The following is a 115343-nucleotide window of genomic DNA, read 5'->3' as shown; positions in this document are numbered from 1 at the left end:
AGCAGTGCGCGCCGCCTTTTCGGAAGTTCCGGTGGAGGAGAGCGGCGCGATATTGGTGACCATGACTTGTGATGATGAAGGGGTAGTATGAGGCGCCCGAATGTCCGGCTGCGCTCCAGCTCCAAAAGGAGCCAGCTTGCACAGAGTTCCCCCGGAGACGTGCGCCCGTAACCTAGCTTCCGGCGTGCCAGTTAAGCCGGTGGTCCGGCCTAACTAAGATTTTATCGACTAGCCTTTGCTACTACGTGCTTTCTCGCAGAAGGCCGCGAGGCGTGTATGCAAGACGAGTAGGCATCGGCAGTGCATTGCCGTGCATGGAAGTGCAGCTTGCAAAGGCATCGCACGAAAATCTCAGTCTTGGCTGAGCACCACGAGGGCGTAAGGCGGCAGCTTGAGGCCGCCGATGACGGCGGGGTGCCCCACCTCATCCTCGCGGCCCTCGACACAGATCAGATCCGTATCGCCGAAGTCGGAGCTGTAGCCGGTCCAATCCGCATTGAAACGCACGACCCACTCGCCCGCCGCCGGCAGGGTGAGTTCGTAAAACTCATGCTCGCGATGGCTGAGATTCAGAATGACCACGGTGCTATCGCGCGGACCACCCTCGTGCCAGCGATGCCAAGCGACGACCTTGTTCTCCGCATCGCGGTGGAAGACATCAACATGCTGGCCGGTGAGTCCCCGGGTAATGCCACCCAAATTCCGCCGCATGCGGATAAGATCACGGAAGGCCAAGCGAATGCCACGGAAGCGGCGGGCCTTCTCCCAGTCCAAGGCCTCGCGGTCGTCGAACCAGCCATCTTCAAGGAATTCCTGACCTTGGAAAAGCATCGGCACACCGGGAGAGGTGAGTACCAGACCGGCCGCTTGAAGAGTCCGGCGGCGGGCCCACACGCTGGCGGGATTACCGGGATCGATCTCAGAAACCAAACGCTGGTGACCGTTCGCCACCTCGTCATGAGACTCGGAGTAAATTACGCGGCGGAACGAGTCCCCTTCGCATGAAGGTATGATGGCGGAGACCAAGGCCCCGATGTCGCGATCATCATCCTCCGGTGCTTCAAGCACCGCCCTGACGGGGTGAACGAAAGAAGAGTCCCACTGCGTGTCGAAACCGGCACCTCCCTCCTCTACCCATGCGGTGAGCGCGGTATTATTACCGAGGTCTTCGGCCACTGAAATGATCCGGGGAGAGTGTTGCTTCAGGTCCTTGTTGATCCACTGCAAGACCTGCCAGCCCTCGGGAAGATCGACGGACTCGTGATGTTCGTTGCCCCTCGTACGGCGGATGTAGCTCACGGCATCAAGGCGAAGGCCATCGGCACGGAACTCCTCGATCCACATCAGAGCGTTGTCGCGGAGGTACTGCCGCACCTCATGTCGGCCATAGTCGGGCCGGGTATGGCCCCAAGGAGTTTCCGCCTTCCAGTCGTTGTAGAAGAAGATGCCGCCCATCCCGTTCTCGGACCAGCCATCGAACTGCCAAAGGTCCAGATCGCCGGGGCCGAAGTGGTTGTAGACCACATCGAGGAAGACGGCGATGCCCTGACGATGAGCCTCGCGGATGAGGGTTTTGAGACCGTCCGGACCGCCATATCCTGATTCCACGGCGAAGGGATGGCTGGGGTTGTAGCCCCATGAGGTCGAACCGGGAAACTCGGTCGGAGGCATGAGCTCGATCACATTCACGCCGAGATCCTTGAGATAGGGCAAGCGCCGTATCACCTCACCAAAAGTGCCGGGCCCGCCCTTTTTACCGCAGCCGAAGGTGCCGACATGGAGTTCGTAGACGACCATCTCGTTCAGCGGCGGAGTCTCCCACTCGACGCCCTCCCAATCGAAGGTATCGCGATAGATCACCCCATTGTGGCTATCCGGGTCGATGACGCGGGCCCGGGGATCGATCTTCACCAAGACTTGGTCACCATGAGTGATGCGGAACTTGTATTCCTCGCCTTCTTCCACGCCAAGGGCGCTGGCGCTCCAGATCCCCTCCCCCTCCGCAGCGAGGGGCAGTCCCGGATCGGCCCAATCATTGAAGCTGCCGGTCACATGAACCGCAGCGGCATTTGGTGCCCAGACGCGGAAGTCGGTGCCGCGATCATGGGGAATGGCGCCCATGCCGGGAAGTTTCGAAGGCTGAGGTTTGGAGGAGTTGCGGGGGGCCTTGGGCGTGGAGATCTTCATCGAAGTCTCCCAAGAGCAAGCGACGTGCCCCCTCACGAATGCAGCCAGATCAAGAGATTCGGAGACCGAATCCATGCAATACGCACGGAATGAAAAATGGAAGCGGCTGCGTTCTGCATGAGCGCCGATGCGGAGTCATTCAGTTTGCGCGAGGCAGCGCATGGAACGAGGCTTGCTGTTGTAACCGAACATGAAGGACAAAATTTTTCCAGCCCCCGAGACGCTTGCCGCGCACGAGCAAGCTGCCGCGGAGATCACCGAACTAAGACGAAGAGGCATTCATTGCCACATCGAGGATCATGCCTCAACCGGAGGCACCTGTGATGTGGTGCTGGATCCGGAAGGCCCGGTGGAGCCGGAAGACCCGATGCGACCCAAGCTCCGGCTCATTGGGAGAAACTCCTGATCCAAACCGAACCGAGTCTCCCCCTGCATGGATCTCACATCGGAGCATCCCTACTGGCGCGTAAAAAGCGGGATCATCGCCAACTACCCACCGCTTGATTCCGACCGGAGATGCGATGTCGCCATCCTGGGTGCGGGCATTACCGGCGCTTTGATCGGCGAGACGCTCTGCTCTGCCGGGCATGAGGTCATCGTGCTGGACGAACGCGATGTCGCGACCGGAAGCACGAGCGCTAGCACCGCGCTGCTGCAATACGAGATCGATACCCACCTGATCGATCTAATCGGCCAGCATGGCGAGGAGCATGCGCGGCTGGCCTACCGGGCGTGCTACGATAGCATCGACCTGCTGGAAGAACGCATTGCGCGGCTTGGCTTAGAAGACAGCGCCTTCATGCGGAAGGACAGCGTGTACCTCGCATCGCGGGAGCGGGATGTTCCCGCGCTGAAGGCCGAAGCGGCAGCGCGTCGCCAAGCGGGTATCGAGGTGAACGAGTGGATGCCCGCGGACGTGCACGAGCATTTCGGATTCGTGAAGCCCTATGCCTTGCATTCGCCCCAAGCGGCCGAGGTGGATGCCTACCGGCTCGCCCACGGAATGCTGGCGGAGATCCGCAGGCACGGATGCGGGGTCTACGATCGCACGAAGGTGGAGGCGGTGGACTTCGACCAAGCCGGAGTGGTGCTGAAGACAGCGCGCGGCTGGACCGTCCGCGCGAAGCGGGTGGTAGTGGCGACGGGGTATGAGACACAGTCCCTCTTCGACACAGCGCGTTTCGTGGATCTAAGGAGCTCCTTCGCGATCGCCTCCGAGCCGATGGATGAGGCGCCGGACTGGTGGCGACGCTGCCTGCTGTGGGAGACGGCGCGCCCCTACTTCTACCTGCGAGGCGACAACGACGGGCGCGCGATCATCGGAGGTGAAGACATTCCCTTCCGCAGTCCCGCGGCGAGGGACCGGCTGGTGCCGCGGAAATGCCGGCTGCTGGAGAAGCGGTTCAAAGAGATGTTCCCGGCGACGAAGATGGAGCCTGCCTATGCATGGGCCGGGACCTTCGGCGAGACGAAGGACGGTCTTGCTTACATCGGCACCTACCGGCCGCATCCGCTGTGCTACTTCGCGCTCGGCTTCGGCGGCAACGGGATCACCTACAGCGTGATCGCCGCGGAGATCATCCGGGCGGAGTTGGAGGGCAGGACGCACCCGTATGCGGCGGCGTTCCGCTTCGACCGGTAATTCTCAGGGTTCCCGGTAGCCCCGGATCGATACCTTGGCGGCGGCTGGATCGATGGTCTGCGGGAAGCTCACGCGGCCGGAGCGCACGGTGCCGCGGGGAACGAAATCGAGGGTGAAGTCCGCGGATTCATCGCCCGCCTGCACCTCGATCTCCACATCCGCGGCCAGGCCTTCGCCATCGTTTCGCACTTCGACCACGATCCAGCGGGCACCATCCTGGAGAGCGGTGCCGCCGATCTGCGCGGTCAAGCGAGCCGGTGAGTCCTGCCAGCGGAGAACCTCCTCCGCGAGGATGCCCACCACGCCGAGGACCAGCAGAAAGCTGAGAGCGAAAACCGCCCATTCGAGTGGATTCTTGCCAGCGGGAGGACGGTTGATCGATTTCGCGGTCATGTTCGAGTCAATGTCCCGGGGGACGGATCTGGAGGAGGAGACGCCCGGCGGAAGCACCGAGCACGGCAGGGACAGCGGCGACCACGCAGTAGGCGAATGCGAGCTGCCAAGGGAGGCCATCCAAGCGGCCGAAGAAGTACAAGCAAGCGCCGGCCGCGACCAAGGCGACCGCATAGGTGGTGACGATACCACGGAGGGAAAGCAGCCAAGTATCCCGCGCGACATGCCGATCCGCGCCATGGACCCCGGCGAAGTGGAGCACGAGGGCGCCAAGCAGGATCGATAGTGCCGCCAAGAGCAGAAGCATGCGCGGAGAGCTCTCCATGGCGATCACACCAATCTCCTCCGTGGGGGCGACATTCGCCACGAACAACACGGCACCGCAGAGACCGATGGCGGCCTGGGGCAAATAGCCGCCGGACCAGCGCTCATCGCCCGCCACGCCTTCGTCCTCGGTCCCCTCTCCGCCGAGCTGCGCGGTGCCGACGGAGATGCCGATGGCTACGGTCATGCCTTCCATGACAATCTTCCCGGCGAGCTCGGCCAAGGACATGTCATGGTCGATGCGCCCGGTGAGCCAGAGCACGAGGGAGGCAAGCACGAGACCGAGACCCATTTCCTCGACGGAGTCGATCGCCACCTCGCGCAATGCGGCATCCCGGCGCAGGCCGGCGAAGCGATTGTAGAGCATGAGCACGACGAAGGTGCAGGCGAGATAGAGGAGGATGCGGCCGGGATGAAGGGTGAAGCCGGCCCACCAAACCTCCATGGTGTAGAGGAGCGGCAGCGAGAACATGAGGCCGCCGGCGATGCCGCGGCCATACTCCTGCAGGGACTGCGGGATGCTGCGCTGGTGGCTGAAGTTCAAGCGATGAGAGTCACCCGGAAGATGCAGTAGAAGCCGAACCCGGCAAATGCGGATCCGGCTTCTACAGGAGGAAGGAGGATGGGTCAGTGAGCGGCTTCTTCGTTCACACCATCGCGGAAGAGACCTCCGGAGGCGATCTTGGTGAGGGTTTGGTCGGCGGCGCCCTCTTCCTCGATGGATTTGGTGAGCAGCTTCACGTCCTCATCGTAGCCGAGGCACTCGGCGAAGGCGCGGGCGAGCCCGTACGCGGCGATCTCGTAGTGCTCGACGCGGTTACCCGAGGCGATCAGGACGGCATCGCGAACGCTGCCCTTTTGGGTGTTGGCGATGTGCTTGGTGGCTTCCTTGATGAGACCGCGCATGGCATCGCAGTCCTCGCCTTCCGGAGCGATCCCGTGGAATCCGAAGATCTCCTGTAGGCGGGCCCGCTGGGTGCGGGTTTCATCGAGATGATGGTTGAAAGCATCCCGCAGGGCTTCGTCGGTGGCGTTCGCGGCCATGTCAGGGATGGCGGCGACGAGTTGGGTTTCCGCGCTAAATAGGTCGCGGAGTTGATCGATATACAGTTGTTCCAGGTTGTTGATCATGGCGAGCCACTCTCTCGCAGATGATGTGCCGCCGCGCTAAGACGCGGGAGCTGAGGCACCACAGGATCAAGGCGATCTCCCGGGCGATGCAGGATGCACAAGCCGCCACGGCAGGCTGCAATCTTCCCCTGAGCCCCTAAAATGGAAGACCCCCGGGGTTTAACCCCGAGGGCCCACACCAGCCGGTGTGTTATTCCGGATAGCAGGCGACCAACTCCCCCCAGACTCAGTCGCCACTTTTCCTGAACTGAAAATCATCCCTTTTTCAAATTCCGCAACTGATAATATGAAAAACAAGATCCGCGTATTTACGCATGTTTATAGCATGGCCGCAACCAGACTTGGATCTTTTAACACAACATCCTTGCACGATGGCCACGTATCCACTGCCCGCTTGAGTACCAGTTGTGCCTCATCCCTGAGTCCTTGTAGCAATAGATCGCGACCGTGGGCGGCGTGAAAACCAGCGACCATCATGCGATCCAGCGCTCCCAACTGTCCGAGGCTATGCGCGGCTGATTGGCCGCGATGCCAAGAGCGGGTGGCAACGCAGGCCCTCAATTCCAAGCGCAGAACGGCGGGGGAGATGTGAAAAGCCCGGGGAAGATCCGCGAGCTCCTCCAAGACTTCCTGCCACAATTCCAAGGTAGCGTATCCTTCCGCCGCGCGAAATCCCATGGCGGACCGTAGAGCCAAGCCTCAGGCGGTCAAGGGTTCCCGAACTAACAGTTCCGGAGGATCCCTCCGCAAGATGGATTCAAAAGATCGACCGGCTTTGATGCATCTTCAAGGGGGACCTCGCAAAACTCGGTAAGCGGCACCGATCCGCACGGGGACTGCTGGGAGAAGGAGTGGAAGCAATTGCTTCCATGACCGTCAACACAAGGAGATCATATGAAAACAACATCCATTCTCGCGCTCGCCGCGATCCTTGCCGGCGGAGCCATTCTTGCTCCGAGCACCGGCGGTGCCCCGGAACTCACTCGCCAGCAACAAGCCAAGGGAGTCATGGCGACTTTGGAGGGCGAGCCCGAGCTGACAACATTCACGCGCCTCATCCATCTGTCCGGGATGGCCGAGACCCTGCGAACAGGCGGACCGTATACGATTATTGCACCCAATGACGCGGCATTCCGCACCATGCCGGGGGCAGACATGGATCTGCTGCTCGAACCGGAGAATCGCGATTTGCTGGCCCAGAGGCTGAGCTATCACATCATTCCCGGCACGATCGATCTGAAGAACGTTTCGACCGAAGACCGCACTACCCTCCAAGGCAGCCGGGTGGTGCTGCACCGGGAGGGAAAGACGGTGTGGGTGGGGCGGGGGGAGATTGTGAAGCAGGGTGCGGAGCTAGGCGATGGAGGCAGCATCCACGCGATCAACATGGTGCTGGAGCCCGATCAGGAGTAAATGGTGACCGTGCATTTTTCACAGCGGGATGTCGCGAGAGTGACATCCCGCAATGCTGTACGGACGGCGGGCTTTTTTGCTTCGGAGCCCAAGTTATTGGTTCTTAGTGAAGACAGACTTCTTCACAGGGGGCGGCCCATAAACTGATGTTTAGAATCCATGACCGCCACCTTCGACCAATGCATCGACATTTCGAATAGCCTCCTGAGGGGGGAGCTTTCAGCCGTGGAGACCTACACCCAAGCATTGGGAAAATTTCACCGCGAGCCGGAGCGGTCGATTCTCGAGTCCATCCGCCAGGATCACATGGATAGCGTCGGTCGCTTGAGGGCGCACATCGATGACATGGGCGTGCAGCCGGACGAGAACTCCGGGGTGTGGGGACAGTTCGCGAAGGCGGTGGAGGGATTCGCCAAGGTTTTCGGAGAAACCACCGCGTTGATGGCGCTGGAGGCGGGAGAGCTGTCGGGAATCGACGACTATCTCGTGTCGTTGGACGACCCGGAGGTGATGGATGAGATCAAGGATGAGATCCGCGAGGTGCTGATGCCGCGGCTGGAGGCTCACCTGAGTTCCCTGCGCAAATTGCGGGCGCGCTGAGGGCTCAGCCTTGGAGGAGGGATTGAGCGCCCTCGATGAAGATCTCCGTGCCGGTGATGTGGGAGGCAGCATCGGAGGAGAGGAACCATACGAGGCAGGCGACTTGTTCGGCGGTGCCGGGTTCGCCGTCGGTGAGAGGGATTTCTCCTTCGGGAAATTCGACCGGGAGGCGGACGTCTTCCAAGCCGCGTTTCTCGGTGGAATCGTCGATCTTGGTATCGATGGCGCCGGGGCAGATCACATTCACGCGGACGCGGTCTTTGGCGAGTTCGAGCGCGATCATTTTAGCGAAGGCGACTTGAGCGGCCTTGGTGCAGGCGTAGGCGGTGGCGCCGGTATTGCTGAACATGCGGGTGCCATTGACGGAGGAAACGATGGTGACGGCGGCACCCCGGGCTTTCAGGAGTGGGAGCGCATTGCGGGTGGTGAGGTAGGTGCCACGGAGATTCACGCGGATGGTTTCGTCCCACTCGGCGACTTCCATGCGGTCGAGGGGAGCCCAGACGCCGTTGATGCCGGCGTTTACCAGGAGGATGTCGAGGTGGTTCCACTGCGAGGAGACAGTCTTGAAAGCTTCAGCCATCTCTTGTTCGTCGCCGACATCGGCTTTCACGATGAAGTGGCCAGCTTGCTTGCCGCCGATCTCCGCGAGGGCGTCCGAGAGTTCATCCGCGGTCCGGCCGAGCAAGGCGACACGGGCTCCGGCTTGAGCCAGGAGTTTCGCGGAAGCGAGGCCGATTCCTGAACCCGCACCCGTTACCAGTGCGGTCTTTCCTGCCAGAGTGTCTTCGCCGATTTTCATGGGACCGCCCTGTTTGCAAAGGGCATGCCATGTCTCAGGGGCGGGGATGCAGGCGCTCCATGAGGGCGCGGAGGTCGGCGGGGCTCACGGGCTTGATGAGATGATCGTCGAAGCCTGCTCCGTGGGAACGCAGCTTGTCCTTCTCCTGGCCCCAGCCGCTGAGCGCGATCATGGTCACGCGGTCTCCGCCAGGGAGGAGACGGATGCGGCGGGCCGCCTCGAAGCCATCCATGCGCGGCATGCCCAGATCCATGAGGATGAGTTCCGGCATGCGGGCGGTGGCGGCTTCAAGCGCTTCCACGCCATCGTAGGCGACGGTGACTTCACGGCCTTCCAGTTCGAAGAACATCGCGAGGATATCCGCGGTGCTCTTGCCGTCGTCCACCACGAGAACGTGCTTCAGGCCGGTGGTCTCCTGAGGGGCCGGGGGCAGGAGCGCATCCGGAGGCGGGGCTTCAAGCGAAATTACCGGGAGCCGAACGGTGAAGCGGCTGCCCTTCCCCACCCCGTCGCTTTCCACCTCGATGGTCCCGCCGTGAAGGTCCACGAGCGATTGAACCAAGGTGAGACCGATGCCGAGCCCGTCTTGGCGGGCGGAGTCTTCCTGCTCGAAGAGTTTGAAAATCACTTCGCGGCGGGAAGGGTCGATGCCCTTGCCATTGTCGCTCACCGTGACATAGGGACGCGAGGCAGCATCAAGGCCGTAGGCCAGCTCGATGCGGCCACGTGGCGGAGTGTATTTGGCGGCGTTCGAGAGAAGATTGGATACGACTTGAGACAGGCGATGGGGATCCACGTCAACCGCGATCCGGGCTCCATCCTCCCGCACCACGAACTCGTGATTGTATTGTTGGATGACCGGTTGCGAAGCCTCGACCGCGCTGCGGATCACCTGTCCGAGTTCGACGCTCTCCCTCTTGAGCACGATCTTCCCGGTATTGATGCGGGACATGTCGAGGAGGTCATCGATGAGGTGGACCATTTGCCCGGCCTGGCGCTCCATCATCGCGGCCACTTGGGCGATCGTGGAGGCATCCGAAGACGAGGAGCGGATAACCTCGAGCCCGGTGAGGATGGGCGCGATGGGATTCCGCAGTTCATGCGCGAGGGTGGCGAGGAACTGATCCTTCCGGCGCTGGGCATCGCGCTCCTCGGTAATATCGGTGTGGGTGCCGAACCAAAGGCGGAGCTGCCCTTCATCATCCCGGATCGGGAGCACCTGACAAAGGTGCCAGAGATACTCGCCATCCGCACGACGGAGCGTGAAAGCATCCTGAAAAGAGGAACCGGAAGCGATGGCGCGGTCGAATGCTTCCATCGGAGCGGCACCATCCGATTCACCATGAAAGCCGCGCCAATTCTCCGCATCCGCGCTACCGCGCTCGCTGCCGGTGTAATCGTACCAGCGCTGGTTGAACCAGAAGATACGGCCGTCCGGATGAGCCATCCATGCAAGCTGCGGAATCGAATTCGCAAGGGTGCGGAACAGCTCCTCGCTCTGGCGGACCGCACTCTCCGCCGTTTTGCCATCCGTGATGTCGGTCATCGAGCCGATATAGCCGGCGAACTTCCCGTTACTCCCATGACGAAGGACCGCAGCATCCAGCAGCCAACGGTATTCCCCGTCGTGCCGACGGGCGCGATATTCGACCGGTGCACCGGAGCGGCGCCGATGGGCTTGCAGCAAGCGAGCCTCCACTTCGGGCAAATCATCGGGATGCACGGCGGTGGCCCAATCGGCGATCTTGTCGCGGGTGGGTTCCAAGCCGGTAAATTCGTACCACGAGCGGCTCAAATAGCTGCAAAGGCCATCCTCACCGGCAATCCAGATCATGACCGGGGCATGATCTGCCATGTTGCGGAAGCGTTCCTCGCTCTCGCGCAGGCGCGCCTCGATCTGGCGGCGCTCGGTGACATCCCGGGAAATGGATAACATGCGGGCTGGATCTCCCGGTGATTCGGGAAGCGATACCAAGGCCACATTCCACCACCTACGATGGCCTTTCAGAGTGGGACAGCACTCCTCGAAACCGACGGATTCCCCGCGCAGGGCACCGTCGAATGCAGCGCGGGCCAAGTCCCGTCCATGACCGTCGGGCCATAGATCAATCCAAGAGCGGCCTTCGATTTCAGCCAAGCTGCCGATCTCCATCAAAGCCAGACCCTTGGGGCTCATCCAGATGATGCGGCCTTCGCAATCCAGAATCTTGATGCAGTCCGGACTATGTTCGGCAATCGCCGTGAAGAATCTTTCCGCCTTCCGCAGTGCAAGGTCGGTCTCACGTTGTTCGGTGATGTCCTCAAAGAAAAGGATCAGGCCGCCATCCATCGCCGGCATCGCGTGAGAACGGAACCATACGTGCCAAGGAGGGTGGAAGAACTCAAAGCGCCGGACAACGCGATGAGCCATCGCCGTTCGCAAGTGACCTTCTGCATCGGTTCCGGCGACTCCGGGGTATACGTCCCAGAAGGGTTGCCCCGCCAGTTCCCCACGGCTGCGGCCGCCGATCTCTTCGGCCCGCGGATTGATGTAGGCGATGCGGAACTCCGGATCGACGGTCAGAAATCCTTGTCCTATATTGCCCAGGATCTGAAGCGCCTCCTCTCCCAAGTCGCGTGCCGGAGGACCCGTTGAGGGGTTCGCCGGAAGATCCTGTTTTTCGTCTTCCAAGGGCAAAGCCATCGGCGTGAAAGTTAGAGGTCCGACCGCGCTACGACAAGCTTGGCAGCAAATGCAAGATGCAATTAATCATTATCCCGCAGGCCTCGGCTGTTAGGACAATGATGGATGAATGCCGGGCTGGTTCAGGTGCAACCGCGCAGGAGAAAGAGAATCAGCAGAACCGGAATCGGCACGCCCAGAAGCCAGAGCAAGATCCAGCCGATCTTACCGCTCTCGCCCCGAGCCTGCTTGAGTTTGTTCGGTTTTTTCATGGTAGCTCCCATCTCGCAACGGTCGTGCCATCACGGAGCGGGGAGAAACCGGACGCGTGCAATCCTTGTGCCGAAAGGAAGCGGAGCCGACTGGCGCTCTTTCAAGTGCTTGCGAGACATCCAGCTCGATCCTTGCGTTTGGCACGACACGGGTGCATTCTGTTAGCTAGATCCCCGAACCCCTGACTCAAGTCCCATATGAAAACGTTCCTGATCCTCACCGCGGCCACCTTGGCCACGATCTCCTATGTCCAGCTCGGTGCCCAAAATGCCAAGCCGCCCGCAACCGGAACCACCCTCGCGTATCCTTACAACGCGGAATGTATCATCACCTTGGACCCGCGGGCGGAGCGGCCGGATCTCTCCGCCACCCAAGCCGCTCCTGCAGGTTTCCAACCGGATGGCACCTTGCGCGGGCAACTGATCTACATGTCCGATGAATGGTGCGTGCTGAAGGACGGCTCCTTCGAGAACTGGGTGCCGCGGGACAAGGTTCTGACGATGCGCGCTTCGAAATAAGCCCGCCTATTCCAAGATGGGGTTGAAGGCTCCGACCGGAACCGGTCGGAGCTTGATGCATCCGTGCGGCTTGCACCCGCTTCGCAGAGGGCGATGCACAATGCGAGACGAAGAACAGCCCTCAAGGCCTCCGGGCTCCTCGTATCAAGCTGATTTCAAGCACTCCCTGAATCCCTCAGGCACTTGGTGTCCGCAGTGCTGGAAGGAAGGGATGAGCAACTTCGCGAACGCCGTCTTCACCGTCGAATCTTGGGACGAGAAACCCATCCACGAGAAGACGGGACAGCCCAAGATGACACGTGTGAGCGCGCGTGTGAGCTACCGCGGCGATATCGAGGGAGAGGGAGTGGTCGAGTATCTGATGAGCTACCGCGAGAATGGCTCGGCGGTTTTTCTCGGTATGGAACGCGTGCAAGGAGGCTTGGCCGGTTACACCGGCAGCTTCATACTGCAACACGCCGGTAGCTTCGAAGGCGGAACCGCGAAGTCCACCTTCAGTGTGATTCCAAGCTCCGGTACGGGCAAGCTGGCGAGCCTGCGGGGGCACGGGGAGTATGCTTCCACCGGTTGCGACACCCCGCTCACGTTGCAGTATGACATCGAGGGTGTGGAGGAAGATCGCGAGACGGTGCTGGCAGCACCTTCCCCCTTGAACGCCGGGGCCTGAGCCGGTCCTTGCCAGAATCATCAGCACCCTTCAGAAGCGGGATGAGCATGAACGAGATCGCCCCAGGGCTCTGGACGCTGCGCTATCCGCTTTCGGTGCTGGGCACCGGCCATGGTCGAACCGTGACCGTGATCCGTTTGAACTCAGGAAAACTGATCGTGCACTCGATGGCGCCCTTCACTTCAGCCGACATCGCCGCGATCAGGAGTGCAGGGGAGCCGGCATGGTTGCTCGAATCGATGCTGCTTCACGACACCTATGCCGCGGAGGGGAGAGAGGCATTTCCCGGGATACCTTTCTTGGGCCCGCCGGGCTTTGGAAAAGTGGTGGAGTTCCCGGTGAAGGACTTGATCCCGGCACCGCAGGAATGGAACGAGGAGATCCGGGTGATCCGGCTGGCAGGCGCGCCGAAGCTGGAGGAGCATTTGATCCTTCACCGGCCCTCCCGAACGCTGATCTTGGCCGATCTGATTTTCAATTTCCCGGCTAGCGAAGGCGGCTGGGATCGCTTTTTCCATCGTCACATCGCGGGCTTCCACCGCTACCCGGGGATGAGCCGGATCTTCAAATGGTGCATCAGCGACCGTGAGGCGTTCCGGAAGTCCTTGGAAGAGGTGTTTGCCTCCGACTTCGACCGGATCATCCCGGGCCACGGGGAACTGATCGAGCGAAACGGGAAAGTGCTGCTAGAGCGGGCGATGCAAGATGCAGGGCTCTGGTAAAGTGGTTGCACTATGCAATCCATAGGCGATTGGCGCTATGCAGATTGCAAATTGCGCGGTAGCGGATCCACGTTAGATGGGCCTTGGAAGCGCGGCACCGGTTCTGCGAAGCCCTTTCCAAATGCCCTCCACCTCCCGCCACCCTTCCCTGCCCCCCTCCACTCATCGGCGCTCGGCAGCGGAGGCCCTCATCGGGATCCGGGCCATCGCTCTGAGCTCGGCGCTCATCGCGGGCCTCTACTTCGGCAAGGATTTCCTGATCCCCCTTTGTCTGGCGGCCCTGATCACTTTCCTGCTCTCCCCCTTCGTCACGAAGTTGGAGAAATGGATCGGAAAGGTGGCGGCGGTGATCTTCACCATGGTTATGATCGTGGGCGGCACCATCGGGATGGGATGGATTCTCGCTGCCCAAACGGTGGACCTGGCTAACCAGCTTCCGGGCTATAAGGAGAATATCCGGGCCAAACTACAAGCGGTGCAGCTCCCGAAAGGAGGAACCTTCGACAAGGTTTCGGAAACCATGGAAGATCTGAAGAAAGATCTTCCCGGTGCCATCGCCGAAGCGGACCAGAAAACCCAGGAGGCCAAGGGTGACCCCATGCCGGTGGAGGTGGTGGCGACGCCGGATTCTTCCGTGCTCGGCGAGATTGGCGGGATTTTGACTCCGGTCTTGGGACCCTTGGGAACCGCGGCCTTGGTCCTATTGCTCGCCACCTTCATGCTGCTGAAGCGGGACGACCTGCAGGCGCGCTTAATCCGGCTGGTGGGGCAAGGTCGCATCAGCTCGACAACGCGAGCGATGGATGATGCCGCCGTGCGGGTGCGGAAGTATCTATTCATGCAGTTGGTGGTGAATGTCACCTACGGCATTCCGCTTTCCCTGGGGCTCTACTTCATCGGCGTGCCAAATGCCATCCTCTGGGGCGCCCTGGCGGCGGTGCTACGGTTCATCCCGTACATCGGGCCTTGGATCGCCGCGGCCTTCCCCATCATTCTCTCGCTCGCGGTTTCTCCCACCTGGCTGCCCCCCTTGCTGACGATCGGGCTTTTCGTGGTGATCGAGCTTCTCAGCAACAATGTGATGGAACCTTGGCTGTATGGTTCCAGCACCGGCGTTTCTTCCATCGCGCTGATTGTGGCGGCCGTGTTCTGGACCTGGATGTGGGGCACGCCGGGCCTAGTGCTGGCTACACCGATTACCGTATGCCTGGTGGTCATGGGCCGCCATATCCCGCAGCTTTCCTTTCTGAGCGTGGTGCTCGGAGAAGAGCAGGCGCTTACACCGGCGGAGGATTGTTACCACCGCATGCTCCGCGCCGGGGAACACGACGAGAGCGAACTGGCAGACGGCTTCCTGAAGTCCAAGTCTCTGGGAGAACTCTACGATGAAATGCTGGTGCCGGTGGTCATGGCGGCGGAAGAGGACCACCGCCAAGGACTGATCGATACCGAGCAACGGGATCGCATCGCCACGGCCGTGCGGGATATGGTGGAAGATCTGGGAGAGCGTTTCGCTCCGGAAGCTCCCTCCGAGGATGGGGTCCTGCTCCCTGCCCTGCGGATCCAGTGTCTCCCGGCCCGGGCCGAGAGGGACGAACTGGCGGGGACCATGCTGGCGCACTTGCTACGCCAGCACGGATTCGAGGCAGGTCATTCCCCCGACCGCCGCATCACCAGCGAGTTGGTGTCCGAACTGGGGAGGAAGATGGCCGATCTGGCCTGCATCACGGTGGTGGCGCCATCCAAGCCGATCCACGCCCGCAATCTGTGCCGGAAGATCCGAGAGAGCCTGCCGGAACAGCGGCTGATCGTCTGCCTCTGGAGCCAGGACGGGGAGAGTGCGGAGCATGTGAAGATGCTGAGGGAGGCCGGGGCGGAGGAAGTTTTCCACACGCTCGAGGCGGCGGCCGACTGGTGCGACCGGCTCGCCTTTCGCCTGACCGAGCAAAAGGAGCCGCCCCCCGTGCCGGAGGATGAGGAGGCACGGCAGCTCACCTTGGACGAGTTGGGCTTGGTCAATCCGGAGCGCGAACCGGCGCTCGACCATGTCACGGCAAAGATGTCCCGCGTCTTCGAGGTTCCGGTGGCGGCCATCACCTTGGTCGACCGGGACCGCCAATACTACAAGGCTCACACCGGTCTGCCGGAAGAGCTGGCCGAGGAACGGGAAATCCCGAGGGACCTCTCCGTCTGCGCCCACGTGGTGGCCGCGAACGAGGTGGTGGTGGTCGAGGATCTGAAGCGAGACCGGCGCTTCACCGGAAACCCGATGCTCGTGAAGCACGAGCTGCGATTCTACGCCGGTGCACCTATCCGGGCTGCAAACGGGATGCCGATCGGGGCGCTATGTGTGATGGACACATCCCCGCGGCGCTTCACCCGGCGGGAAAGACGACTGCTCGAAGAAAATGCCGCGGAGGTGGCAAGCGAGTTGGAACGATTGGCAGGCACCGGAGTCTGAATTGCCGTTTGCATCGGTTAGGGCGCAAAAATGCTCTGTTTTGCAATGCGAAAGCCTCTTATCTAACAACTCAATTATTCGATATTCGACTCATCTCCAACATGATCCGAACAAAAGCAAAACCTGAGCACCCCTTCTGCTATATCTTACCGTGTCGCAACCGGGCATCAATGCAGGCTGGGTGTGCCGCCCGCAAGCGACCCACATCAACCAGACCCCGGCGACGCGGACTTCCGAATTTTAGGGCAGCTCGGAATTCTGCAGTCGCCGGGGCGCCTTCTTTCAAGGCATCAAGGTTGATCCGATTTTTCTCCCTGACTCCGGTCGCCCAAGCATGATCACGGAACACCTCCCTGCCACCGTGGAAAGCGATGTACCTACCGCCCCGGCCGCCGCGCCGCCTCCTCTGAAAGTATTGGTCGTGGATGATGGCCGGAATGCGGCCGACATCCTCGCCATGTTCTTTGAAATGGAAGGACATCAGGTGCGGGTAGCCTACGACGGCTTGGCGGCGATCGAGCAGGCCGCGAGCTTCGCCCCGCAACTGATCCTGATGGACATTGGGATGCCGGAGCTGGACGGTCTGGAGGCCGCACGGCGCATCCGGAGCGAGGAGGCCGGGCAGCAGATCGTGATGGTCGCGCTCAGCGGCTACGACCAGAACAGCCACCGGCTGGAGTCCGCCCGGGCCGGCTTCGACGATCATCTGGCCAAGCCGGTGGAGCCGAACGTGCTCCGGGCTTTGGTCGAGCGGTATCGCCATCGTTTCGAGACCGCGCCCGCCTAGACAGTTGCAAGGCCCTAGGCAGTGGGCTCCGACTCGAGGAGGCTGCGGATAGAGGATGGATGGGCGGGCTTCACCAAGTGGTGATCGAAGCCGGCTTCCCGGGTTTTGCGACGATCATCGGCCTGCCCCCAACCGGTGAGCGCGACGAGCAGCACAGCCTGTCCCCATTTCTCCTGGCGGAGAAGGCGGGCGGCTTCCCAGCCATCCATGACCGGCATGCCGAGATCCATGAACACGATGTCCGGGAGATAGCTCTCCGCCAGATCCAAGCCAGCCCGGCCATTCGCCGCGACCCGCACCTCATGCCCCATCTGCTCGATGGCCATGGCAAGGGTTACAGCCGCGGCTTCGTTGTCATCCACGACCAGAACGCGACGACGCGATCGCGGGGCAGCCGCCTGTATCCCGCCATTACCAAGATCCGGGATGGCGGCGACCTCGTCAGGCAGAGGCAAACGGAAGCTGAAAGTGCTGCCGAACCCCGCCCCGGCGCTTTCCGCGCGCACGCTACCGCCGTGCATTTCCACCAAGGACTTGACCAAGGTGAGACCGATCCCGAGGCCGCCATAGTCCCCGCCTTCCACAGGTGCGACTTGGGCGAACATCTCGAAGATCCGCTCCAGCATGGCAGGAGGAATGCCGATCCCGTTATCCTGCACCTTCACGCAGACCTCGGAGCCGCCGTGGCTGACCTCCAGTGCGATCTTGCCGCCGCGGCCGGAGTACTTCGCAGCGTTGTTGAGCAAGTTCGAGATCACCTGGGCCAGACGGTGAGGGTCCGCCTGAAGGTATACCGGTTGGTCCGGGAGCGTGACCTCGAGCTGGTGGCCGGCTTCATCGATGAGCGGGCTGGAAGCCTCCACCGCGCTCCGGACAATCGCACCTAGTTCCGCGGGAGCGACGCGGAGTTGGAGCTTACCGCGGGTAATCCGGGAAACATCGAGCAGGTCATTCACGAGCATGACCAACTGCTCCACCTGACGCTCCATGGTGGAGCGGAGACGCTCCATCGTTTCCGGACGGTCTCCCGCCATCTTCATCACCTCCAGTCCGGTGCGGATGGGGGCCAAGGGATTCCGCAGCTCATGCGCGAGGGTGGCGAGGAACTCATCCTTGCGGCGGTCCGCGGTGCGCAGGTTATCCACCAAGCGGAGCCGGGCGTAGGCTCCGGTAACGTAGTGGGCGATGGTCTCCATGAACTCCAGCTCATCCGGATCGAAGGCATCCCGCGTGGTGCTGGCGAAGGACAGGGTCCCTAACAGTTCGTCCCCGGCGATCAGTGGATTGCAAGCGTAGGCGCGGATGCCCATGCCTTTGACGAGTTGGACCATCGGTTTGTCGGAATACTGGATGCGGCTTTCAACGATGGCATGGCGGCATAGCGCGACGGTGCCGCAGACCGCCTGCCCGAACTCCAGGCGATGCAGGCCATCGCGGAGATCGGGATTGATGCCGCGGCAGGACTGAAGTTGAAGAGCCTCTCCCGCTTCATTCACCATGAAGTTGAAGAAGACATCCACCTCCAGCATAGGGCTGATCTTCGAGAAGACCCGCTGGAGCATGGCATCCGGATCCTCCGAGGTGAGGATGATACCGGCCGCCTCCCACAGCAGGCGCAGGCGCCGGGCCTGGCGTTCCAGCAGCATCTCGGTGCGCTTGCGATCGGTGATATCGAGCGCCATGACGTAGAAGCCGCGGACTCCGCCGGTGATGCGGAAATCCGGGACATAGGAGATCTCCAAATCCCGCATGCCCAGCTCGCGATGGCGGGTGGGGCCTTCAAACTTGACCGTCTGCCCTTGCAAGACCCGGGCGATATAAGGCGCACGCTGACGGTAGGTTTCCTCATCGAGGAGTTCCTTGAGCGGCTTGCCCTTCATCGCTCCCGGCTTCACGCCGAACCATTCCTGATAGCGGCCGTTGGCGAAGCGGAACACTTCATCCCGATCAAGATAGCTGATCAGCGCCGGCACGTGGTCCGAAACGAGGCGCAACTGGCGGCGGCTCTCCCGCAATGCGGACTCCGAGCGGGCGCGCTGAACCATCGGCCAGACGCGGGCAACGACATGCTCGATCAGGCTGAGTTCTTCCGGCGCCCATGGTCTGGGGCGATCGTCCGTGACGGCCAGGACAACGGTCGCATTGCCCTCGCCCTTGAATGGCTGCACGGCGTATGAGAGCACACCCAAGTGGCGATAGGCTTCGCCGCGATCACGGGTGAGAGGATCGCTGAAGACATCGGCCACGGCGAAGTTGCCCGACGAATAGCTCCGCCACCATTCGTCCCCGCCGAAATCGCTCAGCGGATAAGAGCCGCCGATATCGGGAGCATCGTCGCGGACCCAGTTCTCCCGGACGTCGATCCGATCCTGTCCCGGGTCACATTCGACAAAATAACAGCGATGGGAGCCCAATCGCTCGCCCACGCAGCGGACCGTGGCGGCGATGATCTCCTTCTCCGAACTGAGCGAAGCAAGGGTCCCGCTGAGTTCGCTGAGGAACTGGGCGCGATCCTCCACGATCTTGCGCTCGGTGACATCGCGGGTGATGCCGGCAATCGCTTCCACCTCGCCATCCGCACCGATCACCGGGCTGAAAATGTAGTCGTAGATGCGGCGGCCCGCCGTGCCATGGAAGGGTACCTCCCCGCGGATGGGGAGCTTGGTGGCGATCACCTCCTCGATCTCGCGGGAGTGCATCTCCGCGTGCCATGGCTCGTAGCCGAGTTCCAGGCAGGTCTTGCCGATGGATTCCTCCGCAGTCTTGCCCCACATCTTGAGCAGGGCCTCATTCGCATAGGTGAAGCGGTGCTGGCGGTCGAAGACGTAGGCGAGGTCTGGAGTGGTGGAGAGCAGTCCCTCGTAGAGGCGGCGCTTCCGCATCGCCTCCGCGGTGATCATCTCGAGTTCCTCGGCCGAGCGGCGGCGCTCGGTGATATCGACGCAGGAGCCGATGTAGCCGGTATGGCAACCATTGGCATCGACGAGCCGGAGCGCATCTCCCTGCACCCAACAGATGGAGCCGTCCGGCCGGAGAAAGCGGAACTCGCTAGCGGACGAAGCGTGATCGCGCACGGCATCATCCCATCCTCCGAGCACTCGCTCGCGATCTTCCGGATGGAGCGCCGTGGTCCAGCCGCTGCCGAGCGCCGCGGCCGCGCTCATGCCGGCCATCTCGCACCAATTCCGGTTCACGAAGAGTGCCTTCCCGTCGGGCGCTGAAAGAAAGATGCCGACCGGGGCATGGTTGGCCAGGGTGCGGAAGCGCTCCTCGCTCTCGCGCAGGAGGGCCTCGACCCGGGAACGTTCGGTGATATCGATGGCCACGCCGCAGACACCCGCCGGGCTGCCATTTTCTCCGAGCAGAGGAAACTTGGAGGCCAAGAAGCGGCGGCCGTGGACGGACTCTTCCCAATCGACCGCCACCCCGCCCTCCATGACCTGTAGATCGTGGGTCCGGATGATGTCCGCGAGCTCCCGGGAGAGCATGTCGTGATCCGTTTTGCCCTCCACGCCCTCGGGATGACCGAGCGCCTCGCAGGCGATGCGGTTGGCAAGGGTGTATTCCCCGGCGACATCCTTGGTAAAGATGGCGACGGGCGAGTTCATGGCCAGGGTGCGGAAGCGCTGCTCCGTCACGCGCAGGGCCGCCTCGGTGCGTTTGAGGCCGGAAATGTCGCTGAAGTAGAGATCGACGTAACCTGCGTCCGCGAAGGGTACGATCGCGACTTGGTAGAAGGCCTCCGCCACACGCAGTTCGACGCTGCTTTTCACATCGGAGCGAAGGGAGCCGCCCACAAATTCCGCCCATGAGGACGGTACCAATTCGCCACGACTGCAACCCAGAGAACTCAGGAGGGCATCTGCCGCGGGGTTGGTGAAGGTAACCATGCCCGCGGCATCCACCCGGAGGACCGGCGAGGGATTCTCCATGGGCAACCGGCTTATGGATTCCCCATCAATGAGTTCTTGGACCGTGGCGAGCGCTCCGGCGACGACTCCATCGGGATGATGAAGCAATCGCGGGGTGAGTAGGATGCGACGCCGGATTCCATCGGGCCGCTCGATGAAAAGCTCCGAGGACGCTTCGGAAAGGCCGCCATTCAAGAGCAGAGCGAGGGGGGAACTCTCCCGTGGAAGCTCGCGCCCATCCGGCCGCAGGAGACGGGCGGAGCCACACCAGCGATCATGACCGATTTCGGGTTGTCGCCCCCAGAGTTCCGTGGCCGCCGGATTGAAGGACCGGAGGTAGCCCTGAGCATCACACGTAAATACAGCAACGGGGAGGAGCAGGAGGAGGTCCGCCGTCGGCACGGGCGTTTCAAAGGCTCGGGTGTCACCAGAGGTCCGGGGCATCGCTAGCCAAGTTCCTAGCTCAAGAGAGATGCTCTTCCAACCCGATCTTTAAGGAGGGTAAGAAAAGTAAAATCTTACAAGAACCGTTCTCTGTGACGCAAAAACTGAATCGGGAGAACTATTTACAATGTATATTCGTCAAAATTAGGTTACTGAGTAAACCGGTGAGCGTCCGCGAGCGTATAGTCCGTGGAAACCCGTCATCTGATGAGCCTCCGCTCATGGCAACCCGTAAACAACCCATAGGTCCGATGTACCCGAACATCCGAAGAAACCCCAAACAGGGAGGTTTCGCACTAGTGATCACCCTCAGCCTGATGGTCTTGCTGACCGTTTTGGCCGTAGGCTTGATGTCGCTCAGCGCGATTTCGCTCCGCTCCTCCACCACCGGCGACGACCAAGCGCAGGCGTATGCGAATGCCCGGATGGCGGTCATCATGGCACTTGGCCAGTTGCAGAAGCATGCTGGCGACGACCGGCGAATCACGGCAGACGCCTCGATCGCGACAGGAGTTTCGCAGGAGCAACTGGTAGGGGTCTACAACTCGTGGACCCACAACTTCGTGTCCCAACCGGACAAGTCGATCGCCAGCAGCCAGTACACGACGCAGAAGAACACGGCCTTCCGCACTTGGCTGGCTTCCAGCATCGACAGCGAAGCGCTGAAGAACCGGGACTTCCCGCAGAGCGCGCCGGCACAGGACTGGGTGAAGCTTTTCACGCTGGCGAAGAACGGCTTCGACCTCAGCGCGCAGCGAGTGCCGACCGAGACCGGTGCGCTGGCGTGGGTCGTTGCGCAGGAAAACACCAAGGCGAAGGTGAACGTGGGCGGTCCCGATACTGACGAGAAGCTGCCGCGCAATGCGGTGCTGCAGGCGCAACCGCGGCCTTCCCTAGCCGATGCAGAGGGCCTCAAGCAGCCGGATTCCGGCTTCGAGCTGCGCTCGGGCAAGGTTTTGTCCGTGAATCAGATCAGCTTGGATAGCGCCCTTTCCGACTCTCCGAACAACCTGATCGGAAAGAGCTTCACCACTTCTTCCAACGGATTGCTGACCGACGCAGTCTTCGGCGGCCTGAAGGTGGATCTCAACTTGGGCTTCGAGCTTTCAGACGGCCAGTTTGCTGCCAGTAACTGGGGCGACACGCCAAACCCCTTCCGCGGGAACAAGTCGAAGGCGGGCTTCTCCGTACCCAGCAGCGGCTCGGCGAACTTCCGCGGCGAGATGCCGCTGTTCCGCCCGATCTCAAATACCGAGAACCCGCTGGTGACCTCGGTGCTCAACTATGACGGGGTTTTCCAAGTGGCCGAGCGGTTCTATGGTGCCGCGGTTCCGACCTTCGACCACCTCCGCTCCTACTATCGGATCGCCCACCACATGTATGGTGGCAACAGCCCGCCGACGGTTGCTGAACGCGCACTCGACCACCGGGCCCTCACTTTGACCTCCGCGGGATCGGCCTTGCCTACCCCGTCCAAGGCTCCCCGCGGCATCAAGTCGCAGACGGCTCTCAAGCCGGTTCTCAACCGGATGGTGTATCTCCTGAGCGCCACGCTCGATAGCGGTGGTGCGGCGAATATCGTCATCACCCCGGTCATTTCGCTGTGGAATCCCTACAATTCCGCTCTCGAGATCGAGGGGGCCGCAGCCTACCAGTGGATCGACGTTCCTTACAACTTCAGCTGGGAGGTCAAGCGCAGCACCCTGCAAAAGACCTATGAAGTCGGCATGGCGCCGCTGATGGGCAAGCAGTTCGTGCATGTCGGCCACGGCCGCCAGGTCAACCCTTACTTCCTCTGTCAGATCTCGAACGACGGCACCGGCGGAACGAGCACCCCGATCCGCTTCGAACCGGGTGAAGTGCGGGTGTTCGCCCCTTCGACCCCCACGACGACGCTGTTCCAAAAGATGGATCCGCTCGTCAACAAGACGATCAAGATGCGTCCTGTGGCGGATGCCAGCCAGCTCAATACCAAGGGTGGCCTGAAGGTTCCGATGGGATTTGCCGACGGACCGAACGACGCGGTGAAGCTGGTGCCCTTCCAATCGAGCGACACCTTCAAGATCCAAGTCCGCATGAGTAACAACAGCGGAGTCTACCACTATGGCGTCACGCTGGAGGATGCCACCCGCCTGAAGACGACTATCGCCGAGGGCGTGCAAGGGGGCCAGGCAACTTCGGACATCTACATGCTGCGTTTCGTGGCGGATGCCGCTTCCTTCCAATCCCCGTCGATCTCCGGTGCAGCCTTGAAGGCTGCCACTCCTACTCCGGTTGGAGTGATCGAGTCCTTCCATCGCACCGCGGTGGAGAACGTCGACGGCCGTGCGGTGGCGGATCTGGTTTACACCACCAATCCGCGCAATCCCTCGATCACCCACGTGCTGGCCAACGGAACTTTCCCGGCGGCCCCGCACTATCAATCCACCATCCGGGCCACCGCCAGCTTCAACGGGGCGATCCAGACCACTGCGGACGGACGGAATTCGTTCTGGGGTAACTCCCATGGCGCCTCCGGCCAGCATATCCTGCCGTTCTTCGACCTGCCGAGGCAGCCGATGCTTTCGCTGGCGAACTTCCAGAACGCGGATTTGGCCTCCTCGCCGTATGCTCCCGCCTACCAATTCGGCAACAGCTGGGCTTCGGCATGGTTGGGCCGTAACCGGGCGGCCTTCCGTATCCAGAAGGATACCCAAACCCCGGCTCCTGTTTACGATACCTGCTTCCTCACCAACGAGGCTCTGTGGGACGGCTATTTCTTCAGCGGCATCGCCCCGTGGCTCACCCCGGGTTCCCGCCCGAGCATCACCAATGCCTGGGACAATCCGGTGGCCAGCGAAAACAAGACCACGAAGAACGTGCTTCAAGAGTTCATCGAAAATCCACTCGAGCGACCGCTCGGCAATCCCCGCATGCGTCTCTACCGCGGCGATATGAACGACGAGGACCTGGTCTCCGAACTGACCGACTCCGCCGGTTGCACGAAGGCGGCAGGCCACCTGATGGTGGACGGCGCGTTCAACATCAACTCTACCGACGAAGAAGCTTGGGTGGCGGTGCTTTCCGGCCTCCGTGGCCAGCGCTTCGAGACGGACGGCATGAGCGCCGGCGCTAGCAATAAAGCCAGCTATCCCCGCTTCCGTAGCCCGACGGGCAACGACGGCAATAATTGGAATGGCTTCCGCTCCTTGGACGACAATCAGATCCGTTCCTTGGCCCGAAACATCGTGACCCAGGTGCAACGCCGCGGACCATTCCTGTCGTTGGCCGAGTTTGTAAACCGCCGTATCGAAACCACCGATCTGGGCCGCAGCGGTGCGATCCAGTCGGCGATCGATGCCACCGGCCTCAACACCAGTGCCAACCAGTCGAACTTCGCCACGACCTTCTACCCGAATGATGCGCGCGGCCACATCGTGGCGAACACCGGTATCGGCATCCCCGGTTATCTGTCACAGGCGGACCTGTTGCAGTCCCTAGCCCCAGTCATCACCTGCCGCTCGGATACCTTCACGATCCGCGGCTATGGTGAAACCAAGAACGGCGACGGCGAAGTCACGGCCCGTGCCTGGTGCGAAGCGGTAGTGCAGCGGGTGCCGGATTTCATCGATCCGGAAGATGAATCGTATTCCGCGATTGCAGACCTGACCCTGGTGAATCAAACCTTCGGGCGCCGCTTCGAAATCGTTTCCTTCCGCCAGATCCCGCGCGCGGAGATTCAGTTGCAGTGAAGAGGCGAACGTCCGAACCCATCACCGTCTCCATGCTATTCCATCGCGGCGCCCAAAAACTCGGCCTCCTCTCGTTCCTGCTGCTGGCTTTCCAAGGATCGCTGGCAGCAGCACCCTACCGTTTCCTCTCGTTCGACGAGTCCATCTCGAACCGCAAGCTGGCGGTGAAGAAGGGTGAGGAAATCGTGGAGATCAAGGACCTTCATCACTTGAAGCGGTCGCCCTCGATCAATGTGCCCGAGGACATCCCCTTGACCTTGGTCGCACTGGACAAGACCAGTCCGGACGGCAAGCAGGTGAGCGTGGACGCGAAGCTGCCAGCCGGGGTGACCAATCCCCTGGTGCTGATCCTGCCTGACACTTCCAACCCGACCGGAGTTCGTCCCTATGTGATCGAAGACAACGCGGGACGATTCAGGTGGGGTTCGATCCGGTTTCTCAACGCGACCGGCAAACCGGTGATGACCAAGGTCGACAAAAAGGTGACCGAACTGCCCGCAGGTTGGACCCCGGTGGATGTCGATCCGGGTGGTGACATGCGCAACATGGGGATCCAGGCCGCTTACAAGGCAGCACCTACCCAGATCCTCTACTCCGCCGTGTGGGAGCATAATCCCGATGTGCGCGAATTGGTGATCGTACTCCCCGGCACCAATGCACGGACGGGCGAGATGGAGTTCAAGATCATCCCCGAGGACCGCAAGGTCGTGGCGGCGGAGGCCGAAATGGAAAAGAAAAAGGAAGAGCAATAGGAGCCCTCCGGATTCCAACCGTTTCTCACAGCCCCGCCTGCGACCTTGTCGCAGCGGGGCTTTTTTCGGCCTTTGCCAGCACCAACCTAGTTGGACACGAAGACCACCGCGAAGGCGAGAAAGGTCATGAGGGCGACGAAGAGCAGGAGGCCTGTGTATTTCCAGAACGAGGGCGGCTTCAAATGGCAGTGTATCGGGGGTGCGCCCCTTCCGAGCATTGCAGGTGCCACACCGCCTGCCGAAATGCGAACCGATCCGAGTATACTTCAGGAGCGGGAGCCAATTCCCGAGACGCACTTCATGGATGCCTGAAACTAGACCCTCTTCCAGATAGGGACATCCAGCTTCAGACGGTCGATCGCGTCAGAAAGGAAGGCCAGCGCCTCCCGCCGATGGGAGGAAAGCACGCGAATAAACAGCGAAGCCTCCCCCACCGGAACCCAGCCGGTGCGGTGAATGAAGAGAACCGAGGCACAGGGATGGATCGCGGCCAGCTCATCGAAGTGGCGCTGGAGAACCATGCGCGCCATCGGCTCGTAGGCCTCGTACTGCAGACCGCCCAAGGCCTCGCCGTTCTCCATTTCCCGGACGATGCCGCGAAACTCTACGGAAGCACCGATCTCAAGCGAGGGCAGGACCTCAGGCGGAACGACGATGGGATCGGCGGTAAAGTGGATTTCAGAAAGCATGGGCGGATCGATCAGCCTCCGGAAACGGGTGGGATAATCGCGAGCTCGCGAGCCGAGCCGAGAGGTGTGTCCCAAGTGGAGAACTCGCAGTCCAGCGCCACCCGGAGATGGGTGAGATCCGCATCCGGCCGCAGGCGGAGGAGAAGGCTGCGGGCGGTATCCCCCGGCTCACAGGCAAGCTCCTGCCGGCTAAAGCCGAACAAATCCTGCGACTGGGCAAAGGCGAGCACGACGATGGACATCCACGCGGGAAATAGCCGGGCGCAGGAGGATGCGCGAACGCTTTTTTCCCGGCCCGGCTGGGAGGTTGATCCCTGCCCGGACCGCTTGTAGACGGATGCATGATTTCCTTGGAGGAAGCCCGGCGCATCATCGCGCAGGCGGTACCGAAGCTCGGGACGGTGGCCGTCCCTCTGGCAGAAGCACGGGGCCGGCTGCTGGCGGAGGACGTGCGCGCGGACGCATGGTATCCATCCGGCGATCGAGCGACCATGGATGGCTACGTGCTGCGGGCGGATGCAGAGCCGGGGGAGTTCAAGATCACCGGAGAGATCCAAGCGGGTGCGGTGCCGACCGAGGATCTGGCCGCAGGCGAGGCCATGCGGATCTTCACCGGTGCGCTTGTCCCGGAAAGCGGCGGACGAGTCGTGCCCCAGGAAATGACCGTGAGGGACGGAGAGATCGTGCGTATCGCCGAACTCCCGAAGAACCCATTCATTCGCCTGAAGGGTCAGGAAGCAACTCCGGGTACGGCAGTCGTCGTAGAAGGAACTCGGCTCGGCGCGACCGAGCTCGCCATGCTGGCCCAGGTGGGTGAGGTCATGCCGATGGTGACCCGCCTGCCGGTGATCCGGCACGTCGCGACCGGAGAGGAACTGGTGGGCCCCGAGGAGAAGCCGTCCGCAGGCATGATTCGCGATACCAACTCCACCCTGCTGGCTGCGTTGGTAGCGGCAAATGGCGGAGCTTCGCTGCAGAGCTTCCGCTGCGGAGATGATCCCGCGGCGATGGCGACGATCTGTGCGGAGCCCTGCGACCTGCTGTTGATCTCCGGCGGTGCCAGCGTGGGCGACTACGACTTCGGTGCCCGGGTCCTGCGCGACCTCGGATTCGAGATCCACTTCGGCAAAGTGAACCTGCGCCCGGGCAAGCCGCTCACCTTCGCGACCCGGAACGGCCAGGCCGCCTTCGTGATACCGGGGAATCCCGTCTCCCACTTCGTGTGCTTCCACGTGGCGATCCGTCTCGCCCTCGAACTGATGGCGGGGGAAGAGCGGCCTTGGGAACTTGTCGATCTACCACTGGCAGGAGGCGAACCCGTGAAGCCCGACGCCCGCGAGACCTTCTGGCCGGCCCGGGTGGAGATGGAAGCCGGGAGGCTCGTGGTCCGGCCGCAACGCTGGTCGACCTCCGGCGACACCTTCTCCCTGCTGCGGACGAACGCGCTGGTACTTGTCAACCAAGCCTCGCCCGTGGAGGGTGTGGCGAAGACGCTGCTGCTTACGGCACTCTAACATCTCTCCCTGACATGGCGGAATTCTCGCATCTGGATGCCGAAGGAACGGCACGCATGGTCGATACCGGCGCGAAGCCGGTGCAGCGCCGCCGCGCGATCGCGGTCGGTTTCGTGGAATGCGCTCCCGCAACCGTCGCAGCGCTGCGGGAAAAGGCACTACCGAAGGGCGACGTGCTGACCGTAGCCCGCATCGCTGCCATTCAGGCGGCGAAGCGCACCGACGAATTGATCCCCCTCTGCCACAGCCTGCCCCTCGACGCGGTGGACGTGGATTTCGAAGTGACCGACAAGGGCGTGGCGATCCGCGCGACGGCGAGCACCTCCGCAAAGACCGGAGTCGAGATGGAAGCGCTCACGGCGGTCTCCGTCGCAGGCCTGACCATCTACGACATGTGCAAGGCCATCGACAAACAGATGGTGATCGGCGGGATCCGGGTGACTGACAAGATCAAGGAATGAAGGTTGCCCGCCTGACCCTGAGCGACCGGGCAAGCGCCGGAGTCTATGAAGACCGCAGCGGACCGGAAATCGAGCGTGTCTTCGGGGAGGCGGAAGCAGGGCCGATCGAGTGGCTGCGGATCGTCATGCCCGACAACCGTGGGGAGATCGAGGCACTGCTGAAGCAACTCGCGGACGAGGAGCGCTGCGACCTGATCCTGACCACGGGAGGCACCGGTCCATCGCCACGTGACGTGACGCCGGAGGCGACCAAGGCGGTTCTGGAACGCGAGCTTCCCGGATTCGGAGAAATCATGCGGGTACAAAGCTTTGCCAAGGTCCCGACCGCCATCCTGTCCCGCTCTACCGCGGGCACGCGCGGCCGCAGCATGATCGTGAATCTGCCGGGCAATCCGAAGGCGATCGGCGAGTGCCTCCCCTTGCTGATCCCCGCGATCCGGGAGGCGATAAAGCACCTCCACGAGGGCTGAACAGCATCATCGGGAATCCCGATGATCCAATACCCTCCCCGCCATTTTCATGGCGGGCATGCTTACCAGTTACCTAGGCCCCGTGCCGGTGGATGCCGACTTCAAAACCAAGCGCGGCAAAAAGGTATCAGTGATCGCGATGAAGGCTCCGCAGGCGATGGGAAGCCAATTCGCGAAGTGCCTCAACTCGAAAGGCTACAAGGTGACCCTGCTGAACGTGCACCCCGAGATAAAGGGTTTCAACCCGACGCTGGCCAAGCCGAACGCCAAGAAACCGGTCCAAGGCTCCATGTTTGATACCGCCACGCAGAAGCGCCTCTGGCGCGCTCCGCTGGCGACCATCGATCCCGGCTCCGGAGTGCGGGTGGAAGACGATAGCGATGCCGGTCTCTTCCGAGCACTGGACACCGCGGTGCAAAACTCCTCGAACACCCTTCAGTCCAACTTCTTCGACGGTTGGTAAGCATTTGCCCCGCTGACCGCACGGTGGCCCTGAAAACGGAAGTCCCCGGACCTTTTCAGGTCCGGGGACCCGGCCCCCGGGCGGGAGCCGCCGGATTTGTCATCCCGCACCCCCTCCATGGCAGGCGCGGAATTCGCTCATGACATCTAGAGAATGTCGCGAGTCCGAAATTGGTTGTGATATAATTAACGGGGAGCTTTACGCAGTTGCCATTCTCACCCCGCGTGGAAACACGTAGTTAGTCTAACGATAGTTCAACTGCGCGCTGAGCTCGGCGTCCTTGTCCGATCGGAAGCGGATCCAGTAAGCTTGGAAAGCTGCGGGGAAATCATGCGTCTCCGTGCCATTCACTTCGAAAGTCCGGTAGGGCACCCAATGCCCGTCACCATTGAGATCCACCTCTGCAGTGATGTTCACCAACCGGGCAGAAGTGAGGACGAGTGACTTGCGATCGAAGCCGGTCATGAGGTAGGGATCGGAGGCTTGGCCGGCTTTGACCGCGGAATCTTTCCACGGACCGCCCCGACCCCGCGGTTTACCGATCTTCCAGATATCATCGATCGCTCCAGCCCATAGCGAGGCCAGACCATCCTCCGAGCGGATGATGTGAGGATTCCCCTTCCCCTGACCCTCCGCAATCCCGGTCATGATAAAGAGTCCGCGGTAAGAGCAGAAGTCGTGAACCAGGAAATCCCCGGTGGCGATGGCGCGGGCTTTGGCGAAGCCCCCCGCATTCTCCGCGGGAAGTTCGTAAAAAGTGCCTCCGGCGTGGAATAGATCGCGCTCGGTGGCCACTTCCCGGCAGATCCGGGCGTCACCCAAGCGGGAGGCTTCCGCGGGTCCATGAGCGGGAAACCTCCAACGCCTGCCCTTGTCATCCGTGTAGAGGATCGAGGCGGCATCCTGAACGAGGCCCCCCTGCGGGATCGCCGTGTGCTTCCGCGTATGGGCAGCGAGATCCGCCTCCTCGCTCCGGCGGAGCTTGAGGTCCGCACCCAGTTCATAAGCACCGGTTTCATCGCCATCTTTGGTTGCAAGCAGAGCAAGCGTGCGCTTGTTGTCGGAGCGGGCCCGGACCAAGCCCCCACGCAGGTCGGAATCTCCCGAACGAGCAAGACCCTCGAAGATCGGGTCCGCTGATTCACCGCGCCGGTCTTCATTGCTGAATTGGAAGACAGCCATGGCCTCATCGATAGGGGCGCTGGAAACGAGGCGCACCCAAGCCCCCTTCAGATCGGAGAGATCGGTCCAGCAATAGCCACCCTCGAGCCCGATCTCGCGGACCTTCTTCCAAACTCCATCGCCCTTCTCGTCGATCTCGACCGAAACGGTGACCGGTCCGGATACCGCGGCACGGGCCAAGTGCAGGCCCTTGCGGTCGTAGCCGGAGAAGAGATAGGGATCGGAGGGCTTACCTGCCTCGACGAGGTCCCGGCTCCAGACTGCTCCACGGCCGATCACGGGCCCGAGGTCGTCGAGGCGATCGGGAGCGGTGAACCAGAGATTCGACTGCGACTGGGGTCCGGCGATCTCGCCCTTCGCGGCCCGCTTGTTGAGGAACTCCATTTTCGCGGTGTCATCGCAGCCGAAGACAAGACGATCTCCCCAACGGCAGAAATCGCCGATGACCTTGAGGTAATTCGAGCGCGGTGCGATGCCTGCCGAGTTGGCGGGAGTGAAGTTCCGCGGGAATTTCCAGAAGGTGCCGTGCATGGTCATGAGGAAGTCCCCTTCCCCGATCTCGCGGATGCGCGGCCACTCGGTATTCCAACCGTGGGCGCCATCGTAGGAGTGGGAACCCTTCGGCAGGCGGTAGAGGTGCCACTGGCCGCCGTGCAGGCACATGAGGATGAGAGAACGATGATCCCAGCCGATCGACCAGACCGGATCCTCCGCCGCGGAAGCATTGCCGGTGATGCCGCCGGGGCCGGTCACCTCGGTGAATTGGTTGCGCCGGACGAGCTGCCAATCTCCCGACTTGCCGTCCCACTCGGCAAGCACCCCGGAAGGAGTGGCGGGATCGGTCAGGGCGCTCTTCGCGTGGTCGCCATTGTTGGCATAGATGAGGCGGCCTTGGCCGGAGTAGAGGCCCTTGCCGTGATAGCCCGGGAGCTTCGCCTTGCGGCCGTCCTTGAGCTGCTCATCTCGCCAGAGTTCGGTGATGGCGAGAGTCTTCACATCCACCTCGTAGATCCCCTCCTCCATGGTGGCGTAGTAAATCTTCCCCGCGGGATCGGTGAGATGCCGGGCGTTTCCGGTCGGGCGGCCATACATCTTGGAGTACGGGATCACTCGTACTTCACGATCGGCATCGATGGCATAAGGGCCGATGAAGAGCTGCTTGGTCTCCGGGTGGATCATGCGGTTCGCCGGGGTGCCTCCGATGCTTTCCGAACGGACGATCTGCTCCAGCCCGGGCGTGATCTCGTAGAGCTTGTCGCTCGATCCCGTGGGCGAATGCGGCGCGTAGGTGACCACCCAAAGGCGATCCGCCCATGGCACCACCGCACCGGTGCCGCATTCCCCTTCATTGTTGAAGAAAGCGAGCTCGGGGTAGATACCGGAGAGCTGGACCGGTTCCGCGCGGGAAGCGGTAAGCAGGGCAAGCAGAACGAGGTTGAAGCGAGAAGCAATCATGGAGTGAGGATTCATCAGGGAGTCGACGCCGGCATTCACAGGCGAGGGTTCCGCTGCTGGAGTGTCGGACCGGTCTCTAGGTAACACATTTTTCACAGCCTTGATGAGAGTAGGGGATTCCCCGAGCATCCCGCCATGAGCATCGAGATCCGGCGGGCCACGGGAGCGGAGGTGGCGGACTATCTGGAAGACGCGGCACGGCTGCGCATCTCGGTCTTTCGAGAATTCCCCTACCTCTACGATGGGGATGTGGCTTCCGAGCGGGACTACCTCGGACACTACGTGGAGTGTCCGAGGAGCGTTTTCGTCATCGCGATCTGCGATGGACGGGTAAGGGGCGTCTCGACCGGCCTTCCTCTCGCCGAGGCAGACGAATCCTTCCAAGCGCCCTTTCTCGGTGCAGACCTGGCCCCCTCAGAGTGGTTCTATTGCGGCGAGTCCGTGCTCGACCATGCGTGGCGCGGAAAAGGAATCGGCCACCGCTTCTTCGACGAGCGCGAAGCTCATGCACGGGAGCTGGGCCTGGTGAAAACCTGCTTCTGCTCGGTGAAACGGGAGGTCGGCCATCCCTTGTTCCCTGAGGCTTACCGGCCGAACGACGTCTTCTGGACCAAGCGTGGCTACCTCAAGCGACCGGATCTATCCGCCCGCTTCGTATGGAAGCAAGTGGACTCCGCGGGGGAGGAGCAGAACGAACTGGTGTTTTGGACGCGGGATAAGGCCTAACCCATAGTCAGGTCCCACTGCGTATTTTCAGGACTGCGACCGGACATAAGTCGACAAATTCGGTTCGATCTGCCAGCCAGTCGCCGTGATTCGACGAGCCCCCCTGATCATCCCGATCATCTGCGTGATCGGACTGATAATCTATCTCATTCAGCCACAACAAGCTAACTTCGACAGGGCAGCCGCGGAGCCGGTGTATTCGTCCACGGTCGAGCGCTCCGATTCAGCGTCAGATTCCGGCGAGGATCGGACAGGAGTCCGCGAGGAGAATTCCGGGCCGGAAGAGATGCAGGAGAAGGTTGATCTGGCGATCTCCCGCAAGGAGCGGCTGCTCAAGCTCATGACCACCGATCCGGAGCAGGCTCTGGCCCAATCCATTTCGTATCGCGACTACGACCGGCTGCCCGGGGAGCTGAAGCCCCACTTTGAAAAGCCCTTCAACGAGGTCGGCCACCTCCACGTTCTTCCGGTCTGCAGCGGCGACTCCGATCTCGAACCGCTCAGGTCACTCGAGATCTCGGGCCGGACCTACGAGGTCACAGTCACGGGTCGTCGGCTGAGGCAGACCAGCAAGGAGAACACGCCCTTGGCCGGCTTTACCCTCGAAGGCAAAGCGGTGCTGAAGGAAGAAACTCTCGAAGCACTCTCGAAGGAAGATGCCGATCACTTGGCAGAGCTTCCATCCGGCCAAGCCGACCCCGATCGGGATTTCGCGACCGGGGCTTCTTTGGGACCGGATCATCTTATCGCTCTGGCAGCAGGCAAGCGCTATCACTTCGCTGATGCCAGCTCGCTGGCCGAGTTCAACCGTCGACTGGGAGAACTTGACCTGACACCCGGCCCGCATGGAGGAACGAGGGTCATTCTAGCCAAAGGGACATCCGACACGAATGATCACGGAGGATTCGATTGGGATGCCGCCGCGAAATGGACCCGGGATGAAGCCAGCTCCTGGACCGAGACCCCGAAGAATGTCTTCTTCATCCGCGTGGATTTCCCGAATCTACCGGGGGACCCCTCGTCACAAGTGGATCTGCAATCCACACTCAACGGGCCTGTCTCCGACAGCATCGCGGAGATGTCCTATGGCAAAACCAAGATCGTCGCCGCCGTAAGCGCCATGACGGTCCGCCTTCCCCAAACCACCAGCTACTACCGTACCGGCGAAAAGAATGCCGAGCTCCACTCGGATGCTAGAGCTGCTTACCAAGCGATCGCGGGGGCGACCTCACTCAGCGGCTACGATATCATCGGCGTGCATTTCAGGTCGATCAGCATGAGCTCCGGCAATGTCACCTACTCGGGATTGGCAAGTACGGGAGGATCGCAACAGTGGATCCAAGGGAGTGCCAGCACCGCGACTCTCATCCATGAGTTCGGGCATAACTACGGCATTCTCCATGCCAGCTTCTGGAAGACCACCGACGGCTCGGTGGTGGGCACCGGGACAAGCGAGGAGTATGGAGACACATTCGACCTCATGGGAAGCGGGCCCAACCGCGCGCATCACTTCGGACCGCGGGGCAAGCATGCTCTCAACTGGATTAGCAGCTCCCAGGTCAACGCCCTTTCGTCGGCCGGCCATTCCGGAATTTACCGGATCCATCGCTTCGATCATCCCGATACCACGGGTGAGAAGCGGGCACTGCGGATCGCTAAGGCTACTGGATCGGATTTCTACTGGGTCGGCTACCGCCCCGGCGTCCCGGGCAATCCTTGGCTGCAGTCGGGTGCCTTCCTGACTTGGGAGAAACCGGGGACATCCAAGACTTGGCTTCTTGATGCCACTCCCGGCACCCCGATGGGCAAGACCGATGGGGCCATCCCCTTGGGCTCGACCTACTCGGACCCGGCCGGACAAGTACACATCACACCCCTAGCCCGCGGAGGCACGCCCGCAGACGCCGATGCCTGGCTGGACATCAACGTTCAGATCGGCAATTTCACCAACAATAGAGCGCCCGTGGTCAACCTGACAGCCCCGGCAACGGGGGCCGCGCGAGTCCCGATCACTTTTTCTGCCAGCGCCACCGATCCTGACGGAGATGAGCTTTCGTATAGCTGGAGCTTCGGCGACGGCAGCCCCTCCGTGAGCTCGAACTCGGTTAGTCACACTTGGGTCATGGGAGGAACCTACACTGTCAAGGTGACCGCAAATGACATGAAGGGGCGGACTGCATCGGCACAAGCGAGCATCACCATCTCGGACCCCCTTACCAATTGGAGTTCTCGTCCTACGCCCGAGAATTTCAATTCGATCCACTACCACGAAGGCCGCTATGTCGCGGCTGGAACGAGTGGATTCTACTATTCGGCGGATGGGATCAATTGGTCCACCACACAAAGTTACCCTCCGGGATTTCAGTCCATCATCCTCGTTCACGACGGGGAAATGTTCGTGGCGATGGTAAATGGTTTCAACTCATGCACTCCCTACGTGTCGGAGGACGGAAAGATCTGGCGCTCCGGTGCACCGATGAGCACGCCGGTTCAGTCGCTTGCGACAGGGCCCGGGGTAATCATCGCATTTACCTCCGCCGGTCAGTCCATGCGATCAACCGATCATGGAAGAACTTGGGTGAATACCCCGCTGCAGAGCAGCCAAGTGGTTTCGTATGCGGTTTTCGGCAACGATGTGTGGGTTTTCGTGGGCCCGGCCTTCCACGCTTCCGCTGGCAAGGTCTGCACTTCTCCTGACGGAATCTCTTGGACGGAGCAGGTCGGCGCCTTGAACCTTCCTACTAATTCCTACATTCATACCCTGAAGTTTATCGACGGAGCCTTCTACACGGCAGGTACCCGCACGGGCATCTATCGTTCCGTGGATGGTGTGACATGGAACAAGATGTCGATCATCGGACAGGAAGATTACACCATCGAAGCGATCTTCGAAGGGCCGGACTTCATGATCGCCTCCGGCAGCCGCGCGAGCGATCGGGTATACCTGATCTCCTTCGACGGTGAATCGTGGTATCCCGGCCCGGCACCTTCCCAGAACTATCCCTATTTCGCCGATGGTAGATTCATTGCCGGTGGAAGCGGGTTCCATTTCACGCCGAGCTTTGACTTGGAGAACCGGCCGCCTGTCGCCATCATCTCCGGCCCCTCCACCTGCGAGTCACGCGCGGTCGCCACCTTCCGCGCCACGGCTTCCGATCCGGACGGGGACAACCTGACTTTGTTGTGGGATTTCAACGACGGGTCTCCTTTGGAAGAGTCGTCCAATTGCCATCATCGCTTCGTCGCCGGGGGAACCTATCAGGTTAGGCTTCATGCGATCGATCGCCGCGGCGGAATCGCCACGGCATCGATGACCGTAACCGTAAGCGACCCGCTCACCGAATGGACGCAGGTGAACTCGGGCACCACAGGTCATTTGGAAACGATCACCGCGGGTAACGGGAAATTGGTGACGCTCGGCTACCCGGCAGGAGTTTACCGGGTCTCCAGCGATGGAGAGAATTGGACCGGTGGAAATCTCGGGGGGAATGTCACCTTCGGGCGGGTCATTCACGATGGCTCACAGTTCATCGCTTGTGGCGCGGATCACGACGGAGCATGGAAGGGAACGATCTATACTTCACCCGACGGACTAGCCTGGACCCGCAGGTATTTCGCGGGGCAATCGCTCGGGGAGATTTCCTACGGTGCCGGCCGCTATGTCGCGGTTGGCGGGGAGCCCGGCACGATGCTCACTTCAGAGGACGGGATCACTTGGTCCCAGATCCCCTCGGGAACAAGCGGGTATCTCGTGTCGATCGACTATGGCGACGGCCAGTTCGTGGCGGGAGGTTTCCAGCCCGAAAAACTGACACTGACGTCTCCGGACGGCTTGATGTGGACCAATACGAGCAGTGGAATTCCGTCGGGCGGCACAAGCATCCGGCTCGTCCGTCATTCACATGACCGGTTCCTTGCAACCGGAGAGTCCGTCGAACTCCTCTACTCGCTGGACAAGGGAGCCAGCTTCCAAAGCAACGGGCACAGAGCGTGGAACGTCGTCGACTTCTGCTACGCCGGAGGTTTCCACTTCGCGTGCGGGAACCTCCGCAGCAGTTCCTCCACCCGGGTGAACCTAGTCTCGCTCGACGGAGCCTCATGGAGCCCCCTCCCAACTGCTCAGGAGCAGCCATCCCGCACCGAAGCGACTTACTTCAACGGGCGCTTCTACACTTCCGGCGGCAATGGCTCGATCTGGCGATCGGGTGTCGTCATTCCCGCTGCCGCCCCCGGCTATGCCGGTTGGCAGCAAAGCACATTCCCCGGGACCGACCCGCTCTCGGCGCCGGAGGAAGACTTCGATGGCGACGGCATGCCGAACATTGCCGAGTATGCCACGGGGACGGATCCGAAGAACAGTGCCGACCGGGTCTCTTTCGCCGGCAGGATGTCGGCGGATCGGTTCATCTTGGAAATACCCAAAGCGGCAGGCGCAGACGACGTCACATTCGCCGTTCAGTATTCGCCCGATCTGGATGAATGGAGCAGCAACGGGATCACCGTGATCGAAGATACCCCGACACGTCTGGTCGTCAGTATCCCGCTGGGCTCTTCCAGAGGGTTCCTCCGTCCGAGCTTCGCCCTCGACTAGGAACCGGCTTCTTCACTTCCCCGCAGCCTTGGCCGCAAGGATCTCCTTCAATTGCGGCCATTGCTCGCGGCTGACGATGTAGCCGATGCAGCTCGCCTTGCCGCAGAGGCAGGGGTGATCCTCGTAGCAATCGACGTCGAAGGCGTAGTCGAAGGTCAGCTCCTCGCCTTCCTTGATCTCGCCCAAGGAGTGGATGAAGATCCGGCGGCCATCGATCCAGGCCTCACAGTTCGGTTCGCACGAGTGGTTGATCAGCCGGGCGGTATTCCACGGCACGTTGCCGTCGATGTCGTGCTTGCTGGTGAGCGTGAAGATGTAGACGGCGGCATCGCCGGTTTCCTGCGAATGGGCATGCTGCGCCCAAGCCCGACGCTCGCTTTCCTCCTTGTCGATCACCTCGCCCACATACTCGATGATCTTGGTGCCCGCGGCGATGTCCTGGGTGGCATAGACACCACGCCCGTGGATCTTCGAGCCGCGGACTTCACAGAGATCGCTTTGGCCCCGCTGCCAGAGCTGTTTGAGCTTCTTGTACAGGGCAGCCTCCTCCAGCAGCTGTTTCGTTTTCTTGCCCATGGTTGCCTTTCGCGCCGCGCCCTTGCTCATTTGACTTTCTTCTCTTCGGCTTTGATCTCCGGGAGGGCGAGGTTTTCCGGGAGGTTAAAGAAAAGGCGGCGCAACTCGGAAACACGGAGCTTGCTGCCGTCGATGAAGGTCCAGTCATTCTTGCCCTTGTCGGAAATCGCCACCTGGAAGCTGCTGCTGGCCCAGACTTGAGATTTCGGCGCCGGATCCCCCGGCTTCGCGGGCGGCATGATGCGGATCTCCGTGACGGTGGGGACCAGGAGCAGCCACTTCTTGAAGATCATCTTCTCAACCTTCCGGCCGTCTTCCACCACCTCCTCTTTCCCGGAATCCACCTCGTAGGCGGTCGGCTTGCCATCCACCCGGAACGAGAGGATCGAGATACCCTGCGCCGCCATTTGCTGACCAACGCCGGCCATGGTTTCCTCCAAGGCCTTCATCCCGCCCGGGACCTGGGCTGCCAGGCGATCCTTCCACGGCTGGTACATCCGGTCGATGGCCACCTTGTGGTTTCCGACCACCACCTGCTGGCCGAGTTCCTTCACCGCGGCTACCGCCGAATGTTCGACTTCCGGTGGCAGGGCCACTTGCGCGGAGGCGGGCAAGCAGGCGAGGGAAATCAAGGCTGCGGACAGAAAGGCTCGGATCACGACGAATGAGATGCCCGGGGCGACGGGGGGCGTCAAGAAAGGGAACCGGACAATCGCAAGGGAAATCACGGATCCTTCCGCAAGGGCCACCGACTTTCATCCCCCTCCCTCGGAATCACGGTCATTTCCCTGAGCCCTAACGCCTTTCTTTACACTTTTTCACAAGCGTGTAGCCTCGGAGCCGCTCACCCCTACTCCCCCCGACCACCCCCGAAGATGCCGGATGATCCCCTCCAGCCGGATCCGGACGAAGATCTCGTTGCGCGCGCCCGTACCGGCGACACGCGCGCGTTCGACGCCCTGATCCTCAAATACGGCGAAAAGCTGTACGGCCTCGTCTACAACATGACTTCCCACAAGGAAGACACGTACGATCTTCTCCAGGATATCTTCGCGAAGGCCTATCATTCCCTGCCCAAGTTCCGCGGGCACTCCAGCTTCTACACCTGGATCTATCAGATCGCGGTGAACATGACGCTGAACTTCCTGAAGAAGCGCAAGCGCCGCGCAGGCGGGATGAGCCTGAATGAAATGGACTCCGCGGTGCAGACGGACCCGGCGCTGGTGGACTCCAGCCATATGGCCAATCCGGAGAAGCAGAGCAAACTCCACGAGCTTCAGAAAAGATTGAACGAAGCGATGCTCGGCCTGTCAGAAGCGCATAGAACCGTAGTGACGATGTTCGACATCCAAGGCATCCCGCATGCGGAGATAGCACGAATCCTGAAGACCTCGGAAGGAACCGTGCGATCCCGCCTGCACTATGCCCATCTGCAACTGCAGTCGAAGCTACAGGACTACTGGGAGTGAGGAATTTGAAAAAACTCCTTGCACAACGCGCGGAAATTTTAGATTTATTAACCATCAATCGCTGTGAAGCCGACTGTTGAAGAGATTGGAACCCTGCTTGCCCTCAAGCGCCACGAGCGCCCTGAGGATGGGTTCCTTGATGATTTCCTCCGGGATTTTCATCAGCGTCGGCGTGAAGAGGAGTCGCTGAAGGCGGGTCCGGCGGGTTGGTGGCACCGCTTGTCCTCGTGGGCATCCGGTCTTGGAGCTTCGAAATGGGCTTATGGAGCCGGTCTTGCTTACGCGACGGTGATGGCCCTCTTCCTCCTCTCTCCTGATCCGGTTCAGGTTCAGCAGGCACCGATCGTGCCAGCCAAGTACCAAGTGCAACCGGCGGAGCCTGCTGTGATCGAGCAATTGGACGCGCTTGATTTGCGTCCCTCGTCGCAGGGCACCACGGGCGAGCAGGAGTTCTGAAGTTCCCACTTCCGGATGATTTGCTCTTCTTGGCGGTGCCTGCCGGCGCTAGTCGCGGTTTTTTGCATTTCCGCTCCTGCGGATGCAGCGGAGTCCTCCTGTGCCGCGACCTTCCCCGGGCCTGCGGGCGAGGTGCAGTCGGCGGCCTTCCCGATCGGTGATGGCCGACACTTCGTGGCAATCGCCCTCTCGGGTGTGCAGGCGGACGGAGGCAAGCTGCGCACGAACGGACGGGTGCTGCCCGCCGAACTTTTTGTCGACCCGGTTTCGCGAGTGGTGATTTTCAGAATCTCCGGAGCCCCGGACCAGCCGCTTGCCTTGGGAAAAAACGGCCTCCAGATGGGAGCCGACCTGAAAGCCCGCGGCGGGAGCACGGGCCGCACCAGCGGCTGGGTGAAGCAGATCAACGGCAAAATGCTGCCGCTCTCTCTCCTCAAGGTGGACTACGCCGAAGCCGCCCCCGCCGCCGGCACTCCCCTGCTGGATTCGGCCGGAGCGGTGGTCGCGGTGGCGCACCAGACCACCTCGGCCAAAACCGGCTACGCCATTCCTGCAGAGGTCGTGCGGCGCGTCTTGGAGGACGTTCAGCACGACGGTCGCGTCTCGCGCGGATGGATCGGACTGAAGCTCCTTCCCCAAGCCGCCAAGCCCCAAGTCACCAAGGTGCAGGAGGGCTCGCCCTCGGCACAGGCGGGAATCCAAGCGGGTGACGTATTGATGGAAGTGGGTACGCGCTCCCTCTCCGACTATGCGGACGCCGTGAACGCCTTCTACTTCCTGCAACCGGGGGTGCCCTCGGCCCTGCGGGTGAAGCGTGACGGGCAAGAAATCTCCGTATCCGTGACGCCGGTGGAACGGCGCGGCGAGTAAGGGAATCGCCATGGAGAAACTCCGCAGGGGAAAGCTCGGTGAAGATGCGGGCGGCCAGCCGGGGGAAGAAACCTTCCACTCCCTGTTAGCCTGCCGTGACTTCGAACTGGAGGAGATTGTCTCGCGTGGTGCGGCGAGCCCCGAGGGCTTCTGGTATGATCAGCAGCGTCACGAGTGGGTGCTATTGGCCAAAGGCGAGGCGACACTGCGCTTCGAGGATGGCGAGGTCATCGCACTGAAAGCCGGCGACCACCTCACCATTCCTGCAGGCAAGCGTCACCGCGTGGAGTCCACCTCCGCGGACGCGGTGTGGGTGGCATTGCACTTCCGGGCTTGAATGGCTAATGTGATCCAATGAAGGGCCGCATGCCTCATCCCGGGCTGCTGGATCTGCTGATGCCGGGAGTGCTGTTCGTCGCCCTCATCGGCACTTGGCTGATCCAAGGCTGGAGGCGTCTGATGGAATGGTTCTTCGGATGAAACTCCTCCATTCGCAGCGTATTGGACGCCATGAAGCTTTTCGGGATTATCCTGCTCTCGCTAGTCGGGCTGGCTACGGGCGAGGAGAGGCAGCGGCCCAACATCGTGCTCCTGTATGCGGATGACTGGCGACACGACACCTTGGGCTGCGCGGGGAATCCCGTGGTGAAGACGCCGCGACTGGACGCCTTGGCCACGGAAGGACTGCGCTTCACCCATGCCTGCGTGACCACCTCGATCTGCGGGGTCAGCCGTTCCTCGCTCCTCACCGGCCAGTGGATGTCCCGACACGGCAACCGCGGCTTCGACATGTTCAAGACACCATGGGCGGAAACGCTGCCCGCACTCCTCCGCAAGGATGGCTACTGGACAGCCCATGTCGGCAAGTGGCACAGCGGACAGCTCCCGAAGGACGAGTTCGACTTCAGCCGCGTCTACGGCGGCAAGCATTGGCTGAAGCGCGAGGATGGATCGGAGATCCACGTCACCCGCAAGAACCAGGAAGATGCCCTCCAGTCCCTCCGTGACCGACCGAAGGAGAAGCCGTTCTTCCTCACCCTCGCCTTCTTCGCCACCCACGCGGAAGACGAGAATCCGCAACAGTATCTACCTCAAAAGGAGAGCGAATCGCTCTATGCGGACACTGTGATCCCCATTCCCGCGACAGCGAACGAAGCAGCCTTTCGCAAGCTCCCTCCCTTTCTCCAGCAAGCGAAGAACGAAGGTCGTGTCCGCTGGGGCTGGCGCTTCGATAAGCCGGAGAAATACCAGACCATGATGAAAAACTACTACCGCATGGCCACGGAGGTCGATGCGGTGTGCGGCAGCGTCATCGACGAACTGAAAGCCCAAGGCATCTGGGAAAATACCTTGGTCATCTTCACCACGGACAACGGTTACTTCCACGGCGAGCACGGCCTTGCCGACAAGTGGTATCCCTATAAGGAGAGCATCCGCGTGCCGCTGATCGTGAAGGATGCCCGCATACCCGCCGCGCGGCGCGGCAAGACGGACGATCGCTTCGCCTTGAACGTGGACCTCGCGCCAACCCTTCTTACCGCGGCAGGCCTTTCGGTCCCTTCAAGCATGCAGGGCAGCGATCTCGCCAAGCTCTACCGCGGCGATGCCTCGCAGGAATGGCGCATAGGTTTCTACTATGAACATCCGACCATTACCAACAAGGAGCGTATCCCCAGCTCCGAGGCATGGGTGATGAAGGAAGCGAAGCTCATCCGCTGGCCGGAATGGGATTACGAGGATTTCTTCGACCTGAAGACCGATCCGAACGAATTGACCAATCTTATTAAAGGACCCAGGAGCAGCACCGAAATCCACAGGCTGCGGCTCATGCTTGAAGCCGGACGCAATGCAGCCCGTTAAGCAGGCTCGGCAACCCCGGATCGGACCACAAACCGCGCCATTCCACCCAAACCCTGCGAATCATCCAGCCAGCTCAGATGCGTGGTCGTGATCCACTTTTGTGCGGCGGCAGGCAGGGCATGCAGCACCGCATTGCGCCGACCGGGATCGAGCTCGCCGAAGACATCATCGATCAGATAAACCGGGAGGCTACCACGAGCAGCGGCAAGCGCCTCCCCCTGCGCAAGCTTCAGCGCCAAAGCCAAAGTTCGCTGCTGCCCCTCGCTCGCGAACTCGGCTGCCGCGAGCCCGTTGATCGAAAGCAGCAGATCATCGCGATGAGGTCCGACGAAACTCTGTCGCTGCCGCCGTTCGCGCTCGCGGGCCTGCTCCATCGCGGCACGCAGATCCATCCCTCCCGCCGCCCGATACTCCAACGTCAGGATCTCATCGCGCCCGCTCACACTCCGCTGCGCGAACGCAGCGCGGGGTGTAAGCAATTCCACGATCCGGGCCCGCGCATGGACGAGCATGCTTCCTTCCGCGATCATCACCTCTTCATAGGACCGGATCTCCTCCTCGCGCGGACGCGGATCCTTCAGCAGGAGATTCTTCGCCTTCAGGGCCCGGCGGTAACGGGCCAGCGCCGTGCGGTAGCCCGGCTCGATCTGCGAGCCGATGAAATCCAGATAGCGCCGACGCCCCTCGGCCGGCCCGCGGACCAGATCCAGATCTTCATTCCCCATCCAGACAATCAGCCCGCCATCCGCCAGATAGGCACCCGGGCCATCCCGCGGCTCCGTATCCACCGCCAGCTCCAGCCCCCCCTGCCAGCGCACCCGCCGCTCCATGTCCCAAGCCTCCCCCGCGATCCCGAATCCCGCCGCGCCCCCGATCCGGGTCAGCGCGGGCATCCGCCGCGTGCGCGGCGAGTGGAGCCGGACCAACACGCAGACAGCCTCAAGGATCGAGGTTTTCCCCTGCGCGTTGTCCCCCGTGAAGACCGCCCCCGCTGCCGGAATCTCCAGCGAGAGCCCGGAAAAACAGCGAAAATCGACGGCGCGGAGGGTGCGGAGCACGAAGAGGAGTAGCGGGTAGCAGGTAGCGGGTAGCAAGGGGGAAAAGGCATTTCGCTGCCGATGGCGCTATTCAGAAGGGCTGTTTCCCCCCGCTGCTTGCCACTCGCTACTTGCTACTTGGCCCCCTCCGTGCATCCTCGCCGCCCGCTCATGGCAGGGCCTCGTTTCCAAGCACTTCCCGGTTTCCGCGATTTCCTCCCGAAGGATGTCGCGGCACGAAACTATTTGTTCGAGACTTGGCGCTCCGTCGCCCGCCGCTACGGCTTCGTGGAATACGAAACGCCGCTGCTGGAAGACACCGCGCTCTACATGAAGAAGGCCGGTGGCGAGCTCAACTCTCAGCTCTTCCGCTTCGAGGACCAGGGTGGCCGCGACGTCACCCTGCGCCCGGAGGTCACCGCCTCGCTCGCACGCCTCGTCGCGCAGCACCAGCGGGATTTCCCGAAGCCGCTGAAGTGGTTCGAGATCGGCCAGTGCTTCCGCTACGAGAAGCCGCAGAAAGGCCGCGGCCGCGAGTTCTTCCAGTTCAACGTGGACATTCTCGGCGAGCCCGGCCCGCAGGCCGATGCCGAGCTGATCGCGCTGGCGATCGACACCATGCTCGCCTTCGGTTTCGAGGCGGGCGACTTCATCGTGCGTGTGTCCGACCGCCAGGCATGGCTCGACTTCGCCGCACAGCGCAGGGTGGCGGAGGAATCGATCCCGGATTTCCTGCAGATCATCGACAAGCTGGAGCGTGAGAAACCGGAGGTGGTGGAGCAAAAGCTCGCCGCGCTGGGACTCACTACCGCGGACGTCACGACCTTCATCGCGAATCCCGAGAACGCCTCCGCGGCCTTCGAGACGCTCCGCTCCGAGCTCGGCTCGCGTGGCCTCGGTGCCTACCTCTCGCTCGATCTCTCGATTGTACGAGGTCTGGCGTACTACACCGGCGTGGTCTTCGAAGTCTTCGACTCCAAGAAATCGATGCGCGCGGTGGCCGGCGGCGGCCGCTACGACACCTTGGTCGAAACGATCTCCGATGGCGGCGTCGACATGCCAGCCACCGGCTTCGCGATGGGCGACTACGTGATCCGCAATCTCATCGAGGAAACCGGCAAGACCAACCTGCTGATGCAAGCTTGGATCCAACGCAACGCGGCCGCTTGCGATGTCTATCTGGTCTTGGCCGACGACACCAAGCGTCCCGAGGCCCTGGAGATCCTGAGCGAACTCCGCAATGCCGGCATCTCCTGCGACCTGCCCTTCACCGCTCCCAAGGTGAACAAGCAGTTCCAGAATGCCGAGAAATGCGGTGCCCGCTTCGCCCTCGTCATCGGCAGCGAACTCCCGGAGCTCAAGCTGAAGGTCCTCTCTTCCCGCTTGGAAGAGAGCTGCCATGTCCTCGGCCTCGCCGAATGGCTCAGCGACCGTCTCAAGGAACCTGATGGTCCGCTGCTCGCGTAAAGGCAATCAACCGCAGACAAACCGGATGAACGCAGATGGACCATATGCCAAGGAAACCGAGACGATCATCGGTTGCGCCTTCGCAGTCCTGAATGACATGGGGCACGGCTTCCACGAGAAGCCGTATGAGAATGCCTTGGTCGTGGAATTCCGTCATTGGGGCATCGCCCACTCCCAGCAGCCTTCTTTTCCGCTGCTTTACCGCAACGAACGGGTCGGTGAATATATTCCCGACCTCATCGCCTTCGAGAAAGTAATCATCGATGCGAAAACCATCGATCGTATCACCAACCACGAAGTAGGAAGAATGCTCAATTATCTCAAGGCCACCGGTCTTCAGGTGGGCCTGATCCTCAACTTCAAGCGGGCAAAACTCGAGTTCCGCCGGGTCGCGCTCACCACATCACTCTCAGCCAGCGAAGAGCCACTCGACCTTCACTAGATCTTCAACCGCAGATGAACGGGATTCACGCAGATAAACAGCCGATGCCCCCGACCAAGTTTCTTATCCCTTCTTCTCCATCTGCGTTCATCTTGTTCATCTGCGGTTAAAACTTCATTCATCCACTAATCCCGGCCCCAAGCCCATGCGCACGCACCACTGCAACGAACTCCGCTCCGCCCACATCGGTGAAACCGTCACCTTGATCGGCTGGGTGAATACCGTCCGTGACCAGGGCGGCGTGATCTTCGTGGACCTGCGCGACCGCGAGGGCCTGACCCAGTGCGTCTTCCGCCCGGAAGAGAGCCCGGAAGCCGCCGCTGCCAGCCACAAGCTGCGCGGCGAGGACGTTGTCCAAGTCATCGGCAAGGTCGCAAAGCGCCTCGAAGGCACCGCCAACGAGAAGCTCGGCACCGGCGAGATCGAGATCGTTGCTTCCGAGCTCGTGGTGGTGAACAAGGCCGACGTGCTGCCCTTCCAGCTCGATAAGGAGCTGTCGAACGAGGACCTGCGCATGCGATACCGCTATCTGGACATCCGCCGCCCGCGGCTGTCCCAGAACCTGCGCACGCGCCACCGCGTGACCAAGACGACCCGCGACTTCCTGGACGAACAGGGCTTCTGCGAGATCGAAACGCCGATCCTTTCCAAGTCCACGCCCGAAGGCGCGCGCGACTTCCTGGTCCCGTCTCGCCTCCAGCCGGGCTCTTTCTACGCGCTGCCACAGGCGCCCCAGCAGTATAAGCAGCTGCTGATGGTGGGCGGGATGGAGAAGTATTTCCAGATCGCCAAGTGCTTCCGCGACGAGGACCTGCGCGCCGACCGTCAGCCGGAGTTCACTCAGATCGACATCGAGGCATCCTTCGTCGGGCAAGAGGACATCATCAAACTGGTGGAGGGCCTGATGGGCCGGATCTTCAAGGAAGCGCGCGGCGCCGAGATCCCCGCGAGCTTCGACCGCCTGACCTACCGTGAGGCGATGAACACCTACGGCTCGGACAAGCCGGACCGCCGCTTCGGGATGCATATCACCGACCTCGGCGATGTGTTCGCGAACTCAACCTTCAAAGTCTTCTCCGGCGCGCTGCAATCGGGCGGCGTGGTGAAGGCGATCAACGCGAAGGGCTTCTCCGGCATCACCACCGGTCAAGTGGAGGCGCTCACACAGATCGCGGTGCAGGCCGGTGCGAAGGGCCTCGCCTACATCCAGGTCCGCGGCGAAACCGTGGACACCTGGCGCTCGCCGATCACCAAGTTCCTCCAGCCGGAAGAGCTGGAAGCCATGAAGGCGAAGCTGAACGTCGAGACCGGCGACCTCATCCTCTTCGCCGCCGGGGAATGGGAACACTCCTGCGATATCCTGGGCCGGGTGCGCCTCGCCTGTGCCGGTTACCAGAACCTGCTCGAAGGAAACGAGGAACTGAACTTCCTTTGGGTAACCGAATTCCCGCTGCTGGCGAAGGACGAGGAGACCGGCCGCTTCGTCGCGGTACACCATCCTTTCACCCGCCCTCTCAAGGAAGACGAGGAGAAGCTGATGAACGGCGAGCTCTCCACCGAGCTGCGGGCGCAGGCCTACGACGTGGTGCTGAACGGCTATGAGCTGGGCGGTGGCTCGATCCGGATTCATGAGGCCCCGCTGCAGGCAGCCATGTTCAAGGCGCTCGGCATCTCCGATGAAACCGCCGCGGAGGAATTCGGGCACATCCTGGATGCCTTCCGCTTCGGCGCACCGCCGCACGGCGGCCTCGCACTGGGTCTGGACCGCGTGGTGATGCTCATCTGCAACGAGCAATCGATCCGCGAGGTCATGGCCTTCCCGAAGAACAACAAGGGCAGCGACCTGATGAGCCAGTCCCCCGCCGAGGTGGACCCGAAGCAGCTTCGCGACCTCCGCATCCAGACGGTGAAGAAGCCAGGCACCGCGGCGCAGGGATAAACTTTGGACGAGCAATCTCCAGAGCCAGCCCTGCGAAAGCGGGGCTGGCTCTTTTGCTTTTCACCCGTATCGGCAATTCATTTCCCCATGCCCTTCCCTCCCGAATACAGCAGCACCGTCTTCCTCCTCGTAGACTCGCCTTCTCCCCTGCCAGCGTCTTTCGCTATCATCACAGCGTGGAACCCGATGGACCGCCGGACTTCCGCAGAGGAAAATCAGGCCGCCGATGAGGATCTCAAAAGCTGCTTGGAGAATTCAGGCGTCATCCATTTCCGGGCCACGGGTTGCTCGCCGGATCTCGTCCACCGGGAAGAAGGCTGGGCGGCAGCGATCTCAAAATCGGACGCATTGGACCTCGGTCGGCAGTTCGACCAACGCGCCATCTGGTGGATCGAAGGCGACGAACTTCACCTGATCCGTTGTGCCGATGGACATTCCGAGATGCTCGGCTCCTTCTCCTCAAGGCTGGTATGAGCCGGTCTCGGCGCACTCCGCAAATTTAACAAAATCGCCTCATTTGAAGTTACGGAATCCTTGAATTGCAAAAAAAGCCCGGATGTGAAGGATCACGCGCCGTTGATCGCTCACCCGGTTCGTCGCCTGTTCCTGCTGCCGGTCCTCGTCTCCTTGGTGAGCCGTGGCCTTGGCGCGTCGTTTGATACCGTCTGGCAACTCGGTACCGATGACAATGCCACGGCGCCCTTCACCGTGGAGGTCAACGGCCCGAACAACCCGCCCGGTTCGGCGACGGTGAAGGACGACGACTACCACTTCCCCACCGAGCCGATCGCGAATTTCGAGCGCACCATCTCGCAGGGCGATCCGCGCAAGCGTGTCCACTTCGCGCTCACCGCAGCCCAGGCATCTTCCGCCAGCCGCCTGAAGATCACTGTGGACCTCTTCGGCGGCGGTGCTTGGACCGGCCAATCGGTTCCCGGCTTCTCCAATCACAACGTCGCCATCACCGTGAACGGCAAGCCGGTCGGCGGCGGGAATAACCTTACTTGGAACACCACGCTGGTCTTCACGGTGGCTGCTTCCGCGGTGAATGCCTTCGCGGGGAATAACATCCTTCAGATCGAGCGCACGGGTGGAGGCACCGGTGGCTATATCCAGTTCGACTACCTTAAGTTCGAGGCGGACGCCGATGCGCTTTCCGATGCGGATGGCGACGGCATCCCGCTGTGGTTCGAGGAGGACTTCGGACTGAATCCCGCCGCGAACGATTCAGCACCGGATACCGACGGGGACGGCCTGAGCAACCTCCAGGAGTTCCACGCCGGCACCAACCCGACCGATCCGGATAGCGACAACGACGGCATCCCGGACGGCGCGGAGACGCTGACCAATTCGCTCCTACGGGATACCGATGGCGACGGCCTGTCCGATGGAGAGGAACTCGCGCACGGCATCGATCCCCTCGCGAAGGACAGCGATGCGGACGGTCACGCGGACAACCTCGAGATCGAGCACGGGACTGACCCGGTCGATGATGCATCACGGCCCTTCAACTTTCCGAACGCGGTCGGACTGCAATTCATCTCGGAAGGCCTCGCCTCCGCCGCGCTGCCCAGCCACGAGCCCGCAGGTTACTTCCGCCTGCCTTGGTGGAACGTCACCCCGGGCCTGCCCGCGTGGCGCACTTCCGGCACCACACTCAGCGGCAGCATGACCGCGCTGAAGAACAACCGCGGCCAGACCACCAGCATCGGCGCCGCGTGGACCTACCACTATGCCCAGAACGGTCTGCACAAGGGCCCCGATGACGAGAAGCTCTTCTCCGGGATGATCCGCAGCGAGAACAACGGCAGCGTGATCACACCCGCCGCGGTGAATCTCACGGGCATCCCCTACGCCAGCTACGACCTCATCGTCTACATCGGGGCGATCTATCCGGACAATCCCGCGGACGAACAGCAGCACCGCCGGATCGGCTACGTGCAGCGCGGCACCGAGCAAGCGAGCCGCCGCTACTTCGGTGCGGCTTCCGCGCCGCCTTTCCTCAAGTTCACCGAGGCGACCAGCACGACCGCAGGCGACTACAAGCCCGCCAACTATGTGCGCTTCCGCAATCTCAGCGGAGCCACCCAGAGCGTGTCCGTGCAATCGCCCCAGGTGAATACGCCGGTCTGCATCCATGGCTTCCAGATCATCGACATGGTGATCGATAGCGACGCCGACGGGATGAAGGATTCGACCGAGGTTGAGTTCGGCTTCAATCCCTTGGTTCAGGACGCGAGTGCCGATGCCGACAACGACGGTCTCTCCAACAGTGCGGAGATCGCCGCGGGCACCGACCCGCATGATCCGGATACGGACAAAGACGGCTTGAAAGACGGTCAGGAAGCCGCGCACGGCACCTCCCCGCTGAATCCGGACAGCGATGGCGACACCCTGACCGATGGCAGCGAAGTGACCGGAGATCCTTTCCCCTCCCTGCCGAATGATGCCGATAGCGACAACGACGGCTATTCCGATGCCGTTGAGCGTCTCTACGGCTCGAACCCGATGTCGGCCACGAATTTCCCGCCCAGCGTACCGCAGTGGAATGCAGCGACGAACACTTGGCGCTGGCGCATCGATAACGTCCGGCTGCTCTGGAACCACTCCCAATCGATGCTCGGGGCCATCGCTGAGGATGAAGCGATGCTTTGCGAAGCCGTCGCCCAGATCAACGCGGGCGGCTGGAGCAAGCAGGTCGGCATCGGCCTGCGCTATGTAAACGGCAAGCTCGTCCACCGCTTCCGCTGCATCGAGGGCGTCTTCCATCTGTCCGGCCAGCCCGCCACCGGCTTCTGGGACAGCGATTGGAATGGCACTACCGACCGGACCAAAAGCTATGGTTTCAGCGGCTTCGGCGAGGCGGATGACTCCAAGCCCCTGCGGATGGAATTCACCGCGGTCCGCGCTGCGAACGGCAGCAACTCCTGGACCCTGAACTTCGTTCTCGCGGATCTCACCGATCCCGGCAATCCGGTCCCGCTTGCTTCGAAGACCTGGCCGAATGCCGTCGCCGCCGACGCCTCGCTGATGAGCGGGAACACGAATTGGACCAACGCCAGCGGCACCCCCGGCGCCTTCGATGTGCTGATCGAGCCCGGCGTGCAGGCCTTCATCACTCCGAATGCCGTCGGCACTCCGGATGCGGATAGCGACGGCATGCCCGATGCCTGGGAGAACCAGCACAGCTTCAATCCCGCCAGCGCCAGCGACGCCACCCTTGACGCCGATTCCGATGGCTTGAGCAATCTGCGCGAGTTCTTGGCGGGCACCGATCCTCGGGACAGCGACAGCGACAATGACGGAGCCAGCGACGGGGTGGAGCTCACCCACGGCTCCAATCCTTTGGCAGCCTCCAGCAAACCCGCGGGCTACGACCTCACCGCCAGCATCTCCGACCTCGATGGAGACGGCCTCTCCGATGCTTGGGTTCTCTGGAGCGGCGGCATTCCCCGCGCACCGGGCGCCGATGACGATGGTGACGGCATGACCAACCTGGAAGAGAGCCAGGCTGGCACCGATCCGGATGATTCATCTTCACGCTTCGACCTCAGCTCGGCATTCAGCGGCGACGACCTGCATCTCTCCTGGACCGATCTTCCCTTAAAGGCCCATGCGGTGCAGAAGAGCGAAACGCTCGCCTCATGGCAGGCTCTTGCCGGTCTCCCCGCCCCCACCATCTCGGGCGGCAAGCGTCACCTCGTGATTCCTGCCAACCTGCTCGCAGTGGGTAAGGGTTATCACCGCGCCACCATCAATCCTCTCGATAGCGATGGCGATGGCGTCGAAGACTGGACCGAGGTGAATGTCACCGGCACTTCGCCCACATCCGCCACCTCCGGCGGCCAGACGATCACCCGTGCCAATGGCCAGCCGCTCTCCGGTGATGCAGTCGCGCTGCTAGAGCGCATGCAGGGCTCCGCGTCCGCCGGTGGCACGCCGGGCACCAGCACCGCCGCTACGCCGTCCGCGACGAATGCCGCCCGCTTCCTGATGCAGTCCACCTTCGGCCCCACGGCGGAAGACATCGCGCAGGTCCGCTCGCTCGGTTTCTCCGCGTGGATCGATCAGCAGATCGCGCTGCCGGTCTCCACCCTCACGCCTTACATCAAGCAGATCAAAGCGGACGCCGCGGGCCCGCAGGTCGATCCCACCTACAATCTCAACACGCTCGATAACTTCCTCTTCGGCAACAACGTCACCACTCCCTTCGCGCGCAATGCCGTGGGAAAGCCGGACCAACTCCGTCAGCGTGTTGCCTTCGCCCTCTCCCAGATCCTCGTCGTCTCGCGCCGCGATGCGAACTTGGAGGAAAAGCCCGAGGGCATGGCGAACTACTACGACATGCTTTCCCGGAACGCGCTGGGCAACTACGGCGACCTGCTCTTCGACGTCGCCCTCCATCCCGCCATGGGCTGGTACCTCAGCCACGCGGGCAACCAGAAGCCCGACCCCTCCATCCCGCGCTATCCCGACGAGAACTTCGCCCGCGAGCTGATGCAGCTCTTCAGCATCGGCCTCTGGGAACTCAACCCCGATGGCAGCCGCAAGCTCGACAGCCACGGCGAACCGATCCCGACTTACGACAACGGCGACATCACCGAGCTCGCCCGCGTCTTCACCGGCCTCTACTTCGTCTCCCCTTATGGTTGGGGCGGCGGCGGTTGGGACGATACCCATCTGACCCAGCCGATGGTCATGCATGCCGATCGCCATGACTTCGGCACGAAAACCTTGCCCGGTGGCTTCGTCGTGCCCGCCCGCGAAGAGAACGAAGCCAATGGCATGCAAGACGTCCGCGACGCGGTGGACGCCATCTTCCGCCATCCGAACACCCCCGTCTTCGTTAGTCGCCAGCTCATCCAGTTCCTCGTCACCGACAATCCCTCGCCCGCCTACATCAAGCGCGTGCAGGATGTCTTCGTGAACGATGGCAGCGGCACCCGCGGCAATCTCGCCGCGGTGGTGAAGGCCATCCTGCTCGACCCGGAGGCGCGCTCGCAACCGCTTGCCCCCGGCTCCGGGAAGGTCCGCGAACCGGTCGTCCGCACCATGCACCTCGGCCGCCTCTTCAAGCTCGCCGAAGCCCACCCCGACTTCGTGTGGTGGAACTGGCAGGAGAACTTCTACGGCTTCGCCAAGCAGGAGCCGCTCAATTCACCGAGCGTCTTCAACTTCTACACCCCGGTCTACCAAGCCCCCGGTGAGATCCGCAATGGCGGCATGGTCAGCCCCGGCTTCCAGATCATCGATACCTACTCTTCCGTGTCCTTTCCGAACCTGATGTGGAAATACCTCCACCAGGGCTTCACCTCGGCTTGGGAGTGGAACTACACGCTCGACTACGGCGATTCCCTCCTGCTCGCGGACAACCCCGCCACCTTGGTCGATCACGTGAATCTACTCGTTTGCGCGGGTTCCATGACCACCCGCACCCGCGGCATCATCCTCGCCGCCATCTCAAGCTCTCAGCTCACCACGAAGGACCGCGTCGCCCTCGCCGTGTGGCTCGCCATGTGCTCGCCGGAGGGCACGGTCCAGCGCTGATCTTCTCCACATCTCTCTCACATCTTCATGCGTTCCCGCCGCCAATTCCTTGGAGAAGCCAGTTGCGCCGCCATCGGTTCGACCTCGGTGCTCTCCACCCTGCTGAACCTCACCATGGCGAATCACGCCGCGGCACAGGGCGGCTTCGGCGGCCAGCGCAAGTCGCTCGTTTGCGTCTTCCTCGCCGGCGGCTGCGATACCTTCAACATGCTGATTCCCCGCACCGGCAACTACGCCGAGTATGCGGCCTCGCGCTCGAATCTCGCGATTCCTCAAGCCCAGCTCCGGACTCTCACTAACACCAACTACGGCCTGCATCCCTCCTGCCAGCGGCTGGCGGAGATGTTCAACGGCACCGGCCCGGGCATCCTCGCCGGAAAGAAGCGCGTCTCCTTCCTCGCCAACGTCGGCACCCTCATCGAGCCGATCACCAGCAAGCAAGCCTACCTCAATGGCAGCGTCGCCCTGCCCAAGGCCCTCTTCTCCCATCGCGACCAGATCGAACAATGGCAGACCTCCGTGCCGCAGGGCATGCAGGTGCTCAGCGGTTGGGGCGGTCGCGCCGCGGACGTGATCCACTCCACGCTCAATACCGAGCAGACCGCCGGCTACTACATGCCGATGAACTTCTCCGTCGCAGGGAATTCCGCCTTCCAGATCGGCCAGAGCGAGGGCCAGTTCGTCATCACCGGCGAGGGCGCGCTCGGCTTCACCGGCGCCGATGGCAATTCCCCGCTGCACAATGCCAAGGACCAGGCGATGCGCGACATCATCGCCAGCCCGCTTGAGGACCATTACAGCAATCTCTTCCACCGCACCCACGGCCGCATCACCTCGAACAGCATCGAGCGCGGTGCCGAGTTCCAGCAGCACTACGCGGCGCCGGGCACCTTGAACGGCCAGAACGTGGCCACCGTGATCGCGAACGCCCCCTTCCCGAATCACTACATCTCCGGGCAATTTCGCGCAGCGGTGAAAACTATCGCGATTCGCCAGCAGCTCAAGCTCGCCCGCCAGACCCTCTTCATCGAATTTGGCGGCTGGGACCACCACGCCGAGCTGTTAGAAAATCACGGCAACATGCTCGCGGTGCTGGACGGTGCCCTCTACGCCTTCCAGACCTGCCTCGAAACCCTCGGCCTGGCGAACGACGTGATCACCTTCACCGCCTCCGACTTCGGCCGCACCCTGCGCTCGAACGGCCAAGGCACCGACCACGCCTGGTCCGGCAACCAGATCGTCATGGGCGGCCCGCTGACCGGCGGCCAGGTCCGCGGCAGCTACCCCTCGCTCGTCATCGACGGGCCCGACGACATCGGTCGCGGCGGACGCATCTTCCCGAAGCTCTCCGCCGACGAATACTTCTGCGAGCTGCTCCGCTGGTTCGGTGTCACCGCTGGAGACATGGACAGCGTGCTGCCGAATATCCGGAACTTCTACGATCCCGCCAGCTCCACGCATCCGGTTGGCTTCCTCGCCTAGCAGCCCGGCCCCGGGCGGCGCATGCGTCACTCAAGAATCGGCTGGCAAGCCCCGCCCGGTCCGTTAGCCTGCCGGTACCCATGAGTGCTGCAAAACCCGGCATGCTCTCCGTGAGGGAGAAAACCGCTGCCCTGCGGACCAAACCCACCGGTTGCTCCGTGCCCTTCCCACCCCGGATGGCGGGATCACTGTGCCGTCTTCCCGAGCTACGGTGCCCATGAAGCGGATTCGCGTCCTTCTCTTTCTCGTTCTGCTCGCGGCAGTCGGCGCCTTGCTCTGGCTCGCCTGGCGGGAGGATGCCGCCATGCCCGCATCCCCGCCGCCGCCCGTGGCTATCCGCCCGACAAACCGGATTGAGTTCCCCGTGCCGCCGCAGCCCAGCGCCGCCGAGTCCATCCTCGATGGCTACGGCGACCCCGCCTCACCTCCCATCGAGGATCTCCGCAAGATCCACCGCGTGGTCACCGGCTACTTCTCGGTGGTGAAGGACGGCAGCCGCCACCCCATCGGCGGCAATCCCGATCTCGCCGCCGCCCTCCGCGGGGACAACCCAAACCGCGAAATCTTTGTTAGAGAAGACCACCCCATCTTCGGCAAGGATGGCTCGATCATCGACCGCTGGGGTTCGGCCGTCGTCGTCCACCCGGAGGCCTACCGCCAGCTCGCCCTGCGCTCATCCGGCCCGGACCGCTCGCCTTACACGGCGGACGATCTCGTCCTCAGCCCTTCCGGCGTCCAGCAACCCGCCCGCTAGCACTACTTCTCCGCCGCCAGAGCGAGCGCTTCCCGCACATAGCTGGCATGCAGGATGATCCCCATCCCGAGCGGATGCCGCACCATGCGCTCCTCGAACTCGCTCTTCACCTTGTCCTCATGGTGATGCTGCGCGATCACGATTCCCGCCACCCGCGGATGCCCGTCAGCGCCCGGGATGAATACCGGCCCGCCGCTATCCCCCGCAAAGGTGGTGAAGTCACCGAGGAAGGTCGGATGCGTCTTCACCGGCAGCAGCGGCGGACTCGCGAAGATCCCCTGCCGCGCCACCGGAAAGCCCGCGCCGTTCGCCTCGAACCGCTGCGGATAGGTCAGCAGGAACAGTGGACTGCAAATGTGCACTCCCGCCGCCTTCAAGGCCGCCTCATCTAACAAAGCTCCTTCCGCCAGCGGCGTCACCGACACCGGCAGCGCACCCTCGATCTTCAGCACCGCCACATCCTGGTCCTTGTGCCTCACCCATAGCGGCTTTTCTCCCTCGCGAATCTTCAGCGTGTGATCCCGCCGCAGATACGAGCCGTCCTCCTGCGCCTCCCGCAGCACCAGGATCGCCGTCTCCCCTTTCGTCCGCTCCACCGTGTGCGCCGTCGTTACCAAGTACAACGCCTTATCCGGAGCCGCACGCTTCACTAGGAAGCAGGTCGAGGTCGAATCGTCGTGGAAGAACTTGAAGGTCGCCTCCACCATCTCCGAGGCGAAGTCCGCGGCACGTACGGGCAACACCACGGAGAAGAACACAAGCAAGACGATCAATATCCGTTTCATGGCAAGGGATGGCTTCAACGCGCCGACAAGCGTTAGCCTTACACCGCTTGGCGCTCATTTTCCAGAGACGCGCTGCAAGACAATCCAGCGCCAGTCTTTCGCAAGCCCGCGGAAGCGCGACACGCGGGCGCTGCCTAAAGTCGCACCATGTCCGGAACCATTCACGCCAAGTCCGCCGGCCCCGCCTACCGCCTGCAAGGCCCCACCCCGCACTTGCTGAATCTCCTCTGCCAACTCGGCGAGGGCACCCTCGTCCTGAAGCAACAGGGCCTCAGCCTCGCGAAAACCTGCAGCTTCGGCCTCTGCGTCGCCGATGGCCGCGGCGGATGGAATCTACTGCGCGATGCCATCAGCGGCTTGGAAAGCGATCTCCAGCAAGCGCACCACGTCTATCTCCTGCCCGATCCTGATGACTTCGTTCCCCTCCTCGCCACCGCCCGCCCCGGCGGGGAGATCGACCTCTCCATCCGTCTCGAACACCAGCGCTGGGACTCCCGCCTCATGCGCTCGATCATCGAAGGTTTCCGAGGCATCCCCATCGAGGCCCGCGAAGGCCGCCGCCTCCACGCCGGTGCCTGGCTCGATGACTGGCATCACACCTCGCCGGCCAGCACCGGCATCCCTTGGGAGATCCTCTCCGCGCTCGATGCCTGCCGCTGCCTCGAAGTCGAGGTCTGCTCCGGCCTGCACCGCGCCACCGCCGCCTTCCGTCCCGCCTTCCTCGATTCGGAAGGCGCGGTCCTCCGCATCGCGGATTCACAGCGGAAGAATGTCGTCTTCGCGGACGCCGCGGCCCCCGGCTTCCGCTGGATGAGCCTTGCTCCTGGCCACCTGAAGATCCGCGCGGAAATCCTCCCGCTCGCCGATCAGATCGCCCTGCCCGCCGCCTGATCTATCGCGCCTTCTTCGCTGCCTCCCAGGCATCGTCCATCTCGGACTCGCTCGCCTGCTCCAGAGTCTTCCCCTTCGCTTTGAGCCGGCTCTCCATCTCGTTGAAGCGTCGCTCGAACTTCTCGTTCGCCGCCGCCATCACCACCTCCGGATCCAGCTTCCGGAAGCGCGCCAGATTCACCACCGAGAACAGAAGGTCACCCAGTTCCTCATCCACCGCAGCCAGGTCCTGCTCGTCCACCGCGGCTTCAAGTTCGAGAATCTCCTCGCGGATCTTCGCCAGCACGCCCGTCTGCGTCGGCCAATCGAATCCCACCTTCGCCGCCTTCTTCTGCAGCTTCGAGGCCCGCAGCAGCGCGGGCAATCCTTTGCCCACCCCGTGGAGATAAGGCTGATCCGTCGTCCCTTTCTCGCCCCGTTTGATCTCGTCCCACTGCTGAAGTACGGCGTCCGACGTACCGGCACTGGACTCCCCGAATACATGCGGATGACGCCTCACCAGCTTCTCCGAGATCCCCCGCGCCACATCGTCCAGATTGAAGCGTTTCGCCTCCTCCGCCAGTTCGCTGTGGAAGATCACCTGCAGCAGCAGGTCACCGAGTTCCTCTTCTAGATGCTCCATGTCGCAGCGCTGGATCGCATCCACCGTTTCGTAGGCTTCCTCGATCAGGTTCGTCACCAGGCTCCCGTGAGTCTGCTCTGCATCCCAAGGACAACCTCCGGGCGCGCGCAAGCGGTGCATGATGGCGCGCAGCCGTTCCATCTGGCGGCCCGGCTCGCGGCATTCGATCATCTCGGCGTCAGTCATCGGTCTTTCTTGGATTTCCCAGCTTCGTTCAGGATCTCTTTCTCCTTCGCGGTCAGGCTCTGGATTCCCTCGCGGTTGATCTTGTCGAGGATGCGGTCCACCTCGCTCGCTGTCGCGATCTCCAATTTCGTGCGCGGCGCGAGCTTCGACCTCGTCTTCGGCTTCCGCTTGAATTCCGGGGGATGCAGGATCTTCGATCCTTTCGCTCTCTCCCCCTTCCGCAGCAGGAAGGGATACTTCACCAGCAGGAATCCTAGGATCGCGCCGCCCAGATGCCCGGCCTCGCCGCCCGCGTTGTCAAACATCGCATCCCCCGAGAGCAAGCCGCCGATGATCACCAGCACCGAAATGCCCAAGAGAATCAGCGCCAGCTTTCTGACCGTGAGCGTGAAGGGGATCAGGAAGAGCTGGAGCTGCACCTTTGGATCGATCACCGCCGCACCCACGAGGCAGCCGTAGATACCAGCCGAAGCCCCGACCAGGCTCCCGCCCGGCATCACAATCCCCAGCCCGCCCAGCAGCGTGTAGAGCAGCGCTCCCCCTGCTCCGCAGATCAGGTAGTAGGCGGTGAAGCGGCGGCTCCCCCACCAACGCTCCAGCCAAGGGCCGAAGGTATAGAGGGCAAAGCAATTGAAGACCAAGTGCCCCGGACTCCCGTGCAAGAACTGGAAGGTCACCAGCTCCCAGATCTTTCCTTGGCCAAAGGCCGTGGCGACTTGGAACGCGAGAATCCGCGAGATCGCCTCCTGCAGGATCAACCAGTCCACCACGAAGATCACGATGATCGCCCACAGAAGGAACTTCGTCACCGGCGGCATGCCCGGCCCTTGCCTGGCGTAGCGTGCCTCTTCGTCGCGAAAGTAATCCCTGTCAGAGCTTCCCATCCGCCGCAGGGGGTAACACGGCCCCCGGCGCTCCGCAAGGACGGGACAATCGTTAGACCTCGCCCTCCGCCTCCTCCAGCGCCTTCACCAGTTCGGCGAAGACCTCCGGCTCCTTGCCCCGGTCGGGCGAACCCTTCAGGCAACTCGCGAACCACTTCTGCAAAAGCGCACGTCGAGCTGCGGGGAAATTGCGCACCAGGCTCTCCTCATCCTCCAGATCCAACGCGGCCTCATCCCGCCTGCCGTGCGCCCGCGCAAGAATTCCCCGGTGTCGCAGCAGCATCGAGTCCAGCAGCACCCACGCGAAATTCGGGCTCTCCGGCGGACCTGCTTCCAGCGCTTGCCCGTCGCTCTGGATCTTGCCCAGACCCACGCCCTTGATCCGCAGCTCCGGCAGCGCGCCGCCCTTGAAGAACGCCGCTGTTCCACCACCGATCGCCCCGATCACCGTGCCCGCGCCGAGACTGTGCACGCCCACCCCCAGATCGAAGACCGCACCCGCGGCACCGCCGGCCACCGCTCCGGCAGCCGCCAGTTGCCAGCGGTTCAGGCCCCACTTCCGCCAGGTTTCCGCCATCGCCAGGTTCAGCCCGCTATGGCGCTCCGGGTCCACTTCCGCCTTCAGCAAGTGGTGGCGGTAGGTCTTCAGCAAGCGCTTCAGGCAGGCCTGCTCCAGATCGGCCAGCTTCTTGAAGTACCGCTCTTCCAGCTCCGCCCGCTTCTTTTCCCCGCGGGAGGGCACGCTGCGGTCGCGCACGTCGATCGGCTCGCTCACCCGCAGGGTCAGTGACTTCTCCAGGAAATCCAAAATCGCTTCCGCCGCTTCTTCGCGGCGCTCGTCCATCTCGTTTGCCATCGCGTCGATCACCCGCTGGATGTGCTTCGCGTGGTGTTCTTCGATTTGCAGCAGGGACTCCAGCAGGCGGCGGCGCTCGTCATAGCGCGCCCGGTGTGCATCGAAGCTGCGCACCAGGTTGAAGGCCGTTCCCAGTCGCTCGCGCCACTCGCGTTCCAGCTCGGGGCTGGGTTCGGACTGCGGATTCAGCAGTGCCAGACGCGGCCGACCGGTCCAACGCAGGATCTCGATCTCCGCCAGGAAGGTATCCCGTAGCGGCCGACAGGGATCCACCACGTAGATCACGCCCGCCCCCTCCACCAGCGGCTCCAGCAGGCGCACCTCATCGGGGAAACGCTGGCGGCACTCGCGGGTGAAACGCGCGATCTCCGCCGGCCCCGGCACCCCGCTCCCGGCCAGCTTCTGGATCTCGCGCATCGCCTCCACCGGCTGTTGGAAGCCGGGAGTATCCAGGAAGCGCATCAGCTCCTCCCCATCGTAGCTCACCGGCAGCGGCAGCACGTTGGTCGTCTCACCCGGGGTCGCGCTCACCCGCAGGAGCTCGTCGTCATCGATCTCCAGCAGCGTCGCCAGCGTGGCGGATTTGCCCGCGTTCACACGGCCCACCACGGCAAATGCGGGGATCTCGTCGCTCAGCCAGGTGCCCATGTGCGGTCCTCTTCGTGGATGCTTAGCTCGACATCAAGGCCCTTCTGTCCGTCCAGGAAAGCTTCCCAGGCGGCGCGCTCGTCCGCCTTCACCTCACGGGGCCGCCCCTGCTTGTCGAAATCGGCGATGTGGATCACCAGCCGGCGGCCTCCCGCCGCCTCCAGCACGCGCTTCAGGGTCTCTTCCATCCGCCGTGGCGCCAGCGACCAACCTTCGGCTACCAGCACGATTCCCGCCGGGGCCTTGCCCAGTGCGGTCCGCGCGGACTCCTCGCGCCCCGTGTCGAGCACATCGAGCGTCTCCCAAGCCACCGGATTCATCCGCAGGTGGCGCAGGAAGAAAGGTCGCAGAGCCCCGCGGTCCGGCGAGATGCCTCCCAGATCAATCACCAGCGCGCCATCCGCCGGTCTTTCCGGCTCGCTCCCGCGTCGCACCCCGGTGAGCACCCGCCACAGCTTGCGGTGCAACGGCGCTTGGAAGGCGGGATCGCGCAGGGTCCGCCGTTCCTTGAAGACCGCGAAATTCGCCAGCACCCAGCGCGGCAGGATCCCCCACACCATCAGCGCCAGCAGCAGGAAATACATCCAGTCCGCCCCGCCGCCTTCCCAGCCCGCCTCACGGCGGCTGGCAGCGATGTTCGGCACCGCGCGCGGCTCGAACCATGCCCATGGGGCCGAGAGGACCTTCACCGCCGTGCTCAGGAATTCCTGCATCGCGGTCTCGGTCGTGGTCTCCCAGAAGAAGCCCACACGCCGGAAGAAATAGAGCACGGAGAGCGCGATGAAGGCGCCGAAGTGGTAGTCCGCCGCCGCCTTCTGCGTGCGGGATGCGATTCGCCAGCCCAGCGCCCGGGCCAGCTCGGGGTTTCCCTCGATCCGCGCCATCACCTCGCGCCCCTTCTCGCCGGAGAACCGGTTCGCCAGCTTCTTCAGCAGCGGCCCCGCCATCCCGCCGCTGGACGGGCGGAAAATCCACGCCAGCAGCCCGGCCAGCAGGATTAGCCACGGGATGAAGAGCGTGACGCAGAGGAAGACCACCACGTGGATCCCCTCCCGCTCCATGTCGTAGCACCCCCATGCCGCACCGAAGCCCGCCATCGTCGCGGCGATCGCCAGCAGGCGGCTCGCCCAATTCAGCGCGGACACCCACGATCTCCCCGGCCCCGGCTCCGCAGACTCCTGCCAAGCCTTGAAGGTAGCGCTTCGGGATTCGCCCTCGCTCAGCCCCTCCGGACGCGAACTTCCGTCCCAAGCCGCCAAGGCGACTTCGAAGTCGATCAGTTCGTCCAATTTCCACCGCCCGCCGGAGCCGCGCATCGCGGGCAAGTCTCAGCGCGGATTCGCACGCGGCCAAGCCCGAAGAACGAACGACTTCCCCACCTCCGCATGCTCGCTTCCACCCGGAAGCACACCATTCTCCCGACGCACATGCCTTTCCTATCCGCGAAATCCGCGCCATCCGCGGTCTCCCCCTCAAGAACTCCGCGCTCCTCCGCGACCTCTGCGCCTCCGCGGTAGCCCTATCCACCGTCCACAATCTTCCATCTCTCCTTGCTGACTCATTCGGGTAGGTGCGTTGTCTGACAAATTCTGCCATCATGCCCCGTCCTCATTGCTGACTTCCTCATGAGTAAAACCCTGCTCCTTCTCGGCCTAGGCCTCTTGCCCGCATGGGGCGAACAGCTTCTGACTTACGACAACCGCCCGCTTGGCAAGGCCGACGAGCCCTTGGTGCTGAGCACCTACCTGCCGGATGTCGGGCTCGATGCCGCGGTCTTCTCCCAGCACCACGACAGCGCCCCGGCTCCGAAATATAACCCCGGCAAGGGCGAGGACGTTCCCGGCGAAGAGAAGCCCATTCCCGCCATCATCGCTGCCTACGCGGTCAGCTTCGGCCCCGGTCTCGCTTACACCTTCGACACCACGGAGTGTCGGCCGCTCTACGCCTGGCAGGGTGGCTTCCTCGACATGACCGCCTACTGGGGCGACCAGAAGCGCGGCTCCCGCGTCTCCTTCGACTACATCCCGCGCCTCGTCGGCACCCTCTTCTACAAGGCGGAGGGCAAGCACCCGCTCTCGATCGATGGCAAGGGCGTCGATGAACTCGGCGGTCCGACCTATGTCGGCTATAGCTTGGTAAAGGGCACTCCTCGCTGGGAGTTCAAGGCGGGGGCACACACTGTCACCGTGCTGATGAAGCCCTCCGCCAAGGAACTCTCCTACGAGGCGGAAGTGACCTGCGATCCTCCGGCACCGCTCGCGTGGCGTGAGGGTGGTTTCGTCGCGGAAGGTGAGGGCAAGCTCGCCTTCACTTATAGCGGCAAGTCGCTGAGCACCCACCAAGGCTACAAGGTGCAGATCGACCTGCGGAAGCCGAACGTCCAGGCCGGCGAAACCCTCTTCAACAACTACGGCTGCATCGGCTGCCACTCCCTTGATGGCTCGAAGGGCCACGGCCCCTCCGTCGGCGGGCTCGCCGATCACATGGTCGAACTTGAAGGCGCGGACTCCGTGAAGGCGGATCGCGAGTATCTGCTCGAATCGATCAAGAACCCGAACGCGAAGATCGTGAAGGGCTACCCGCCCAACTACATGCCCCCCTTCGGCCTGCCCGAGGTGGAATACGATTCCCTCGTTCTCTTCATCCAATCCCTCTCCAAGCCCGAGTGAAACCCGAAACCATGACTCACAAGCCATTCGCGTCCATTCGCGCCCGTTCGCGGTTTCTTCTTCTCGCCCTCATCGCGACCACCGCTTCACCGGCAGCAAGCTTCGACGATTGTTACAAGGTCGAGAACATCGACCTCCCCTCCGGCGTGCCGCCGGAAGTCGGCGGCATCGACTTCGCCCCGGATGGTACGCTCTACGTCGTGCTTCGTCGCGGCGATGTCCTGCGCGCCAAACCAAGCTCCGATGCGAACGGCTTCCAGTGGCAGCTCTTCGCCTCCGGCTTTCACAACGGCTGCGGAGTGGATGCCGTGACCGCCGACAAGATCCGCATCACACAGATGGCGGAGATGACCGAGGTGGAGGATACCGACAAGGACGGCAAGGCCGATCGCTTCACCCGCTTTGCCGCCGGCTGGGGCCTGAGTGGCAACTACCACGAGACCAATACCCTGGCGAAGGACGGCAAGGGCGGCTACTTCATCTCCATCGGCACCGCCTCGCACGCCGGCCCCACCTTCCAGCATGTGCTGGGCGACTACTCCGCTGCGGGACGTCGCGGCCGCAATTACGCGTCCGTGAAGTGGAAGGGCTGGATCCTCCATTCCGATGCCAAGGGCACCGTCACTCCGGTCGCCAGCGGCTTCCGCATGGCCAATGGCATTTACCAAGACCCCGATGGCAACCTCTGGGCCGGTGACAACCAGGGCGATTGGAAGGCGATCACCCCGCTCTATCATGTCGAGAAGGGCAAGTTCTATGGCCATCCCAGCAGCCTCGTTTGGGATGAGGCATGGAAAGACAAGGATCCGCTCGCGACCTACCGCAAGGATCTCGACGCCTACAACAAGGCTCGCACCAAGGCCGCCGTGGAGATGCCGAACCAGGAAATCAACCGCTCCGCCGGGGAGCCGATGGAACTTCCCCGCGATGAGTCCTTCGGTCCCTTCGCCGGGCAACTGCTCGTCCCCGACAACAACGGCGAACGCATCTCCCGCGTGATGCTGGAGAAGGTGAACGGCAAGTTTCAAGGCGCCGTCACCCACTTCATCCAGAACCACGGCCTGCGCTCCGGCAACCACCGCCTCCGCTTCTCGCCCGATGGCAAGCAGCTCTACGTCGGCCAGACCGTCCGCGGCTGGGGCACACCCGCCGAAGGCCTCCAGCGCATCACCTGGAAAGGCGGCATCCCCTTCGATATCGAGAGCTTCAAGATCACGAAGAAGGGCTTCACCCTCACCTTCACCAAGGACATTCCGGACAAGCTCGAGGACAAGGACGCATGGAAGTTCTCATCCTTCACCGTCCAACCCAAGTGGACCTACGGCAGCGATCCCGAGAACCAGCGCGACCACGGCGTGAAGTCGATCAAAGCCATCGGCAAGCGCGGCATCGAAGTCGAACTCGACGATTTCTCCGCCGGTAAGATCTACAAGCTGGAACTTCCGAAGGATCTCAAATCGAAGGACGACAAATCCCCCCTCCAGAACCGCCTCGCCTTCTACACCGCCAACGAACTCCCGCAGTAACCTCGCGCAGCGGAAGGACTCTCGTCCTTCCGGCTTCTCGCCTCCGCTCCCCATCACCGCCGTCCCCTGAGTTCTCGCCCCCCCCGGGACCGCGGATCTTCAGTCCGCTTGGACGGTCGAGCGAAGCACCTCTCACTCCCCATCACACCCTCGCTGTAGCGGAAGGACTCTCGTCCTTCCGGCTGCTCGCGCCTCCGGCTTCAAGGCGCCATCCCCTATGCTCTCACGCCTTCTCGCCCGGAGCCACAGATCCGCAGGCATCCCCCTCTGAGATCTCAGATCATCCTCACCCTCATTCCTCCTCGGACAGACGGATCGTCACCGGAAACACCGGCCGCTCCTCCTGGCTCAGTCCCCGCTGCGTCTCATTCATCCCCCGCTCCCGCCAGCTCGCGAGAATCGAGTGTCTCTCCCCGCCCTTCAAGTTGACCCCTCTCAGCCAGAAACTCCCGTTCTCCTCCGTCTTCCCTGCCAGCGTGGGCGCCTCCTTGGAACTCGTTACCCAGATCTCGGCTCCTCCCGCCGGACTACCGTCCGCCTTCACCACATGGACCATCCCCCCGCTCGCAAAAACGGGGCCTGTGGGCTTAAAGAAGAAGAGCGAATTCACCACCGCCAGCAGCAAGGGCAGCAGGGCCATCCCCAGCACTATCCCCCGGCTCCGATAACGCGGCGCGATCAAAACCGCCACCAGCGCAAGAACCGGCGGCGCCCAGAACACCCGCCAGTAGGGATGATTGTTCGGCCCGAAAAGCTCCGGATCTAGCGCGGAAGCCATCCCCGCCATCAGCATCACCCATAGGTTCACCACGATCAGCGGTAGCGCCGCCAACGCAGCCACCGCCGCAAGGAAAACGGCCAGCACGAAGCGCCACGAGGTTCCGTGCCCGCGCGAAACAGCCTGAACCGACTGCAAGGGTTCTACATTCATGGGAGATCTAACTACCGGTCAGATAGCATAACTCTCCCGCCGGTGAAATCCTTAATTCCGCGGAGCCCTGCCCGCCTCACTTCGGCCCGCGCAACTTCAGCGCCGCCTCGGTCCGCGTCCGCACATGCAGCTTCGCGTAGATCCGCTTCAGGTGCCAGCGCACCGCTTCCACGGACACCCCGAGACGCTCGGCGATCTCCTTGTTGATGAAGCCGTTCGCCACCAGCTCGAGCACTTCACGCTCCCGCACGGTCAGGTTGTCCACCTCTGCCGCCGTCGTTGACTGCTCGCGGAAGTGATGGATCACCTTGCGCGCGATCTCGCCGCTCATCGGAGCCCCGCCCTGCTGCACGTCGCGGATCGCCGCCAGCACCTGGTCCGGCGCGGACCGCTTCAAAAGATATCCGGAAGCCCCGTTGCGCAGCGCGCTGAAGATCCGGTCGGGATCCTCATACACCGTCACCATGATGATCTGCACGTCCGGCAGCAGCTTCTTCAAACGCCCCGCACACTCGATCCCCGACATCCCCGGGAGCTGGATGTCCATCAGCACCACCTCGGGCGCGTGCTTCGGTAGCTGCGCCAGCGCCTTCTCCGCAGTATCGCAGGAGCACACGCAGCGGAAATCCGGCGAGAGATCAATGATGGTCGCCAGCCCTTCGCGGGTGGTTTTGCTGTCTTCGACGATTCCAACTTTGGTCATGCGTGGCTCCTTTCCAAGGGGAGACTGAATCCGACCGTGGTGCCGCGGCCGGGAGTGCTGCTGATGCGGCAGGCGCCGCCAAGTTTTTCCATTCTCTGCTTCATACCCGTGAGCCCGTCGCTACCGGGGGCGGCCGCTCCGGGGGCGAAGCCTTTACCGTCATCCGCGAGGAGGACTTGCAGGTCTCCGCCCGCGACTTCGATGATCAATCGCACTTCGCGGGCTCCGGAGTGGCGGACAATGTTATTCAAGGCCTCCTTGAAGGCGAGGAAGATATCGTGCCGCTGGTGCGATCCCAGCGGATGCTCCGCCACGCTGTCCGCGATTTGCAGGCGACAAGTGATGCCCGCGATCTCCAAGAATCGTTGCGCAAAGAGCGAAAAGTAACCGGCGAGGTCAGCCACCGAGTCGTAGCGCGGATTCACTGCCCAGACGATTTCATCCAGCCCGGTGACCAGAGCGCTGCACACGTCCCCGAGTTGTTCGAGGTAGCCCTCCTTCTTTTCGGAAGGCACCGCCGGATTTTTCACCAGCGAGGTCAGGATCCCCGCTTCGGTCAGGCCCGAGCCGAGTTCATCATGGAGATCCTGCGCCACCCGCGTCCGCTCCTGCTCAAGGGCACGATGCCGTTCGACCAACTGGCGCTCACCGATTTCCGCCTCAAGCTGGCGGGTTCGCAAGTTCACCGTGCGCCGCAGCAGCAGCACCCAGATCAAGGCCATGCACAAGCCACCGGCCAGGATCGCAATGGTGGCGATCGTATGACGCCGCGTCCACCATGGTCCGCGTTGCAGCACGACGAGGTCCTGCGCCCCGTTAAGCAAAAGCTCGAAAGGTTCCGCCGCGCTGCCGGGGCTATCCGCCGCAGAAGTCACGTAAGTCCCCGCCAGCTGGAGCAAGCTGCCGCGCTGGAAGGGCTTGCGCTCCCGATCCGTCGTGGCCGCGACCCGCGCAATAAAGCGGGTCTCCCCCGCCTGCATCTCCAGCACCCGCTCTTCCTCGCGCATGGAATCGCTCAGGAGCCGGGCCTCGATCGTCACCCGCGTCGCATCCAGCCGCGGATTCGGCAGTGCCTCCGCAGCCACTTTGACCGGCGCGGGCAAGGGGGCCAGACCGGCCCGCCGCAAGTAAGCCTCCAGCAGCATCGGCGAAGGTCCGCCTACCCGCGGGAAGCCCGCCGCCTCCACCTTTTCACCCGGAATCAGCACCGGCGAATCCCGGCTCACCACTCGGAAACCCCGGCTGCCATCCCACAGGAAGAATTCCGGCGGACGCGCATGCAGCAAGGTCCCGCTCGTCCTCACCCGCTTGAAGAGACCGGTATGCGAAGTGAAAAGCAGCAGGTCCGCAGCAGGGAGCGAATCGGTGGCGAAGGGATCCGCGGGTGCCGGCGAATCCACCGCCATGATGGCATTTCCCATCTGGCATACCCCGGCATTCACCCGGCTGTTACTATCCCAGTTCGCCGTGAATACGCCACGCAAGCGCACCACGCTGCCGGGCAGCGCTTGCCGCTCGGCTTCGCTCATCTCGCGATAGGGTAGCGAGTAGACCGTGTTGTCGTTGATCCGCACCTGACCGTCCCGGGTCAGCAGGATCAGGTGAGTCGCTTGCAAGGACACCACTACACCCTCGAGCTCCACCCACTCCGCATCCAAGCTACCACTGGCAATCTGCTCCCAAGTCGGCCGCACCGCCTCCGGCATCGGCGCACTTCCCAGATAAGACGCTCGGTCCGCATACAGCATCGGCGAGAAATCACCCGGGTCGGTCACCCCTTCCAGTTCCCACAGCTCCCCCGCACGCGGTGCCACGCCCGAAGGTGAGGGCGTGTAGCGGACATAGATCCCGCCGGTCGAATCCTGGATCACTAGGAAATGCTCCCCCGCCATCGTCACCACCCCGCGGATACGCGCTCGATACGCCTTCTTCGCCTCCTCCGGCTTCAGCCGCCTTACCTGTCCTGCGCGCGTCAACAGCTCCTCATGCCCGATCGAATCCCCGGTGATCTGGAGCTGGCTCGAGTCCGGAACGATGACGCCCTCGCTCCGCCCGACTCCCAGCAGCTTCACCCGCCGGTGTTCCAGATCATCCGGCTTCAACTTGCCGGGATCCATCACCGTGACCCGGAAGCTCGAATCCTCCCCCGCCAACTCAAGCTCGAGCAACCCGCGCGAGAGCGTCGCGAAGGTCACGTTGCCCTCACCCTCCACCCACGATCCCCGCGTCGTCGAGGAAGCACCCCGCCAGTCATCCGGCCGCGGCGGATTCGCAAACTCGTCCGGGATAATCGAAGCGGAAAAACGCGGATCCCCGACGAACAGCCGCGATCCGTCATCCGAGCTCATCCGGAAATTGTAGATCCCCGCGGTCTCGATCCGGATCCTCCCCGTGAAACTCAATCCGACATTGCTCGTGCGCGGTGCCACCCCGATGTCGATCACCGGGCTCACCCCCTCGCTTGCCGGCTCCGTGGTGTCGATCTCGCCCACCTCGATCCAGCGGTCCCGCAAGTACGACTCATATCGTAGCCCGGGCTCGAGCTTGCCGTCCTTGCCATCATGGAAGAGCACGCCCGCCGGCACCTTCTGCATCGGGATACCCGGCCCCTCGTATTCCAGCGAGAGCCCGGAGAGATTCAGCCCGTTGAACCAATCCACCCGCAGCGGCTGCTCGCCCTTGCGCAGGTAGATCGTGTTCGCCCGCGCCAGCTCCGCATGGTGCCCCTCGATCTCGATCAGCGGTGCCGTTCCAAGGTGAATCGCATAGCGCCCCCGCGCCAAGGGACATTGGTCACCTTCCAACAAAATCCTCTTCCCCGGACTGATCCCCTTCGGCAGCGAAGGACAATCCAGCAGCAGCGTGTCCGATTCATCCTGCAGCGCCACCAGCCGCCCATCGCTCGAAACCCCGCAGACGATTCCCTCCAAACGATAGCTCGCATTCGCACGACCGCTCCCCGCCACCGCCAGCCGCATCTCCGCCAGTGACAGGAACTTCGGCGTGTAGATCGGCGCCTCTTCCCCTCGCCCGGTTCCCAGCAAGCACAGCAATGCCAATCCCCCGCCGACACGGCGGATCACACGGAGAAAGGAATTGGCAGCCATCTTGGGTTCTATCGCGCACCGCATTTTCGCGGCGTGCCGTGACTCAGCAATACACGGCCCGCTCAGAAAATGAAATCCTTCACCTGCCGGGCAAGGCAGCGCCGCGCGGCCGAACGGATTTCTACCACCTCGGGTAGTGGCCTCTTCTCCAAAGATCGGCATAGGGTATCAATGCTATCTCCGGGTTCCCTCGTAATAACCCATCCCGGGAATGGCCTAACCCATAAACCCAACCAAGGGCCGCATCTTTTAGCGGCCTCGTACCATTGACCCGTGACGATGATGAATGAAACCCATCTCAACCCACGGCCCCGCACGCGGCGAATCATCGTCGCGACGGGCCTCTGCTTTCCCATCTGCGCCGGAGCCATCCTAGCCGCGGACTTCCCCATCGGCGTGAACTTCACCGAGACCGCGTCCCATATGTTAGATGCGGGAGAAACCGCGGGCGCCCCCGGCTTCGAGCACACCAACTGGAACAACCGCGGCCGCTGGGGAAACGCCGGCCCGCTCAACGACAACACCGGCACCGCCACCGCGGTGAATCTCAAGTGGGACTCCACCAATCTCTGGGCGAACAACGCCAACGAGACCCTCGGCGGAAACCACAAGATGATGAAGGGCTACCTCGATTCGAACGGTACCGCCATCACCGCTCCCTTCGACGGCGTCTTCGGCAACAGCGATGACAAGCCGATCATGCTCCTCACCGGCATGAACGCCTGGATGACCGCCAAGGGCCTCACCTCCTACAGCGTCGTCATCTATAGCGATGGCGACGACGGCACCGGCAACCGCGCCTCGCGCATCTGGCTCGCCGCCGCAAATCCCGGCAGCCCCGTCGCTGGCGACCCCGGCCTCGGCGGGGACCTCACCAGCCGAGTGGATGTCATCGACAACTCGAACTGGGGCACCACCCCCACCTTCACCCGCGTCACAGGCACCTCCGGCACCGGCAACTACGTCGTCTTCAGCGGCCAAACCGCCGACGCCTTCTACATCCGCGTCGATGAAGCGGGCAGCGTCCCCCTCCGCTGCCCTGTCAATGCCATCCAGATCATCGGCACCAATCAGGTCAATCTCGCCGATACCGATAACGACGGCATGCCCGATGTCTGGGAAAGCAACTTCGGCCTCAACCCCAACGACAACGGCTCGGTCAATCCCGACAACGGCCCCTCCGGCGACCCCGACGGCGATGGCCGCACCAACATCCAGGAGTACAACTCCGGCAACAACAGCACCAATCCTAACAACCCGGACACTGACAGCGATGGACTCGAAGACGGCGCGGAATTCACCGCAGGAACCAACCCCAACAACACGGATTCCGACAACGACCTCCTGCCGGATGGTTGGGAAGTCGCTAACAATCTCAACCCGCTCGACGACGGCACTACCAACATCAACAACGGTCCCGACGGCGATCCGGACTCTGACGGGCTGGTCAACATCCTCGAATTCGAGTTCGGCGCCGATCCAAACGATGGCGATACCGACGACGATACCCTGAGCGACGGCGTCGAAAGCAAGACCGGCTTCTGGGGCGGCGAAGTCGCCACCGGCACCGACCCCGTCAAGGTCGACTCCGATGCCGACGGCCTCGCCGATAACCTCGAAAATCCCGAGGCCGCCTACGTCGCCGGCATCACTCCGGGCACCGACCCGAACCTAAGCGACAGCGATGGTGACGGCACCAACGATCGCTGGGAATTCCTACTTGGCACGAACCCGGCCTCGGACACCTCGAATGTTCCGAAGGTCGCCGTGACGAACCACAGCTTCGAACTCCCCGCCACCGCCACCTTCATCCAAGGCGTCCCGACCAATTGGACCTTGGCCAATGGCCCGGCCCCCGAAGATGCCTTCGTCGAGAATACCGCCTCGGTCGGCATGAGTGGTGGCGATGGCACCCAGTTCGTCGGCATCGAGCAGGACACCGCTTACCTCCACCAGGATACCGGTGTCGCCTTCAGCCCGAATACGACCTACATCGTCGATCTCGCCAGCGGCTATCGCGTCGGCTACGGCACCAGCCGGGTTGAGCTAGGCCTCTTCTCCAGCACCGCCGTCGGCACCGATCTCGGCTACCCCGGCTGGATGGATATCAACGGCGTGATCACCACCTCCGGCAATCCGGATGCAGATGGCATCTACAACAAGTTCCGCGATGCCAGCGCGCTAGCGACCATCGGTTCCGGCGCTCTCGGCCGTGCCTACGCCTTCGTCACCGGTGCCACACCGCCGCCGGGGAATATCGTCGTCTTCGTCCGTCAGGACGGTGGCGGTCGCGAGCTCGTGGACAACGTCCGCATCCTCGCCATCCCGAATTCCACCGATGTCGACAACGACGACCTCCCGGACGCATGGGAACTCGCCAACCGTCTCGATCCCCGCAGCGCCACCGGCGATAACGGAGCCACCGGCGATCCCGATGGCGACGGCTTCACCAATGCCGAGGAACTCGCCGCCGGTAGCGATCCGGACTTCGCCGGCAGCACCCCGGTCGTCGTCGAGCCCTCCATCATCTCGAGCGGCTTCAATGGCACCGCCTTCGAAGTCACCGTGGGAAGCCTCGATGCAGCCAAGACCTACACTTTGGCCCGCGGCCTGAATCTCGGTGGCTTCACCCCCATCGGCACTACCTTCACGGGCGGCACCACGCACACCTTCATCGATACCACCCCGCCTCCGGGCCGGGCCTTCTATCGCGTGCAAGAGACGCCCTGATTTTCCTGGGTTAGAGGTCTGTAAATACGGAAGCGGCCATCCCTTCACCGGGATGGCCGCTTATCGTTTATCCGGAACCTCTCAGAGAAATACCCCGCCGGAGGCTTCCACCCGCTGCGCATTCACCCAGCGCCCTTCTTCGGAGCACAGGAAGGCCACCACCCCGCCGATGTCATCCGGCACACCCACGCGGCCGAGCGCGGTCGATGACGAGATCATCTCCCTCACCCCCGGCCTGCCGAGATGCGCCGCCGTGAAGTCCGTCTCGATCGCACCGGGTGCCACCACGTTCACCCCGATCTTCCGCGGGCCCAGCTCCTTCGCCAGGTAGCGCGAGAGCACCTCGATCGCCCCCTTCATCGCCGCGTAGGCAGAGTATCCGGGAATCGTGAAGCGCGCCAATCCGGTCGAGGTGCACACGATCCGCCCGCCATCCGCGATCACGGGCAGCAGCCGCTGCGTCAGGAAATACACACCCTTCAGGTGCACGTTGTAGAGATGGTCGAAGTTCTCCTCGCTCATCTCCGCGAAGGGCGCGGACGATTCCACCCCGGCATTGTTCACCAAGAAGTCGAAGCTCTCCCGCTGCCATTCCGCCGCGAGCACCTCGCGCACCGCATCGGCGAAGACCGGGAAGCCGGCAGTGGAGGATACATCCAGTTGCAGCACCGCGGCCTTGCGCCCGAGCGCCGCGATTTCCGCCGCCACTTCTTCACCTTCCTGCCGCCGCTCGCGGTAGGTGAGGATGACATCCGCGCCCCGCGCGGCCAGCGCCAGGGCGATGTTTCGGCCCAATCCGCGGCTCGCGCCGGTGACCAAGGCAATTTTGTTAGAGAGATTCATGGGTATGGGATTCGGTCGGTGCTTGTTCCAGGTGGAATGCCTCATCCGCGCACAGCGGATGGAAAGGTTCCGCGCTGAGCCGCTTCGCTCCTTCCGCCGGGAAGGCGGCGGCCAGCACGAAGAGGACGAGCGAAACGAGGATAAAGGTCTGCCGCAATGGCTGGTCCATGCGCTCCCGCAGGCTGCGGTAGGCGCTGAGATTCAGGATCGGAGCATTCATGGTGGTTTGGAATAAGGTTTCAAGGTTGCAGCTCAATAGGGGCTCGCGGTCGGGCGGACGATGATCTCGCTCACATCCACATCCCCGGGCTGCTCGATCGCGAAGCCGATCGCGCGACCGATCGCCTCCGCCGGGATCGCGACCTCGCGGAAGGCATCCATCGCTTCGATCGTGCTCTCATGAGTGATCGTATGAGCGAGTTCGGAGGTAGTTACTCCCGGAGAAATCACGGTGACGCGAATATCGGTGTTCTCCTGGCGCAATCCCTCGGAGATCGCGATCACCGCATACTTCGTCGCGCAATAGACCGCAGCCGTCGGGAAGGTCGCGTGTCCGCCGATGGAGGACACGTTGATCACCTGCCCGTGGCCCTGCTTCTTCATCAGCGGCAGCGTCGCCGCGATGCCGTGCAGCACCCCGCGGATGTTCACGTCGATCATCTGGTTCCATTCGTCGATCTTCAGCGCTTCCAGCGGCGAGAGCGGCATCACCCCCGCATTGTTCACGATCACATCCACGCGGCCGAACTTCTCGATCGCGAAGCCCACGAAGGCTTGCACGTCATCCAGGTCGGTCACGTCCAGCGTGGTGAATTCCACCGCGCCGCCTTCTTCGTTGAGCTGCTTGGCCAGTGCTTCCAGCCGCTCGGTGCGGCGCGCGCCGATCACCAGGCGGTGTCCCTTGCGGGCCAGCACCCGGGCGGTGGCTTCGCCGATTCCGCTGCTGGCACCGGTGATGAGAACGACTTTCGATTCGGAGTTGGTCTTCATGTTTCTGATTGGTTTGGCGGAGAAGCTTTATCGCCTGTCCACGATCAAACCGTATCCCTCTCCTCGCTTTCACGATAGACCCGATGGCCCGGAATCATTGCCTGATCCTACGATCACCCAGATTCCCATTGCCAAATCGTCCCGCCTGATTGCCTATTCCTCTCATGAGCAACAATAGCACCCGGAAGACCGCCACTCGACCGGATTCGATCGCCTCGCCGCGTGACACACGCCTCGTCGATCTGTTAGCCGGACTTGCCCAAGGCGAGGGCTTCAGCCCCTCGCGTTTGCCCGGCCTCAAGTTCATGCGCTCCACCGCCGCGATCGTGCGCACGCAGGTCTCCTATGAGCCCAGCATCGTCATCGTCGCTCAGGGCCGTAAACGCGGCTACCTCGGCGAGCAGATGTTCACCTACGATGCGAACCATTATCTCGTACTCTCCGTCCCCCTGCCCTTCGAGTGCGAGACCGTCGCCTCGCCGGAAGGACCTCTGTTAGGCATCTCCATCGGCATCACGCCCGCCGTTGTCGCGGAGATCATGATGGAGCTGGAGAACGCGCTTCCGATCCCGATGGGCAAGCCTCAGGCCATTCGTGCCAATCCGCTCGACGACCGCATGTACGACACCGTCGTGCGCCTTGTCGAAGCACTCGGCGATCCCGAGGAAGCCCGCATCCTCGGCCCCCAGTGCGTGCGCGAGATCATCTATCGCGTCCTCCGTCATGAGGAAGCAGGCACCCTCCGTGCCCTCGCCGCCCCTCACACCCACTTCGGTCAGATCAGCCGCGCCCTCCATCGCATGCACGCGGAGTATGCCCAACCCATGGACATGGCCACGCTCGCCAACGAGGCTGGCATGAGCGTCTCCACCTTCCACGCCCACTTCAAGGCCGTCACCAGCTCGCCCCCGCTCCAATACCTCAAGTCGATCCGCCTCCACAAAGCCCGCCTCCTCATGGTGAACCAAGGCGAAACCGCCGGCAGCGCTTGCCGCCTCGTCGGCTACGAAAGCGCCTCCCAGTTCAACCGCGAGTTCAAGCGCTTCTTCGGCGACACCCCCGCCGCCGTCGCGGAGCAAATGCGCAAGAGCTTGATCAACCTCGTGTGAGCGGATTCAGGCACCTTCCCCCTCAGACCCACGCGTGCCCATCACGAAGGTGAAGCGGGTTTCCACCTCGTTCGACTGGACCCGGATGTTTCCTCCGTGCGATTTGGCAATCTCCGCCGCGATATAGAGGCCCAAGCCCAAACCTTCCTGAGAGGGCGATACCTTCCCTCGCGCAAAGGGGTGGAACATCCGTGCGAGAATCTCCGGAGCAATCGGCTCCGCTGAGTTTGCCACGGAGAACTCGAACATTCCGTCCCGGCTTTCCGCCTCCACCCTTACCGGGGTTCCTTCCTTGCCGTGAGTGAACGCATTCCCCAGCAAGTTGGTGAAAAGCTGGGCCAAGCGCTTGCGGTCGTGCAGCACGGGCTCCTCCAGAGCCAGGCGCCGTTCGACCCGTCTCCCGGGGTGGGACAGTTGCAGTTCCTCCACCACCTGCACCAGGAGCGGCTCCACCGGCGCAAGCGAGCGTCCCTCCAAGCTGATGCCACCACCGAGGCGGCCGCGGGCGAAGTCCATGACATCCTCGATCAAGCCGGACATCCGCCGCACGCTCTGTTCCATCATCGCGACCACACGCTCCGCCCGCACATCCAGCGCGCACATCTTCAGGATCTCGGTACCCGTGGATAAGGCGCCCAGCGGATTCCGGAGATCATGCCCCAGCACGGCGATGAATTGCTCGCGAAGCTCCGCATGGACACGCTCCGCACGCAGATCGGACTCGCTCATCGCCAAACGCTCGGCGGACTCGATATGAATCGCGATGAGCTCCGCCAAGAGCACGAACATGTTGACGATCTGCTCCGATTCGACGCTGGCCGGCTTCGGATCGATCGCGCAGAGCGTACCGAAAAATCGCCCGTCGCTCAAGACGATCGGCACCGAGATATAGCTCTGGAATCCGTACTTCAGCGGAGTGTGATGATCGCGATACACGCCGCTCTCCGCCACGTGATCGATCGCCACCAAGCTACGGTGGCAGCGGATTTCGTTGCATATCGTGGTTCCCAACTCCAACTCACCCCCAGCCTTCAGGCCGAATCCGATGTCGTCCCTCACGCTGCAAGCAATCCAGCGATCCTCGGTGACACGGGCAACGGCGGCGAAACCCATTCCTGTGACACGGCACACCACATCGAGGATGCGGGGGACCGCGGCAATGCCGGAGATAAGCGAGAGGTCTTTCTGAAAATCGTCCACGTCAAGGGAAGCTTGGCCAAGAAGAACGCTCCACTTCACATCGGGCGAAGCACGGCGCAAAGGGATCATTTCCAGCCCTACCCCCCGATGACCAGTGGATTCGGCCCGGCGACTGAAGTTCGCATCTGCTGCTTAGCGATCTGCCAGGATCACCTCAATGCGAAGAACCCCCTCCTCCGAAAGCGTCGCCGTGCACTTTCCGCCCAGCAAACCCGAGCACGCCTTCACGATCGACATCCCTAGCCCCGAGTGCCCGTAGCCGCTGTGCGACTCATCCTTCCGCCAGAAACGCTCGAACAATCGCTCCAGATCCTCCCGCTCCAGCTCCGGCGCATCGTTGCTGATCGCCAGCACTCCCGAGCCATACTCCAGCCTCACCTCGGATCCCTCCGGCGCATGCGATACCGCATTCCCCAGTAGGTTCTGCAGGATCGTCCCCCACAGCACCGGATCGGTGCGCAGCGGCTTGTCGTCCACCTGCGTGTCGAAGCGGATCTTCCGCGCCGTCGCCTTCGCTTCCACCCGCCCCAGCGCCGTCGCGATCGTCGCCACCGGGTCGACCTCTTCGATCGCCAGCGGTTGTCGCCCGGCATCCGCCCGCGCTAGCAGCGCCAGCTTGTCGAGCAGCGCCTCCAGTTCGTTTGCCACCGTCACGATCTCCCCACAGCGCTCGGGCGTCGCTTCCTCCGGCCACATCGCGCCCAGCTCCGCCATGCTCTTGATCTCCGCCAGCGGCGTCCGCAGTTCGTGCGCGGCGTGGCTGCTGAAGCGCCGCTCCCGGTCGAAGGAGGCCTCCAGCCGCGCCAGCCAATCGTTCAAGCTCGCCGCCACCGGCACCAGCTCGGCCGGCAGCCTCCCCGTCTCCAGCCGTTGGTGCAAGCTCTCGGGCCGGATCGATTGCACCTCCGCCGAAAGCTTGTCGAGCGGCTTCAAGCCGCGGCCCAACCCGATCCGGATCACCGGCACCATCAGCAGCAGCGCCAGACCGCCCGCCACCGCCAGCACCGTGGCCAGCAGCGCCAGCTGGATCTGTAGCCCGCGGATCGGACTCGCCACCACCAGATAGAGATCCTGGAAGCGCCCCTTCTTGTCGTCCTTCGGGTAGAAGCGCTGGATATAGAATCGGGCCGGCCGCTCGTCGCCGAGCTTCGCCTCGCGGATCCGTGCCTCGTCATTCTGCGGGGGCTTGCCGGACTTGCCGATCTGGATGCTCGCGGACTGCAGCGAGGGGGAGCGCTGGAAGACCGTTCCGTTCATCCGCCGGATCTCGAAGTAGTCGCCTCCTCCCGCGCCGAAGCCCGCGAAGTCTTGCACCGTCATGTCGATCTCGAAGTCCCCGTCATCGATCTCGGAGGCTGTGATCAGCGCCGTCGCCTTCGCCGTCAGGGTCGCGTCGAATTGCTCGCGCAGGACGTGCCGCATCCCCACGAAGACGCCCACGCCCGTGGCCACGAGCAGCGCGCCCATGGCCAGGCAGAGGAGGATCGTGAGACGCCAGCGGATCGAGATCATGCTTCCAGCACGTAGCCCAGCCCCCGGCGGGTATGAATCAGCGGCGGGGTTCCGGGCGGACACACCTTGCGCCGTAGCGAACAGATCGCGGAATCAACCGCGTTGCTCAGCGGCCCTTCCAGTTCCGCATAAAGCCGCGTCTCGATCTGTTCGCGGCTCATCACCTGCCCCGGGCGGCGCGCCAGGCATTCGAGCAACGCGAATTCGCGCGCGGTCAGCACGATGTCCTCGCCCTCGCGGCGCACGGACTTCGCCGCGGTATCGATCTCCAGCGGCCCCACCATCAGCTTCGGATCGGGCTGCGCATAGCGGCGCCGCGCCAAGGCTTCCAGACGTGCCACCAGTTCGGCCAGCGCGAAGGGCTTCGTCATGTAGTCGTCCGCCCCGTCACCGAGCCCCCTCACTTTCTCTTCCACGCCATCCAGCGCGGTGAGGAGCAGCACCGGCGTGTCGATCCCGTCGCGCCTCCAGCCGCGCAGCACCTCCAGCCCGTCTTTGCCCGGCATCATCCGGTCGAGCACCACGGCATCATAGTTCGTCGCGCGCCCCATCAGGTCGCCTTCCTCGCCATCCTCGGCGAAATCCACGGCATGCCCCATGCGCGTCAGCGCTTGGGTCAGCGTCGCGCGCAGCCGGGGCGCATCTTCCACGATCAAGAGTTTCATCGTCGGTAGAAAGAGCATGATGCCGGAGGCGGCATTCGTCCACCTCCGGCATCGTTCGAGCAGATTTGGCAGGCAGCCCTCAGTCGTCAGCCTCCTCGGTCTGGCTCAGAATCGCACCGTTCACCGCCAGCACCACGTCCAGGTCCGGCTCGCCGGTCCGGTCGATCTCCACGTGATAGGTCACGGTCTCGCCGTTGGTTTCCTTGTCCACGTCGTCGACCGAACCACCCAGGCCTTGCACCGCGTTACGCACCGCTTCCGGCGCCTCGCGCAGCACGATGTCCTCCAGCGTCTTCACCAGTGCACCGTTGCCGGACACATAGATCTTCAGGTCGCGATCGCGCGGCAGTTCCACTTCGGCGATGTAGATCGTCTTGCCTTCGATTCCGATCACATCGACTTCATCGATGCGGCCGCCACGGGCGTTGTCGTTCACCGTCGTCTGCACGGCTGGAGGGCAATCCGCGAGGCGGACTTCACGGCGCTCCACTTGGGCGGAGGCAAAGGCGGTCGTGCAGGCGAGAGCGATCAGGGTCGGGATGGTCTTCATGTTGTTGTTCACTTGGTTCATCAATCGTGATGCGACACATCTACCCCCCTTCCATGACGGGATGATGACGCCCCCGAAAGAAATCGCGGCGCAGCCGCCTTGGACTGCGTGCAGCCTGCTGCGGGGCACAGGCCTCGCACACCCATCATCAGGCCAAAGCTCACCAACCCCCTTCCGCGCAACCTCGCGACTACCCCGCTCCTGGTGCCACTCCCGCGAACAGAGTCCTCATCCTATTCGCGTCCATTGGCGTCCATTCGCGGTTAAAACCTCTTCTCTTCGAATCTCACCCCCCACCCTTCAGAGCCGGCAACAACACCCGATCCAAGAGCCCTTCATAAACCTCCCGGTCGAACTGCTTCCTCTGCACGCTCGTCCTGAATGCCGTCATCGCCACGATCAGTTCGCAAACCGCTTCGATTTCCGCACCGGCCGGCAGTTCTTTCCTCTCTACCGCCCGCTCCATCAGCTTGCGGTTTACCTCCGTCCACGGCTCGAAGATCCCCGCCAGCGCCTCGTCATAGTACTTCGGGTGTTGCGTCGAAAACGATCCCAGCCCTGCCAGTACCCGTAGCTTCCGTTCGCTATGCTCCAGCGAATACGGCTTCATCAAGGCCAACAAATCCCCGCGTAGGCTTCCCGTATCCGGCAGGCGACCCAACTCGATCGAAGCCCGGCTCATCCCGATCAAAGCATCGCGCACCAGTTCCTCTTTCGATGACCAGCGGCGATACAGCGTCGCCTTCCCCGCCTTCGCCCGCGCAGCGACCAGATCCATCGTCATGCTGTCGAAACCGACTTCGGCCAAAATCTCGACCGTCGCCTCCAGCAACTCCTGATCGCGCCCTTGGGCCCGCTTCCGCCCGAGCGGCTTTGCCGCCCTCACCTCTCCGGCGGCCTTCTTTTCTCCTGATTTCTTGGCTTCACCCATCGCTTCGCTCCAGTCCGCACGCTGCGGAGGAAACCCGCCGAAAGGGAGCCCAAAAATCCAGTTCCTTGAACTCATGACTCATCCTAAAGGCCTAGCGTTATTTACGAAACTATTTAGTTTCGAAACTTGCCGGTTCCGTTTTTCATGTTTTCTTGAGCCCGGAACCCACCAACCCGGTTCCGATCAACACCAACATGAAAACCATCCTCATCACCGGCTGCTCCTCCGGCTTCGGTCTCGAAATCGCCAAGCACTTCCTCGACCGCGACTGGAAAGTCGTCGCCACCATGCGCACGCCGGATCCCGAAGTCCTCCCGTCCTCGGAAAACCTCCGCATCCTCCCCCTTGATGTCACCGATGCCGCGAGCATCGCCGCCGCCATCCGCGAAGCAGGCCCTATCGACGCCTTGGTCAACAACGCCGGCATCGGTCTGCTCAACGCCCTCGAAGGCACGCCCATCGGGAAGATCCGCGAGATCTTCGAGACCAATACTTTCGGCACGATGGCCGTGACTCAGGCAGTGTTGCCCCAGTTCCGCGAACGCCGGGCAGGCGTCATCGTGAACGTCACCTCCAGCGTCACGCTCAAGCCGCTCCTCCTGCTCTCCATCTACACCGCCAGCAAAGCGGCCGTGAATGCATTCACCGAGTCGCTCGCCTTGGAGCTCGCTCCCTTCAATATCCGCGCCGCTCTCGTCCTGCCCGGCCAAGCCCCCGACACCCGCTTCGCCGACAATGCCCGCGCCCTCATGCTTGGCATTCCCGAAGCCTACGACGACTTGGCTCAAAAGGTCTTCACCGGATGGGCGGAGTCCACCGACCCAAAGACCAAGTCACGCGATGTCGCCGAGGCCGTTTGGTCCGTGGTCACGGACCCCGCGGCCCCCTCCTTCCTACCCGCCGGCCCCGACGCTGTCGCATGGGCCGCCGCGCGCTGAGCGAATTAAGGCAGGGACGACCTCCGGGCGGTCAAGATAATCGCGTGTCTCTTTCCGAGGAAGGCATGAAAGCAACGGGCTGCTGCAGCATCCCTTGCTCTTCATCTCCGTCCATCCGTGCTCCTTTAGGCCAATACCCTTAAGGACCGGGAAACCCATTCACCACGGATTATACCATTTAGAGGATTGGACGGATTCAAAGACAGGATTTGAACGATCTCGAATCGGAATCTCTCTGCGCGGACCCAGCACAGCCACATCCGTGTAATCCGTTAAATCCGCACAATCCGTAGTCAATTTGTCCGAAGCTACCTACGGACCGCCCTCCAAAAATGAGTCCTTAACGGCATTGCCCTCAAGGCAGCCGCAGAAAGTACAAACTCCCCTTCCCCTCGTAGATCACTCCCACCCGCCCTTGATCCAGCGGTGCCAAGCACGAATAGCCGAAGCCCCCGCGCGAATCGTAGAGCCACTGCGTCTCCTCTGGCCAGGTCACTCCCTGATCCTTCGATTGCTTCAGAGTCATGCGATCCCGCGCCTTCACGCTATCGGGATTGGAGAACCACAGCGCTTCATCCCGGGCGAGCAGGCTTCCCATGCATACCGGTTCCCGCAGTGCCTTGCGGTCCGTCGCATGCAGCTCCCAAGTCTCCCCCAGATCCTTGCTCACCGCGATCGTCCGCGCTCCTCCCCGATTGTCCCGGCAGTTGATCATGATCGATCCGTCCGCCAGCTCTACCACTTGGGCCTCCGTGGTGTCGCTCTTCACTCCACTCCCGGTTTCCCAAGTCTTCCCGCCATCCTTCGAACGGATCAGGGTCGACCATGGCTTCCCGTCCGCCGCCCGGTACTGCGCGGCGAAAACGATCGTCCCGTCCCGCAGCACGATCCCCGCGCCCGGCCCGTTGAAGAATAAGCGCCACGCCGGATCTTTCGTCTGCCCGGTAATGTTCTCCGGCTTCGACCAGCTCTTGCCCTCGTCGTCGCTATGAACGAGCACGAGCTGCCCGGTCTCCTCCGGGCTCATCCCCGGGCCCGATCCATTCCATCCGCGGTTGCCATGGCTCCATAGCGCCGCAATCCAAATCCGTCCGGTCTTCGGGTCCACCGCGATCGCCGGATCCCCCACCCCGTCATGGCCATGCTCCGGATCGTTTCCCATGTCGATCGCTACCCGCATTTTCTCCCACGACTGTCCCTCGTCGGTGGATCGCGATACGCCTACATCGATGTTCGCCGGCAGATCCCCGGCATGATCGTAGCGGATATCGTATACCGCGAGCAGGGCGCCTCCCTTGGTTCGGGCTAGTCCGGGGATGCGGTACGACTTCGAACCATCATCGCCCGGCAGCCTCACCGCGTAGCCGATCCGCTGTGCGCCGGGTGGGGAGCTTACCGGCGTTTGATGGGTCTTCCCCCCCGCCTTGACCCCGAAGACCGAGGCATCCACCACCCCGTCAAGCGAAGCGTCTTCCCTGATCTTTGGCGAGATCCAGAACCAATGCGTCCCCCGCTCCAAGCGATGCTTTGGCGCCACGCGTTGCCGCTCCCCTGCCTTCCTGTCTCCGGCGATCACGGCACCAGGCTCCGCACCCGGGTCAGCCCCGCCGGCGCGAACCTCGAAACTCGCGATGTCCTTCAGTCGCGTCGTCCCTCCGAAACCCAATTCGATCTCCTCCAGTTCGAGCACCCCCTCCTCACCCCCAACCTCCACCTTCAAACCCAGTACGGGATTGAAATCCTCACGCACGAATGCCGGACAAATGGGCTGCACCGTTTCGACCGAAACGACATGAAGCGGAGCCGCGGCCAAGGGCGCCGCGGCAAGCAGGAACGAAAAGCGGAGCATCGGATCCATCATCCGGACATTCTACGACTCCGGCTACCCACCGCTTGCCGGTTGGTTCTGGCAACCAGTTCGGGTCCGGAAAAAAGAAGCGGGCGGCACCCCCTTACAGGAAGGGATACCGCCCTATCCGGGGGAAAAGCCGTATTAGCGTTCAGACCGGAGCCACTGCTCGTGACCCCAGAGTCCCCAGACGACACCCGCCAGACCTGCAGTCAGGAGGGCGAAAGGCGCAAGCGAGACGATCTCCACCAAGGTGGGACCGAGATCGTTTCTCACCGGAGAGGCCAGCAGGTGCGGCAATGCCAGCACCCACAGGCGCCCCAAGAGCAAGAGCAAGGCTCCACAGGCCAGCAGCGAGCCGCCCCAGGAGCGGTAGCGCTGCGAAAGCCGCACCGCAGCCAAGCCTAGCAAGCCCAAGCCGATCACACCGAAGGCATCCATCACGAAGCCTCTCTCGACGACAAACTCAACGAACTGGCTCATGGGAAGAAGAAATCGGGACTTGGATCGGGGCGGTGGACTTCTCGGTTTCGAACAGGCCGGCGTGCATCGCGGCACCCAAGCCCAGCAGCAACCAGCCGCAGTTCATGGAAACCATCTTGGCAAGGTGCCAACCGATCTGGCTGGCCGTGTGTTCGAATAAGGCACCGCCGTCCGGAGATACCGGGACGATCATGCCCCCTTGGTAGAGCGGCATTACCACGGCGTAGCCGAAGGCCAGCATCAGCGCTCCCGCCATCAGGACCCGCGGCGCCCAGCCGGAGGTCCCCCGCGTGATCCGCCACACCGTCAGCAGCAGGAACACGCCCATGATGATCATGAACACCGGCCGCATCGCGCCAATCGACGCCAGCAGCAGGACAGGGGGGAGGAAGCTCATGCCGTTAGATTGGCATGAGCATAAGTCATTGAGCAAGAGCTTACTAGATCGGACAACCCGACTTCCAAGAAGGGTGAACATGCAAGCGATCAGGACCAAACACACTAGCTGACACTTCGGCATTGTTAGGCATATGCCATGCAAACCGCACCACTGCAAGGGACCCTAAGTCCGAATTTCACCCTTCCTGCCTGTTCACACCCTTTGAAAATGTCCGATCCACAGACATTTCATGACCTCCCCACGCGATCGCGTAGGTGTGAACAACCCTGTGAAAAACCTCCTACTCCACCCCCACCACCCGCCAGAAGCAGGCGCTTTCTCCTGCCGGCACAGGCGCGCTCAGTGCCGTGCTGCCACCCGTCGTGACACCCGGCACCACCTGCACCGGCTGCCAGTTGCTCAAGGACCCGAGCGAGCGCTCGACCCGGTAGCTCGTCCCGGGATTGCTTTCCCATATGAGCTGGATGCTCGCTCCCGCCACCACCGACTCCAGCATCCGGAAGTCCCCATCGTTCTGGTGGATCACCCCGATTGCATCGAGATCGAATCCCGCGGAGCCGGTATTGGGATAGGGATCGTAGATCGGATCCCCGCTGCTATCCTTCGCCGATCCGTTCCCCAGGATGTCGATCAGCCGCACGAAGCGGATGTTCCCCTTGTCCAAGAGCGGCGATGCCGCCAGCACCGCCAGATCGAAGGGAGTGCCATAACCCGCCGGATACTTCCCCGCCAGACCGCTCACATTGGTCGGATCGATCGAATTGGTCACAGCCTGCGTGAGCGAATCGGACGGAAATCGGAAGAAGTTCACCCCGTCGCTCGAAACCTCCACGAATGCCAACTCGAAGAAGCCCGTGGGGGTGATGCTGAACGAATTCTCGAAGACCGCGAAGTCAACCCCCGCCCCGTCCTTGATCGGATGTGGGAAGTACATCGTGATCTTCCCGTTGTCTCCCAGGCAGACGATATCCATCACATCCTCCGTCGCCTTGCCGTAGGCCTTTGCCGGCGTGCGCCAGCTTGAGGAAACATTGGTTCCCCAGACGTAGTCCACGTGGCCCTTCGCCCAAGAGACGAACAAGGGGCTATCCTTGCCGATCGCATCCGTTGTCACACCCTGCGTGTTCGGAGCCCCAGGATAGGGTCCCGCAAGGGCCGCGGCAGTCGTGGCAAGCAAGGCGATCGTGAAACGCATCATCATCAGAGTTCGCGGCGGATGCCGAGTTGGAATTGGCGGCCGGAAGCGGGATACCACACGCCGCTGTACTTCACCGTGGCGTAATGCTCGTCCAGCAGGTTATTCACCCGCAGATACACGGATAGCCCTGGTTTTGGCTCGTAGCGGAGCAGCAGATTCGCCACTCCATAGGACGGCAACTTCTCGCGGGTGTTCTGGAAATCGTTCCCCTCGAAGGCATCGCCGATGTACTGATACTCGCCTTGAATCATCACCTTCTCGACCGGACGGCAGGCCAGCCGCGCGGTGAGTTCATGGCGCGGCACGAGGTAAACCTGCTTCCCCGCATAGACCCCGCCCTCATACTCCGCGATCAGGTTCGTGTAATGAAGATCCGCCTCCCAGATGCCCCGGCTGTAGCCGATCGAACTCTCCACCCCTAGCCGCCGCGTGTCGGCGAGGTTCACGTTGAGGTTCTGGAGGTAGTCGAAAGCAATCTCTCCTTCCAACCACTGGGCGAATCCGTTCAGACGGAAACGCCAGTCGCCAGGACTCCACTCGCTACCGAGTTCCAGGTTATGGCCCGTTTCCGCCCGGAGCTGATCGTTGAAAGGTCTCGTCAGCGGATAGCCCTGATAGGACGCGATCTCGTCCGTGGAGGGCAGACGATAAAGCCGGTCGTAACGCACCCAGCTCGAAAGATCCTCCCGCGGCTCCCAGCGCAACCCGATCTGCCACGCACGGTTGGCCTCATCATTCTCGCGGTCGAAGTTAAGATTCGGATTCGCCGGCGAAGCGAAGTTACGGGCGGACGCATCCACCTGCGTGGTCTCCCAGCGCGCGGAGACCCCGAGATGCCAATTCTTCCACGGTTCCCACTCACCCGAGGCAAAAACACCAAGCGTTTCCCGCCCCAGCTCCGCTTGAGCCGTTCGGTTGACCCGCTGGATCTCCGCGAACTGCGACACATCCAGAGAATCGCGGCGATACTGCAATCCCGCCTCCAGCTCCCAGCGTTCGCCCGCCGCACCCAAGCGCGGGGCTGCGGAGAAAGTCTGCAGCAGATTGTCCGCGTGCATCCCCGCACCGAAATTCCATTCCTGATCACGCCGTGTGAACGCGATCGGCATCTCGAAGGCGAGCTCGCCCTTCTTGCCCAAGATCAGATTCCCATCGAATCCCCAGCGTGATTGCTCGCTGAAGTACTGGTCCGCCACTCCGGCGAGTTCGTAGATCGATTCACGTGGGGAAAGCAGGTACTGCTCCTTGCTCAGCGGCCCCGGAAAGCCGTTCCTCTCGTTCGCCCACGACACTCCGAACTCAAGTTCGGCGCGGCTCTCCAAGTCCCTGCTCCACCGCAGCGCCGCGGATTCCAGCTCGCTCTCCGCATTCTGTCGCCAGCCGTCCGTGTAGTTACGCTCCAGATCGAGCGCGATGCGTTTGCCAGCGAAAGTATCTTGGTAACTCAGCCTCGCCAGCGTGTAGCAATCGCTCCCCCCCGCCGCCTCGATCACCGTTGAGCGCTTTCCGCCCTCCTTGGTCACCAGATTGATCACTCCGCCGGCGGCGTTGTCACCGAATCGCGCGGTCTGGCTCCCTCGCAGGATTTCGACCCGCTCGATACGTGCCAGCGGCACCTCAAGCCAAGAAACCCCGCCCATGTCCGGCCGGTTAAGCGGCCTCCCATCGACCAGCACGAGAACGCGCGACGATGAGTTCTCGCCGAAACCGCGGAGATGAACCGCCGAGCCGGAGCTGTTACCGGAGCTACTGCTGAGGCGGACCCCTCCCCGAGTCGCCAACAGTTCAGCTACCGACCGAGCTCCCGACTCGGCGATCGTCTTCCCCTCGATTACCGTGGTGCTGCCCGCGAAATGCGGCGGCACCACAGTCTCCTCGGCATCCGCCTCCACGATGATCTCCTTGAGTTCCTCCGCACGCAATGGCAGGGCACCGCCTAAAAGCAGCACTCCGATGCAAGCGTGGATGGATCGACAAGGGTTCACGTGTCTGGCTCCCCCGGATGCACGGGCATTCCACCCGCAGAGATTCGTTTACCGCCGGCGGCGGATGAAGAAAGCCATGCCGCAGAATGCCAGCATCAGCGCGGACGGTTCGGGCACCGGTGTCACTGTCGGCACGGTGGTGAAATCGCTGAACTTGAGCGCTTCCCATGAACCGGGCTCGATCACTCGGAAGGGAGAGGACAAGCCGCTACCGGAAGTCCAAGTTCCGCTGGCGATGGGAGAGGCGCTCGGCCAACCCGCTTCACCGCCGGACACCCACTGCGTCCAAGATGGAACGTAAGGCTCGTCCGAGTTGGAAGTTTCCGTGATCCCCATCCAGGTGATGGCATTCACGAACCAGTTCGGAGCCTCTTCCGAACCGAAGTTGAAGGCCTGCACGCTCAGATCGCTTTCGTAGCTATCCACGACCTGCAAGAGATCCCAGCCGTCCAAGGGATCGGCTTCGTTATGGGTGAAGCGGATCTCGTAAGTGCGGGTGCCGATGTTCGGCGATTCCAGCACGTAGAAGGCGCTATCGGAGCCGGACCCGAGCACGATGGTGGCCGCTTCCGCCGCCCCCATGAGGGAGAGGACGCTTGCGAGGGCAAGCGCCGCGAGTGTTTTCAATTTCATCTAATCTCTTCAATTGGTGTTCCCGGAAGAGAAGAGAAGCCCGGGCCGGGGAACATGGGTCCACCGGCGATCGTGCTCCGCTCCCGTCGCCTTCCTTTCGCGGAAAGGCCTTCACGATGCCGCATTCGGAGGAGCGGCACCGGGACGAGCGAGGCGGGACGAAGTATTCGGGCTCCCGATTCTGAAGACGCGGCTCGCACCGCCCCTCCGCCTCCTTCCCGCCTTCACCCGGACTCGCGCCCGGATTGGCTGTGTGGGAATTCGTTCATCGGATACCGCAGCGCGACTGCTCCGGATTCTCACCGGATTCCATGCGCCCGCATCGGGTCATCGGCGCGGAGTCAAAACAGGCGGCGCGGGCATGGCAAGAGCTTTGGGTCATCATCGTTCCGATCCATGGGATTTTGATTGAAGACGCCGATCCATCCCGATCCTTTTTGCTCCAATGCCGCTCCGTTGCCACGCTATCGTCGATACCGCTCACCAGCAGGTGCAGATCTGGAAGTCCGAGAAGCAGTGCGAGTTCCGCGTCGCCGGTGCCATCCATGCCTGGTGGCACGAGAAGAAATTCCTCACCGGGCTCGCGTGGGACAATCTGGCGGCCGCGGCCCTGCTGCGCCCCGGCGGACCACCGCAGTCGATCCTGATGCTCGGCCTGGCAGGCGGCACGGCGATGCGGATCCTGCGCCAGTTGCTGCCGGATTGCCGTTTGGTGGCGGTGGACATCGATTCCGAGATCGTCGCCTTGGCCGAGCTGAACATGCACCTCGACAAGCTGGGAATCGAAGTTCACCTGGCCGATGCCTACGAGTGGATCGCGAGGTGCAAGGAACGCTTCGACGTGGTGATCGACGATGTCTATCTGGCAGGCCGCGACGACGTCTTCCGCCCCGGCAAATCGGACGCCAAGCAGATCAACGCGCTCAAGCGCCTGCTGAAACCCGGCGGCATCCTGCTGGCAAATTTGGTCAATGGCTCCGGCCACCGGGCGATGCAGATCCGGACCCGGGCTGCCTTCCGGGAGGGCTTCCCGGTCGTTCGCTCGGTCACCACCCCGGCGAGCCTGAATGAAACCTTGGCGGGTGGGGCGGAGGTGCTCCCACCCTCGGCGCTTGCGGGCTGGGAAGCGGTTCTCCCGGAAAGCAGCGACCGCAAGCTCTGGAAGAAGATCCGGGTCCGCCGCCTGACTTCAGCCCCGAAATCCTGAGAAGATCCTGATTTTCCGTATGGCAGGGGGCTTTCTAACCCCCGTGTCACCGCGTTGACAAGCCGCCGGGGGCCGCGCAATCTCCGCCCCCATGGACACGCTGAAGATTCTACTCGGAGCCACGGTCGCGCTGCTGATCGGGGCTCTGGCCGTTGCATATAAGGACGGCCCGGCCGAAAAGAGCGCCAGCAAGGACGAGGTGGCCGAGCTGAAGGCCCAGATCCAGCAGCTCCAGATCGAGCAGGACCGGCTCGAGACCGAGCGCCAGAAGCGGATTCTCGAAGAAGCCACCGCAAAAGCTGCCGCCGAGAAAGCGGCTGCGCCCGCCCCGGCTGCGCCCGCACCCGCGGAAGTCGCGGCTCTTGAAGAGCAACTCGCCAAGCTGGAAGCCGAGAAGGCAAAGGCCGAGCGCAATGCCGAAACCGCCAACAACGAAGCCGCCTACGTGGCCGGCCACGTACTCGAGCAACGCGACAATGAAGGTCGCCGCGCCCGCATGGTCCGCGATGCGATGCTGATCGCCCGGGTGAAGGAGTGGGTGGATGACCCGCAGCTCGGCGGCTTCGCCACGATCGAGATCCTCATGCCGGAGAACGTACAGCCCGAAACCGTGCTCTGCGTGCGTCGCAACTCCGGTATCCTCGGTCGCCTGAAGGTGGGTGAGATGAGCATCGAAGGCGCGATCGCCACCCCCATGGGTGCCTTTCCCGAGGCCAAGCCCCAGCCGGGCGACGAGCTGATCCTCGACCCGATGTAAACGCGCTGTCTCGCTCACATCACCCGATCTTCCCGGCCCGCCTGATTCACAGGGCGGGCCTCTTCTTTCCTCACCGCTTTCCGCATCTCACACTCCGCATTGCATTCCATGTCCACCACCGTCGGTCTCATTTCCCTCGGCTGCGCGAAGAACCTCATCGACTCGGAAGTCATGATGGGCCACCTCGCGGAAGCTGGTATGGCGCTCACCTCTGAAGCCGAACTGGCCGATGTGCTGATCGTGAATACCTGCTCCTTCATCGACATGGCGAAGCAGGAGTCGATCGATGCCGTCTTCGGCGCGGTGAACGCCCGCGGCGATGACCCGGAGCGCGCCCGCCAGAAGATCATCGTGGCCGGATGTCTTTCCCAGCGTTTCGCCAAGGAGCTGCCGGGCATCATGCCGGAGGTGGACGCCTTCATCGGACTGGACCAGATCACCAAGGTCGCCCCGATCATCGAAAATCTCCTCGGCAAGAAGAACGCCGCGGAAGTGGCCAAGACCGAAGGCCCGTCCGCCACGGATGATCCGCGCGACTACGTGACGCTGAAGCCGAAGTACGTGCCGGACTACACCACGCCGCGCTTCCGACTGACGCCCGAGCACTTCGCCTACGTGAAGATCGCGGAAGGCTGCAACCACACCTGCACCTTCTGCATCATCCCGAAGATCCGCGGCATGCACCGCTCGCGCACGCAGGAGTCCGTCGTCCGCGAGGTCGAGGCCCTGGTGAAGTCGGGTGTGAAAGAGATCAACCTGATCTCGCAAGACACCACCTATTTCGGCATGGACCAGTGGGAAGGCGAGCGGCCGAAACCGAACTCGCCGGTGAACTCCCAGCGCGGCGAATCCCTCTCCACCCTGCTGCGGGAGATCAACAAGATCGAAGGCGAGTTCTGGGTGCGGCTGCTCTACACCCACCCGGCCCACTGGTCGGACGAGCTGATCCAGACGATCGCCGAGTGCGACAAGGTGGCGAAGTACGTCGACATCCCCCTGCAGCACATCTCCGACCGCATGCTCACCGCGATGAAGCGCGTGACTAGCGGCGACTACATCCGCGACCTGCTCCGCCGCATGCGCGCCGGAATCCCGGGCCTAGGCATACGCACGACCTTCATCGTCGGTTTCCCGGGCGAAACGGAAGAGGACTTCCAGGAACTCCTCGAGTTCATCCGCGAGTTCCGCTTCGAGCGCGCCGGCGTGTTCCAATACTCCAAGGAAGAAGGTACCCGTGCCTACAAGATGGAGGGACAACTTCACCACAAGACCCGCAAGAGCCGCTGGAGCCGCGCCATGGCCGAACTCCAGAAGGTGGCCGGTGAGGTCAATCAAGAGCAGATCGGCAAGCAAGTGCGCGTGCTGGTGGAAGAAAAGGGCGTCGGCCGCACGGAGTGGGATGCTCCGGAGATCGACGGCTCCGTCCACGTGGATGAAAGCATCCCGGTCGGCAGCTTCGCGGACGTCACCATCTCCGACTGGCGCGGCTACGATCTGGTCGCGGCACGCTGAAATCGGCTTCCGCGATTCAACTCTCCGCACAACTCTCGCGTCATCTTTGTTAGATCACGGATAGAACTGCTCAACGTAAGGGAGTTTCAAAGAAAATGCATTTCTCACGATTCGCCGCTGGCCATCAGGGGCAAAATCGGACAGCATTTTTCTCGTAAGGGATAGTTGCACAGCCCCCCAAAAGGGCCCCCGGACACTGGAACGGTTCCCCCCTCTAGTGTCCGGGGACTTTTGTTTTAAGGCCCTTGCTTCCGGGATCTCCAACAACTGCCAACGAGCGCAGTAGCGCGCGGCACCCGAAGTCCCCACGAAGCTTATCAACCTTCGGAAACCTTGTCCCAGTTCATGGCGGACACGCTTTTCACACTACCTTGAAGCTTACGCTTCGGACCACCATCGGAGCCTTCGGATTCGGTCAAGACCAGCTCCCCCTCCGTCCGCAGCACGAGTGGATACAAAAGTGAGCACCAGATCTTACCCGACTTGATCGTGGCGTCCCGGTCGATGATCTCACCAGTCGGACGCAGCTCACCTTTGAGCGAGTACTCACCGCTGACAGAGAAGCGCCCGCAGGGGTGCCCGTTGATCGGTTCCGCAACTTCATACACCAGCGTGACCTTGCCCTTGGTCCGTGGTGGGAAGATCATCTGAAGCGAATCTCCTTCAAGAACCAGACGGTCACCCGCGGCCCAGCGCCGGGAAGCAGAGAACCACTGCCGCCGCGGCGCCAAGCCCGCCGCGGATAGCAACTCATCCATTCTCGGCAGGATGGCCTGCTCCTGGAGCTTTGTCCGGAAGTCCATCGGGCCCTGATTTCTGACCAATCGCCATCCTCGGGGTCCTTGTTCAAAGGCGATCCGCGGAAGTGCGCCCGAAGTCCCTTGATCCGGGGTCTTCGTCTCCTGCTTCTTCTCGCCATCTACAAGAGGCACCACCACGCCGGAACGTTCGACTGCAATGCCGACCACCGGCCCCCGACGATCCAGAACGCTGACGCTCTCCATATCCACAGTCACCGAAGACGACTCGCTGCCCAAGGCGGAGGTGCTGCTCATGCGGGCATTCTGAACACTGCGGGTGTCCGTAAGCCTCACGCGCAGGTTCATAGGAAAAGGAAGATCCCGCCGGAAGCGGACACCCTCCGCGCCGCTGTCTACCTGCGAGGCAAGATCCGGGGCTACATCGCCACCAGGCGCGGCAGGAGCATTGGGATCAGCCGCGCCCCGAAATTTTTCACGCGCCGCATCCACCGCCAGCTTGGCCTTGTCACACGACGCCGACACAAGAACCCCCGCAAGAAGCAGGGTTCCGGCAGCAATTCGTAAAGCGAACATGAATATCAGGTAACATCCGGGAAAGCCTTTGACCAGAGCAAGTTCTATGGATTTCAGCCGAATTTCGCCTCAAAACCGGACTTTTCTTAAAAAGATCCTTACAAGGAAACCCGATTGATCGGAGGGCCAAACAGTGGGGGAAATCGAGCCCAACTCCTTCACCTACCAAGCCTCGCGTAAAAAACTCTTGCAAAACCCTCCCAAGGAGTATGAATTCCGCCCGCGGCCAGAAAGCCGCCCTTGGTAACCTACAAAGGGCCATGGCTGGCGACCCTCACGACAGGGAGCCAACAAGGTGAGGACGACCATCAAATGTGGAGTCCAAGCGATTGAAGTCGGGTGAAAGCCCGGTTTGCCGATCGGCGATCAGGAATTCTGAAGCGGATCGGTCCAGATCAGGGGACAAGTCCTCGCCATGTACTAACCAGTCGACGTGTCACGTCATCCACGGGTGCATCTCGGTGCTGCACTCCGGGCTGATGCGGCTGCTCGGTGACCACGACGTGGCGTCGGCAGACCTTTTCATTTCTATCTCCCGGCGTCACGTCGTCTCCCAATACCGATCCTCCAGATTCTCCCTAGATGAAATTCATACCTTTTAATGTAAAATTCTCCTCCATTGTCGTGGCGGGGTTTGCTGCTGCAAGCGCCGCGCCGGTTCCGAATCCCGCCAATGGAGACGTGTTTCTCGGCTTCCGCGCCAGCGGCGGTCAGGGCTCCGACTCTTCCTACCTGGTAAATCTGGGTCAGGATACCGCCTTCCGGAACGCGAGCCCCGGTTCAACTTTCACGCTGAGCGCCCTTGGTGATCTTGGGGCGGACCTCCAAACTCAGTATGGTGCCAACTGGGCTTCCCGGACCGATCTCTTCTGGGGTGTCTTCGGCACCCGGAACAGTGCCAGCCCAGCGGTCTACGGATCAAGGGAACGCCCGGTGCCCGCCACCGCTTCGGCACCTTGGTCCGACCTTAACCTGGCAGGCCGCAATAGCGTGACCAGTCAGGTCCTCAGCGTCTTGGAGGGCATCAACGGTTATCGCGGGCGCAATGCCACGACGAACAGCCCGGTGGCGACCCTCCAGAGCAACTTCTCCGGTGGTGCCAGCTACAACTTCCAAGTCGCAACACCGGGAACCACGGACTTCGGCAATCTCAGCCAGTGGGGAAGCATCGAGGGCGACTTCGGTGGGGGGGTCAGTGGCACGGTTCTCGACTTCTACCGCATTTCGAGCAGCACCACCACGCCGGTGCAAAATCTCGGCCGCTTTACGATCAGCGGATCCGGCCTCGTAACCTTCACGGCGGCAAGCGCGACCCAACCGAATCTCGATACCGACGGCGATGGCTGGACCGATGCCGAAGAAGCCGTGGCGGGAACCGATCCGAACAACGGGTCGAGCTTCTTCAACGTCAAGGAAGTGGTGCAGACCGCCAACGGCCCTGCCATCCGCTTCCAATCGGCTGCGAACCGCACCTACACCGTCCAGTACTCCGAGGATCTCTCGGGTTGGCAAACCATTGCCACGCTAAACATCGGCGCCACCACGGCTCTTGAGGAATACGTCGATACGAACACCGAGCGCCGCAGCCGCGCCACCGGCTTCTACCGCGTGAATGTCAGCCAGTGATCCCCTCCCCCTTTATCTAACCGATTCAATTTCCATACTCCTATGAAACTTCTTCCTTCCCTGCTTCTCACCGTTCTCGCGCTTGGCGGTGCCGCGCACGCCCAGACGACCATTCGCATCGTCGCCTCGAACGGCGACCGCACCGCGACCCAAACCGCGATCTCCAAGCTGCTCGCCTCCGGCTGGACCTTCCAAGGCATCAACGGGAATACGTCCTCCACGGGGGATCTCGGCGTTGCGACCGGCGCGAACTTCGGTGCCTGGAGCGGTACCTACGCCGGCAATGCGGTGACCATCAAGGTCTCCTACGCCGGTGCGCTCGCCGGCATCGCGGCCGTGGCGGGTAACACCGACCAACGCTTCGTGGTGAGCAATGGTACCGGCACGGGCGCGGTGCCGAACCCGCTCACCGGCACCACGGAGGGGACCGACTACCAACTCGCGAAGGCCGACTTCGGCTTCTCCACGAACTTCCAGTCCACCTCACCCTTCAACGGCTTCTACGAGAATGTCACCTACAGTCCCGTGATCGAGGAAGTGGTGGGCGTCTCCCCGCTCGGCTTCTATGCCAGCCCGGGCTTCCCGGCCACCGGTGCGAACATCACCACGCAGCTGGCACAGCTGCTCTACACCACCGGTTCGGTCCGTCTCTCCCAGTTCACGGGTGACTACACCAACGACAACAACAAGACGGTTTGGGCCATCGGAAGAAACACCGATGCCGGTCAGCGATTCGGTGCCTACACCGAAGTCGGCCTGGGCACCTCCACCGCGGTGAAGGTCTGGCAGCCGAGCTTCGCCGCCCTTGACGGAGGCACTCCGCAAACCTCGGCAAACGGACTCGTCTACGGTGGCGTGGTGGGCAAGCAAGCCCTCTGGCCCGCCGAGACCATCAGCGGAATCTTCAGCAGCCTGGGTAGCGGTGGCTACAGCTCGGGAGCTCTGGTCGCACAGACGCTCACTGCCGACCTCGGCCCCGATGCCTACCGTGGCGCCTTCTTCAACCCCGACACTCAGCAGACAGAATACCTGTATGAGGACGCGGTCGATGGCTACTACGTCGGCTACGTGACTCCCGGCGATGCGAACAACCGCATCCTCGGCCTGAACGGCGTGCTCCCGGTGGCCAACCGCGGCATCGCCCTGAAGTATAACGGCGTCGAACTGACCAACGAAAACGTTCGGAACGGCAAATACACCGCCTGGCTCTACAACCGCATCGTGAAGCCGCAAAGCGGTCTCTCCGGTCTCAAGGCGACCTTCGCGGATGCCCTGCGCGACCAAATCAAGAACGTCGACGCTCCGTCCGGCGGCGGACTTTTCGATGATGCTAGCTTCAAGGTCCAACGCTTCACCGACGGCGGTCTCGTGGTGCCGAAGTAAGATTCTTCCTTGAATATCGCTTGTGACCCGCCCGGCACGTGAGTGCCGGGCGGAACAGCAGTCCGAAAGCCTCCCATTCATCCCGGGCACGCCACTCCCATCGCCCGGGCCTCTTTCCTCAGGACCTCCGCAGCAACGCTGCGAAACACCAAGTCCGAAAGCCTACCTCCAGCAGGATCTCCGCCGCAGCACCGTTGCGGTCTCCGAGCAAGGGGCGGATAACCGGCGACCTTCGTGAAATACCAGATTCATCGTAAGAACATGCGCGAAACCCTGACCGCCGTTGCGGGCAGGGCCGCGCTTTGGTTCGTACTAGCGGCGGGCTCCGTGGGCGCCGCTGAAGAAGCGCCCCTATACTTCATCCGCGAGTATCGCGTGCAGGGCTCGACCAAGCTCACCCCGCTGGAAATTGAAGAGGCGGTCTATCCCTTCCTCGGTCCGGGCCGCACGACCGGCGATGTCGATCAAGCGCGCGCCGCGCTCGAGAAGGCCTTCCGTGACAAAGGCTATGCGACCGTCTCCGTGTCCATTCCCGTGCAGGATCCCAAGAGCGGAGTGATCCGTCTTGAGGTCACGGAAGGCAAGGTGGCCCGTCTCCGGGTGAATGGTTCCCGCTACTTCCTGCCGAGCCGCATCAAGTCCGAGGTGCCGTCCCTGGCCGAAGGCGAGGTCCCGAACTTCAATGCCGTGAAGAAGGAGATCATGGCGCTGAACCGCCAGGCTGATCGCCGAGTGACGCCTTCGCTCTCACCCGGCGCCTTGCCGGGCACGGTCGATATCGACCTGAAGGTGGAAGATGAACTGCCGCTCCACGGCTCGCTGGAGCTGAACAACCGCTACAACGCGAATACCACGCCGCTGCGTGTGAATGCGGCGCTGAGCTACTCGAACCTCTTTCAACTCGGGCATACCATCGGGGGGAACCTCCAGATCGCTCCCGAACGCCCGGACGATGCGCTGGTCTACTCCGGCTACTACATGGCCCGGGTCTCGGACAGCGTGACACTCATGCTGCAGGGAACCAAGCAGCATAGCGATATCTCCACCCTCGGCGGCGCGGCCGTGGTGGCTCCCGGCGAGACCATCGGTCTGCGCGCCCTCTACGATCTTCCCTCGAAGGAGGGATTCTACCAGACCCTCAGCCTCGGCATCGACTACAAGTCCTTCGATCAGGACCTGCGCATCGGCAACACGGTCGGCAAGACGCCGATCACCTACTACCCGATCAGCGCCAACTACGGTGCTTCCTGGACCAAGCCGAACTCCTTCACCGAAGCGAATCTCTCGCTGAACTTCCACCTCCGCGGCATGGGCAGCGATCAGGCGGAATTCGATGCCAAGCGCTACCAGGCGGATGGTAGCTTCATTTTCCTGCGCGGGGATGTCTCGCACACCCGCGATCTGACCGACGGCTCGCAACTCTTCGGCAAGATCCAAGGCCAGGTCTCCAGCCAGCCGCTGATAAACAGCGAACAGATTGCCGGCGGCGGCTTGGGCAATGCCCGCGGCTACCTCGAGGCGACCGCGCTCGGTGACAACGGGCTCTTCGCCACCGCCGAATACCGCAGCCCTTCCTTCACCGGGGAGAAAAGCAGCACCGCCAAGCGAGCCGATGAGTGGCGCGTGCATGCCTTCATCGACGGCGGCACGGTCACGGTGCTGGATGCCCTGCCCTCGCAGAAGTCCTTCTACAACTTCTTGAGCGCCGGAGCAGGCACCCGCTTCCGCTACCGGCAACACTACAATGGCTCGCTGGACGTGGCGATGCCCTTCACCACGCAAGCGGAAGCCGAGTCCGGCGATATCCGCATCACCTTCCGCGGCTGGGCGGAATTCTAACACCTCTCCCGTATGATCACGAGACAACTCGCCTTCACACTGCTTCTCGCCGCCCAGCTGCATGCCGCCGATTGGTGGAACAAGGACTGGACCCAGCGTCAGGAACTCACTGTCAACACCGGCTCGGACGCGGCCAACATCGGCGACGCGCTCCAAGGTAGCGCGGTGCTGGTCCGCTTGCACGATGGCAATTTCCAATTCAGCTCGGCCGCCGCGGATGGCAGCGATCTGCGCTTCATCGGCTCGGACGGCACCCTGCTTCCCCATCACATCGAGAAGTACGACAGCATCGTGAACGAGGCCTTTGTGTGGGTGGAGGTGCCAACCATCGCGGCAAATGCCAAGACCTCGCTTCATCTCTACTACGGGTCCGCGAATCCCGCTGCCGCTCCGGCTTTGAAGCCTGCCGATGTCTATGACTCGGCCCTGGTCTATCACTTTGCCGACAAGGGCGGCGCCCCTGCTGATGCCACGACCAATGGCAACAATGCTTCAGGACCGCTCACCGCCTCGGAGGGAGCCATCATCGGCAGCGGCGCACGTTTGCTCGGAGCAGATCCCGTGACCATCGCCGCCTCCTCATCCTTGGAGTGGAACAACGGCTTCACCCTCTCCGCATGGATCCGCCCCTCAGCCTTGCAATCGGGAGCGGTCGTCCTGAGCCGTGGCGAAGGAGCGCAGTCGTTCAAGCTGGTGCTCGACCAGGGAATCCCGCTGATCGAAGTCGGGGCCTTGCGGAGCTCCCCGGGGCAACCGGTGACCGCCGCGACATGGACCCACCTCGCGGTGAGCGCCGAGGCGGACAAGCTCTCACTCTTCGTGAATGGCGAGCCTTACGCACAGCTCTCCGCCACACTTCCCGCCCTGCCGGGACCGATCGTTCTCGGCGGCTTCGCCAGCGCCTCGCGCTTTGTCGGCGAGATTGACGAGCTCAACCTCTCGAAGGCTCCGCGCAGTGCCGCCTGGGTGAAGTTCGCCGCACTGAGCCAAGGCAGCACCGATGCCGCCCAGCGCACCATCGCTCTCGGTGAAGTGGAAGGAGGCGAAGGCGGCGGCGGCCACAGCCAAGCCTTGGAGCACGTGATGCTCTTCGGTGATATCGCCAAGAACATGATGTTCGACGGTTGGATCGCCATCGGGGTCTGCATCATCATGATCGTGGTCGGCTGGACCGTCGCGATCCAGAAGTTCAACTACCTGAACTCGATCCAGAAGGCTTCGCGCGAGTTCCTGCGCCGCTGGAAAGAACTGTCCTCCGACCTTACCGCGATCGACCACTCGGATGAATCGAGCATCGGCAGCTTCGGCGGCCTTGCGGATGCGCGGGCTCAGAGTCTGATCAAGAAGTCGCCGCTCTATCAGATCTACCACATCGGCTCGGATGAGATCCGGCATCGTCTCGCCCGCGACAAGGACCGGACCAAGGGCTTGTCCGGTCGTTCGATCCAAGCGATCCGCGCCGCGCTCGATGGCGGACTCGTGCAGGAGACCCACCGTCTGACCAAAGGCCTCGTCTTCCTCACCATCAGCATCGCAGGAGGCCCCTACGTCGGCCTGCTTGGCACCGTGGTCGGCGTGATGATCACCTTCGCGATCATCGCGAAGAGCGGGGAGGTGGATGTGAACTCGATCGCCCCCGGCATCGCCAGCGCGCTGCTCGCCACGGTCGCCGGCCTGATCGTCGCGATCCCTGCACTCTTCATCTACAGCTACCTGAATAGCCGGATCAAAGAGACCACCAGCGGCATGCAGGTCTTCATCGATGAGTTCGTCGCCAAGATGGCCGAGTTCTATCCACCCGCCGGTGAGGCATCGCCCTACGCCGCCAACACCACCCCGAAGGAGTAAGCGCCATGGCCTCTGCCGACGACAAGAGCTACGACGATATCAACGTCACGCCGATGGTGGACCTCTACCTCGTGCTGCTGCTGATCTTCATCATCATGACCACCGCCGGCGTGCAGGGAATGAAGGTGGATCTACCGCGCGCCAGCAAAAGCGCCGCCGCGGATCTGGGCGCGCCCAAGATGCAGGCGATCACCATCAACAACGAGGGCAAGATCGCGCTCAATACCATCCCGGTCACGCTGGCCGAACTCGAAAACAAACTGGGCGCGATCAAGGCCGCCACCCCGGACGTGCCGGTCGTCGTGCGCGGCGACCGCCAGACCCAATACGAGGGTATCATGAACGTGCTCGACATCCTCGGCCGCCTGCAGATCGACAAGATCGGCCTGGCCACCCACCCCGCGAAATAAGACGAGCATGAAGGCGGAAGATTTCGAATCGGAAGGTCGCACCAAGCGCCGCGTGATCGGTGCCGCGGTAGCGGCGCTTCTCATCGGCGGACTGGTCGCCTTCTTCACGATCGATCACAAGCCGGGTCCGGTGAAGCCAAAGGCGAAGGAGATGGTCGTGGTCTCGATCCCACCACCTCCGCCTCCTCCCCCCCCGGCACCGCCACCGCCTCCCGAACCACCTCAGGAGCCGGAGCAGCAGGAGGAGATGGTGGAGGAAGAAGCCGTGGTCGATGAGTCGCCCGAGCCACCCTCTCCCGCCGAGCCGCCCGCGCTTGGTACGGGACTTACCGGAGATGGGCCGAATTCTTTCGGACTCGGTACCGCCGGCGATGGCGGCGGCAAGGGTGGCCCCGGTGGTGGCGGTCCTGCCGGCACCCGCTTCCGTAGCTATGGCAAGTCCATCGAAGGCACCGTCCTCGCCGCCTTCCGCTCCAACGCCAAGCTCCGCAAAGCCAGCCTCCGCGGCACCCTGCTCGTCTGGGTGGACCGCAGCACCGGCCGCACCGTGCGCGCCAAACTGATCAACAGCAACGCCAGCTCCGAGCTGATCGAGGAAGCCCGCCGCGCCGCGATGGACCTCCAGATCCCCGGCAGTGCTCCCGCCGACATGCCCCTCCCGGTGCGCCTCCAGATCAACATCCGCTCCCCCCGCTAAACCTCTCCTGAAGAAGCCATGCACACCATGCACGCCCATCGCTCCCTTACCTTGCTCCTCGCCGGCACCGCGCTGGCGGCCGCGCAGGAATCTCCCGATCTCGCCCCGCTGGCCGCCCCTGACCAGCCGCCCACTCTCGAGGAAATGCTCGATCCCGCGCTGGGCGTGCCCCAGCCCGAGCCTCCGCCCCAACCGCAACAGGCCGCAACTCCATCGCAGAACATGGCGGTGAATCTCGTGGCTCTGCTGGTGAAGAAAGGCCAGCTCACCCAGGAGGAAGGACTCGCTCTGATCGAACAAGCCGAGGCCGAGGCGCAGACAGCCCGCGCCCAAGCAGCGACACCAGCTCCGCCGCGCACGGAGGATGAAGTCAGCGTGAACTACGTGCCGCAAACCGTGCGGAACAGCATCCGCGACGAAATCAAACAGGAGCTTCTCGCGGAATCCCGCAGCAACGACGGCAAGTCCGGCGACTACACCATCACCCATGAGGGCGAGAACTTTCGCTTCTTCGGCGATTTCCGCGGACGCTACGAAGGCATCTTCTTTGGCGACGGCAACGACAACACCGGCTCATTCCCGAACTTCAACGCGATTAACACCGGCGCTCCCTTCGACACCGCGGGCACACTCTTCTCGCCGCAATACAACGTCGACCAAGACCGCAACCGCGCCCGCCTGCGCGCCCGCTTCGGTGCGGACATCATGCTCGGCGAAGGCTTCACCGGCGGCCTGCGCATCGCCACCGGCGATAGCAACTCTCCCGTCTCCCCGAACCAGTCGCTCGGCGGCTCCGGCGGCAACTTCTCGAAGTACTCGCTCTGGCTCGACCGCGCCTTCCTCGCCTACGACATGATCGAGGGCGAGGACAACGAGCTCTCCGTCGTCGTGGGCCGCTTCGACAATCCCTTCTTCTCCAGCGAGGTGATGTGGGACGACGACCTCGGCTTCGACGGCATCGCTGCCCGCGGTCGCTTCAAGGTGAATGAGAAGGTCACCCTCTTCGGGGCAGGCGGCCTCTTCCCGGTCTACAACACCGACTTCAACTTCGCCACGAACCAGCCCTCGAAGTTCGAGAGCCAAGATAAGTGGCTCTACGGCGCTCAGGCAGGCATCGAGTGGAAGATCAACAAGGACCTGACCGCCAAGTTTGCCACCGCCTACTACGACTTCAGTAACATCGAGGGCGAACTCTCCACCCCCTTCGTCCCGCTGAATCCGAACGATGCCGGCAGCACGGACGCGACCCGCCCCTCCTTCGCCCAGCGCGGCAATACTTACATGGCGCTGCGCAACATCATCCCGACCGCGGCGAACGACTTCGGCACGAAGTACCAGTACCAATACTACGGCCTCGCGACCCCCTTCCAAGTGCTCGCCGCCACCGGCCGCCTCGATTACGCCGCCTACGATCCGGTCAACTTCACCCTTGCGGGCGAATACATGAAGAACCTCGCCTTCGATGCCGGCGAGATCGGCGCGAAGGCGGTGAACAACCGCGTGGGCGCCGGGACCGGCACCTTCGACGGCGGTGACACTGCCTGGAACATGAACTTCCTCTTCGGCCGCACCGCCATGGACAAGAAGGGCGATTGGATCGCGGGCATCGGCTACCGCTACGTCGAGTCCGATGCGGTGGTGGATGGCTTCACCGATTCCGACTTCGGCGGCGGCGGCACCAACCTGCAGGGCTTCACCCTCGGCGGCGCGCTCGCCGTCTCCCCCAGCGTCCGCGTGGGACTCAAGTGGATGACCTCCGATGAAGTCACCGGCCCGCCGCTCAGCACGGACACCCTGCAGTTCGACATCAACGCGAAATTCTAAAGGCCATGAACCGCATCATTCCCGCAGTCTTGCTCCTGCTTCTGCCCGCCTCGACGCAGGCCCAGGAGGATGACAGCGCCCGTCTCCGCGAAGCGCTCAAGAACCTGACGCTCCAGCTCCGCACCGCCCAAGGCGAAACCGCCACGGCCCAAGCCGCCGCCATCGCCGCCGAGCAGAAGGCCAGTGCTCTCGAAACCAAGGTCACCGATCTCGAGAAGCGGAACGACTCCCTCGCGAAGCAAGCCAACGCGGACAAGACCGACAGCGAGAAGACCATCGCGACCTTGAGCAACAAGCTCGCTGATCGCGACAAGCGACTCGCCGAGTACATCGCCGCCATCGACAAATGGAAGGTCGGCTACGAAAGCGTCGCCGGGATCGCCCGGACCAAGGATGCCGAGAGCGCGAAGCTCGGCAGCGAGGTGGCCGCCCTCAAGCGCACCGTCTCCGATCGCGAGCGCAAGAACCTCGCCCTTTTCTCCCTCTCGAACGAGATCCTCGACCGCTACCGGGACTATGCCCTCGGCAAGTCGCTTGCCGCCAAGGAGCCCTTCATCGGCAACGCCCGCGTCAAGGTCGAGAACCTCGTCGACGGCTATCGCGACAAGATCATCGACCATCGTCTCAGCGCCCCAAGCACCAAACCCTGAACCTTATGAAGTCCACCATCATCGCTTTCATCGCCGCGATCACCGCGGTCCACGCCGACTCCTCCACCCTAGGGAAGATCGGCGATCTTGAGATCAAGACCGAGGAGATCCGGGAGGCCCTCGCCGGACTTGAAGCCGGTCAGGATACCGAGCTGGCCAAGGATCCCGCCGCGCTCGGCCAATACGTCCGCGCCCTCCTTATCCAGCGTCTCGTTCTCCAGGAAGCTCTTGCCAAGAAGTGGGACCAGGAACCCGAGGTAGTCGCGAAGCTCGTTCGCGCCCGCGAATCCGCCCTGACCGAGAGCTACCTTGAATCCGTCTCGAAGGTTCCTGCGGACTTCCCCGCCCAAGCCGATCTCGAAGCAGCCTATCAAGCCGCGAAGGCTTCGCTTCTGGTGCCAAAGTCCTACCACCTCGCACAGGTCTTCGTGGCCGCACCGAAGGATGCCGACAAGGCCACCGCGGACAAAGCCAAGGCCAAGATCGACGCCGTCGCCAAGAAGCTGAAGGAAAAGAGCTCCGACTTCTCCGCCATCGCGAAGGCCGAGAGCGAGGAGGCCGCCAGCAAGGATCGCGGCGGTGAGATCGGCTGGCTGGCCGAAGCCCAGATCCAACCGGAGATCCGCGATCGCCTTCCCAAGCTCGCCGCCGGTGCCATCACCGAGCCCGTGAAACTCGATGATGGCTGGCACATCCTCAAGGTGCTCGAAGCGAAGGAAGCCCGCACGCCCACCCTTGATGAGGTCAAGGACCAGCTCGCGATCCAGCTCCGCGCCGAACGCGCCCGCCTCAACCGCCAGGAATACCTCGCCCGATTGCTGAAGACCAATCCGCTCGCCATCAACGAAATCGAGCTCGCGAAGATCATCGGCAGCACCAAGCCCTAACATCCTACCGCCATGCGCCTCGACACCGCCGCCAGAGACTCCCTTCTCCGCACCGCCTTCCGCATGTCCTTGGGCATGGCGGTCGTGTTCACCCCGGGGCATGCGGATATCCTGCGTGGCGGTGGTGGCAGCGGTGGCTCCGCGCCGCCTGCCGCGAATGGATCACCCGCCGGCGGCGCGCCTCCCGCCACCACCAATCAGGCCCGCGTCAATGCGCAGGACTCGCTGGCACGCACCACACAGGCGCTTAATGCGGTGAGGGCCATGCAAGCGGCAGCCCGTGCGAATGCGCTCAACGGCGGATCGAACAATCTCGGCAGTCACCCGGTCACCGGCCAGCCCCTGCCCAATGTTCCGGACGGTCTCGGCAGCGGCGGTCTCCAGCTCGATCCCCGCGTGGGCACAGACCCACAGTGGTGGCAGGGAGCCGAGCTCCCCGGCCAAACCACCAATGGCACCCAGACCAATGTCACCATCCGCCAGACTGCCCAGCAGGCGCTGCTGAATTGGGAGACCTTCAATGTCGGACGGAACACCACCGTTCACTTCGACCAGACCGCGGGCGGCTCGAATGCCAGCAATTGGATCGCCTTCAACAGGGTCAATGATCCCACCGGCAACCCGACCCAAATCCTCGGCTCGATCAAGGCGGAGGGCCAGGTCTACATCATCAACCGCAACGGCATCATCTTCGGCGGCAGCAGCCAGGTGAATGTCAATTCGCTCACGGCCTCCGCACTGCCGATCAATGAAACCCTCGTTGCGAACGGCCTCCTCAACAACCCGAACCGCGAGTTCCTCTTCGATGGTCTCGGCCAGGGCCGCATCGGCGATGTCACCGTGCAGGCGGGCGCCATCATCAACAGCCCCGTCAGTGCCGATGGCAATGGCGGCCGCGTCATGCTGGTCGGTGCGAATGTCCACAATGCCGGCACCATCTCCACACCGGCAGGCCAGACGATCCTCGCGGCGGGCCTCCAAGTCGGAGTCGCCGCTCACCTCGCCTCGGACCCCAGCCTGCGTGGACTCGATACCTATGTCGGTGCTGTCGTCGATCCTGCCTCGGCCTTGGATCCCTACGCCGGCACGGCCACGAACAGCGGTTTGATCGAAGCTGCTCGTGCCAATGTCACCATCACCGGGAAGAGCGTCCAGCAGCTCGGCTTCATCGAGAGTTCCACCTCGGTCGCCCTGAACGGGCGGATCGACCTGCTCGCCAACTACGGCGCGGTGGCGAATGCGAACTACAACACGAACGGCACCCAAGGAACGCCCTTCCTCTTTACCTCCTCGGGCAGCGTCACTCTCGGCGAGGATAGCGTCACCCGCATCCTGCCGCAATGGGCCGATACCGACCGCGCGGTCGGCAGCGAGCTCGCCCTGCGTTCCCAGATTAATCTCCAAGGACAAACCATCCATCTTGATGAAGGCTCGGAGATCCTCGCGCCGAACGCCCGCGTGAGCATGAAGGCCGGCCGCTGGGTCGGGCTTTCCTCCACTCCCTACTCCACCTTCATCGCCGATGGCGGGCAGGTCTACATCGACCGCGGCGCGGTGGTGAATCTCGCAGGCACCGCGGGTGCTTCCGCCTCCGTTCTCCAGAACTACCTCACGCTAGTACTACGCGGCTCGGAGTTGGCCGTGGCCCCGCTCCAGCAGGATGGCGAGCTTCGCGGCGACACCATCACCGTCGATATCACCCAGACCGGCACCTACAACGGGCGCGACTGGGTCGGCACCCCGCTGGCCGATGTGAGCGGCTTCGTGAATCTCATCGAGCGCGATGTCTCGCAGCTCACCACCGCGGGCGGATCCCTCGATATCTCCGCGGGGGGATCCGTGGTCATCCGGGATGGCTCCACCATCGATGTCTCCGGCGGCTGGACCGACTTCACCGGTGCCGTGGTCCGCACCACCCAGGTCATCAGCAATGGCCAGTTGATCGATATCGCGAATGCCACTCCGGATCAGGTCTACAGCGGCATCTACACCGGCACTTCGAATATCGTCCACTCGAAGTGGGGAGTCGTGGAAGGCTTCCACCAGGCCCTCGCCCCAAATGGCCAGCGCTACCAGCAGGGCTACACGCAGGGTGCGAATGCCGGGGGCCTCAGTATCAGCGCGCCATCCATCGCGCTCGATGGCAATCTCGTCGGGAACACCGTGCAGGGTACGAATCAGGTCCGCTCCGGCAGCACCGGCAGCAACTTGCCCGCCGCGGCATCGCTCGCGCTCCGCTTCCAAGCCCAGCTTCTCTCGGCCGGCTCGATCCTCACTTGGCATCCCGAACAGCCGGATGTGATTTTCGGCAACGCCGATCAGGAAGATGTCGCCGACTTCGCCACCGATGCAAGCGGTGCTCCCTTCGCCCTTGCCGAGAGCCGCCGCGAGACCGTCTACCTCTCGCCGGATCTCTTCTCCACCCATGGTTTCGGCAATCTCACGGTCGAGAATGCCGAGGGCAACATCCTGCTTCCGGAAGATATCACGCTCCAGCGTCAGGTCGGCGGCAGTCTCACCCTGAAGGCTGCTAACATCGACATCCAGGGCGACATCATTGCACCCGGCGGCACCCTTTCCTTCTCGGCTCACAACATCTCTCCTTACGACGCACAGTTCCTCAATTCGGACTCTCCCGTGCCGAATCCCGTGCCGGGCCAAGGCAATTTCACGCTGGGCGCAAATGCCACGTTGAATGTCGCCGGTCTCGTGACGGATGACCGCCAGTCCCTCGCAGCCGGCAATCCATCGCCGCTCCAGCTCCGTGGCGGCAGCGTCTCCGTGGCCGCCTACAATGCCGATCTCCAAGCGGGCAGCGTGATCGATGTCTCGGGCGGCTACCTCATGACCGCCGGGAATAGCAGCCACTTTGGCAATGCCGGCAGCATCAGCATCAGGGCCGGTCAGGATCCCGCCGTCGCGCCGGTCCTCGGTGGCACGCTCAATCTCGGCTCCACCCTACGCGGCTACTCCGGAGCCCGCGGCGGCACGCTTTCGCTTCAGGCACAGCACGTCCAGATCGGCGGAATCAATACCGATCCCTCGACTCTCCTGCTATCCCCGGAGTTCTTCAATCAGGGCGGCTTCGGCACTTTCAATATCAGCGGTCTCGGTGGAGGTACGGCGCCCGCCGTACTCGTCACGGAAGGCACGGAGGTCGCACCGGTCGTCCAGAGCTATCGCGTCAATCCGGGGGGCGGCGGACCGCTCTCCTTGGAGATCATCGAGGATGTTGTCGGCCTGCGTCAGCCGGTCAGCCTGAATCTTTCCGCCCCCGGCGTTCGCGACTTCTCCAGTTCCCTCTTCGTCCGTGGCGATGTCGTGGTGGGTGAAGGTTCCATACTCCGCACCGATCCCGGCGGCTCCGTTTCCGTCACCGGCAATACCGTTTCGGTTCTCGGGTCCATCATCACGCCCGGTGGTTCCATCAATGTCGCAGGGGGCAGCTCCACCGCCCTCGTCTTCAACGATATCACGCAGGCCCGCGCCACCACCTTCATCGGCTCGAATGCCCTGCTCTCCGCGGCAGGTACCACGGTGCTCCTACCGGATGCTTACGGCCGCCGGGTCGGCCAAGTGCTCAATGGCGGCAATATCACGCTGGGTGGCAATATCGCCGCCTCAGGCGGTGCCGTTCTCGATGTCTCCGGGACCAGCGGCATCCTCGATGTGAATCCCGCCCTCGCGAATCCTTCGCGCCGCGCCAACGTGCCGGTGGGTAGCGGCATCAATCGCCCCATCAATCGCCTCGCCACCGTGCCGGTCGAGGTCCACAGCAATGGCGGCAGCATCACCCTGCGCGGGGGCCAGATGCTGTTCTCGGATGCCACGCTCCTCGCGAATGCCGGTGGCTCCACCGCAACCGGCGGCTCGCTCACCGTTTCCTCGGGCCGCTTCGATCCGCCTGGTGTCATTCCCCCGGCTTCTTCGGTGAATCTGACCGTGCAGCAGTCGGGAGCGGTCATCGGCGGGAATGCTGCCATCGGTGCCGCCTTGGGCAATGCCGGTCACTTCTCGATCGATTCCTTTAACCAAGGCGGCTTCGACAATCTCACCCTCGGCGGTGTCGTGTCCTTCGACGGCGCGGTCGATGTGAATGCCCGCGGCTCCCTCCGCGTCGCGACCGATGGTTTCCTTTATGCGAACTCGCAGGTGAATCTTACCGCCTCGCATGTCGCCTTGGGCAAGGCCTTCCAGCCGCCCTCCCTGCCTTCGGAAGTCACGAGCCCCTTCGGGAACGCCAGCTTCTCTCCCACCTATGGCAGCGGTAGCCTGAATGTCACCGCCAAGGTCATCGATATCGGCAGCCTCTCGCTGCAGAATATCGGCAATGCCACGCTCTCCGCCGTCAATGGCGACATCCGCGGCAGCGGCACCTTCCACATGGCAGGGGATCTCACCTTGCGCGCGGGCCAGGTCTATCCGCTCACCGCTTCCAGCCTCTCCTTCATCGCTTACGATCACGGGCAAACCGCAGGTAGCATCACCATCGAGCAATCCGGTCGCCGTCAGCTCCCGCTCTCCGCAGGCGGCACGCTTGGCATCTATGCCTCCCACATCGAGCAACGCGGCACCCTGCGAGCCCCCTTCGGCACCATCAATCTCGGCTGGGACGGCACTGGCACCGCTCCTGTGGACATCATCGCGGGGAATTCGCGACCGATGCCGGTAACCTCGCAGGTCACCTTGGGTGCCGGCAGCGTCACTTCCGTCTCCGCGGTCGATCCGCTCACCGGCAAGGGCATCGTGATCCCCTACGGCATCAGCACCGATGGCGAGAACTGGATCGACCCGCACGGCGTGGACGTCACCACCGGTGGAGTGCCGGAGAAGAGCATCGTCATCGCAGGCCAGAGTGTGACCACGGAGGATGGCTCCACCGTGGACCTCCGGGGCGGCGGGGATCTCTACGCCTACCGCTGGGTCCCCGCTCTCGGCGGCCCGAGCGATATTCTCGCTTCCACCACTAGCTTCGCGATCATTCCCGGCTACCAAGCGGACTTCGCTCCGGTCTCGCAATTCAATCCCTCCGACTCGGCCTCCAACCTGATTGGCGGCGCGGGCGATGGTTATACCAACAGCTCGCTTCAAGTCGGCGATCGTATCTACGTCGCGGGTAGTAAGACCCTGGCCGAGGGCTACTACACCCTCCTTCCCGCGCGTTATGCCCTGCTTCCGGGCGCGGTGCTCGTTTCCGCTGCCGGCGGCGACAGCGGTCTCGGCACGGTCGAGATGCCGGATCGCTCCAGCGTGGTCTCCGGCTTCCGCTTCAATGGCCTGAACAGCGAGCGCACGCTACCCACCCTCGCGACCCGTTTCGAGTTGGCTTCCTCATCGGTCGTCCGCAAGCGCGCCGAGTATCAGGATTTCCTCGCCAACGTCTTCCTCAAGAAGGCCGCCGAATCCGCGAACACCACCGTCCCCCGCCTGCCCACGGACTCCGGCCATCTGGTCTTCCAAGCCACGCAGGCCATGGAGCTACTCGGCGAAGTCGCATCGAACTCGATCTCGGGCGGCCGCGGTTCGTCCATCGATATCAGCACCCCGCTCGATACCTTCATCGCTTCCGCCGGAGTCACCGCTCCTGCCGGAGCCATCACGCTGGATGCCGCCGCACTCAATGCCTTCGGCGCGGAGAGCCTGCTCATCGGCGGTCGCCGCACCAGCACTGCGGACGGCATCACCGTCGATGTCCGCAGCGGTAACATCACGGTGGACAACGAAGGCTCGCCGCTCACCGCCAGCGATCTTGTGCTGGTTGCGCGAAACGGCCTCACCATCGCGGAAGGTGCGGAGATCCGCGCCACCGGCACGCTTGCGAACGCCGACACCCTGCGTCTCTCCGGCAATGGGGCTCTCCTCCGCGTCGCGGCAAATGTGAACGCCACCACGATCCGCACCGGTGCCAGCGGCGCGGGTTCGCCCCTGCTCAGCATCGGCGCGGGAGCCACGCTCGCGGGCAAGGGGCTTATCCTCGACTCAACCTCCACGCTCTCGCTGGACCCCGCCGCGAACCTGCTTGCGGATGCCTACACCTTTGGCAGCGGTCGTATCAGCATCGCCCTGGACAATGCAGGTGCCCTGCCTACGAATGCCGGCACCGTGCTCACCCGCAGCACGCTGGATGACTTCGCCGCGGCATCCTCGCTTTCCTTCCTCAGCTACTCGTCCATCGACATCTACGGCACCGGCGGATTCGGAAACAGCAACCTCGGCACCTTGGCCCTCAGTGCCGGGGAGATTCGTGGCTTCAATGCCAACGGCGGCACCGCACGCATCACCGCGAACAACCTGGTCCTCCAGAACACCGCCAATGCTTCCGCCTCAAGCGGGACTCTTGCTCCGGGCTCGCTCGAGTTCCAGGCTGGCTCGATCCGCCTCGGCTCCGGCCAACTCGCGATCAATGGCTATGCGAACACCGTCCTCAATGCCTCCCGCGGCATCACGGGTTCGGGCACCGGCGGCTTCAGCACCCAAGGCTCGCTCACCGCGATTGCACCCGTGATCACCGGCGAAGCCGGAGCCAAGCGCAGCATCACCGCAGGCGGCACCCTCAATCTCCTCGCCGCCAGCTCGGGCCAAGTCCTTTCCGGTGGTTTGGGCTCCACGCTCTCCCTGAGCGGCTCCTCGGTGAATGTCGCCACGGATATCGTTCTTCCGAGCGGCTCTCTTTCCATCACCGCCACCAGTGGGAATCTCACCGTGGACGGTCGCCTCGATGCCTCCGGCACTTCACAACGCTTCCACGACGTCACGAAGTTCACCAGCGGCGGCGAGATCCTGCTCTCCTCGCTCCATGGCGATGTGATCCTGAATGACGGATCGCTCGTCGACGTTTCCGCCCGTCCCGGTGGTGGCGATGCCGGCAAGCTTGGCGTCTCGGTGCCGGAGGGCTCCTACGCGTCGAACGGCAGCATCCGCGCGTCCGGGGGCACAGGAGGCAAGAACGGCAGCTTCTCGCTCGAAGCTTCCGAACTTGGCTCCACCGCCGCCCTCAGCGCCTCGCTCGCTTCCGCATCGCTCACGGAAAGCCAATCCATCCGCGTGCGGAACGGCGACGTCGTGATCGATGGCATCCACCGCGCCAACGACTTCACCCTCTCCGCCGATCGCGGCGACATCACGGTCACCGGCACCATCGACGCCTCGGGCCGCACCGGCGGCGCCATCCATCTCGCCGCGAATGGCGATCTTACCACGGTTTCCGGCTCGCGGCTTACCGTCGCCGGCCAAGTCTTCAGCAATTCAGGCAAGGGCGGCAAGATCACCCTGGAAGCCGGTGCCCAGCGCGATGGCGTCGTGGGCGACGGCTCGCTCTCGATCCAGGCCGGCTCGATCCTCAATCTCTCGGTCGCCTCGAAGGTTGCGGGCGATGCCCTCACCCCCGGCAGCAGCGCCTATCAGGGCCAGTTCAGCGGCCAGCTCCACCTCCGTGCCTCCGTGCTCGGAAACGACATCCGCGTGAGCGCCCTCGACGGCACGATTCGCGATGCCTCCAGCGTCATCGTCGAAGGCTACCGCCTCTACGATCTCACCTCCAGCGGAGGCAACATCACCACCGCGGTGCAGAATCAGATCCGCAGCGACGCCGCCGCCTTCTTCGGCGTGAATGGCACTGCGAGCGCGAATTCCGCAGCCATCACCCAGCGACTGCTCGCGAACAATCCCGGCCTCGAGTCGATCCTCGTTCTCGCCCCCGGCGCGGAGATCATCAACCGCACCGGCAACCTCACGCTCGGTTCCTCTACCTCTAACCAGAGCGCCGATTGGGATCTCTCCGGCTTCCGCTTCGGAGCCAAAGGTGCCGCGGGTGTCCTTACCATGCGCGCTGCGGGAGACCTCGTGCTCTTCAACGCGCTCAGCGACGGCTTCACGCCCACTCTCGCGAACTCCGATCCTTCATGGCTCTGGACCGCCCGTCTCGCGAACTACAATGCCGCCCTGCCGGCGAACGCCCAATCCTGGTCCTATCGCCTCACCGCCGGCGCCGATCTCTCCGGCGCCGACTTCGCCGACACCATCAGGACCAGCACCGGCTCGCTGAAACTCGGCAAAACCGGAACCAACATCGCGAGCTCTACCGGCATTACCGCCACCACGCTCTCCGCGATCACCAATCGCTTCCAGACCATCCGCACCGGCAGTGGCGATATCGAGATCAATGCCGCGGCGAACGTCCAGTTCCTCAATCAATTCGCCACCATCTACACCGCCGGCACCCGCGTCTCGGACCCCACCATGGGCGGCACCTTCCGACTTCCTAGCTTGAGCCTCACCGGTCTGCCCTCGTCCTTGGGCAATGCACAGCAGACCTATGCCGCGCTTTACAGCATGGCCGGGGGCGATGTTCGCATCCATGCGGGCAACAACATCGAGCGTCTCACGCTCACGAACGGCAACCTCGTCGCCGATTCACAGTTCCAGATGCCGTCGAACTGGCTCTACCGCCGCGGCTATGTCGATCCGGCCACCGGCACCTTCGGCATCAACCGCCACGGCGAATCCGCATCCACCACCTGGTGGATCGACTTTAGCAACTTCTTCCAAGGCGTCGGAGCCCTCGGTGGCGGGGATGTCACGATGACCGCCGGCAATAACATCAGCAATGTGGACGCGGTCGTCCCGACCAATGCCCGCATGCCCGGCTACACCGACTCCACCCAGACGACCCGCGTCCGACCCGATTCTTCCAAGCTGCTTGAACTCGGCGGCGGCGACTTGCTCGTCCAAGCAGGCAACGACATCGATGCCGGCGTCTACTACGTCGAGCGCGGCCACGGCTCGCTCGATGCGGGCGGCAGCATCCACACCAATGCCACCCGTTCGGTCCTCGCCCAGAGCAACATCAATGTGGGTCAAGGCACGACCTATACCCAGCTCCCGACGACGCTCTTCCTTGGCAAGGGCGGCTTCGACATCAGCGCGCGGGGCGACGTGCTTTTGGGCCCGGTCTCGAATCCGTTCCTTCTTCCCGGGGGACTGCTCAACAGCTTCTGGCACAAGAGCTACTTCTCGACTTACGCGCAGGACTCCTACGTGAACGTCAGTTCGCTCGGGGGCGATGTCACCCTGCGCAACGCCGCCACCATGCCCGGTCAAACTGAGGCCGAAGCGGTGCCTCTGCTCCAGAGCTGGTACTCTAACAAACTCCTCTACGCTCCCACGCTCTCCGCCTCGGATGCGAAGCCGTGGCTGCGCTTGAACGAGACGGCGATCGCGCCCTTCGAAACGATGTTCACGCTGCGGCCTGGCTCGCTGGAGGCCACCTCCTTCAGCGGGGATATCGCGCTTGTCGGCAGCTTCAACCTGTCGCCCGCCGCGAAGGGCTCGCTCGAACTGCTCGCCTCGGGTTCGATCAATGCCCTCCAGCCGAACGGCGTCGTCAATCTCAAGGGCGTAACCACCACCATGTGGGGCCGCTCCCTGATCAACCTCTCCGATGCCGATCCCGCAGCCATCCCCGGCATCGCCACGCCCTTCGCCTACCAAGTCCTCGCCGGGACCTCGAATAGCGCAGCATCCACCGGTGGTCTGCTTTTCCTCGATTTCGTGAACCGCCTCTTCGCGGAATCCGGCGGCACCATCGGCCAGAACACCGTGCTGCAGACCAAGCAGGCGCTGCATGCCGCCGGTCTGCTCCATCGCGATGACGAGGAGCCCACCCGCATCTACGCGGGCAGCGGCGACATCTCCGGCCTCACCCTGTTCTCCCCGAAGGAGACCCGCGTGATCGCCGGCCGCGATATCGCGGACATCGCTCTCTACATTCAAAACCTCCGTGCCTCGGATGCCAGCATCGTCGCCTCCGGCCGCGATCTCTCGCCCTACGACTCCTCCAGCCTGCTCCGTGTCGCTTCGCAACAAAGGGCGAATGCGATCAACGATGACAGCGCGCCGCAAGCGGGCGACATCCAGATCAGCGGCCCCGGCTCGCTTCAGGTCCTCGCCGGTCGCGACCTCGACCTCGGCACCGGCCCGAACAATCCCGATGGCACCGGCACCGGCATCAACAGCATCGGAAATACCCGCAACCCCTACCTGCCCTTCGATGGCGCGGATCTCGTGGTCGGCGCTGGCATCGGCGCTTCTGCCGGACTCTCGGCCAGCAACCTGAACATCCCGGAGTTCATCGACGCCTACGTGCTCACGCCGGAGGGTGAGAAATACCTGAAGGAAATCGCGCCCGGCATCGTCTTCGCCGATCAACCCGAGGAAGAACAAGCCCGCCTCGCCCTCGAAGTCTTCTTCCGCCTGCTCCGCGACGCGGGCCGGAACTACGCCATCAATGGCAACTACGACAGCGCGCTCGACGCCATCAAGGTGCTCTTCGGCACCGAGCCGGTCTGGGATGGCGACATCCTCACCCGCGCCCGCGACATCCGCACCACCAATGGCGGTGACATCGCCATCCTCGCCCCCGGCGGCGGGCTTCAACTTGCCAGCACCATCCTCGGCAATCCGCTCTCGCCTCCGGGCATCATCACGGAGAGCGGCGGCAATATCTCGATCTTCGCCAACAACGACATCAACATCGGCATCGGCCGCATCTTCACGCTCCGCGGCGGCAACGAGATCATCTGGTCCACCAAGGGCGACATCGCCGCCGGCTCATCCTCGAAGACCGTCCAAGCCGCCCCGCCCACCCGCGTGCTCATCGATCCCCAGAGCGCCGCGGTGGAAACCGACCTCTCCGGCCTCGCCACCGGCGGCGGCATCGGTGTGCTCGCCACCGTGAAGGGCGTGCCGCCCGGCAACGTCGATCTCATCGCGCCCGAAGGCACCGTCGATGCGGGCGACGCCGGCATCCGCGTCTCCGGCAATCTCAACATCGCTGCGAACCAAGTGCTGAACGCCGGCAACATCGCCGTCACCGGCAGCAGCGCCGGCACCCCGGCCGCACCATCCGCCCCGAGCGTCACCACCGTGACGACCACTGCCAATACCGTCTCCTCCACCGCGGAAGACGCAGCCAGCAACACCGCAGCGACCAAGGAAGAGGAAGCAGAGCCCGAGCTCATCCAGCCCGACTCCGAGATCTCCGTCGAACTCATCGGCTACGGCGGTGGTGAGGATGAAGACGAAGAAGATGACGAAGAGGAGGCAGAAGAAGAGATCAGCCAATAAGCCGCAATCCCGGTCCACCCATCACCTTTGAAAATGAAAACACACCTTATCCTCCCGGCCGCCTTCATCGCTGCGCTGACCCTCTCCGCTTGCAAGCCGAAGGAAGCCAACACCGGGACCACCCTCGAACTCCAGAACGTCTCCTACGATCCCACCCGCGAGTTCTACGAGGAGTTCAACGCCGCCTTCGCCAAGAAGTGGGAAGCCGAAGGCAAGGGCAAGATCACCGTCACGCAATCGCACGGCGGCTCCGGCAAGCAAGCCCGCGCCGTCATCGATGGCCAACCCGCCGACGTCGTCACCCTCGCCCTGTCCTTGGACATCGACATGATCTCGAAGGAAAGGGGCCTGCTCTCTTCCGACTGGCAGGCGAAGTTCCCTAACAACAGCTCGCCCTACACCTCCACCATCGTCTTCGTCGTCCGCAAGGGGAACCCGAAGGACATCAAGGACTGGGGCGACCTCGTGAAGGAAGGCACCCAGGTCATCACGCCGAATCCCAAGACCGGCGGTGCACCACGCTGGGCCTACCTCGCCGGCTGGGCATGGGCCGAGAAAAACAACGGCAACGACCAAGCCGCCGCCCAGGACTTCATCGCCAAGCTCTACAAGAACGTCCCCGTCCTCGACTCCGGCGCGCGCGGCTCCACCACCACCTTCGCCCAGCGGAACATCGGCGACGTCCTGATCTCATGGGAGAATGAAGCCCATCTCATCGCCAAGGAATTCCCCGGCCAGACGGAGATCGTCTATCCCTCCATCAGCATCCTCGCCGAGCCTCCCGTCGCCGTCGTCGAGAAGACCGCGGAGAAACGCGGCACCACCGCCGCCGCCAAGGCCTACCTCGACTTCCTCTACACCCCTGAAGGCCAAGACCTCGCTGGCAAACACTTCTACCGTCCCCGCGATCCCCAAGCGCTCGCAAAGTATTCCTCCACCTTCCCGAAGATCGAACTCGTCACCATCGACCACTTCGGCGGTTGGGAAAAAGCCCAAGCCACCCACTTCGCCGACGGCGGCATCTTCGACCGCATCTACGAACCAGCCCCGAAGTAAGGCCGCATGTCCACTCAAGCCCGTGCGCAGAAGTAAGAGCGCTCTACCTCTAAAGCCCCAAAGGGCATGCGCGTCAGGTTAAGGCTCCGGAGTTCCAGGTTTGATTGAAGTTCGCCCGTTTCCTTTTGTCGTAGCAGCAGTATTTGACCAGGGCTCGCAGCGTCCGGTGCTCATGCTCCGGGTCACCTGCCAGCATGGCGGCAAGCGGCCCTGCCATTCGGGGATGGTGCGCCAGATAGCGGATGAATTTCAACAAGCTCAATTCACGCCCCCGGCTTTCGCGCACGCGCCTCACACACGGCCCGTAAAGGTGGTGCGCCCATGCTGCCGACAGCATCAGTTTTGCCGTCAACAGGATCCTCAACTGTGTCGCGCACAAGCGGTGGACGGTGGCGAAATCCAGATGGCTCTTCCAGCTTTTGAAGATCACCTCGATGCGCCACCGCAGGCCATAGATCGCCAGGATCGCTTCAAAGGAAGCGTCCGCCGCGGGAA

The 115343-nt window shown here is 62.8% G+C and carries 88 protein-coding genes, 1 pseudogene and 1 riboswitch (1 of these 90 running past the window's edge); of the genes and pseudogenes, 50 read left to right on the top strand and 39 right to left on the bottom strand.

Translation table 11 applies throughout. The annotated features are described in order from the left end of the window. Positions 1-63 carry the start of a glycogen synthase gene (locus tag OJ996_RS00445; RefSeq protein ID WP_264510028.1) on the bottom strand. It extends 1533 nt beyond the left edge of the window, so only the first 63 of its 1596 coding nucleotides appear in the window; the start codon lies at positions 61-63; its stop codon lies off the left edge, out of view. A gap of 288 nt (positions 64-351) precedes the next feature. Continuing rightward, the gene (locus OJ996_RS00440; RefSeq protein ID WP_264510026.1) at positions 352-2121 is read right to left on the bottom strand and encodes an alpha-amylase family glycosyl hydrolase; all 1770 of its coding nucleotides are present in this window, start codon (positions 2119-2121) and stop codon (positions 352-354) included. A 256-nt stretch (positions 2122-2377) separates the two neighbouring features. Between OJ996_RS00440 and OJ996_RS00435 the strand changes: the two genes are divergently transcribed. After that, positions 2378-2593: a hypothetical protein gene (locus OJ996_RS00435; protein ID WP_264510024.1), complete on the top strand. Its 216-nt coding sequence runs from the start codon at positions 2378-2380 to the stop codon at positions 2591-2593. A gap of 27 nt (positions 2594-2620) precedes the next feature. Then, positions 2621-3829 carry an NAD(P)/FAD-dependent oxidoreductase gene (locus OJ996_RS00430; RefSeq protein ID WP_264510022.1) on the top strand — a complete coding sequence of 403 codons (1209 nt, stop codon included), beginning with the start codon at positions 2621-2623 and terminating at the stop codon, positions 3827-3829. Between the two features lie 3 nt (positions 3830-3832). Here the strand turns inward: OJ996_RS00430 and OJ996_RS00425 are convergent, their stop codons facing one another. The 3 genes from OJ996_RS00425 to OJ996_RS00415 form a co-directional block, all read right to left on the bottom strand. After that, on the bottom strand, positions 3833-4222 hold the full coding sequence (locus tag OJ996_RS00425) for a hypothetical protein (RefSeq protein WP_264510020.1): 390 nt from the start codon (positions 4220-4222) through the stop codon (positions 3833-3835). Positions 4223-4229: 7 nt separating this feature from the next. Beyond that, a complete protein-coding gene (locus OJ996_RS00420) occupies positions 4230-5090 on the bottom strand; it encodes a TIGR02587 family membrane protein (RefSeq protein ID WP_264510018.1) in 861 nt (286 codons plus the stop codon). Between the two features lie 83 nt (positions 5091-5173). Further along, on the bottom strand, positions 5174-5677 hold the full coding sequence (locus OJ996_RS00415) for a ferritin-like domain-containing protein (RefSeq protein WP_264510016.1): 504 nt from the start codon (positions 5675-5677) through the stop codon (positions 5174-5176). Between the two features lie 894 nt (positions 5678-6571). Between OJ996_RS00415 and OJ996_RS00410 the strand changes: the two genes are divergently transcribed. Together OJ996_RS00410 and OJ996_RS00405 are read left to right on the top strand one after the other, a co-directional pair. Next, on the top strand, positions 6572-7090 hold the full coding sequence (locus OJ996_RS00410) for a fasciclin domain-containing protein (RefSeq protein ID WP_264510014.1): 519 nt from the start codon (positions 6572-6574) through the stop codon (positions 7088-7090). Positions 7091-7249: 159 nt separating this feature from the next. Beyond that, positions 7250-7690, top strand: coding sequence for a DUF2383 domain-containing protein (locus tag OJ996_RS00405; protein WP_264510012.1), 441 nt, complete (start codon positions 7250-7252; stop codon positions 7688-7690). Between the two features lie 4 nt (positions 7691-7694). Here the strand turns inward: OJ996_RS00405 and OJ996_RS00400 are convergent, their stop codons facing one another. From OJ996_RS00400 to OJ996_RS00390, 3 genes are all read right to left on the bottom strand, one after another. Beyond that, positions 7695-8492: an SDR family oxidoreductase gene (locus OJ996_RS00400; RefSeq protein WP_264510010.1), complete on the bottom strand. Its 798-nt coding sequence runs from the start codon at positions 8490-8492 to the stop codon at positions 7695-7697. A 34-nt stretch (positions 8493-8526) separates the two neighbouring features. Beyond that, entirely contained in the window at positions 8527-11175 is a 2649-nt protein-coding gene (locus OJ996_RS00395) for a PAS domain-containing hybrid sensor histidine kinase/response regulator (RefSeq protein ID WP_264510008.1), read from the bottom strand. A gap of 122 nt (positions 11176-11297) precedes the next feature. After that, the gene (locus tag OJ996_RS00390) at positions 11298-11426 is read right to left on the bottom strand and encodes a hypothetical protein (protein ID WP_264510006.1); all 129 of its coding nucleotides are present in this window, start codon (positions 11424-11426) and stop codon (positions 11298-11300) included. Between the two features lie 198 nt (positions 11427-11624). Here OJ996_RS00390 and OJ996_RS00385 point away from each other — a divergent pair, with 198 nt between their 5' ends. The 5 genes from OJ996_RS00385 (at position 11625) to OJ996_RS00365 (ending at position 16582) form a co-directional block, all read left to right on the top strand. Then, entirely contained in the window at positions 11625-11945 is a 321-nt protein-coding gene (locus tag OJ996_RS00385) for a hypothetical protein (protein WP_264510004.1), read from the top strand. 211 nt (positions 11946-12156) lie between these two features. Then, on the top strand, positions 12157-12612 hold the full coding sequence (locus OJ996_RS00380; protein ID WP_264510002.1) for a DUF3224 domain-containing protein: 456 nt from the start codon (positions 12157-12159) through the stop codon (positions 12610-12612). A 47-nt stretch (positions 12613-12659) separates the two neighbouring features. Continuing rightward, complete coding sequence (locus OJ996_RS00375) at positions 12660-13334, top strand: MBL fold metallo-hydrolase (RefSeq protein ID WP_264509999.1); 675 nt, start codon at positions 12660-12662, stop codon at positions 13332-13334. A 121-nt stretch (positions 13335-13455) separates the two neighbouring features. Next, the gene (locus OJ996_RS00370) at positions 13456-15795 is read left to right on the top strand and encodes an AI-2E family transporter (protein ID WP_264509997.1); all 2340 of its coding nucleotides are present in this window, start codon (positions 13456-13458) and stop codon (positions 15793-15795) included. A 334-nt stretch (positions 15796-16129) separates the two neighbouring features. Further along, on the top strand, positions 16130-16582 hold the full coding sequence (locus OJ996_RS00365) for a response regulator (protein ID WP_264509995.1): 453 nt from the start codon (positions 16130-16132) through the stop codon (positions 16580-16582). A 14-nt stretch (positions 16583-16596) separates the two neighbouring features. Here OJ996_RS00365 and OJ996_RS00360 read toward each other — a convergent pair whose 3' ends face one another. Then, entirely contained in the window at positions 16597-20514 is a 3918-nt protein-coding gene (locus OJ996_RS00360; protein ID WP_264509993.1) for a PAS domain-containing protein, read from the bottom strand. 722 nt (positions 20515-21236) lie between these two features. Between OJ996_RS00360 and OJ996_RS00355 the strand changes: the two genes are divergently transcribed. Both OJ996_RS00355 and OJ996_RS00350 read left to right on the top strand, forming a co-directional pair. Then, positions 21237-24668 carry a hypothetical protein gene (locus tag OJ996_RS00355; RefSeq protein WP_264509991.1) on the top strand — a complete coding sequence of 1144 codons (3432 nt, stop codon included), beginning with the start codon at positions 21237-21239 and terminating at the stop codon, positions 24666-24668. Between the two features lie 32 nt (positions 24669-24700). Beyond that, a complete protein-coding gene (locus OJ996_RS00350) occupies positions 24701-25420 on the top strand; it encodes a hypothetical protein (RefSeq protein ID WP_264509989.1) in 720 nt (239 codons plus the stop codon). Positions 25421-25734: 314 nt separating this feature from the next. Here OJ996_RS00350 and OJ996_RS00345 read toward each other — a convergent pair whose 3' ends face one another. After that, positions 25735-26109 (bottom strand): molybdopterin synthase catalytic subunit, encoded by a 375-nt coding sequence (locus OJ996_RS00345; RefSeq protein WP_264509987.1) that lies wholly within the window; start codon positions 26107-26109, stop codon positions 25735-25737. Positions 26110-26120: 11 nt separating this feature from the next. Beyond that, positions 26121-26351, bottom strand: a complete 231-nt coding sequence (locus OJ996_RS00340) for a MoaD/ThiS family protein (RefSeq protein ID WP_264509985.1) — start codon at positions 26349-26351, stop codon at positions 26121-26123. 99 nt (positions 26352-26450) lie between these two features. Between OJ996_RS00340 and OJ996_RS00335 the strand changes: the two genes are divergently transcribed. The 4 genes from OJ996_RS00335 to OJ996_RS00320 are packed head-to-tail and all read left to right on the top strand — an operon-like array spanning position 26451 to position 29017. Beyond that, positions 26451-27623: a molybdopterin molybdotransferase MoeA gene (locus OJ996_RS00335; protein WP_264509983.1), complete on the top strand. Its 1173-nt coding sequence runs from the start codon at positions 26451-26453 to the stop codon at positions 27621-27623. Between the two features lie 14 nt (positions 27624-27637). Continuing rightward, on the top strand, positions 27638-28084 hold the full coding sequence (gene moaC / locus OJ996_RS00330; RefSeq protein WP_264509981.1) for a cyclic pyranopterin monophosphate synthase MoaC: 447 nt from the start codon (positions 27638-27640) through the stop codon (positions 28082-28084). Next, positions 28081-28554, top strand: a complete 474-nt coding sequence (gene mog, locus OJ996_RS00325) for a molybdopterin adenylyltransferase (RefSeq protein ID WP_264509979.1) — start codon at positions 28081-28083, stop codon at positions 28552-28554. Before moaC ends, mog begins: the two co-directional genes overlap by 4 nt. Positions 28555-28612: 58 nt before the next feature. Then, complete coding sequence (locus OJ996_RS00320; RefSeq protein ID WP_264509977.1) at positions 28613-29017, top strand: hypothetical protein; 405 nt, start codon at positions 28613-28615, stop codon at positions 29015-29017. A gap of 243 nt (positions 29018-29260) precedes the next feature. On the opposite strand, the gene OJ996_RS00315 is transcribed toward OJ996_RS00320, so the two are convergent. Beyond that, positions 29261-31654: a hypothetical protein gene (locus tag OJ996_RS00315; RefSeq protein ID WP_264509975.1), complete on the bottom strand. Its 2394-nt coding sequence runs from the start codon at positions 31652-31654 to the stop codon at positions 29261-29263. A gap of 135 nt (positions 31655-31789) precedes the next feature. Here OJ996_RS00315 and OJ996_RS00310 point away from each other — a divergent pair, with 135 nt between their 5' ends. Together OJ996_RS00310 and OJ996_RS00305 are read left to right on the top strand one after the other, a co-directional pair. After that, positions 31790-32380, top strand: coding sequence for a GNAT family protein (locus OJ996_RS00310; protein WP_264509973.1), 591 nt, complete (start codon positions 31790-31792; stop codon positions 32378-32380). A gap of 85 nt (positions 32381-32465) precedes the next feature. Then, on the top strand, positions 32466-36971 hold the full coding sequence (locus OJ996_RS00305; RefSeq protein ID WP_264509971.1) for a PKD domain-containing protein: 4506 nt from the start codon (positions 32466-32468) through the stop codon (positions 36969-36971). A gap of 12 nt (positions 36972-36983) precedes the next feature. On the opposite strand, the gene OJ996_RS00300 is transcribed toward OJ996_RS00305, so the two are convergent. Both OJ996_RS00300 and OJ996_RS00295 read right to left on the bottom strand, forming a co-directional pair. Continuing rightward, positions 36984-37547 carry an SET domain-containing protein gene (locus OJ996_RS00300; RefSeq protein ID WP_264509969.1) on the bottom strand — a complete coding sequence of 188 codons (564 nt, stop codon included), beginning with the start codon at positions 37545-37547 and terminating at the stop codon, positions 36984-36986. Between the two features lie 26 nt (positions 37548-37573). Then, entirely contained in the window at positions 37574-38206 is a 633-nt protein-coding gene (locus OJ996_RS00295; protein ID WP_264509967.1) for a hypothetical protein, read from the bottom strand. A gap of 216 nt (positions 38207-38422) precedes the next feature. Between OJ996_RS00295 and OJ996_RS00290 the strand changes: the two genes are divergently transcribed. The 6 genes from OJ996_RS00290 (at position 38423) to OJ996_RS00265 (ending at position 42202) form a co-directional block, all read left to right on the top strand. Further along, positions 38423-39016: a sigma-70 family RNA polymerase sigma factor gene (locus tag OJ996_RS00290; protein ID WP_264509965.1), complete on the top strand. Its 594-nt coding sequence runs from the start codon at positions 38423-38425 to the stop codon at positions 39014-39016. Positions 39017-39079: 63 nt separating this feature from the next. Then, complete coding sequence (locus OJ996_RS00285) at positions 39080-39472, top strand: hypothetical protein (RefSeq protein ID WP_264509963.1); 393 nt, start codon at positions 39080-39082, stop codon at positions 39470-39472. 15 nt (positions 39473-39487) lie between these two features. Further along, positions 39488-40342 (top strand): S1C family serine protease, encoded by an 855-nt coding sequence (locus tag OJ996_RS00280; RefSeq protein WP_264509961.1) that lies wholly within the window; start codon positions 39488-39490, stop codon positions 40340-40342. A gap of 10 nt (positions 40343-40352) precedes the next feature. After that, positions 40353-40679 carry a cupin domain-containing protein gene (locus OJ996_RS00275; protein ID WP_264509959.1) on the top strand — a complete coding sequence of 109 codons (327 nt, stop codon included), beginning with the start codon at positions 40353-40355 and terminating at the stop codon, positions 40677-40679. A gap of 17 nt (positions 40680-40696) precedes the next feature. Next, a complete protein-coding gene (locus OJ996_RS00270) occupies positions 40697-40822 on the top strand; it encodes a hypothetical protein (RefSeq protein WP_264509957.1) in 126 nt (41 codons plus the stop codon). Between the two features lie 30 nt (positions 40823-40852). Further along, entirely contained in the window at positions 40853-42202 is a 1350-nt protein-coding gene (locus OJ996_RS00265) for a sulfatase family protein (protein ID WP_264509955.1), read from the top strand. Here OJ996_RS00265 and recF read toward each other — a convergent pair. Beyond that, positions 42199-43260: a DNA replication/repair protein RecF gene (recF, locus tag OJ996_RS00260; protein ID WP_264509953.1), complete on the bottom strand. Its 1062-nt coding sequence runs from the start codon at positions 43258-43260 to the stop codon at positions 42199-42201. The genes OJ996_RS00265 and recF overlap by 4 nt on opposite strands. 150 nt (positions 43261-43410) lie before the next feature. Between recF and hisS the strand changes: the two genes are divergently transcribed. From hisS to OJ996_RS00225, 7 genes are all read left to right on the top strand, one after another. Next, the gene (hisS, locus tag OJ996_RS00255) at positions 43411-44706 is read left to right on the top strand and encodes a histidine--tRNA ligase (RefSeq protein WP_264509951.1); all 1296 of its coding nucleotides are present in this window, start codon (positions 43411-43413) and stop codon (positions 44704-44706) included. Then, positions 44687-45148 (top strand): GxxExxY protein, encoded by a 462-nt coding sequence (locus tag OJ996_RS00250; protein WP_264509949.1) that lies wholly within the window; start codon positions 44687-44689, stop codon positions 45146-45148. The genes hisS and OJ996_RS00250 overlap by 20 nt, the downstream gene beginning before the upstream one ends. A gap of 145 nt (positions 45149-45293) precedes the next feature. After that, entirely contained in the window at positions 45294-47087 is a 1794-nt protein-coding gene (gene aspS, locus OJ996_RS00245) for an aspartate--tRNA ligase (RefSeq protein ID WP_264509947.1), read from the top strand. Positions 47088-47174: 87 nt separating this feature from the next. Continuing rightward, on the top strand, positions 47175-47561 hold the full coding sequence (locus OJ996_RS00240; RefSeq protein WP_264509945.1) for a DUF3293 domain-containing protein: 387 nt from the start codon (positions 47175-47177) through the stop codon (positions 47559-47561). A gap of 60 nt (positions 47562-47621) precedes the next feature. Beyond that, positions 47622-52634, top strand: a complete 5013-nt coding sequence (locus OJ996_RS00235; protein ID WP_264509943.1) for a DUF1800 domain-containing protein — start codon at positions 47622-47624, stop codon at positions 52632-52634. Between the two features lie 27 nt (positions 52635-52661). Continuing rightward, on the top strand, positions 52662-54116 hold the full coding sequence (locus OJ996_RS00230) for a DUF1501 domain-containing protein (RefSeq protein WP_264509941.1): 1455 nt from the start codon (positions 52662-52664) through the stop codon (positions 54114-54116). Positions 54117-54333: 217 nt separating this feature from the next. Then, a complete protein-coding gene (locus tag OJ996_RS00225; protein ID WP_264509939.1) occupies positions 54334-54870 on the top strand; it encodes a hypothetical protein in 537 nt (178 codons plus the stop codon). 2 nt (positions 54871-54872) lie between these two features. Here the strand turns inward: OJ996_RS00225 and OJ996_RS00220 are convergent, their stop codons facing one another. Next, on the bottom strand, positions 54873-55655 hold the full coding sequence (locus OJ996_RS00220; protein ID WP_264509937.1) for a trypsin-like peptidase domain-containing protein: 783 nt from the start codon (positions 55653-55655) through the stop codon (positions 54873-54875). 147 nt (positions 55656-55802) lie between these two features. On the opposite strand from OJ996_RS00220, the gene OJ996_RS00215 reads away from it, so the two are divergent. Next, positions 55803-56546: a hypothetical protein gene (locus tag OJ996_RS00215; RefSeq protein WP_264509935.1), complete on the top strand. Its 744-nt coding sequence runs from the start codon at positions 55803-55805 to the stop codon at positions 56544-56546. Between the two features lies 1 nt (position 56547). Here OJ996_RS00215 and mazG read toward each other — a convergent pair whose 3' ends face one another. From mazG to OJ996_RS00195, 4 genes are read right to left on the bottom strand one after another with little or no spacing between them, the layout of a single operon-like run. Then, positions 56548-57354 (bottom strand): nucleoside triphosphate pyrophosphohydrolase, encoded by an 807-nt coding sequence (gene mazG / locus OJ996_RS00210; protein WP_264509933.1) that lies wholly within the window; start codon positions 57352-57354, stop codon positions 56548-56550. Beyond that, entirely contained in the window at positions 57351-58238 is an 888-nt protein-coding gene (locus OJ996_RS00205; RefSeq protein WP_264509931.1) for a rhomboid family intramembrane serine protease, read from the bottom strand. Before OJ996_RS00205 ends, mazG begins: the two co-directional genes overlap by 4 nt. Positions 58239-58290: 52 nt before the next feature. After that, positions 58291-59742 (bottom strand): GTPase/DUF3482 domain-containing protein, encoded by a 1452-nt coding sequence (locus OJ996_RS00200; protein WP_264509929.1) that lies wholly within the window; start codon positions 59740-59742, stop codon positions 58291-58293. Next, entirely contained in the window at positions 59727-61058 is a 1332-nt protein-coding gene (locus OJ996_RS00195; RefSeq protein ID WP_264509927.1) for a DUF2868 domain-containing protein, read from the bottom strand. The genes OJ996_RS00200 and OJ996_RS00195 overlap by 16 nt, the downstream gene beginning before the upstream one ends. A 309-nt stretch (positions 61059-61367) precedes the next feature. Here OJ996_RS00195 and OJ996_RS00190 point away from each other — a divergent pair, with 309 nt between their 5' ends. Then, positions 61368-62411 carry a c-type cytochrome gene (locus OJ996_RS00190; RefSeq protein ID WP_264509925.1) on the top strand — a complete coding sequence of 348 codons (1044 nt, stop codon included), beginning with the start codon at positions 61368-61370 and terminating at the stop codon, positions 62409-62411. After that, positions 62408-63937: a PQQ-dependent sugar dehydrogenase family protein gene (locus OJ996_RS00185; protein ID WP_264509923.1), complete on the top strand. Its 1530-nt coding sequence runs from the start codon at positions 62408-62410 to the stop codon at positions 63935-63937. The genes OJ996_RS00190 and OJ996_RS00185 overlap by 4 nt, the downstream gene beginning before the upstream one ends. A gap of 292 nt (positions 63938-64229) precedes the next feature. Here the strand turns inward: OJ996_RS00185 and OJ996_RS00180 are convergent, their stop codons facing one another. From OJ996_RS00180 to OJ996_RS00170, 3 genes are all read right to left on the bottom strand, one after another. Next, entirely contained in the window at positions 64230-64868 is a 639-nt protein-coding gene (locus tag OJ996_RS00180) for a carboxypeptidase-like regulatory domain-containing protein (RefSeq protein WP_264509921.1), read from the bottom strand. Between the two features lie 76 nt (positions 64869-64944). Next, the gene (locus OJ996_RS00175) at positions 64945-65571 is read right to left on the bottom strand and encodes a response regulator transcription factor (RefSeq protein WP_264509919.1); all 627 of its coding nucleotides are present in this window, start codon (positions 65569-65571) and stop codon (positions 64945-64947) included. Beyond that, entirely contained in the window at positions 65568-68678 is a 3111-nt protein-coding gene (locus OJ996_RS00170) for an ATP-binding protein (protein WP_264509917.1), read from the bottom strand. The genes OJ996_RS00175 and OJ996_RS00170 overlap by 4 nt, the downstream gene beginning before the upstream one ends. Before the next feature lie 282 nt (positions 68679-68960). Between OJ996_RS00170 and OJ996_RS00165 the strand changes: the two genes are divergently transcribed. Continuing rightward, a complete protein-coding gene (locus OJ996_RS00165; RefSeq protein WP_264509915.1) occupies positions 68961-71408 on the top strand; it encodes a thrombospondin type 3 repeat-containing protein in 2448 nt (815 codons plus the stop codon). 81 nt (positions 71409-71489) lie between these two features. Here the strand turns inward: OJ996_RS00165 and OJ996_RS00160 are convergent, their stop codons facing one another. From OJ996_RS00160 to OJ996_RS00150, 3 genes are read right to left on the bottom strand one after another with little or no spacing between them, the layout of a single operon-like run. Further along, on the bottom strand, positions 71490-72251 hold the full coding sequence (locus tag OJ996_RS00160; RefSeq protein WP_264509913.1) for an SDR family NAD(P)-dependent oxidoreductase: 762 nt from the start codon (positions 72249-72251) through the stop codon (positions 71490-71492). Continuing rightward, complete coding sequence (locus tag OJ996_RS00155) at positions 72238-72471, bottom strand: hypothetical protein (RefSeq protein ID WP_264509911.1); 234 nt, start codon at positions 72469-72471, stop codon at positions 72238-72240. The genes OJ996_RS00160 and OJ996_RS00155 overlap by 14 nt, the downstream gene beginning before the upstream one ends. Positions 72472-72503: 32 nt before the next feature. Then, entirely contained in the window at positions 72504-73241 is a 738-nt protein-coding gene (locus OJ996_RS00150) for an SDR family oxidoreductase (RefSeq protein ID WP_264509909.1), read from the bottom strand. Positions 73242-73405: 164 nt separating this feature from the next. Here OJ996_RS00150 and OJ996_RS00145 point away from each other — a divergent pair, with 164 nt between their 5' ends. After that, positions 73406-74350, top strand: a complete 945-nt coding sequence (locus OJ996_RS00145) for an AraC family transcriptional regulator (RefSeq protein WP_264509907.1) — start codon at positions 73406-73408, stop codon at positions 74348-74350. A 6-nt stretch (positions 74351-74356) separates the two neighbouring features. On the opposite strand, the gene OJ996_RS00140 is transcribed toward OJ996_RS00145, so the two are convergent. The 5 genes from OJ996_RS00140 to OJ996_RS00120 all read right to left on the bottom strand — a co-directional run bounded on the left by OJ996_RS00140 (position 74357) and on the right by OJ996_RS00120 (position 79208). Then, positions 74357-75550, bottom strand: a complete 1194-nt coding sequence (locus OJ996_RS00140) for a GAF domain-containing sensor histidine kinase (protein WP_264509905.1) — start codon at positions 75548-75550, stop codon at positions 74357-74359. A gap of 132 nt (positions 75551-75682) precedes the next feature. After that, positions 75683-77062: a sensor histidine kinase gene (locus tag OJ996_RS00135; RefSeq protein ID WP_264509903.1), complete on the bottom strand. Its 1380-nt coding sequence runs from the start codon at positions 77060-77062 to the stop codon at positions 75683-75685. Next, positions 77059-77727, bottom strand: a complete 669-nt coding sequence (locus tag OJ996_RS00130; protein ID WP_264509901.1) for a response regulator transcription factor — start codon at positions 77725-77727, stop codon at positions 77059-77061. The genes OJ996_RS00135 and OJ996_RS00130 overlap by 4 nt, the downstream gene beginning before the upstream one ends. Before the next feature lie 79 nt (positions 77728-77806). Continuing rightward, complete coding sequence (locus OJ996_RS00125) at positions 77807-78277, bottom strand: hypothetical protein (RefSeq protein ID WP_264509899.1); 471 nt, start codon at positions 78275-78277, stop codon at positions 77807-77809. Between the two features lie 286 nt (positions 78278-78563). After that, positions 78564-79208, bottom strand: coding sequence for a TetR/AcrR family transcriptional regulator (locus tag OJ996_RS00120; RefSeq protein WP_264509897.1), 645 nt, complete (start codon positions 79206-79208; stop codon positions 78564-78566). A 194-nt stretch (positions 79209-79402) separates the two neighbouring features. Here OJ996_RS00120 and OJ996_RS00115 point away from each other — a divergent pair, with 194 nt between their 5' ends. Continuing rightward, positions 79403-80146, top strand: coding sequence for an SDR family oxidoreductase (locus OJ996_RS00115; RefSeq protein ID WP_264509895.1), 744 nt, complete (start codon positions 79403-79405; stop codon positions 80144-80146). A 355-nt stretch (positions 80147-80501) separates the two neighbouring features. Here the strand turns inward: OJ996_RS00115 and OJ996_RS00110 are convergent, their stop codons facing one another. From OJ996_RS00110 to OJ996_RS00085, 6 genes are all read right to left on the bottom strand, one after another. Further along, positions 80502-81995, bottom strand: a complete 1494-nt coding sequence (locus OJ996_RS00110) for a sialidase family protein (RefSeq protein WP_264509893.1) — start codon at positions 81993-81995, stop codon at positions 80502-80504. 144 nt (positions 81996-82139) lie between these two features. Beyond that, the gene (locus OJ996_RS00105) at positions 82140-82478 is read right to left on the bottom strand and encodes a hypothetical protein (protein WP_264509892.1); all 339 of its coding nucleotides are present in this window, start codon (positions 82476-82478) and stop codon (positions 82140-82142) included. After that, on the bottom strand, positions 82462-82875 hold the full coding sequence (locus OJ996_RS00100) for a hypothetical protein (RefSeq protein WP_264509890.1): 414 nt from the start codon (positions 82873-82875) through the stop codon (positions 82462-82464). The genes OJ996_RS00105 and OJ996_RS00100 overlap by 17 nt, the downstream gene beginning before the upstream one ends. A 283-nt stretch (positions 82876-83158) precedes the next feature. Beyond that, positions 83159-84073, bottom strand: coding sequence for a hypothetical protein (locus OJ996_RS00095; RefSeq protein WP_264509888.1), 915 nt, complete (start codon positions 84071-84073; stop codon positions 83159-83161). A 5-nt stretch (positions 84074-84078) separates the two neighbouring features. Next, complete coding sequence (locus OJ996_RS00090; protein WP_264509885.1) at positions 84079-86061, bottom strand: TonB-dependent receptor; 1983 nt, start codon at positions 86059-86061, stop codon at positions 84079-84081. Between the two features lie 48 nt (positions 86062-86109). Next, entirely contained in the window at positions 86110-86694 is a 585-nt protein-coding gene (locus OJ996_RS00085) for a PEP-CTERM sorting domain-containing protein (RefSeq protein ID WP_264509883.1), read from the bottom strand. Between the two features lie 163 nt (positions 86695-86857). Then, a riboswitch (cobalamin riboswitch) is annotated at positions 86858-87005 on the bottom strand. A gap of 134 nt (positions 87006-87139) precedes the next feature. Here OJ996_RS00085 and OJ996_RS00080 point away from each other — a divergent pair. From OJ996_RS00080 to rimO, 3 genes are all read left to right on the top strand, one after another. Continuing rightward, the gene (locus tag OJ996_RS00080; RefSeq protein WP_264509882.1) at positions 87140-87901 is read left to right on the top strand and encodes a spermidine synthase; all 762 of its coding nucleotides are present in this window, start codon (positions 87140-87142) and stop codon (positions 87899-87901) included. Between the two features lie 91 nt (positions 87902-87992). Next, the gene (locus OJ996_RS00075; RefSeq protein WP_264509880.1) at positions 87993-88658 is read left to right on the top strand and encodes a hypothetical protein; all 666 of its coding nucleotides are present in this window, start codon (positions 87993-87995) and stop codon (positions 88656-88658) included. Positions 88659-88766: 108 nt separating this feature from the next. Next, positions 88767-90170 (top strand): 30S ribosomal protein S12 methylthiotransferase RimO, encoded by a 1404-nt coding sequence (gene rimO, locus OJ996_RS00070; protein ID WP_264509878.1) that lies wholly within the window; start codon positions 88767-88769, stop codon positions 90168-90170. Between the two features lie 317 nt (positions 90171-90487). On the opposite strand, the gene OJ996_RS00065 is transcribed toward rimO, so the two are convergent. Further along, complete coding sequence (locus tag OJ996_RS00065) at positions 90488-91504, bottom strand: hypothetical protein (protein WP_264509876.1); 1017 nt, start codon at positions 91502-91504, stop codon at positions 90488-90490. A 582-nt stretch (positions 91505-92086) separates the two neighbouring features. Here OJ996_RS00065 and OJ996_RS00060 point away from each other — a divergent pair. The 11 genes from OJ996_RS00060 (at position 92087) to OJ996_RS00010 (ending at position 114848) form a co-directional block, all read left to right on the top strand. Next, positions 92087-93130 (top strand): thrombospondin type 3 repeat-containing protein, encoded by a 1044-nt coding sequence (locus tag OJ996_RS00060; RefSeq protein WP_264509874.1) that lies wholly within the window; start codon positions 92087-92089, stop codon positions 93128-93130. A 42-nt stretch (positions 93131-93172) separates the two neighbouring features. After that, entirely contained in the window at positions 93173-94513 is a 1341-nt protein-coding gene (locus OJ996_RS00055) for a hypothetical protein (RefSeq protein ID WP_264509872.1), read from the top strand. A gap of 234 nt (positions 94514-94747) precedes the next feature. Beyond that, entirely contained in the window at positions 94748-96352 is a 1605-nt protein-coding gene (locus tag OJ996_RS00050; RefSeq protein ID WP_264509870.1) for a ShlB/FhaC/HecB family hemolysin secretion/activation protein, read from the top strand. 12 nt (positions 96353-96364) lie between these two features. Then, the gene (locus tag OJ996_RS00045) at positions 96365-98200 is read left to right on the top strand and encodes a DUF2341 domain-containing protein (RefSeq protein ID WP_264509867.1); all 1836 of its coding nucleotides are present in this window, start codon (positions 96365-96367) and stop codon (positions 98198-98200) included. 5 nt (positions 98201-98205) lie between these two features. Next, positions 98206-98610, top strand: coding sequence for an ExbD/TolR family protein (locus OJ996_RS00040; RefSeq protein WP_264509865.1), 405 nt, complete (start codon positions 98206-98208; stop codon positions 98608-98610). Positions 98611-98617: 7 nt separating this feature from the next. Beyond that, positions 98618-99307, top strand: coding sequence for a hypothetical protein (locus tag OJ996_RS00035; protein WP_264509863.1), 690 nt, complete (start codon positions 98618-98620; stop codon positions 99305-99307). A gap of 18 nt (positions 99308-99325) precedes the next feature. Continuing rightward, on the top strand, positions 99326-101131 hold the full coding sequence (locus OJ996_RS00030) for a putative porin (protein WP_264509861.1): 1806 nt from the start codon (positions 99326-99328) through the stop codon (positions 101129-101131). A 5-nt stretch (positions 101132-101136) separates the two neighbouring features. Continuing rightward, entirely contained in the window at positions 101137-101781 is a 645-nt protein-coding gene (locus OJ996_RS00025) for a hypothetical protein (protein WP_264509859.1), read from the top strand. A gap of 5 nt (positions 101782-101786) precedes the next feature. Continuing rightward, complete coding sequence (locus tag OJ996_RS00020; RefSeq protein WP_264509857.1) at positions 101787-102668, top strand: peptidylprolyl isomerase; 882 nt, start codon at positions 101787-101789, stop codon at positions 102666-102668. A gap of 12 nt (positions 102669-102680) precedes the next feature. Next, entirely contained in the window at positions 102681-113792 is an 11112-nt protein-coding gene (locus tag OJ996_RS00015; RefSeq protein WP_264509855.1) for a filamentous hemagglutinin family protein, read from the top strand. Positions 113793-113825: 33 nt separating this feature from the next. Next, positions 113826-114848: a sulfate ABC transporter substrate-binding protein gene (locus tag OJ996_RS00010; RefSeq protein WP_319800678.1), complete on the top strand. Its 1023-nt coding sequence runs from the start codon at positions 113826-113828 to the stop codon at positions 114846-114848. 73 nt (positions 114849-114921) lie between these two features. Here OJ996_RS00010 and OJ996_RS00005 read toward each other — a convergent pair. After that, positions 114922-115343: pseudogene (locus OJ996_RS00005) on the bottom strand (hypothetical protein); the annotation flags it as partial.

This window comes from Luteolibacter rhizosphaerae, assembly GCF_025950095.1.
Classification (GTDB): domain Bacteria; phylum Verrucomicrobiota; class Verrucomicrobiia; order Verrucomicrobiales; family Akkermansiaceae; genus Haloferula; species Haloferula rhizosphaerae.
Note: the sequence above shows the minus strand (reverse complement) of the source record. Positions and strands in the feature narration are given on the sequence as shown.

Coding starts and splice junctions, on each gene's coding strand:
- OJ996_RS00230 (WP_264509941.1), top strand. CDS start 52,662: ATGCGTTCCCGCCGCCAATTCCTTGGAGAAGCCAGTTGCGCCGCCATC.
- OJ996_RS00220 (WP_264509937.1), bottom strand. CDS start 55,655: ATGAAACGGATATTGATCGTCTTGCTTGTGTTCTTCTCCGTGGTGTTG.
- OJ996_RS00110 (WP_264509893.1), bottom strand. CDS start 81,995: ATGCTCCGCTTTTCGTTCCTGCTTGCCGCGGCGCCCTTGGCCGCGGCT.
- hisS (WP_264509951.1), top strand. CDS start 43,411: ATGGCAGGGCCTCGTTTCCAAGCACTTCCCGGTTTCCGCGATTTCCTC.
- OJ996_RS00280 (WP_264509961.1), top strand. CDS start 39,488: ATGATTTGCTCTTCTTGGCGGTGCCTGCCGGCGCTAGTCGCGGTTTTT.
- OJ996_RS00150 (WP_264509909.1), bottom strand. CDS start 73,241: ATGAAGACCAACTCCGAATCGAAAGTCGTTCTCATCACCGGTGCCAGC.
- OJ996_RS00155 (WP_264509911.1), bottom strand. CDS start 72,471: ATGAATGCTCCGATCCTGAATCTCAGCGCCTACCGCAGCCTGCGGGAG.
- OJ996_RS00125 (WP_264509899.1), bottom strand. CDS start 78,277: ATGAAGACCATCCCGACCCTGATCGCTCTCGCCTGCACGACCGCCTTT.
- OJ996_RS00060 (WP_264509874.1), top strand. CDS start 92,087: ATGAAATTCATACCTTTTAATGTAAAATTCTCCTCCATTGTCGTGGCG.
- OJ996_RS00105 (WP_264509892.1), bottom strand. CDS start 82,478: ATGAGCCAGTTCGTTGAGTTTGTCGTCGAGAGAGGCTTCGTGATGGAT.
- OJ996_RS00415 (WP_264510016.1), bottom strand. CDS start 5,677: ATGATCAACAACCTGGAACAACTGTATATCGATCAACTCCGCGACCTA.
- OJ996_RS00120 (WP_264509897.1), bottom strand. CDS start 79,208: ATGGGTGAAGCCAAGAAATCAGGAGAAAAGAAGGCCGCCGGAGAGGTG.
- OJ996_RS00025 (WP_264509859.1), top strand. CDS start 101,137: ATGAACCGCATCATTCCCGCAGTCTTGCTCCTGCTTCTGCCCGCCTCG.
- OJ996_RS00165 (WP_264509915.1), top strand. CDS start 68,961: ATGAATGAAACCCATCTCAACCCACGGCCCCGCACGCGGCGAATCATC.
- OJ996_RS00380 (WP_264510002.1), top strand. CDS start 12,157: ATGAGCAACTTCGCGAACGCCGTCTTCACCGTCGAATCTTGGGACGAG.
- OJ996_RS00080 (WP_264509882.1), top strand. CDS start 87,140: ATGCCGCTCCGTTGCCACGCTATCGTCGATACCGCTCACCAGCAGGTG.
- OJ996_RS00350 (WP_264509989.1), top strand. CDS start 24,701: ATGCTATTCCATCGCGGCGCCCAAAAACTCGGCCTCCTCTCGTTCCTG.
- OJ996_RS00240 (WP_264509945.1), top strand. CDS start 47,175: ATGCCCTTCCCTCCCGAATACAGCAGCACCGTCTTCCTCCTCGTAGAC.
- OJ996_RS00055 (WP_264509872.1), top strand. CDS start 93,173: ATGAAACTTCTTCCTTCCCTGCTTCTCACCGTTCTCGCGCTTGGCGGT.
- OJ996_RS00100 (WP_264509890.1), bottom strand. CDS start 82,875: ATGAGCTTCCTCCCCCCTGTCCTGCTGCTGGCGTCGATTGGCGCGATG.
- OJ996_RS00315 (WP_264509975.1), bottom strand. CDS start 31,654: ATGATTGCTTCTCGCTTCAACCTCGTTCTGCTTGCCCTGCTTACCGCT.
- OJ996_RS00175 (WP_264509919.1), bottom strand. CDS start 65,571: ATGACCAAAGTTGGAATCGTCGAAGACAGCAAAACCACCCGCGAAGGG.
- mazG (WP_264509933.1), bottom strand. CDS start 57,354: ATGACTGACGCCGAGATGATCGAATGCCGCGAGCCGGGCCGCCAGATG.
- OJ996_RS00400 (WP_264510010.1), bottom strand. CDS start 8,492: ATGAAAATCGGCGAAGACACTCTGGCAGGAAAGACCGCACTGGTAACG.
- OJ996_RS00160 (WP_264509913.1), bottom strand. CDS start 72,251: ATGAATCTCTCTAACAAAATTGCCTTGGTCACCGGCGCGAGCCGCGGA.
- OJ996_RS00320 (WP_264509977.1), top strand. CDS start 28,613: ATGCTTACCAGTTACCTAGGCCCCGTGCCGGTGGATGCCGACTTCAAA.
- OJ996_RS00410 (WP_264510014.1), top strand. CDS start 6,572: ATGAAAACAACATCCATTCTCGCGCTCGCCGCGATCCTTGCCGGCGGA.
- OJ996_RS00170 (WP_264509917.1), bottom strand. CDS start 68,678: ATGGCTGCCAATTCCTTTCTCCGTGTGATCCGCCGTGTCGGCGGGGGA.
- OJ996_RS00390 (WP_264510006.1), bottom strand. CDS start 11,426: ATGAAAAAACCGAACAAACTCAAGCAGGCTCGGGGCGAGAGCGGTAAG.
- OJ996_RS00430 (WP_264510022.1), top strand. CDS start 2,621: ATGGATCTCACATCGGAGCATCCCTACTGGCGCGTAAAAAGCGGGATC.
- OJ996_RS00225 (WP_264509939.1), top strand. CDS start 54,334: ATGAAGCGGATTCGCGTCCTTCTCTTTCTCGTTCTGCTCGCGGCAGTC.
- OJ996_RS00145 (WP_264509907.1), top strand. CDS start 73,406: ATGAGCAACAATAGCACCCGGAAGACCGCCACTCGACCGGATTCGATC.
- OJ996_RS00205 (WP_264509931.1), bottom strand. CDS start 58,238: ATGGGAAGCTCTGACAGGGATTACTTTCGCGACGAAGAGGCACGCTAC.
- OJ996_RS00135 (WP_264509903.1), bottom strand. CDS start 77,062: ATGATCTCGATCCGCTGGCGTCTCACGATCCTCCTCTGCCTGGCCATG.
- OJ996_RS00075 (WP_264509880.1), top strand. CDS start 87,993: ATGGACACGCTGAAGATTCTACTCGGAGCCACGGTCGCGCTGCTGATC.
- mog (WP_264509979.1), top strand. CDS start 28,081: ATGAAGGTTGCCCGCCTGACCCTGAGCGACCGGGCAAGCGCCGGAGTC.
- OJ996_RS00270 (WP_264509957.1), top strand. CDS start 40,697: ATGAAGGGCCGCATGCCTCATCCCGGGCTGCTGGATCTGCTGATGCCG.
- OJ996_RS00275 (WP_264509959.1), top strand. CDS start 40,353: ATGGAGAAACTCCGCAGGGGAAAGCTCGGTGAAGATGCGGGCGGCCAG.
- OJ996_RS00115 (WP_264509895.1), top strand. CDS start 79,403: ATGAAAACCATCCTCATCACCGGCTGCTCCTCCGGCTTCGGTCTCGAA.
- OJ996_RS00065 (WP_264509876.1), bottom strand. CDS start 91,504: ATGTTCGCTTTACGAATTGCTGCCGGAACCCTGCTTCTTGCGGGGGTT.
- OJ996_RS00020 (WP_264509857.1), top strand. CDS start 101,787: ATGAAGTCCACCATCATCGCTTTCATCGCCGCGATCACCGCGGTCCAC.
- OJ996_RS00345 (WP_264509987.1), bottom strand. CDS start 26,109: ATGCTTTCTGAAATCCACTTTACCGCCGATCCCATCGTCGTTCCGCCT.
- OJ996_RS00030 (WP_264509861.1), top strand. CDS start 99,326: ATGCACACCATGCACGCCCATCGCTCCCTTACCTTGCTCCTCGCCGGC.
- OJ996_RS00370 (WP_264509997.1), top strand. CDS start 13,456: ATGCCCTCCACCTCCCGCCACCCTTCCCTGCCCCCCTCCACTCATCGG.
- rimO (WP_264509878.1), top strand. CDS start 88,767: ATGTCCACCACCGTCGGTCTCATTTCCCTCGGCTGCGCGAAGAACCTC.
- OJ996_RS00395 (WP_264510008.1), bottom strand. CDS start 11,175: ATGGCTTTGCCCTTGGAAGACGAAAAACAGGATCTTCCGGCGAACCCC.
- OJ996_RS00375 (WP_264509999.1), top strand. CDS start 12,660: ATGAACGAGATCGCCCCAGGGCTCTGGACGCTGCGCTATCCGCTTTCG.
- OJ996_RS00360 (WP_264509993.1), bottom strand. CDS start 20,514: ATGGAGAATCCCTCGCCGGTCCTCCGGGTGGATGCCGCGGGCATGGTT.
- OJ996_RS00195 (WP_264509927.1), bottom strand. CDS start 61,058: ATGCGCGGCTCCGGCGGGCGGTGGAAATTGGACGAACTGATCGACTTC.
- OJ996_RS00290 (WP_264509965.1), top strand. CDS start 38,423: ATGCCGGATGATCCCCTCCAGCCGGATCCGGACGAAGATCTCGTTGCG.
- OJ996_RS00265 (WP_264509955.1), top strand. CDS start 40,853: ATGAAGCTTTTCGGGATTATCCTGCTCTCGCTAGTCGGGCTGGCTACG.
- OJ996_RS00385 (WP_264510004.1), top strand. CDS start 11,625: ATGAAAACGTTCCTGATCCTCACCGCGGCCACCTTGGCCACGATCTCC.
- OJ996_RS00340 (WP_264509985.1), bottom strand. CDS start 26,351: ATGTCCATCGTCGTGCTCGCCTTTGCCCAGTCGCAGGATTTGTTCGGC.
- aspS (WP_264509947.1), top strand. CDS start 45,294: ATGCGCACGCACCACTGCAACGAACTCCGCTCCGCCCACATCGGTGAA.
- OJ996_RS00365 (WP_264509995.1), top strand. CDS start 16,130: ATGATCACGGAACACCTCCCTGCCACCGTGGAAAGCGATGTACCTACC.
- OJ996_RS00250 (WP_264509949.1), top strand. CDS start 44,687: ATGGTCCGCTGCTCGCGTAAAGGCAATCAACCGCAGACAAACCGGATG.
- OJ996_RS00190 (WP_264509925.1), top strand. CDS start 61,368: ATGAGTAAAACCCTGCTCCTTCTCGGCCTAGGCCTCTTGCCCGCATGG.
- OJ996_RS00335 (WP_264509983.1), top strand. CDS start 26,451: ATGATTTCCTTGGAGGAAGCCCGGCGCATCATCGCGCAGGCGGTACCG.
- OJ996_RS00015 (WP_264509855.1), top strand. CDS start 102,681: ATGCGCCTCGACACCGCCGCCAGAGACTCCCTTCTCCGCACCGCCTTC.
- moaC (WP_264509981.1), top strand. CDS start 27,638: ATGGCGGAATTCTCGCATCTGGATGCCGAAGGAACGGCACGCATGGTC.
- OJ996_RS00405 (WP_264510012.1), top strand. CDS start 7,250: ATGACCGCCACCTTCGACCAATGCATCGACATTTCGAATAGCCTCCTG.
- OJ996_RS00130 (WP_264509901.1), bottom strand. CDS start 77,727: ATGAAACTCTTGATCGTGGAAGATGCGCCCCGGCTGCGCGCGACGCTG.
- OJ996_RS00045 (WP_264509867.1), top strand. CDS start 96,365: ATGATCACGAGACAACTCGCCTTCACACTGCTTCTCGCCGCCCAGCTG.
- OJ996_RS00300 (WP_264509969.1), bottom strand. CDS start 37,547: ATGGGCAAGAAAACGAAACAGCTGCTGGAGGAGGCTGCCCTGTACAAG.
- OJ996_RS00035 (WP_264509863.1), top strand. CDS start 98,618: ATGAAGGCGGAAGATTTCGAATCGGAAGGTCGCACCAAGCGCCGCGTG.
- OJ996_RS00435 (WP_264510024.1), top strand. CDS start 2,378: ATGAAGGACAAAATTTTTCCAGCCCCCGAGACGCTTGCCGCGCACGAG.
- OJ996_RS00200 (WP_264509929.1), bottom strand. CDS start 59,742: ATGGGCACCTGGCTGAGCGACGAGATCCCCGCATTTGCCGTGGTGGGC.
- OJ996_RS00440 (WP_264510026.1), bottom strand. CDS start 2,121: ATGGGCGCCATTCCCCATGATCGCGGCACCGACTTCCGCGTCTGGGCA.
- OJ996_RS00010 (WP_319800678.1), top strand. CDS start 113,826: ATGAAAACACACCTTATCCTCCCGGCCGCCTTCATCGCTGCGCTGACC.
- OJ996_RS00425 (WP_264510020.1), bottom strand. CDS start 4,222: ATGACCGCGAAATCGATCAACCGTCCTCCCGCTGGCAAGAATCCACTC.
- OJ996_RS00310 (WP_264509973.1), top strand. CDS start 31,790: ATGAGCATCGAGATCCGGCGGGCCACGGGAGCGGAGGTGGCGGACTAT.
- OJ996_RS00180 (WP_264509921.1), bottom strand. CDS start 64,868: ATGAATGTAGAACCCTTGCAGTCGGTTCAGGCTGTTTCGCGCGGGCAC.
- OJ996_RS00085 (WP_264509883.1), bottom strand. CDS start 86,694: ATGAAATTGAAAACACTCGCGGCGCTTGCCCTCGCAAGCGTCCTCTCC.
- OJ996_RS00095 (WP_264509888.1), bottom strand. CDS start 84,073: ATGCGTTTCACGATCGCCTTGCTTGCCACGACTGCCGCGGCCCTTGCG.
- OJ996_RS00040 (WP_264509865.1), top strand. CDS start 98,206: ATGGCCTCTGCCGACGACAAGAGCTACGACGATATCAACGTCACGCCG.
- OJ996_RS00215 (WP_264509935.1), top strand. CDS start 55,803: ATGTCCGGAACCATTCACGCCAAGTCCGCCGGCCCCGCCTACCGCCTG.